At 27.6% G+C, this 103,117-nt stretch carries 90 protein-coding genes and 1 tRNA gene; 44 read left to right on the top strand and 47 right to left on the bottom strand.

Annotation, left to right across the window (positions count from 1 at the left end; translation table 11 throughout):
- Both RT575_RS05210 and RT575_RS05205 read left to right on the top strand, forming a co-directional pair.
- Positions 1-546, top strand: a 546-nt coding sequence (locus RT575_RS05210; RefSeq protein ID WP_313579343.1) for a hypothetical protein, incomplete at its 5' end; no start/stop codon positions are given.
- An 84-nt stretch (positions 547-630) separates the two neighbouring features.
- Positions 631-1,605 carry a hypothetical protein gene (locus tag RT575_RS05205; protein ID WP_313384804.1) on the top strand — a complete coding sequence of 325 codons (975 nt, stop codon included), beginning with the start codon at positions 631-633 and terminating at the stop codon, positions 1,603-1,605.
- Positions 1,606-1,641: 36 nt separating this feature from the next.
- Here the strand turns inward: RT575_RS05205 and RT575_RS05200 are convergent, their stop codons facing one another.
- The 4 genes from RT575_RS05200 to RT575_RS05185 form a co-directional block, all read right to left on the bottom strand.
- A complete protein-coding gene (locus RT575_RS05200; RefSeq protein ID WP_313579341.1) occupies positions 1,642-2,616 on the bottom strand; it encodes an SPFH domain-containing protein in 975 nt (324 codons plus the stop codon).
- Between the two features lie 244 nt (positions 2,617-2,860).
- Positions 2,861-2,931, bottom strand: a tRNA-Cys gene (locus RT575_RS05195).
- Between the two features lie 52 nt (positions 2,932-2,983).
- Positions 2,984-3,340 carry a dihydroneopterin aldolase gene (gene folB / locus RT575_RS05190; RefSeq protein ID WP_313384800.1) on the bottom strand — a complete coding sequence of 119 codons (357 nt, stop codon included), beginning with the start codon at positions 3,338-3,340 and terminating at the stop codon, positions 2,984-2,986.
- A 33-nt stretch (positions 3,341-3,373) separates the two neighbouring features.
- Positions 3,374-4,150, bottom strand: coding sequence for an RNA methyltransferase (locus tag RT575_RS05185; protein ID WP_313579339.1), 777 nt, complete (start codon positions 4,148-4,150; stop codon positions 3,374-3,376).
- A 153-nt stretch (positions 4,151-4,303) separates the two neighbouring features.
- Here RT575_RS05185 and RT575_RS05180 point away from each other — a divergent pair, with 153 nt between their 5' ends.
- Together RT575_RS05180 and RT575_RS05175 are read left to right on the top strand one after the other, a co-directional pair.
- Positions 4,304-5,596, top strand: a complete 1,293-nt coding sequence (locus RT575_RS05180; protein WP_313384796.1) for a peptidase U32 family protein — start codon at positions 4,304-4,306, stop codon at positions 5,594-5,596.
- 15 nt (positions 5,597-5,611) lie between these two features.
- The gene (locus tag RT575_RS05175) at positions 5,612-5,842 is read left to right on the top strand and encodes a ferredoxin (protein ID WP_313384794.1); all 231 of its coding nucleotides are present in this window, start codon (positions 5,612-5,614) and stop codon (positions 5,840-5,842) included.
- Positions 5,843-5,874: 32 nt separating this feature from the next.
- Here RT575_RS05175 and RT575_RS05170 read toward each other — a convergent pair whose 3' ends face one another.
- The 4 genes from RT575_RS05170 to RT575_RS05155 are packed head-to-tail and all read right to left on the bottom strand — an operon-like array spanning position 5,875 to position 11,523.
- Positions 5,875-6,582 (bottom strand): rhomboid family intramembrane serine protease, encoded by a 708-nt coding sequence (locus tag RT575_RS05170; RefSeq protein ID WP_313579337.1) that lies wholly within the window; start codon positions 6,580-6,582, stop codon positions 5,875-5,877.
- A complete protein-coding gene (locus RT575_RS05165) occupies positions 6,582-9,143 on the bottom strand; it encodes a DNA gyrase/topoisomerase IV subunit A (RefSeq protein ID WP_313579335.1) in 2,562 nt (853 codons plus the stop codon). Before RT575_RS05165 ends, RT575_RS05170 begins: the two co-directional genes overlap by 1 nt.
- 8 nt (positions 9,144-9,151) lie before the next feature.
- Positions 9,152-9,646 carry a hypothetical protein gene (locus tag RT575_RS05160; protein ID WP_313384788.1) on the bottom strand — a complete coding sequence of 165 codons (495 nt, stop codon included), beginning with the start codon at positions 9,644-9,646 and terminating at the stop codon, positions 9,152-9,154.
- Positions 9,647-9,672: 26 nt separating this feature from the next.
- Positions 9,673-11,523 carry a DNA topoisomerase IV subunit B gene (locus RT575_RS05155; RefSeq protein WP_313384786.1) on the bottom strand — a complete coding sequence of 617 codons (1,851 nt, stop codon included), beginning with the start codon at positions 11,521-11,523 and terminating at the stop codon, positions 9,673-9,675.
- Between the two features lie 107 nt (positions 11,524-11,630).
- Between RT575_RS05155 and RT575_RS05150 the strand changes: the two genes are divergently transcribed.
- The gene (locus tag RT575_RS05150; RefSeq protein WP_313579333.1) at positions 11,631-12,770 is read left to right on the top strand and encodes a methionine aminotransferase; all 1,140 of its coding nucleotides are present in this window, start codon (positions 11,631-11,633) and stop codon (positions 12,768-12,770) included.
- A gap of 39 nt (positions 12,771-12,809) precedes the next feature.
- Here the strand turns inward: RT575_RS05150 and RT575_RS05145 are convergent, their stop codons facing one another.
- The 3 genes from RT575_RS05145 to RT575_RS05135 are packed head-to-tail and all read right to left on the bottom strand — an operon-like array spanning position 12,810 to position 15,311.
- A complete protein-coding gene (locus RT575_RS05145; protein ID WP_313384782.1) occupies positions 12,810-12,959 on the bottom strand; it encodes a FeoB-associated Cys-rich membrane protein in 150 nt (49 codons plus the stop codon).
- Positions 12,960-12,963: 4 nt separating this feature from the next.
- On the bottom strand, positions 12,964-15,063 hold the full coding sequence (gene feoB / locus RT575_RS05140; protein WP_313384780.1) for a ferrous iron transport protein B: 2,100 nt from the start codon (positions 15,061-15,063) through the stop codon (positions 12,964-12,966).
- Positions 15,063-15,311, bottom strand: a complete 249-nt coding sequence (locus RT575_RS05135) for a FeoA family protein (protein ID WP_313384778.1) — start codon at positions 15,309-15,311, stop codon at positions 15,063-15,065. Before RT575_RS05135 ends, feoB begins: the two co-directional genes overlap by 1 nt.
- Positions 15,312-15,482: 171 nt before the next feature.
- Here RT575_RS05135 and rplU point away from each other — a divergent pair, with 171 nt between their 5' ends.
- Positions 15,483-15,788 (top strand): 50S ribosomal protein L21, encoded by a 306-nt coding sequence (rplU, locus tag RT575_RS05130; protein ID WP_125349931.1) that lies wholly within the window; start codon positions 15,483-15,485, stop codon positions 15,786-15,788.
- 43 nt (positions 15,789-15,831) lie between these two features.
- Positions 15,832-16,089: a 50S ribosomal protein L27 gene (rpmA, locus tag RT575_RS05125; protein WP_150431414.1), complete on the top strand. Its 258-nt coding sequence runs from the start codon at positions 15,832-15,834 to the stop codon at positions 16,087-16,089.
- A 153-nt stretch (positions 16,090-16,242) separates the two neighbouring features.
- Here rpmA and thiL read toward each other — a convergent pair whose 3' ends face one another.
- Together thiL and RT575_RS05115 are read right to left on the bottom strand one after the other, a co-directional pair.
- Positions 16,243-17,304, bottom strand: a complete 1,062-nt coding sequence (gene thiL / locus RT575_RS05120) for a thiamine-phosphate kinase (protein ID WP_313579330.1) — start codon at positions 17,302-17,304, stop codon at positions 16,243-16,245.
- Positions 17,305-17,313: 9 nt separating this feature from the next.
- A complete protein-coding gene (locus RT575_RS05115) occupies positions 17,314-17,817 on the bottom strand; it encodes an acyl-CoA thioesterase (RefSeq protein ID WP_313579328.1) in 504 nt (167 codons plus the stop codon).
- 149 nt (positions 17,818-17,966) lie between these two features.
- Here RT575_RS05115 and RT575_RS05110 point away from each other — a divergent pair, with 149 nt between their 5' ends.
- From RT575_RS05110 to RT575_RS05095, 4 genes are all read left to right on the top strand, one after another.
- On the top strand, positions 17,967-18,794 hold the full coding sequence (locus RT575_RS05110) for a universal stress protein (protein WP_313384772.1): 828 nt from the start codon (positions 17,967-17,969) through the stop codon (positions 18,792-18,794).
- Between the two features lie 109 nt (positions 18,795-18,903).
- The gene (locus RT575_RS05105) at positions 18,904-19,740 is read left to right on the top strand and encodes a universal stress protein (protein WP_313384770.1); all 837 of its coding nucleotides are present in this window, start codon (positions 18,904-18,906) and stop codon (positions 19,738-19,740) included.
- Between the two features lie 524 nt (positions 19,741-20,264).
- Positions 20,265-23,297 carry a SusC/RagA family TonB-linked outer membrane protein gene (locus tag RT575_RS05100; protein WP_313579325.1) on the top strand — a complete coding sequence of 1,011 codons (3,033 nt, stop codon included), beginning with the start codon at positions 20,265-20,267 and terminating at the stop codon, positions 23,295-23,297.
- An 11-nt stretch (positions 23,298-23,308) separates the two neighbouring features.
- The gene (locus RT575_RS05095; RefSeq protein WP_313384765.1) at positions 23,309-24,805 is read left to right on the top strand and encodes a RagB/SusD family nutrient uptake outer membrane protein; all 1,497 of its coding nucleotides are present in this window, start codon (positions 23,309-23,311) and stop codon (positions 24,803-24,805) included.
- Positions 24,806-25,064: 259 nt separating this feature from the next.
- Here the strand turns inward: RT575_RS05095 and RT575_RS05090 are convergent, their stop codons facing one another.
- From RT575_RS05090 to RT575_RS05080, 3 genes are all read right to left on the bottom strand, one after another.
- Positions 25,065-26,069, bottom strand: a complete 1,005-nt coding sequence (locus tag RT575_RS05090) for a glycosyltransferase family 9 protein (protein ID WP_313579323.1) — start codon at positions 26,067-26,069, stop codon at positions 25,065-25,067.
- Positions 26,053-27,900, bottom strand: a complete 1,848-nt coding sequence (locus RT575_RS05085) for a monovalent cation:proton antiporter-2 (CPA2) family protein (RefSeq protein ID WP_313384761.1) — start codon at positions 27,898-27,900, stop codon at positions 26,053-26,055. The genes RT575_RS05090 and RT575_RS05085 overlap by 17 nt, the downstream gene beginning before the upstream one ends.
- A gap of 103 nt (positions 27,901-28,003) precedes the next feature.
- Positions 28,004-28,432 (bottom strand): SufE family protein, encoded by a 429-nt coding sequence (locus tag RT575_RS05080; RefSeq protein WP_313374653.1) that lies wholly within the window; start codon positions 28,430-28,432, stop codon positions 28,004-28,006.
- 109 nt (positions 28,433-28,541) lie between these two features.
- On the opposite strand from RT575_RS05080, the gene RT575_RS05075 reads away from it, so the two are divergent.
- The 3 genes from RT575_RS05075 to RT575_RS05065 all read left to right on the top strand — a co-directional run bounded on the left by RT575_RS05075 (position 28,542) and on the right by RT575_RS05065 (position 31,563).
- Entirely contained in the window at positions 28,542-29,414 is an 873-nt protein-coding gene (locus tag RT575_RS05075; protein ID WP_313579320.1) for a YegS/Rv2252/BmrU family lipid kinase, read from the top strand.
- Positions 29,415-29,967: 553 nt separating this feature from the next.
- Positions 29,968-30,345, top strand: a complete 378-nt coding sequence (locus tag RT575_RS05070) for a hypothetical protein (protein ID WP_313579318.1) — start codon at positions 29,968-29,970, stop codon at positions 30,343-30,345.
- Between the two features lie 3 nt (positions 30,346-30,348).
- Complete coding sequence (locus RT575_RS05065) at positions 30,349-31,563, top strand: hypothetical protein (RefSeq protein WP_313579316.1); 1,215 nt, start codon at positions 30,349-30,351, stop codon at positions 31,561-31,563.
- Positions 31,564-32,458: 895 nt separating this feature from the next.
- On the opposite strand, the gene RT575_RS05060 is transcribed toward RT575_RS05065, so the two are convergent.
- The 5 genes from RT575_RS05060 to RT575_RS05045 all read right to left on the bottom strand — a co-directional run bounded on the left by RT575_RS05060 (position 32,459) and on the right by RT575_RS05045 (position 35,928).
- A complete protein-coding gene (locus RT575_RS05060; protein WP_313579314.1) occupies positions 32,459-32,803 on the bottom strand; it encodes a S8 family serine peptidase in 345 nt (114 codons plus the stop codon).
- A 238-nt stretch (positions 32,804-33,041) separates the two neighbouring features.
- A complete protein-coding gene (locus tag RT575_RS05055; RefSeq protein ID WP_313579312.1) occupies positions 33,042-34,028 on the bottom strand; it encodes a zinc-binding dehydrogenase in 987 nt (328 codons plus the stop codon).
- A gap of 17 nt (positions 34,029-34,045) precedes the next feature.
- Complete coding sequence (locus RT575_RS15585) at positions 34,046-34,255, bottom strand: N-acetyltransferase family protein (protein ID WP_409515947.1); 210 nt, start codon at positions 34,253-34,255, stop codon at positions 34,046-34,048.
- 10 nt (positions 34,256-34,265) lie between these two features.
- Positions 34,266-34,442 (bottom strand): hypothetical protein, encoded by a 177-nt coding sequence (locus tag RT575_RS05050; protein WP_313579310.1) that lies wholly within the window; start codon positions 34,440-34,442, stop codon positions 34,266-34,268.
- Positions 34,443-34,926: 484 nt separating this feature from the next.
- Complete coding sequence (locus RT575_RS05045) at positions 34,927-35,928, bottom strand: hypothetical protein (protein WP_313579308.1); 1,002 nt, start codon at positions 35,926-35,928, stop codon at positions 34,927-34,929.
- A 739-nt stretch (positions 35,929-36,667) separates the two neighbouring features.
- Here RT575_RS05045 and RT575_RS05040 point away from each other — a divergent pair.
- Entirely contained in the window at positions 36,668-37,615 is a 948-nt protein-coding gene (locus tag RT575_RS05040) for a 2-hydroxyacid dehydrogenase (RefSeq protein ID WP_313579306.1), read from the top strand.
- A gap of 249 nt (positions 37,616-37,864) precedes the next feature.
- Here the strand turns inward: RT575_RS05040 and RT575_RS05035 are convergent, their stop codons facing one another.
- Both RT575_RS05035 and RT575_RS05030 read right to left on the bottom strand, forming a co-directional pair.
- Positions 37,865-38,182 carry a DUF1493 family protein gene (locus RT575_RS05035; RefSeq protein WP_313579304.1) on the bottom strand — a complete coding sequence of 106 codons (318 nt, stop codon included), beginning with the start codon at positions 38,180-38,182 and terminating at the stop codon, positions 37,865-37,867.
- A gap of 174 nt (positions 38,183-38,356) precedes the next feature.
- On the bottom strand, positions 38,357-39,193 hold the full coding sequence (locus tag RT575_RS05030; RefSeq protein WP_313579302.1) for a carboxypeptidase-like regulatory domain-containing protein: 837 nt from the start codon (positions 39,191-39,193) through the stop codon (positions 38,357-38,359).
- A gap of 189 nt (positions 39,194-39,382) precedes the next feature.
- Here RT575_RS05030 and RT575_RS05025 point away from each other — a divergent pair, with 189 nt between their 5' ends.
- Both RT575_RS05025 and RT575_RS05020 read left to right on the top strand, forming a co-directional pair.
- A complete protein-coding gene (locus tag RT575_RS05025; RefSeq protein ID WP_313579300.1) occupies positions 39,383-40,096 on the top strand; it encodes a pirin family protein in 714 nt (237 codons plus the stop codon).
- 292 nt (positions 40,097-40,388) lie between these two features.
- Positions 40,389-41,486 carry a hypothetical protein gene (locus RT575_RS05020; RefSeq protein WP_313579298.1) on the top strand — a complete coding sequence of 366 codons (1,098 nt, stop codon included), beginning with the start codon at positions 40,389-40,391 and terminating at the stop codon, positions 41,484-41,486.
- Positions 41,487-41,581: 95 nt separating this feature from the next.
- Here the strand turns inward: RT575_RS05020 and RT575_RS05015 are convergent, their stop codons facing one another.
- From RT575_RS05015 to RT575_RS04975, 9 genes are all read right to left on the bottom strand, one after another.
- Positions 41,582-42,679 carry a pectate lyase gene (locus RT575_RS05015; protein ID WP_313579296.1) on the bottom strand — a complete coding sequence of 366 codons (1,098 nt, stop codon included), beginning with the start codon at positions 42,677-42,679 and terminating at the stop codon, positions 41,582-41,584.
- A 173-nt stretch (positions 42,680-42,852) separates the two neighbouring features.
- Positions 42,853-43,551: an OmpA family protein gene (locus RT575_RS05010; protein ID WP_313579294.1), complete on the bottom strand. Its 699-nt coding sequence runs from the start codon at positions 43,549-43,551 to the stop codon at positions 42,853-42,855.
- 26 nt (positions 43,552-43,577) lie between these two features.
- The gene (locus RT575_RS05005) at positions 43,578-44,093 is read right to left on the bottom strand and encodes a lipocalin family protein (protein WP_291073191.1); all 516 of its coding nucleotides are present in this window, start codon (positions 44,091-44,093) and stop codon (positions 43,578-43,580) included.
- A gap of 126 nt (positions 44,094-44,219) precedes the next feature.
- Entirely contained in the window at positions 44,220-45,113 is an 894-nt protein-coding gene (locus RT575_RS05000; RefSeq protein WP_313579292.1) for a class I SAM-dependent methyltransferase, read from the bottom strand.
- A gap of 1 nt (position 45,114) precedes the next feature.
- Complete coding sequence (gene mnmG, locus RT575_RS04995; protein ID WP_313579290.1) at positions 45,115-46,986, bottom strand: tRNA uridine-5-carboxymethylaminomethyl(34) synthesis enzyme MnmG; 1,872 nt, start codon at positions 46,984-46,986, stop codon at positions 45,115-45,117.
- Between the two features lie 51 nt (positions 46,987-47,037).
- Complete coding sequence (gene ybeY / locus RT575_RS04990) at positions 47,038-47,463, bottom strand: rRNA maturation RNase YbeY (protein ID WP_313579289.1); 426 nt, start codon at positions 47,461-47,463, stop codon at positions 47,038-47,040.
- Positions 47,464-47,467: 4 nt separating this feature from the next.
- Positions 47,468-49,669 (bottom strand): patatin-like phospholipase family protein, encoded by a 2,202-nt coding sequence (locus RT575_RS04985; protein ID WP_313579287.1) that lies wholly within the window; start codon positions 49,667-49,669, stop codon positions 47,468-47,470.
- A 144-nt stretch (positions 49,670-49,813) separates the two neighbouring features.
- Positions 49,814-52,279 carry a bifunctional UDP-N-acetylmuramoyl-tripeptide:D-alanyl-D-alanine ligase/alanine racemase gene (locus RT575_RS04980; protein ID WP_313579285.1) on the bottom strand — a complete coding sequence of 822 codons (2,466 nt, stop codon included), beginning with the start codon at positions 52,277-52,279 and terminating at the stop codon, positions 49,814-49,816.
- Complete coding sequence (locus RT575_RS04975) at positions 52,266-52,862, bottom strand: thymidine kinase (protein ID WP_313374675.1); 597 nt, start codon at positions 52,860-52,862, stop codon at positions 52,266-52,268. The genes RT575_RS04980 and RT575_RS04975 overlap by 14 nt, the downstream gene beginning before the upstream one ends.
- A gap of 162 nt (positions 52,863-53,024) precedes the next feature.
- On the opposite strand from RT575_RS04975, the gene RT575_RS04970 reads away from it, so the two are divergent.
- From RT575_RS04970 to RT575_RS04940, 7 genes are read left to right on the top strand one after another with little or no spacing between them, the layout of a single operon-like run.
- Entirely contained in the window at positions 53,025-54,479 is a 1,455-nt protein-coding gene (locus tag RT575_RS04970; protein ID WP_313579283.1) for a flippase, read from the top strand.
- A 1-nt stretch (position 54,480) separates the two neighbouring features.
- Complete coding sequence (locus tag RT575_RS04965; protein ID WP_313579281.1) at positions 54,481-55,329, top strand: glycosyltransferase family 2 protein; 849 nt, start codon at positions 54,481-54,483, stop codon at positions 55,327-55,329.
- Position 55,330: 1 nt separating this feature from the next.
- Positions 55,331-56,287, top strand: a complete 957-nt coding sequence (locus RT575_RS04960) for a hypothetical protein (RefSeq protein WP_313579279.1) — start codon at positions 55,331-55,333, stop codon at positions 56,285-56,287.
- Positions 56,288-56,289: 2 nt separating this feature from the next.
- On the top strand, positions 56,290-57,153 hold the full coding sequence (locus RT575_RS04955) for a glycosyltransferase family A protein (protein WP_313579277.1): 864 nt from the start codon (positions 56,290-56,292) through the stop codon (positions 57,151-57,153).
- A gap of 19 nt (positions 57,154-57,172) precedes the next feature.
- Positions 57,173-57,895 (top strand): glycosyltransferase, encoded by a 723-nt coding sequence (locus RT575_RS04950; protein ID WP_313579275.1) that lies wholly within the window; start codon positions 57,173-57,175, stop codon positions 57,893-57,895.
- On the top strand, positions 57,882-58,943 hold the full coding sequence (locus RT575_RS04945) for a hypothetical protein (RefSeq protein ID WP_313579273.1): 1,062 nt from the start codon (positions 57,882-57,884) through the stop codon (positions 58,941-58,943). The genes RT575_RS04950 and RT575_RS04945 overlap by 14 nt, the downstream gene beginning before the upstream one ends.
- Positions 58,918-60,180 carry an O-antigen ligase family protein gene (locus tag RT575_RS04940; RefSeq protein WP_313579271.1) on the top strand — a complete coding sequence of 421 codons (1,263 nt, stop codon included), beginning with the start codon at positions 58,918-58,920 and terminating at the stop codon, positions 60,178-60,180. Before RT575_RS04945 ends, RT575_RS04940 begins: the two co-directional genes overlap by 26 nt.
- A gap of 4 nt (positions 60,181-60,184) precedes the next feature.
- Here RT575_RS04940 and RT575_RS04935 read toward each other — a convergent pair whose 3' ends face one another.
- The gene (locus tag RT575_RS04935; protein WP_313579269.1) at positions 60,185-61,171 is read right to left on the bottom strand and encodes an NAD(P)-dependent oxidoreductase; all 987 of its coding nucleotides are present in this window, start codon (positions 61,169-61,171) and stop codon (positions 60,185-60,187) included.
- 38 nt (positions 61,172-61,209) lie between these two features.
- On the opposite strand from RT575_RS04935, the gene RT575_RS04930 reads away from it, so the two are divergent.
- Together RT575_RS04930 and RT575_RS04925 are read left to right on the top strand one after the other, a co-directional pair.
- Positions 61,210-62,295 carry a glycosyltransferase gene (locus RT575_RS04930; protein WP_313579267.1) on the top strand — a complete coding sequence of 362 codons (1,086 nt, stop codon included), beginning with the start codon at positions 61,210-61,212 and terminating at the stop codon, positions 62,293-62,295.
- Positions 62,296-62,335: 40 nt separating this feature from the next.
- Complete coding sequence (locus RT575_RS04925) at positions 62,336-63,718, top strand: exopolysaccharide biosynthesis polyprenyl glycosylphosphotransferase (protein WP_313579266.1); 1,383 nt, start codon at positions 62,336-62,338, stop codon at positions 63,716-63,718.
- 75 nt (positions 63,719-63,793) lie between these two features.
- Here RT575_RS04925 and RT575_RS04920 read toward each other — a convergent pair whose 3' ends face one another.
- Positions 63,794-63,985, bottom strand: a complete 192-nt coding sequence (locus RT575_RS04920; protein WP_313384713.1) for a hypothetical protein — start codon at positions 63,983-63,985, stop codon at positions 63,794-63,796.
- Positions 63,986-64,024: 39 nt separating this feature from the next.
- On the opposite strand from RT575_RS04920, the gene RT575_RS04915 reads away from it, so the two are divergent.
- Positions 64,025-64,969, top strand: coding sequence for a DUF6427 family protein (locus tag RT575_RS04915; RefSeq protein ID WP_313579264.1), 945 nt, complete (start codon positions 64,025-64,027; stop codon positions 64,967-64,969).
- On the opposite strand, the gene RT575_RS04910 is transcribed toward RT575_RS04915, so the two are convergent.
- Positions 64,901-65,731, bottom strand: a complete 831-nt coding sequence (locus tag RT575_RS04910; RefSeq protein WP_313579262.1) for a UDP-2,3-diacylglucosamine diphosphatase — start codon at positions 65,729-65,731, stop codon at positions 64,901-64,903. The two genes, RT575_RS04915 and RT575_RS04910, sit on opposite strands and share 69 nt — an antisense overlap.
- Positions 65,707-66,153 (bottom strand): 6-carboxytetrahydropterin synthase, encoded by a 447-nt coding sequence (locus tag RT575_RS04905; RefSeq protein ID WP_313385110.1) that lies wholly within the window; start codon positions 66,151-66,153, stop codon positions 65,707-65,709. The genes RT575_RS04910 and RT575_RS04905 overlap by 25 nt, the downstream gene beginning before the upstream one ends.
- Positions 66,154-66,193: 40 nt before the next feature.
- On the opposite strand from RT575_RS04905, the gene RT575_RS04900 reads away from it, so the two are divergent.
- Both RT575_RS04900 and RT575_RS04895 read left to right on the top strand, forming a co-directional pair.
- A complete protein-coding gene (locus tag RT575_RS04900) occupies positions 66,194-66,859 on the top strand; it encodes a double zinc ribbon domain-containing protein (RefSeq protein WP_313579260.1) in 666 nt (221 codons plus the stop codon).
- Positions 66,860-66,886: 27 nt separating this feature from the next.
- Complete coding sequence (locus RT575_RS04895) at positions 66,887-68,647, top strand: Ig-like domain-containing protein (RefSeq protein ID WP_313579258.1); 1,761 nt, start codon at positions 66,887-66,889, stop codon at positions 68,645-68,647.
- A gap of 66 nt (positions 68,648-68,713) precedes the next feature.
- Here RT575_RS04895 and RT575_RS04890 read toward each other — a convergent pair whose 3' ends face one another.
- From RT575_RS04890 to RT575_RS04880, 3 genes are read right to left on the bottom strand one after another with little or no spacing between them, the layout of a single operon-like run.
- Positions 68,714-71,053 carry a transglycosylase domain-containing protein gene (locus RT575_RS04890; RefSeq protein ID WP_313384704.1) on the bottom strand — a complete coding sequence of 780 codons (2,340 nt, stop codon included), beginning with the start codon at positions 71,051-71,053 and terminating at the stop codon, positions 68,714-68,716.
- A 6-nt stretch (positions 71,054-71,059) separates the two neighbouring features.
- Positions 71,060-71,503 (bottom strand): gliding motility lipoprotein GldH, encoded by a 444-nt coding sequence (locus RT575_RS04885; RefSeq protein ID WP_313579256.1) that lies wholly within the window; start codon positions 71,501-71,503, stop codon positions 71,060-71,062.
- Between the two features lies 1 nt (position 71,504).
- Positions 71,505-73,175 carry a regulatory iron-sulfur-containing complex subunit RicT gene (locus RT575_RS04880; RefSeq protein WP_313579254.1) on the bottom strand — a complete coding sequence of 557 codons (1,671 nt, stop codon included), beginning with the start codon at positions 73,173-73,175 and terminating at the stop codon, positions 71,505-71,507.
- Between the two features lie 304 nt (positions 73,176-73,479).
- On the opposite strand from RT575_RS04880, the gene gltX reads away from it, so the two are divergent.
- Complete coding sequence (gltX, locus tag RT575_RS04875; protein WP_313579252.1) at positions 73,480-74,988, top strand: glutamate--tRNA ligase; 1,509 nt, start codon at positions 73,480-73,482, stop codon at positions 74,986-74,988.
- 171 nt (positions 74,989-75,159) lie between these two features.
- On the opposite strand, the gene RT575_RS04870 is transcribed toward gltX, so the two are convergent.
- Complete coding sequence (locus tag RT575_RS04870) at positions 75,160-77,322, bottom strand: S9 family peptidase (RefSeq protein WP_313579250.1); 2,163 nt, start codon at positions 77,320-77,322, stop codon at positions 75,160-75,162.
- Between the two features lie 264 nt (positions 77,323-77,586).
- Positions 77,587-78,153 (bottom strand): hypothetical protein, encoded by a 567-nt coding sequence (locus RT575_RS04865; RefSeq protein WP_313579248.1) that lies wholly within the window; start codon positions 78,151-78,153, stop codon positions 77,587-77,589.
- A gap of 245 nt (positions 78,154-78,398) precedes the next feature.
- Here RT575_RS04865 and radA point away from each other — a divergent pair, with 245 nt between their 5' ends.
- Both radA and RT575_RS04855 read left to right on the top strand, forming a co-directional pair.
- Positions 78,399-79,763 (top strand): DNA repair protein RadA, encoded by a 1,365-nt coding sequence (gene radA / locus RT575_RS04860; protein WP_313579246.1) that lies wholly within the window; start codon positions 78,399-78,401, stop codon positions 79,761-79,763.
- Positions 79,764-79,774: 11 nt separating this feature from the next.
- Positions 79,775-80,182, top strand: a complete 408-nt coding sequence (locus tag RT575_RS04855; RefSeq protein WP_313579244.1) for a DUF2752 domain-containing protein — start codon at positions 79,775-79,777, stop codon at positions 80,180-80,182.
- 8 nt (positions 80,183-80,190) lie between these two features.
- On the opposite strand, the gene RT575_RS04850 is transcribed toward RT575_RS04855, so the two are convergent.
- The 4 genes from RT575_RS04850 to rpiB all read right to left on the bottom strand — a co-directional run bounded on the left by RT575_RS04850 (position 80,191) and on the right by rpiB (position 85,554).
- Positions 80,191-81,312: a hypothetical protein gene (locus tag RT575_RS04850; protein WP_313579242.1), complete on the bottom strand. Its 1,122-nt coding sequence runs from the start codon at positions 81,310-81,312 to the stop codon at positions 80,191-80,193.
- A gap of 204 nt (positions 81,313-81,516) precedes the next feature.
- Positions 81,517-82,200, bottom strand: coding sequence for a LysE family transporter (locus RT575_RS04845; RefSeq protein ID WP_313384696.1), 684 nt, complete (start codon positions 82,198-82,200; stop codon positions 81,517-81,519).
- A 41-nt stretch (positions 82,201-82,241) separates the two neighbouring features.
- Positions 82,242-84,401 (bottom strand): ribonuclease R, encoded by a 2,160-nt coding sequence (rnr, locus tag RT575_RS04840; protein WP_313384694.1) that lies wholly within the window; start codon positions 84,399-84,401, stop codon positions 82,242-82,244.
- A gap of 721 nt (positions 84,402-85,122) precedes the next feature.
- Positions 85,123-85,554 carry a ribose 5-phosphate isomerase B gene (rpiB, locus tag RT575_RS04835; protein ID WP_313375753.1) on the bottom strand — a complete coding sequence of 144 codons (432 nt, stop codon included), beginning with the start codon at positions 85,552-85,554 and terminating at the stop codon, positions 85,123-85,125.
- A 538-nt stretch (positions 85,555-86,092) separates the two neighbouring features.
- On the opposite strand from rpiB, the gene RT575_RS04830 reads away from it, so the two are divergent.
- From RT575_RS04830 to RT575_RS04815, 4 genes are all read left to right on the top strand, one after another.
- Complete coding sequence (locus RT575_RS04830; protein WP_313579239.1) at positions 86,093-87,283, top strand: phosphoglycerate kinase; 1,191 nt, start codon at positions 86,093-86,095, stop codon at positions 87,281-87,283.
- A 183-nt stretch (positions 87,284-87,466) separates the two neighbouring features.
- Complete coding sequence (locus RT575_RS04825) at positions 87,467-89,410, top strand: oleate hydratase (RefSeq protein WP_313579237.1); 1,944 nt, start codon at positions 87,467-87,469, stop codon at positions 89,408-89,410.
- A gap of 121 nt (positions 89,411-89,531) precedes the next feature.
- Positions 89,532-90,683, top strand: a complete 1,152-nt coding sequence (locus tag RT575_RS04820; protein WP_313579235.1) for an ABC transporter ATP-binding protein — start codon at positions 89,532-89,534, stop codon at positions 90,681-90,683.
- An 11-nt stretch (positions 90,684-90,694) separates the two neighbouring features.
- Positions 90,695-92,410 carry a hypothetical protein gene (locus RT575_RS04815; RefSeq protein ID WP_313579233.1) on the top strand — a complete coding sequence of 572 codons (1,716 nt, stop codon included), beginning with the start codon at positions 90,695-90,697 and terminating at the stop codon, positions 92,408-92,410.
- A 372-nt stretch (positions 92,411-92,782) separates the two neighbouring features.
- Here RT575_RS04815 and RT575_RS04810 read toward each other — a convergent pair whose 3' ends face one another.
- Positions 92,783-93,157, bottom strand: coding sequence for a hypothetical protein (locus RT575_RS04810; RefSeq protein WP_313579231.1), 375 nt, complete (start codon positions 93,155-93,157; stop codon positions 92,783-92,785).
- 357 nt (positions 93,158-93,514) lie between these two features.
- On the bottom strand, positions 93,515-94,270 hold the full coding sequence (locus RT575_RS04805) for an enoyl-CoA hydratase/isomerase family protein (RefSeq protein ID WP_313579229.1): 756 nt from the start codon (positions 94,268-94,270) through the stop codon (positions 93,515-93,517).
- Between the two features lie 294 nt (positions 94,271-94,564).
- Here RT575_RS04805 and RT575_RS04800 point away from each other — a divergent pair, with 294 nt between their 5' ends.
- From RT575_RS04800 to RT575_RS04765, 8 genes are all read left to right on the top strand, one after another.
- Positions 94,565-95,083 carry a VOC family protein gene (locus RT575_RS04800; protein WP_313579227.1) on the top strand — a complete coding sequence of 173 codons (519 nt, stop codon included), beginning with the start codon at positions 94,565-94,567 and terminating at the stop codon, positions 95,081-95,083.
- A gap of 261 nt (positions 95,084-95,344) precedes the next feature.
- The gene (locus tag RT575_RS04795; protein ID WP_409515946.1) at positions 95,345-96,346 is read left to right on the top strand and encodes an AAA family ATPase; all 1,002 of its coding nucleotides are present in this window, start codon (positions 95,345-95,347) and stop codon (positions 96,344-96,346) included.
- A 21-nt stretch (positions 96,347-96,367) separates the two neighbouring features.
- A complete protein-coding gene (locus RT575_RS04790) occupies positions 96,368-97,240 on the top strand; it encodes a DUF58 domain-containing protein (RefSeq protein WP_313579224.1) in 873 nt (290 codons plus the stop codon).
- Complete coding sequence (locus RT575_RS04785; RefSeq protein WP_313579222.1) at positions 97,240-98,205, top strand: BatD family protein; 966 nt, start codon at positions 97,240-97,242, stop codon at positions 98,203-98,205. The genes RT575_RS04790 and RT575_RS04785 overlap by 1 nt, the downstream gene beginning before the upstream one ends.
- 2 nt (positions 98,206-98,207) lie before the next feature.
- Positions 98,208-99,224, top strand: coding sequence for a VWA domain-containing protein (locus RT575_RS04780; protein ID WP_313384664.1), 1,017 nt, complete (start codon positions 98,208-98,210; stop codon positions 99,222-99,224).
- Positions 99,224-100,234 carry a vWA domain-containing protein gene (locus RT575_RS04775; protein ID WP_313376680.1) on the top strand — a complete coding sequence of 337 codons (1,011 nt, stop codon included), beginning with the start codon at positions 99,224-99,226 and terminating at the stop codon, positions 100,232-100,234. The genes RT575_RS04780 and RT575_RS04775 overlap by 1 nt, the downstream gene beginning before the upstream one ends.
- A 17-nt stretch (positions 100,235-100,251) precedes the next feature.
- A complete protein-coding gene (locus RT575_RS04770; protein WP_313384662.1) occupies positions 100,252-101,097 on the top strand; it encodes a tetratricopeptide repeat protein in 846 nt (281 codons plus the stop codon).
- The gene (locus RT575_RS04765) at positions 101,097-102,899 is read left to right on the top strand and encodes a BatD family protein (protein ID WP_313579219.1); all 1,803 of its coding nucleotides are present in this window, start codon (positions 101,097-101,099) and stop codon (positions 102,897-102,899) included. The genes RT575_RS04770 and RT575_RS04765 overlap by 1 nt, the downstream gene beginning before the upstream one ends.
- Positions 102,900-103,117: the final 218 nt, after the last annotated feature.

Below are 103,117 nucleotides of genomic sequence, written 5' to 3'. Positions count from 1 at the left end.
GGATCTTCAATCAAAGAAAAAACATCTGAGGCTTCTGATTATTTAAAAGAAAAAGGTTCTGATTTAGAGCATAAAGCGCAAGATTTAAAAGATGAAGCTCAAGACAAATTACATGATGCTGGATCTTCAATCAAAGAAAAAACATCTGAGGCTTCTGATTTTTTAAAAGAAAAAGGTTCTGATTTAGAACATAAAGCGCAAGATTTAAAAGATGAAGCTCAAGATAAATTACATGACGCTGGATCTTCAATCAAAGAAAAAACATCTGAGGCTTCTGATTTTTTAAAAGAAAAAGGTTCTGATTTAGAACATAAAGCGCAAGATTTAAAAGATGAAGCTCAAGATAAATTACATGACGCTGGATCTTCAATCAAAGAAAAAACATCTGAGGCTTCTGATTTTTTAAAAGAAAAAGGTTCTGATTTAGAACATAAAGCACAAGATTTAAAAGATGAAGCTCAAGATAAATTACATGATGCTGAATCATCAATCAAAGAAAAAGCTCAAGAAATTAAACAAGATTCGAAAGATGAGCTTAATAATTAAAAAAATATAAAAATTCAGTCATTTTTTATGAAAAAACGGTTTGATTTTTGATAATAATTCATACTCGTTGAATTTAATGAAAAAATGACTGAATATAAAAATTTAGAGCCTTCTACCAACTCTAAACACAATAAAGAATTTTCTAAAAATATTATAATTGCCGTATTATCAGTTTGTTTATTATTAGCAGTTTGCTATATAGTATATACTGAAGAAGCATATTCTAAAAATTCTACCGAAATGCAAGGTAATATTAATGATTTAGAACGTTCAAGAGAAATTTTAAAGCAAGAGCTTAGAATCGTTAGAGCAGATTTTGATGATGCCAAAAGTAAAGTGACTAAAAAAGATGTTACTTTAGATAATCAGGATAAACTGATTTTAAATAAACAAAAAGAGATTCAATCTATTTTAATTAAAGAAGGTATTACAAGTGATGAATTACAAAGAGCGAAACGCTTAATAGTTTCTTTACAATCTGACATTAATTACTATAAAGAAGAAATTACAAGATTGAAAAATGAGAATAAAATTCTTACAACTAAAAATACTGAATTAACAACAGAAAATTCATCATTATCTGATCAAAAGAAAGCTGTAGAATCTAATCTTAACCAAGAGAAAAAGAGTAAACAAGACTTATTAGAAGAAACAAACTCTACTTTATCAATATCTAATTATATGATAAAAGGTTTATTAGTTCGTTCTAACGGTAGAGAAGTAGAAACTGATAGAGCAAGAAGAATAGATAAAGTTCGTGTAACTTTTGATCTAGATAAAAATTTAAACGCTGTTTCAAATCGAAAAGAATTATTTGTAACTATTTATAAACCTAATGGAGATATAGGTAAATTTAAAGGAGCTAATTCAGGAGAAATAACTTTACGTTCTGGAGTAAAAGTTAATTATTCAGATCGTGTAAGTGTAAATTATAATAACATGTCTGGATCTCGTGTTTCTTTTGATTGGGTTGATTATGAATTCCCAAAAGGAGAATATAAAATTGATATTTATCAAAATGGGTATAAAGTAGGACAAAATGTAATTACATTAAAATAATAAAAAAGGCTTTCTTTAAAGAAAGCCTTTTTTATTTTATAATTCGGTATCATCATTATTAAATGAATCTCTTTTATTTAATCTTTTTTTATGTGAATCAGAATTATTATTTTCTATTTGATGTTCATGTAATTGTTGTGCGGCTGTAAATGAAGTTACCATTGTATTTAGCATTTCAGATGCTGCTGTAGGAGAATTTGGTAATAATACTAATTTACTACCAGATTTTTCTCCAATAGATTGTAATGTATCATAATGTTGAGTAACAACAATAAGAGCAGAAGCTTCTTGAGAAGTAATTCCAGCTCCATTTAACACATCTACAGACTCTAATAACCCTCGAGCTATTTCTCTTCTTTGATCTGCTATACCTTGCCCTTGTAAACGTTTAGATTCAGCTTCAGCTTTTGCCTTTTCTACAATTAATATTCTAGCTGCATCTCCTTCATATTGTGCTGCTAATTTTTCTCGTTCGGCAGCATTAATACGATTCATTGCATGTTTTACTTGTTCATCAGGATCAATGTCAGTTACTAAAGTTTTTATAATTTCATAACCATAAGAATTCATAGCTTCTTGCAACTCTCCTTTTACAGCGATTGCAATATCATCTTTTTTCTCAAAAACATCATCTAATCTTAATTTAGGAACTTCAGCACGAACAACATCAAAGACAAATGAAGTAATTTGTGTGTAAGGATTATCTAATTTATAAAAAGCATCATACACTTGAGTTTTTATAACTTGATATTGAACTGAAATTTTTAATCTTACAAATACATCATCTTTTGTTTTGGTTTCTACAACAACATCTAGTTGCTGAATTTTAAGAGACATTTTTCCTGCAATTTTATCGATAACAGGAATTTTGAATTGTAAACCAGGATTTCTAATACTATTAAATTTACCGAAACGTTCTATAATGACTGCAGTTTGTTGTTTTACAGTAAAAACGAAAAGGAATAAAATAATTATTCCGAAAAGAAGTAAAATTCCAAATGAAATACCCATAAATAATAATGTTTTATAATAGTTTTGATTAAGATAATAAATTTTATTTAAATTATTATTTAATTTTTTTAAATAGGGACTGAAATGGACATTTTATTTATTAAATAACTAAAAATTTATTTAAGATTTTTAATAAAAAAGATTCTAATATAAACTAGATTAAAAAGTTAATATATATATCATGATCTTTATTTTAAAAGTATAAAAAAACCTCAACTATCTAAGATAATTGAGGTTTGAAAAGAGGTTCCTAGCGGATTCGAACCGCTGTGGACGGTTTTGCAGACCGCTACCTAGCCTCTCGGTCAAGGAACCATTCTTGTTCTTTTGGACTGCAAATATATTAAAAATTTTAGAAAAAAAAACTTTAAAATGATTTTTCTAAAATAACACTTACTTTTTCTACATGTCCACCAATAGGAGGATTCAATTTAGAAAGTTTCACTTTAGCATAAGTAACAGTTATAAGTTCTTGACCAATACGATCTAAGATTCTTTTACAAACATGTTCTAATAATTTTGAACGAATACCAACTTCTTCTTTTACTATTTTATTTAGTGATACATAATCTAAAGCATCTACTAATTCATCTGATTCACAAGCTTTAGAAAAATCTGCATGAGCTTCTAAATCGACCAAATAATCAGATCCGATTCTTGCTTCTTCTTCTAAACAGCCGTGATTAGAGTATATTTTTATGTTTTCTAAGATAATTATTCCCATTGGTCAAATATATAAGATTTATTCTATAATTTCTTAATTCTGTCTTTGTCTTACAGCTTCGTAAACACAAATTGCAGCTGCATTACTTACATTTAATGAATCTACAAAACCTAACATCGGTATTTTGATTAAAGCATCTGAATTATCTGCCCAAAAATCCGAAAGTCCTGTAGCTTCTGTGCCTAAAACTATTGCAGATGATGAAGAAAAGTCTGTATCATAAAGATTTTTTGTTTCATCTCTTAAAAAAGTAGATACAACTTGTATATTTTTATCTTTCAAGAAATTTAATACTGTTTCTTTGGTTCCTGAGGCAATATTATTTGTAAATAAAGTTCCTACAGATGAACGAACGACGTTTGGATTAAAAAAATCCACTGTCTCATCACAAACAATAACAGCATTTACATTTGCAGCATCTCCTGTACGTAAAATAGCTCCAAGATTCCCTGGCTTTTCTACAGCTTCAAGTACAACAACTAATGCATTTTCTGGCAATTGTAAGTCTTGTAATTGTGCCGATTTGGTTTTATAAACACCAATTATTCCTCCTGTCGATTTGCGGTATGCTAATTTCTCAAAAATTGGTTTTGTAATTATAAAAACCTTTGCATTACCAAATTGAAGTGAATAAGAATAAATATCATCACAAATATAAATTTCGACTGCTTCGTAACCACCTTTTAGGGCTAATTCATTTTCTTGAGTTCCCTCAATAATAAATAAACCTTGGTTTTTACGTTCTCTTGATTTTTCTTGCAGTTTCAGCAAGTTTTTTATCCTTGGATTTTGAAGACTTTCTATTTGCATTCTGCAAAATTAATTCTTTTTCTATCAATATTTAATAGAATTTTTTGTTCCATTTTTTATCTGTTAAAGAGTTCATTTTCAATTTGCTTTAATTTATAATCAATATAAACTTATATTTTTTGTACCTTTGCCCCTTAAAATCAGAATTTTCGTATGACCAAAGATGGAAAAATGGAGTTGATGGCTCCTGCTGGGAATTTCGAATCGTTACAAGCGGCTTTAGATAATGGAGCTGATTCTGTATATTTCGGAGTTGAGCAGTTGAATATGCGTGCGAGAGCATCAATAAACTTTACAATGGACGATTTACCTGAAATCGTAAAACGTTGTGAAGAAAAAGGTGTGCGTTCTTACCTTACATTAAATACTATTATATATGATCATGATTTGTCTTTAATCAAAAACTTATTAGATCGTGCAAAAGAAGCAAATATAACTGCTGTTATTGCAATGGATCAATCTGTTATTGCTTATGCTAGACAAATTGGTGTAGAAATTCATATTTCTACACAGATCAATGTCACAAATATAGAAACAGTTAAGTTTTATGCAATGTTTGCAGATACAATGGTATTATCTCGTGAACTAAGTTTAAAACAAATAAATAAAATTTGTGAACTTATTGTAAAAGATGATGTTCGTGGACCTAGTGGAAATTTAGTCGAAGTAGAAATTTTTGGACATGGTGCATTATGTATGGCTGTTTCTGGAAAATGTTATTTAAGCTTACATTCTCATAATTCTTCTGCAAATAGAGGTGCATGTAAACAAAATTGTCGTAAAAAATATACTGTTATAGATCAAGAAACAGGTTTCGAAATCGAATTAGATAACGAATACATGATGTCTCCAAAAGATTTATGTACAATGGAATTTTTGGATGAAGTAGTGGATGCTGGAATTAAAGTATTAAAAATTGAAGGTCGTGGACGTTCTCCTGAATATGTAGCAACAGTTATTCGTTGTTACCGTGAAGCAATAGATTCTATTGCTGATGGAACTTATTCTAAAGATAAAGTTGATTACTGGATGGGATTATTGCAAACTGTTTATAATCGTGGTTTTTGGTCTGGATATTATTTAGGTCAAAAATTAGGTGAATGGTCAGCTGTTCCTGGATCTATGGCAACTCAAAAGAAAGTTTATATTGGTAAAGGAGTTCATTATTTCCCAAAAACTAATATTGGACAATTTGTAATTGATGCTTATGATCTTAAAGTAGGTGATTTAATCTTAGTTACTGGTCCAACAACAGGTGCGAAAGAAATGATTGTTCCATCTATGTTTGTTGAGGATGTAAAAGGAGATATCGCTAAAAAAGGAGATAGTATTACATTACCTATGGAATTCCGTATTCGTCCTTCAGACAAATTATATAAACTTGTAAAAGTTGAGGAGCCAGGAACACAACAAAACAGTGTTTCGGAAGGAGCTTATTCACACTAAAAAAAATAGTTAAATATGGTCATTATTACGTTACAACGCGATAAATGCATCGGATGCAACTATTGTTATGAATTGGCACCAGAACGCTTTCGTATGTCAAAAAAAGATGGTAAATCTGTATTATTAAAATCAATTGATAAAAAAGGTTTTCATACACTAAAAGACCCTGATCATACGATAGCCGAAAATTGTGACAGAGCTGCCAAAGCTTGTCCAGTAAATATAATTGTAGTAAAAGAAATATAAAAAAGAAAAGCCATCAAAATTGATGGCTTTTTTTATTTTCTATGTTCTTTCAAAATAATAAATAATAAAATAATTAAAGGAATCATCATTCCAAGAATATAGTATGTATTAATTTGTAAAATTGCTGGATAAAATAGAATTGCTGATAAAAGCCCTACAATAGCTCCACCAATATGAGCTGAATGCCCAATATTTCCTAAATTAGTTTTCATACCGTAAACAGAATATCCTAAGTAAAGAATACCAAAAATCCAAGCTGGAATATCTATTATAAAATATAATCCTATTTCTTGTTGGGGAAATGCTGCTATAGCGGCAAATAAAATACCAGTTACTCCACCTGATGCACCTACAGCAGAATACCAATTATCTTTTTTATGAATTAATAACGATAATAAATTTCCTCCTATAATTGCTAAAAGGTAGGTTAACAAAAACATTCCATAACCAATATTCATTTTTATCTGAGAAAAATCTCCAAACAAAAAACCTTGTGGACTAGCAAAAAAAGCAATTACAGGATTTGCAAAAAAGTATAATGTTAACATATTAAAAATTAAATGTGTAACATCTACATGTAAAAATCCTGAGCTTAGTATACGATAATATTCTTTGTTATGAACAATAGAACCTATTTGAAACTTATATTTATCAAAAAATGAATAATCATTAAAACCTTTCCAGCTAATAATTACATTTAATGCTATAATAACGATTGTTATTAGTGAGATATCTCCCATTATTCGTCTAAATTTTCATTGTTATCATCTTCAACCTCATCAAATAGAGTAGGTTGTACTTCTTCTTTTGATTCCTCTAGTTCTTCTGGTTCTTCAAAAGGCAAAGGTTCTAAGACTTTTATTGTTTTTAATTTATTTACAGTTAATTGATTTCCTTGTGCTTTAATACCTTTTACAGCAATAAATTCTTCCACATTAATAATTTCTGGTTCTCTTTCTACTCCTTTCAATTTAGAAAAAACTAATTCTATCATTGGTAAATAATCTGTAGAAACAACCATTATTGATGATTTATCATCCTCTAAAGAATAAAATACTTGAGTAGATAATGTTTCTTCTAGAAGAAAACGTTTAATGAAATATCTATCTTTTTCAGCATCAAAATAAACACAAGAAATTGGCTTATTTGGTTTCCATTTTTCAATAACTTCTAGTTCTTCATCAAAACGATTGCTCAAATCAAAAGAAACTAGTTTAGCTTCTCCTTTTTTATTAATAGTAAGTATTTTATCATCTCCCTTAAAAGAACCTAACAAAGTACCTACACCATCTGCATTAAGACGCTTTATTTCTTCATCAAACCAAATTTGTCTTGGAGCTAAAGTAGAAACTCCCTCTTCTTTTAATTCAATTTTTTTAATTGGATATTTTGTAACTAAATTTCCTTTAGATGATCTACCTTTTATTGTCAAATCGGCAAAATCTAAATCAAATTTTAATTTTTTAATACGTTGATGTGTTTTTAAAATTACTGATACAACTTGCGCTTCTCCATTAGGATTAGCTGTAAAATAAAGTACTTCTGAGCCTTTATTTCCTGCAGTTAAATCATATTCTTTATCCCGAGTAATTCCAGTAACTGCAAAACGCTTCTGATAAGCAGGACCATTTTTACCATCACGATAAATTAAATTATAGATGGTACGTTTATCATTCTTATGCCATACTGCAACATGTAGAATACCTTTCCCTATAAAGGTTTTGGCATCAACTTTAGTTACAATCATAGTTCCATCAGATTTAAAAACGATGATATCATCAATATCAGAACACTCAAATAAAAATTCATCTTTCTTAAGAGACGTTCCTATAAAACCTTCAGCTCTATCAATATAAAAACGAGTATTTGCTACTGCTACTTTAGTTGCATCAATTGTATCAAAAGTTCTTATTTCTGTTTTACGTTCTTTTCCTTTACCATATTTGGTTTTTAGAGCTTTGAAATATTCAATTGCAAAATCAATTAAATTAGCAAGATGATGTTTTACATTTTCTATTCTATCTTCTAAAGATTCAATATACTGTTGTGCTTTATCTAAATCAAACTTAGAAATACGTTTAATTCTAATTTCTGTTAATCGAGTAATATCTTCTTCTGTAACTGGACGTATAAGGTGAGATATATGTGGTTTAAGACCTTTATCTATTGCAGAAATAACTCCTTCCCAAGTTTCTTCTTCCTCAATATCGTGATATATTCTATTTTCAATGAATATCCTTTCTAAAGATGAAAAATGCCATTGTTCTTGAAGTTCATTCAGTTCAATTTCTAATTCTTTTTTTAATAAATCAACAGTATTATTTGTGTTGTGAATTAATATATCTGAAACAGATAAAAATTCTGGAGTTTGTTGATTAATTACACATGCATTAGGAGAAATAGAAACTTCGCAATCTGTGAAAGCATACAAAGCATCTATTGTTTTATCAGTACTACTACCAGGAACTAAATGAATTAATATTTCTACTTCTGCAGCAGTATTATCTTCTATTTTCTTAATTTTTATTTTACCCTTATCATTGGCTTTTAAAATAGAGTCAATTAATGATCCTGTTGTAGTTCCGTAAGGAATTTCCGTTATTTTTAGAATTGTTTTATCCTCTTGAACAATTTTAGCTCTGATTCGTACTTTGCCTCCTCTTAAACCATCATTATAATCTGATACATCAATTAATCCTGCAGTTAAAAAATCAGGAAAAATTTGAAATTTCTTACCTTTTAAATGCAAAATAGATGCATCAATTAATTCATTAAAGTTATGAGGTAATATTTTTGTAGATAAACCAACTGCAATACCTTCTACACCTTGAGCAAGTAATAATGGAAATTTGATAGGTAAATCTATTGGTTCTTTATTTCTACCATCATACGATTGTTGCCACTTAGTTGTTTTTGGGTTAAAAACAACCTCTAAAGCAAATTTTGTTAAACGAGCTTCTATATAACGGGAAGCTGCTGCACGGTCTCCTGTATATACATTCCCCCAGTTACCTTGCATATCAATCAAAAGTTCTTTTTGACCAATTTGCACCATTGCATCAGAAATTGCCATATCACCATGTGGATGATACTTCATTGTATTACCAACAATGTTAGCAACTTTGTTGTAACGTCCATCTTCTAATTCTCGCATTGAATGTAATATTCTTCGCTGAACAGGTTTTAGGCCATCATATATAGAAGGAATAGCTCTTTCTAAAATCACATAAGAAGCATAATCAAGAAACCACTCTTGATACATTCCTGATATTTTTTTTATACTTTCTTGATTTTCTTGCATAATTTTAATTATACCTCTCTATTTTCTTGTAATTTATTGTTTTCAACAATTTTATCTAATTCATTCAAAATATTTCTAATATTTTTACCTGAAATAAATGCTAATCTATATTTTACTTTTGTAAGATTTTGAGATTTTTTACTTTTTATAAAAACAATTATTTGCCTTGATAAAAAACCTCCTTTATAATCATATTTAACAAGTTTATATTTTGGTAAATCTATTTTTTTCCTATTTGCATTGAAAATTGATAATAAATCTAATCGCTCTGTCTCAAAAGTAATCGTTTCCCCTTTTGTATCTATAGCATAATATTGATTACCATTAAAACTTGTTATCCATATAAAAAAAACAATAAATATTGTAAGATAATACGGTGGAATTAAATGATATTTATCCAATAATATATTGCTAAATAATATTAGATTAATTATTATTAATCCAATAATAAGCAAATTCAGTATTTTAAAAAGACTAATAATCGCTTTATTATTTTTCTTCATAGGTGAGGGTTTTTGATGTTTAATTGTTAGTTTTTCAAAGTATCAATTGCTAAATTATTTATTATAAATTCTTGTCTTGTTGGTGTATTTTTTCCCATGTAAAATTCTAGTAAACTTTCGATTGTCTGATCTTTTCCAATCATTACGGGCTCTAATCGAATATCTTTTCCAATGAAATGTTTAAATTCATCGGGAGATATTTCTCCTAAACCTTTAAATCGAGTAATTTCTGGGTTTTTAATTTCCTCTAAAGCTAATAATCTTTCTGGTTCAGAATAACAGTATCTTGTTTCTTTTTTATTTCTTACACGAAATAATGGTGTTTGTAAAATGTATAAATGTCCTTCTTTTATTAATTCTGGGAAGAATTGTAAAAAGAATGTAATTATTAATAAACGGATATGCATTCCATCTACATCAGCATCAGTTGCAATAACAACATTATTGTAACGTAAATCTTCTAATCCATCTTCAATATTTAATGCAGCTTGTAAAAGATTAAACTCTTCGTTTTCGTAAACAATTTTTTTAGTTAACCCATAAGAATTTAACGGTTTTCCACGTAAACTAAATACAGCTTGTGTTTCTACATTTCTACTTTTAGTAATTGATCCACTTGCAGAATCTCCCTCTGTAATAAAAATTGTAGAATCTAATCTAAATTCAGCCTTAGGATTATTATAATGTTGACGACAATCTCTCAATTTTTTATTATGTAAACTCACCTTTTTAGCTCGATCCCTTGCTAATTTACGTATTCCTGAAAGCTCTTTACGTTCTGTTTCTGATTGTTTAATTTTTCGTTCAAGCGCTTGTGCTACTTCTGTATTTTTATGTAGAAAATTATCAAGATTAGTTTTGATAAAATCATTAACAAAAGTACGAACGGTTGTCATTCCAGGACCAATTTCATTTGATCCTAATTTCGTTTTTGTTTGAGATTCGAAAACAGGCTCTATAACTTTTATGGAAATAGCACCAATGATTGATTTACGAATATCTGCCGGATCATAACTTTTATTATAAAACTCACGAACAGTTTTTACAACAGCCTCTTTAAAAGCACTTAAATGAGTTCCTCCTTGTGTTGTATTTTGACCATTTACAAAAGAATAATATGTTTCTGAATACGATTTAGAACTATGTGTCATTGCTAGTTCTATATCTTCACCTTTTAAGTGAATAATGTCATATATTGTTTCTTCTTCTATATTATCTTTTAATAAATCTTTTAATCCATCTTTCGAAAAGAATTCTTCTCCATTAAAAATAATTTTTAAGCCTGGATTTAGGTAAACATAGTTTTTCAACATCTTGTCTACATATTCTTTTCTGAATTTAAAGTTTAAGAAAATTGTTTTATCAGGAACAAATGTAATTTTAGTTCCTTTTCTTAGAGAAGATTCTTTCTCATCTTCTTGATTCAATAAAATACCTTTTTCAAACTCAGCAACTCTTGTTTTTCCATCACGAACAGATTGTACTCTAAAATAAGTTGATAAAGCATTTACAGCCTTAGTACCAACTCCATTCAACCCAACCGATTTTTTAAAAGCTTGCGAATCATATTTTCCTCCTGTATTCATTTTTGAAACAGCATCTACCATTTTCCCAAGAGGAATACCACGACCATAATCACGAACAGTAACTTCTTCATCTCGTAAATTAATTTCAATCGTTTTACCAGATCCCATTACAAATTCATCAATACAGTTATCCACAATTTCCTTAAGGAGGATATAAATACCATCATCCTGAGAAGAACCGTCGCCAAGTTTACCTATGTACATCCCTGGTCGCATACGAATATGTTCGCGCCAATCAAGAGTTTTGATATTGTCTTCTGTATAATTAACTTGTTGATTTAGTTCTGACATTGTGAGATATGAATTTTAATCGAGTTTTACAAAAATAACACTTTTTTTTAGAATATTTTTATGGTATACTATTTTGATTTTGAGGAAAATCAATCTACTTTAACAACATGATAAAATCTAAATTACCAGACGTTTCAACAACTATTTTTACTGTAATGAGCAAGTTAGCTATAGAAAGTAATGCGATTAATTTAGCTCAAGGATTTCCTGATTTTGATGCCGATTCAAAATTAATTAATCAATTAAATTATTATGCTTCTAATCATTATAACCAATATGCTCCAATGTTTGGAATTGAAAAATTACGTGAATTATTAGCAGAAAAATACAATAATCTATATTCTTGTGACTATAATTATCTAGATGAAATTAATATAACAAGTGGAGCTAGTCAAGCTATTTTTAATGTGATTTCTACTTTAATTCATCCAAATGATGAAGTAATTATTTTTGAACCTGCATACGATTTATATCAACCAACTGTAGAATTATTTGGTGGAAAAATAGTTCCTATTGAACTAAAATATCCTGATTATAAAATAGATTTTGATGAATTGAAACAAAAAATTACATCAAAAACAAAACTTATTATTGTTAATAATCCTAATAATCCAACAGGAAGAGTTTTAACAGAAAATGATCTCAAATCTTTTGAAAAACTAATAAAGGCCAATAATTGTTATTTATTAGCTGATGAAGTATATGAACATATAACTTTCGATAATAAAAAACATCAAAGTTTTACTCAATTAACAACAATTAAAGATAAAGTTTTTGTTGTAGGATCTTTTGGGAAATTATTCCATATAACAGGATGGAAAATTGGTTATATTTTAGCTGAAAAAGAATTAATGAAAGAATTTAGAAAATGTCACCAATTCAATACATTTTCAACACATACGCCTTCTCAGTATGCAATTGCAGATTATTTAGAAAATCCTGAAAATTATTTACATTTAAGTAATTTTTTCCAACATAAAAGAGATTTATTTGTAGATAATCTTTCTTCAACTAAATTCAACCTTTTACCATGTGAAGGAACTTATTTTATAAATGCGAATTACTCTAATATAAGTAATTTACCAGATAATGAATTTGCAAAATTATTAACAGAACAATATAAAGTAGCTACAATTCCTGTTTCTGCCTTTTACAAAGATAAAACTGATTATAAAGTTGTTCGATTTTGCTTCGCTAAAAAAGACGAAACTTTAATAAAAGCAATTGAAAATCTAACTAAATTATAAATTAAAAAGGCTTAAGTAAAACTTAAGCCTTTTATACTATTATTTTTTATCAGTAGAACATCCACAACCTTTTGAACAACCTCCGTTACTACCTGAACTGAATGATTTTTTAACCATCTTAACAACATACCAAACTGCAAATCCGAATAGAAAAGCAATGAATGCATATTGTACCCAAACATTATCCATAATTTTATTTTAAAATGTGATATGCAATAAATGCAACTAAATATGCCAAACCAGTCATAAATCCTGTTTGTATTAAAGTCCATTTCCAAGAGTTTGTTTCTTTTTTTACAATTGCAATAGTACTCATACATTGCATTGCAAAAGCATAAAACAATAGTAATGAAACTCCAGTAGCTAAATTATATGCTGGTTGCCCTGTATTTTGATTAACCTCTGATTGCATACGCTGAAGTAAACGATCTTTCTCTTTATTATCTTCAACATCAACTTCTCCTAAACTATAAACAGTTGACATTGTACCTACAAAAACTTCTCGAGCTGCAAAAGAGGAAATTAATCCAATTCCCATCTTCCAATCGTATCCCATTGGTTCAACAATTGGTTCAATAATCATTCCTAAATTTCCTAAATAAGAGTTTTCTAATTTATATGAAGCAATTTCATTTTCTAAATCTTCTTCATTCATTTTTGGATGATGAGCAGTTACAATTTCTTCTGCATTTTTAAATTTTTCTCCTGGTCCAAAAGAACCTAAAACCCAAAGAATAATAGAAATTGCAAAAATTATTTTACCAGCATCAATTAGAAAACCTAACGTTTTTTCCCAAACATTTAGGAAAACATTCTTCCAATCTGGAAGTTTATATGTAGGCATTTCTAAGATTAAAAAACTTTTATGTTTAGATTTTATAATTAAATTTAAAACTATTGCACTTCCTAAAGCTCCTAAAACTCCCAACAAATACATTACAAATAATGCTAACGCTTGATAACTCAACCCTAAAATTGTTTTATCTGGTATAACCAATGAAATTAGAACAATATAAATTGGCAAGCGTGCTGAGCAAGTCATAAAAGGAGTTACTAAAATTGTAAGTAACCTTTCTTTATAATTTTCAATATTTCTAGCAGACATAATTGCAGGAACAGCACATGCAACACCTGAAATCAGAGGAACAACACTTTTCCCACTTAATCCAAATGGTTTCAACCATCTATCCATCAAGTAAACAACTCGACTCATATATCCAGTTTCTTCCATAATGGAAATAAATAAGAATAAAATAGCTATTTGTGGTACAAACACAGCAATCCCCTCTATACCAGGTACTATAGCACCTCCTACAATATCATTTATTGGTCCAGGTGGAATAATACTAATAGCTTCTTCGTCTATCCATCCAAATAAATCTTCTACCATTCCCATTAAAGGTGCAGACCAAGCATAAACAGCTTGAAAAATCAATAATAATATCCCTAAAAAAATAACATACCCAAAAATAGGATGAATTAAAGTTTTATCTATTTTATCTGTTAATGTTTCTTTCCCTTTAAATTCGTAACTAACAACCTTTTCCAATTCTTTATCAAGAATTTTATTTCTATCTAAAGTTTCTTTTACTTGAAGTCGCTTAGGTATTATCTTTAGTTCATTTTTTACTCTATCTAACTTTTCTTGATCTTCTTCACTTAAAAAGGGAATATATTTTTGAGAAAGATATTGCCACGCAATATAATCTGAACTAATATTAAAATCTTCTTTAATTTTATCAATAGTTGATATATACTCCTGAGGAATTTCAAATTTTGTATGATAGTCTTTAGTAGTCTTTACCAATGCATCTACTAATTCGTCTAATCCTTCGCTTGTTCTAGCGTTTGTTAGATATATTTTTGTATGTAAAAACCTCTCAAGTTCTTCTAGATTTATTATTAATCCTTTACTTTCAATCTCGTCTTTCATATTAATGACAAAAATTGAAGGAACTCCTAATTCTCTAACTTGAAGGTATAAAGAAATTGATCTCTTTAAATTTGAAGGTTCACCTACAACAACTGTTAAATCAGGATATAATTTATTTGATTTATCTCCTAAAATTTTAAAAACAACCTCCTCATCCAATGAACTAGGATATATACTGTAAGTTCCTGGTAAATCTATAATAGAAAATTTATTTCCATTACGTTCTACATTTCCTTCGCGTTTTTCTACTGTAACACCAGGATAATTACCAACTTTTTGTCTAAGATTTGTAAGCTTATTAAAAAGAGAAGTTTTACCTACGTTTGGATTACCAACTAAGGCAATTTTGTAATGATTCATTATTTTTTATTAATCAATATATTATCAGCTTCTGTTCTGCGAAGCGCCATGACTGTTTTATTTGATGTAATACTAATACAAATTGGACCACCAAAAGGAGCTTTATTTTTTATTTGTAATTTAGTTCCAGGTATAAATCCCATTTCGTACAATTTAGTAGGTATATCATCAGTTTTATAACCAATAATTTCTGCTAAATCTCCTATTTTCAAATCTTTTAGAGAAAACTCTTTAACTAACTTTTCCATTTTTCAATTGGATTAATTGTCTTTACTTGCAAATATATCCAATTTTTAATTAATCCAAATAGAAGAATTATCATAATTTTTTTTGTTTCTACTTAAATTTCAATTAATTCACTTATAATTGAAAAAATAATATTATATTTGCACTCAATTTTCATTTATAAACATTAATTTATGTACGCAATTGTAGAGATAGCAGGGCTTCAATACAAAGTTGAAAAAGACCAACAATTGTTTGTAAACCGTTTAGCTGGTGAAGCAGGTGACGAAGTAAAATTCGACCGTGTTTTATTAACAGATAACGGAGCAATCACTGTCGGCGCCCCAGTTATAGAAGGAGTTACCGTAGTAGCTAAAATCGTTGAACACGTGAAAGGAGACAAAGTAATCGTTTTCAAAAAGAAAAGAAGAAAAGGTTACCAAAAGTCTAACGGTCATCGTCAACAATTCACTAAAATTGAAGTAGCTTCAATCGGTTAAGATTGAGCTGAGATTAATTATTAACTCTTAAAAACAAAACGAAATGGCACATAAGAAAGGGGTCGGAAGTTCGAAAAATGGTCGTGAATCACATTCGAAACGTTTAGGTGTTAAAATTTTTGGTGGACAAGCAGCAATCGCTGGTAACATTATTGTTCGTCAAAGAGGTACTCAACATCATCCTGGTGATAATGTAGGGATTGGTAAAGATCACACATTATTCGCATTAGTTGACGGAAAAGTAGTTTTCACAAAAAAACGTAACGATAGATCTTACGTTTCTGTTGAACCATTATCTTAATTGATATCAACAGCGAAAACGCTAAAAATATAAAAGCTCATCTATTTAGATGAGCTTTTTTTATCTATAAATTTAATATTAAAAATCAAATTGCTTCAAATAAAAAAGCATCCAATTTCTTGAATGCTTTTGATATTTATAATATGGTAGGAATTAATTTTCCTCCTCTTCTTTTTCAACTCCCCATCCTTGTGCTGTAAGAGGAACCATTTGCTCACTTCCTGTTGTTATTAAGTAATTTTCTTCATTTTTACCTGTTACATGACCAATAACAGTAAGATTAGGATTTCCTTTTATTTTATCGAAATCGTTTTGATTAATTGTAAATAGCAATTCATAATCCTCACCACCACTTAATGCACATGTGATTGGATTTATTTTAAATTCTTCTGCACCTTTAATAACAGTAGAATCTAGAGGAATTTTTTCTTCATAAATATTAAATCCATGTCCACTTTCTTTAGATAAATGAATAATTTCTGATGATAATCCATCAGAAATATCAATCATAGATGTAGGTTGAACTTTTAATTCTTTTAATAAGTTTATTATATCTAAACGAGCCTCTGGTTTTAATTGACGCTCTATTAAATAAGAATATTGTTCGAAATCTGGTTGATTATTAGGATTTACTTTACTTACTTGAGCCTCTCTCTCTAAAACTTGTAATCCAAGAAAAGATGCTCCTAAATCACCAGATAAGACAATTAAATCATTTTCTTGTGCTCCATTTCTGTATGTAATATTTTTTTCTGGTGCAGATCCAACTGCTGTAACACTAATCACTAAACCACTTACAGAAGAAGTTGTATCACCTCCGACAATATCAATATTGTATTTATCGCAAGCATACTTCATACCATTGTATATTTCATCAACAGCTTCTATAGTAAAACGATTAGATAGCGCAATAGAAACAAGTAATTGTTTTGGAATAGCATTCATTGCTAAAATATCACTTATTGCAGTTACAACAGCTTTGTATCCTAAATGTCTTAATGGCATGTAAGACCAACTAAAATTTACACCTTCTACAAGCAAATCTGTAGAGATTACTGTTCTCTCTTTTTTATAATCAATAACAGCAGCATCATCTCCAATTCCTTTTATAGAACTTTCTAATTTTATAGGAAATCCTTCTTTGATTTGATTTATTAAACCAAATTCTCCTATTTCTGCTAAACTTGTTTTTGAAACATTTTTATCTTCTAACATCTATTTATTTTATTGATTAAAATTTAAAGGATTTACATTAACAGATCGAAAAGGTAAATTCTTTATATCTTGTTTTGACATTCTTTTTATTGTTTTATTTTGGAAAGATTTTTTAATATTATCTAACATCTCTTTTGGTGGAGCTAACATTTTTCTTTCTTTCATTGAAAACCATACCCCCACAAGCTCTGAATGACAAAGATGAATACCTTCTTTATTATATATATCATGAATAAATTGATAAATCATTCCATCATCAGACATTCCTGCAATTTCTACAGAAATATAAATTTCTTCACCTTCCATCGCTTCTTTAAAAAAAGAAAATTGCTCGTGCAAAATAGCTGGACCAATTCCATAACTACCTAAATCTTTCATCGAGACATTATAATCTCGTAAAAATGCAATTCTAGCAAAACTCGTAAAATTCATATAAGACGCGTTTGCAAGATGTCTATTAGCATCTAAATCCGACCAACGAACAATTGTTTTTTGAAAATAAATATTCTCCATATAATGATATATTTCACAAATTTACTAATAAGAATTAACAAGATAAATATAAACTATCAAAGTGCTAAAAATCAGTTCTAAAAAATAAAATATTTTTTATCTGAAATGATATATTTCTTATCTTTATAAGAGAACTATAAAAAAATTTTATGAAAAAAATATTATTTCCGACAGACTTTTCTGAAACTGCGAATAATGCTTTCTTATATGCTTTAAATTTAGCAGAAAATCAAAATGCAGAATTATATGTTCTGCATGCATTCCAATATCCGATGGTAAATGGTGGTATAGATGCTGTTGTTTTAGAAAATGTATATGACACTATAGAACTTGGTAATTTTGAAAATCTAAAAGATCACATTCCTTTTCTTAGAAAAATAGCTGAAGATAATGGTTTTGAAAATGTTAATATTAAATTTTTCATCAAAGAAGGAATGATATCATTTGTTTTACCAACTTTTATTGAAGAAGAAAAAGTAGATTTCGTTGTAATGGGAACTACAGGAAATTCTGGGATTGATAAATTTCTTTTTGGTTCTAATACCATGAATGCTATAAAAAATTTGAAAATTCCTGTTTTGAGTGTTCCTAACGGTTATAAATATAAAGGAATTAAAAATATTGGTTTTACTACTGTTTTTGAAGAAAAAGACCGTAGAGCGTTAGATTATTTAGTAGATGTTGCATTCAGATATAAGGCAAAATTACACTGTTTAAATATATCAAAAGACGAAACCTATGACGTCTCAACTTTAAATCATTGGAAAGATTATTATAAAGATGATCCTATTGATTTTTCTATTTATTCTGCTGAAGATTATATAGATGGTGTTTTAGAATTTATAAAAGAAGAAAAAATTGACTTATTAACCGTTGTAAGCAGAAATAAAACTTTTTTTGAGAAAATATTTTCTCCAAGTTTTACTAAAAAAGTTCTTTCTAAAAATATAGTTCCCTTATTTGTTATTCACGAATAACTAGAAAATCTATAGTGTAAAAAAAGGGGGATAGAATTAGATTCTATCCCCCTTTTTTTACACTATAGAAATATTTTTGTACCTTAATATTCTAAAAACTCTAAATAACATGAAAAAAATATTATTTCCGACAGATTTTTCGGCTAGTGCAAATAATGCATTTTTATATGCTCTTAATCTAGCTAAAACACTAAAAGCAGAAGTATTAGTGTTACATGTTTATGATCTTCCTATGATAACTGGAAGTATAAATGCAGGTGTTATACAGAATGTGTATGAAACAATTGAAACAGGTAGTTTTGAAAATTTCAAAGATAACATACCTCATCTAAAAGATATTGCTAAAGAAAATGATTTAAGTGAAATTCCTATTAAATTCATTTTGGAAGAGGGAAATTTCTTGTATAATCTAAAAAAATTAACTGAGGAAGAAGAAATAGACTTTGTTGTGATGGGAACTGAAGGAAATACTGGTTTACAAAAATTATTATTCGGTTCTAATACTATAAATGCAATTACATCTCTTAAAATCCCTGTATTAAGTGTTCCTCAAGATATTTCATTTAAAAGTTATGATAACATTGGTTTTACAACAATTTTTGAAGATAGAGATAAAGAAGCTTTAAAATATCTTATAAAAATGGCTAATAGACATAAAGCAAAAATTCATTGTATGCATGTATCTAAAGATGGAAGTTATGATGATAAAGCCTTAAAAGAATGGAAAATTCAATTTGAAAATGAACCTGTTATTTTTGAAATTATAACTGATTCTGACCCTGTCAACGCAGTAATTAATGCTATTGATGAAAAGAAATTAGATTTATTAACAGTTGTAAGAAGAAATAAAGGCTTTTTAGATAAAATATTTTCTCCAAGTTTTACTAAAACTATTGTTAATAAAAATATTATTCCACTTTTTGTTTTTCAAGAACAAGATAGTTAAAAGCTTCTTAAAAGAAGTTTTTCTTATCATAAAGTTATTTTTAGTACTTATCTTTTAATAGAGTCGTTTTATTATAATACAAATGAATTTATTAAATATAGTTAACTAAAAATAACTTTTCTTTTTTATATTAATTTTCAAAAGATAATTATCTTAAAATTTAGATTTCATTTTAGATTTCTTTATTACAAGAATATTATTAACATTAAAAACATCATAAAATCATTCATATTTTTAACAACTTTTAGTATAAAAATTGTATAATTTTTAATTAAAAATTATACTCAATAGTTATATTGATTTTTTTACTATGAAAAAAAATTAACATAAAAATGAATTTTATTTTATTAATATTTGTTAAAAACATAATAAATATCATTTTTTAGGTATTAAAAAATAAAAATTGAATAAAAAAAAGCAAAATAAACTTTATTTAAAAATTTAATTATTATTCCTTTTTTTACTTTTCTTAATAAAAAATAATGCTCAGATTTGCTATCCTATTTTATAAAATAAATAAGATTATGAGGAGAAGAATCACATCTTTGGGCTTATTAGCTTTCCTTGGTTTAGGATCTATAGCTTTTGCTCAAATAACAGGTGTCGTAAATGATGCAGATAATTTCCCAGAAGCAGATGTTCAAGTTACTATAAAAGGAACTGATAAATCTGTATTTACAGATGCTGATGGAAAATTTGATATTGATGCTAAAATTGGAGATATTTTAGTTGTTAATGGAAAAGAATTTAAGGTTACAAGTAATACTTTAGGAACACTAAGATATACTGATGCTAAAGCTACTAAAGAATCTACTGTTGATTTAGGTGAAGTTGTTGTAAAAAGTATATTCAACGCTCCATCTAAATCAGGAGTAACTACAGTTAAAGCAAAAGATTTAGAACAAATGAACCCTTCTGTTTCTATTGATCAAATGATTGGTGGAAAAGTAGCTGGTTTATCTTCACAAGCAATGAGTGGTGCTCCTGGTGCTACAGCAAATGTTACTATTCGTGGTGCAATTGGATTAAATGGAGGTGTAAAATCACCATTATATGTAGTTGATGGAACTTATATGTCTGCTTCTGATGTAAATGCAATTAACCCTTCTGATATTGAAGAAGTAAAAGTATTAAAAGATGCATCTCAATTAGCAATTTTTGGTTCTCGTGGGGCTAATGGTGTTATCATCATGAAAACAAAAACTGCTAAAAGAGGAGAAGCTACAATTACTTATTCTGCTCGCATTGGGGTTAACCAGATGATGGATTTACCAAATATCCATTTAATGAATGCTAATCAGTTACTTAATTACCAAAATGATTTAAGTAAATTAACTGATGCAAATGGAAATTCTTTAAAACTAGGAGTTGCTCGCACTGCAGATCAAATAGCTGATTTATCACAATATAACCACAAGTGGTCTGATAATTTATACAAAAATGGATTAACAGCTTCTCACTTTGTTTCTATTAGTAAAAATGACGGAGATACATCAACTAATTTCTCTGTTGGTTATGATAAAAATGAAGGAGCTGTACAATACTATGATGGAATGCAAAGAATAACATCTTCTTTAAACATTACATCAAAAGCTAAGGAATGGTTAAGATACGGGGTTAATTTAAATGGATCTTATGCTTCAATTAATACTCCTCGTGACCGTGTGAATGTACAATCTCCATTCTACAACGTATTATTAAATAGACCTTATGTACCTTTTTATCAATTAGATGCTAATGGAAATCCAGCATTAGATGCTGATGGAAATAAAATCTATAATTCTGGTGCAAACTCTGGTGGTTATGCTGTTGCAGATGAAATGGAAAAAACTGATGCAGAAACAAGATATTTACGTATTTATGGTACAGGTTTCTTAGAAGCTGATCTATGGAAAAATGTTACTGCTCGTTCAACAATTGGAGCAACGTATAACAGAGTTCAATCAGAAAACTTCTTAAGACCATCTTCATCTTTAGCTGTATTATTAGGTAATGGTGGATCTAAAACAGACACTAGTTCTGATCGTTTTGATTACAACTGGAGAAATGAGGTTTCTTATGAAAACAGTTTTGGAAAACATCATTTACGTGTTACAGCTGCATCTGAATATATTAATCAAAGTTTATATTCTCTATCTTTATATGGAAATCAATTTCCTAATGATTATTTATCTACACAAAATTTAGCTGTTAATATTGGTCAAGACTCTAATACACAACGTTGGAGAATAACTAAATTTGGATATTTAGGTGCTGCTTCATATGATTTTAACAATAAATATTTTGTCGATGCATATGTTCGTAGAGATGGTACTTCTTTAGCTGGTCAAGATGCTAAATTTGGAACTTTCTGGGGAGCATCGTTAGGTTGGAATATTGCTAAAGAAAATTTCTTAAAAGATTCTAAAATTGTTAATAATTTAACTGTAAAAGGATCTTATGGAGAAGTTGGTGATGATTCTGCAATTGCACGTTATGCAAACATGACTTTACTACAATTAGATACAACTTACAATGGACAGGCTTCTGCTTTTCCTGATGGAAATTTATCTAATCCAAAAACAACATGGGAAACAAATAGAAAATTAAATGTTGGTTTAGATTTTGGACTTTTAAATAACCGTTTAACTGGATCTTTTGCATACTTCCACGATCAACGTTCAAACTTTATTTTTAATCAATATTTATCAAGTGAAGCTGGAGGATTTACAACATATATCAATGCAGGTAAATTAACTACAAGCGGTTTAGAATTAGAATTAAATTATGATGTGGTTCGTTCTAAAAACTTTGATTTATCTGTATACGGGAATGTAACATCTCTTAAATACAAAGTAAACAAACTTGCTGACAACCAAGATATGTTATTAGTTAATAATTCATATGAAAGTTTAGCTCATGTACAAGGAGGAAAACCTTATCAATTCTACATGGTTAGATATGCAGGTGTTGATTCTAGTACAGGTAAAGACCTTTATTTAGATAAAAATGGTAATGTAACTGATACTTATGATGGAGGAGATGCTGTAGCTACAAACAAAACTCCTTTACCTGACTTGATGGGAGGATTTGGTTTAAATGCTAAATTCTATGGATTTGATATTAATGCAGATTTCACATATTCTGCTGGTGGTTATATGTATAATAATACTTACCAATATTTAACTGATCCTACTTCTTTAAACAATCACGTCGTAGAAGCGGCAAATTACTGGAAAGGTAATGGTGATAATGCTCAATTTGCTACACCAATTCCAAGTGGTACAGAATATTCTACAAAATTTTTAGAAAAATCTGATTACATTTCTTTCCGTAGTTTATCATTAGGTTATTCATTCAATAATTTAGTAAAAGGAACATTTGTTAAGAATTTAAGAATGTATGCACAAGTTCAAAACTTAGCTTTATGGACTAAATATCATGGTAATCCAATAGCTGGTACTGGTTCTAGCGAAAGTAGCACTACATCATCTGCAGGATATGTTTCGAATTCGTTTACAGCATTCTCTTATCCTTTAGTTCGTTCTTATTCTATTGGATTTAATGTGTCATTCTAAAAATTAAAAAAATGAAAAAAAATATATTTGTATTATCATTGTTAGCTTGTGCATTAAGTTTTTCTTCTTGTAGCGAAGATGATATTAATCAAAAACCATATGATAAAATAGAATTTTCTGATTATTATAAAACAGAATCAGACTTTAATACAGCTATCAATGGTGTTTATAGAGGATTCGCTCAAGATATTAATGGTGGTTATTACGCTGGATTAAGTAGTGCTAGCGATATTATTGCAGTTGGGGATATATTAGGTGATAACTTAATATTAAACCCTAATGGTCGTCAATCTGGTTTAAGAACTCATAATTGGAGTTATAATTCTAATGCAACTCCAACATCTCTTTACTCAACTTCTTATAATATTATTTCTAGAGCTAATTTAATTTTAGCTAATATTGATAATTTACAAGATGGTGATTTCAAAAATTATATTACTGCAAAAGCAAAAGCAATACGTGCATTAGCTCATTTTGAAGTTGCTCGTACATATGCTGAAATTCCAACTCAAGCTGCTGATGCATCTTCTACCATAGGTATAGCTTATGTAGATAAATATGATCCAAAAGCTGAACCTACAAGAGATGCAACAATAGGAGAAACTTATACTAAAATTATTGCTGATTTAGAAGCTGCTATTCCATATTTAAAAGAAGCTGATCCTTCTTCTGAAATAAATAAATATGCAGCTGAGGCTTTATTAGGGAAAGTTTATTTATATAAAGGTGATTATCAAAAAGTAATAGAATACACACAACCCGTTGTTGATAATGTTAGTCCTGCAAAAAAAGCAGATTTAGCAGATTTATGGACTTCAAATAATAGTGAAGGTGTTTTATTTGAAATACCATTACTTAATACTTCTGATCCTAAAATAGGTACTAATTTTAGTCAAGGAGCAACAGATGCTACAATTATTTTAGAATATGCTGTAGATAAAAATTTCTATGCTTTGTATGACTCTGCAACAGAACCAGAAAGAAAAAATGCTTATTTTAAAATTTTTAATCCTAAAAACCTTGATGGGGATGCTGTAATAGCTGTAAATAAATACATTAAAGGTAAAGTAATGTTAGGTATTAATAATGGGCGTTATTTACGTACTGAGGAAGCTATTCTAAATTTAGCTGAAGCTCAATATTTATCAGGTGATAGTGGAAGTGCCTTATCAACTTTAAATAAATTAAGAGACGTGCGTTACTCTTCTTATAAAGGTGGAGAAACTGGTGCTGCTATTTTTGATGCAATTCAATTAGAGCGCCGTAAAGAGTTAGCTTTTGAAAATGGAGATCGTTGGTTCACATTAAAACGTTTACAAGGTGTTTCGGGAATTTCTTCTGAATATAAACAAGGTATTCAACGTAGTGGAAACGGTTATTTAGCAGATGGATCTGGTTCACCATCATCTTCACAGACTTTAAATGCTGGAGATTACAGATGGCAGTTACCTATCTCTCAAACTACATTAAATAAAAACTTAAAAATGACACAAACACCAGGATATTAATTATTCTAATCATAGTGTTATTTTTATAAACATTAAAAGCCGTTATAATTCATTTTATAACGGCTTTTTTATTTACTATCTATTTTTTAGACGTGATATTTTGCAATAGTGTTTGAAGTGGAAATCCTTTTTAGATTGGATTCATTTCAAGAAGATGATTATATTTCCAATCTAAAAAGATTGGGAACGTGAAACCACAGTGCGAAGCAATTGCCCAAAAATAAAAGACTTTATTTATGGACTTTGTTTTTATATGATTTTAATTTTTTAGCTTATCCACAATTTGTTGATAAACATTTTCTGATGATAAATTCTGAAAATAATCAAAATTCTCAAAGCCTTTTGGATCTTTACCAAAAATAGAAGTAGGGCGACAATTTAATGTTTCATCTTGTATAACATCATTTGTAGATTGTCCATAACCTATAAAGCCTGCAAATGGGTGTGTTCCTCCCCAAATAGATATGGTTCTTGTTCCCATTAAAGAGGCTAAATGCATATTGGCACTATCCATAGAAATCATAGCTTGTAATGTTGCTATTTTTTGTAATTCTTCTTCAAAAGAAATCTTACCTGCTAAAGATTGAATATTAGGATTTAAATTCTCCCATGTTTTTAATTCATCAATTTCTAATTTTCCTCCTCCAAACAAAAAAATTTTATATCCATTTTCTGCCAATAATTTTGTTACAATCTTCATTTTATCCAATGGAAACATTTTACTTTTAAAAGCTGCAAAAGGAGCTATACCAATCGATTTTTCTTCTTTTAAGGTATTTGATTTTAATTGATGACTAAGTGTTAATTTAAACCCTAAATTTCTTAACACATCAGCGTAGCGTTCTGTGGTTAATTTAAGCTGTTTAAAGACTCTGTTTTCTTGATTAATTAATGCTTTTTTTTCTTCTCTACCTTTATCTAATGTAGCTGTTGCTATTCCACTTAATTTAAAGAGAGATGTAATAACTTTAGAACGAATTACATTGTGAAAATCAGCAACATAATCAAAATTATATTTTTTTAATTCTCCATATAATTTAAAAAGATTTAAAAAGCCTTTGTACTCTTTATTTAGATCAACAGGAATGAATTTTATTTCAGGAAATTGTTTAAAAATAGTTCCCATGAATGGGCGAGAAGCAACATAAACTTCTACATTAGGATTCTGTTCTATAAATTCTTTAAGAACAGGCGCTATCATTGTAACATCACCTAATGCAGAAAAACGAATAACTAAAAGTTTCTTTTTATTTAACTTCTCCATTTTTTCTATTATTTAATTCTTTGGAAACTAATTTCATTTGTTTTTCAAATTCTTCTTTTGATGCTTTAAAATATTCATCAGAATTCTCTGTATGTTTTGCAATTCTTCTTAATGATTTACGATCACTCTTTATAAAAATCTCACCAATTTTAGAAGCTTCTTCATACGAAAAACCAAATTTTATAAGTAATTGTCGACCAACATAAACTGATGAGAAGAAACTTTCTCTATACACTTCGTTCAATCCTTCTTTCAAATAGTTATAGGCATAACTACGGTTTTTTGCACGAACAATAATCTCAAGATTAGGAAAGTTTTTACGAACAATATGTACTAACTTTTGATTAATTTCTGGAGGATCCAACGCTGCAACAAAATATTTTGCATGATCAGCACCAGCGGATTTTAAAAGATTTACATTGGTTGCATCACCATAAAAAACATTAAAACCTTGTTTACGCATTTTTTCAACACGCTCGCTATCGTTATCTAAAACAATAGTTTTTATATCTGTACTGTTTAAAACTCTACTTATTGTATTTCCAAAATCACCAAATCCTGCAATAATAACATCTCCTTCAGAAGCATCAATATTTATTTGCTCATTTTTTACTATTGGAGTGACTTTAGATTTTACTCCAAAATATTTTAAAATCAAACGTTCATTCAGTACCAATAATAGTGGAGTTATTACCATTGTTATCGCTGTTGTAGCTAGCATTAAATCGTACCATTGCTTGTTGAGAATATCTAAATTTCTAGTTAAAGCTAAAATCACAAATGCGAATTCTCCTACTTGTGATAGCAATAGAACAAATAACATTTTCTGATCAAAATTAAACTTATGCTTAATTCCTATTATCCATAAAACAAACGATTTTATAGCCATAATTCCTATTGTTAGTCCAAGAATCATAAGAGGCTTCTCTACAATCAGCTTAAAATTGATAGTAGAACCAACAGCTATAAAGAAGATACCAAGCAATAAAGATTTAAAAGGTTCTATATCGCTTTCTAATTGATGTTTATATTCATTATTAGCCAATACAACACCAGCTATAAATGCTCCCAAAGCAGGAGAAATTCCAACTTTTTGCATTAATAGAGATACACCAATAACTAATAATAATGCTGAAGAAGTATATATTTCTCTAACTTGTAATTGACCAACGTATTTAAAATAAGGTGTTAGAATATATTTTGCAATAACATATATAAAAGTAATTGCACCTACAATTACCAATGTTTTCATAAAAGCAGGTCCACCAACCAATAGACTTTTAGAATCATCTCCAATGGATTGTATTAGTGAATCTCCAACCAATAAAGGTATAATTGCTAAAATTGGAATAACCATTATATCTTGAAAAAGAAGTACAGAAAAAGTCGATTTACCAATTCCTGTTTTAGTAAGTCCTTTTTCATTCAAAGTCTGCATAATAATAGCTGTCGAAGAAACGGTAATAGCAAAAGCTATAGAAATAGCTCTTGGAAAATTCATTTTCAAACCATAAACTCCAATAATTGTTGCGATAAAAACTGTCCCTAAAATTTGCATTCCACCAAGATTAATAATCTTGTTCTTCATCTTCCAGAATTCTTTTGGATCTAATTCCAATCCAACTAAAAATAGCATCATCACAACACCAAATTCTGTTGCATGCATTATATCAGCACCATCGTTTCCTACAAATTTCAAAACATATGGTCCTATTAAAACTCCTGCTATCAAATAGCCTAATACAGAACCCATTCCTAATTTCTTAGAAATAGGAACACAAATTACAGCAGAAAATAAAAATATAAATGCTTGTCCTAGAAAATCGTTCATAGTAGTTGGTTAATTATTTTTCATTTGGCGTTCCCTTAGGACGGCTTTTCATTATAATTAGAAAAGGATTTTCTCTTCAATCCCTAACGAAATATAATATTTATTAACTATTGTTTTGTTGAGATTGAAAAGCAATCGCGTAAAATTTGAATTGTTTTACCATTGCAAGTAATCCATTTGCTCTTGTAGGAGATAAAAATTCTGATAAACCAATTTCTTTAATAAAATCTGTATCCGAATCTAATATATCTTTTGGAGTTTGATTATTGTACATACGTACCAATAAAGCTGCAATTCCTTTTGGTAAAATCGCATTAGAATCTGCTCTAAATTCTATAACGTCACCTTTTAATTCAGCATCCAACCAAACAGAAGATTGACAACCTTTGATAATTTTATCATCTGTTTTTTCTTCTTCAGATAATGTTTTCAAGCTTTTTCCTAACTCTATTAAATATTCATAACGTTGTTCCCAATCATCAAAAAATGAGAATTCATCAACTATTTCGTTTTGTATATCTTTAATTTTCATACTACAAATTTAGAAAGTTTTTGACTCTTTTTCTTCATAAATCTGCTTTAAATCTCATTATTATTTTTCTTTTATTATTTTTGTGAAACTATAATTTAATTCTCTCAGAATGAAATATTTTTTCATCGTCAACCCTAATTCAGGAAATGCAAAACATGAAATTTCTATTGAATTTCTACAATCTAAATTCTCTCCAAAAGATGAAATTATTTTAAAAGAAACTGCTTATCAATTTCATGCAAAAGAATTAGTACAAGAAGCTATTGTTCAAAATGCTGATGTTGTAGTTGCTTGCGGCGGCGATGGAACAATAAACGAAGTTGCAAGTGCCTTGGTACATACTGCAATTCATTTCGGAATTATTCCTGCAGGTTCAGGAAATGGTTTAGCGGCTAATCTTGGCATTCCAAAAGATATTAACAAAGCGATAGAAATTATTAAAAACTCTGCTGTGCGTAAAATGGATGTTGGTAGAGTGGAGGATAAGTATTTTTTTAGTAATCTTGGTTTTGGAATTGATGCTGATATTATCCATAGTTATGAACAAAACCAGAAACGTACAATTACTGGTTATGTTGATGCTTCTGTAAAAACATTAATGAATTATAAATCGAAATTATTCCGACTTTATATAGATGATGTAATTATCGAAAAGAATTTTTATTATTTATTTTGTTCAAATTCTAATATAGCTGGTTACGGAATTTCATTTACTCCTAATGCTGACCTTTCTGATGGTTTATTAGATTTACTGATGATTGAAGATTTAGATGTTTTTGAACAATTCTATTTTTCAGTTTTAGTTCTAGCCAAAAAAATTGATCTTATGAACAAAGCTAGATATAAACAAGTGAAGAAATTTACCATTGAGAGTTTAGAAGATACAGAAATTTCTTACCAATTGGATGGTGAATTTCAAACAACAAATTCACTTAAAGTAAAGGTTGAAGTGTTACCGAATGCCTTAAATATTATTTATTAAATTGAATAGTTGACCTGAGTAACCAACAATTTAATTAACTGAAATTAAATAAATTAAAAAGTAATCAACATAGTTATAAACGGTTTGTTAAAAGGAGTTTTCAGGTGTTTATTTGTTTAAGATACAACTTGTTGTTCTAGTTTTTTATTTCGTACTTTCTTTTGATTATTTACAGTTTGTACAAGAGTAATTAAATTTTAATCAATGTTTCGGCAAACTCAACATGACACAATATTTACTTAATATAAACATTATTTAATGTCACTCTGAGCTTGTCGAAGAGTTATTAAGTTGTTTAAGTAATTTTTTTAGTTTTTAAGGCGTGATTTTTTATATTAGAAATAAATATATTTATAACGTAAGTTTGAAACCTATAAACTGAAAATCTCATTACTATTAGTGGATTTTTTAGTATTTATTACTATGTAAAAAATTAAAATCAATATTTTAACCTAAATACTTTTGATATATAAATAATCATTATGTTAAGTAATTATTTGTAATTCTTATTATTTTATTTATTTTAGATTTCTTTAACACTAAAATAAAATTAATGAAAAAACACTCTTTAAAGTATCTACTTTTATTTATTTCTTGTTTATTTCTTTTACATAGTTGTGTATCAGAAGAAGACGTTCTACAAATAGAAAAATCAGAACAAGCGAAAAGTACATTCGCAATTTTTTCTCAACCTTCAACTGTTCAAGGAAAAAGTAGTAAATTTATTATTGATTACGCAAGTGGTTTTTCTATTTTAATGCAACGATATGATAGTATACATAATACTAATATATCAGGTCTTGTGAATACTAATAACAAAGTCAAACATAAAAAAAGATCCAGTCAGAATGTAATTATAGAAAATAAAGATTTTTACATTGAGAACCGCTTACGTTCACAAACCATTTTTGAAGAAAACGGAGATATTTGAGTAATGTACCCTAGAATTAAAAATAACACTGTAGATGGTTTATTAATTGCAAATTATACTGACAATGGTACTAAAGTTTTTTATAGTTATGTTATCAGAGATAGTGAATTATATAAAGTAAATAAAGATATTTTTCAACAACAATATGATAGATATTTTAATAATTTTATCAACCAGAAATCTAACGGCAGATTATGTGGTCTTGGAGATGATGTATGTGATCTAGATGGTGTTATTATTAACACTAATCCAGGAGGAGGCTGTTCTCAATGCTCTACTACACCTCCTGAAAATCAAAACCCAGGATGTGAAGCTCATGCAGAATGTTTAGATAATAATCCAGGAGGAGGAGATGGTAATTATGGAGAAATAGCTCTTACTGAAGTAGTAATAAAAGCAGCTATTAAAGACAAACCCTTTATATTTATCGATATCCCTTGTGATATAATTAAGCAATGGTTAAATACAGTTAAACATTCTGTTTCTAATGATATTATTTCTAAATTAAATAATATTTCTAAAATTATTACAACATCAGGAACAGATGGTTCATTTTCAGCTAAAGATGTTACTAGGTTACAAGATATCAATAATGCTTATAGTACAGTTGTAAATATGGATTATTTCCCTGTAACAATAGATAAATTACCTCCAGGTACAACTGCAGAACAATTATTAAATCATATTAGAACCAATATTAATAGTTTTGTTGATACTGATTATAGTTATTTTGAACCTTATCGTTGGAATGGATTTAATGACACAGATTTATGGAATTCATCTAACCCATTAGGTTCGGTAATAGGGATTGATATTAAAGGTCCTGATAACGGATCAGTTGTTGTTACTCAATATTCATCTAATGGTTGGACTTTTTCAACGATTTATGACCCTACATATCTAAGTCATCCTGTAAGTGGTCATAGGGATTTTGGTTTTACAAAGAATTCTGATGGTTCTTATACTTTTTACACAAGAGGTGTTGATAGATTAACTAGTTGGGACGGAGAGTTTTTTCAAAAAATTGGTAACATTCCTTTTACCCAAGCAGATAACTTATGGAAATCTTTACAAAACAAAATTTCTAAATATGTTAATTCTAAAGAAGGGAAGGCAAGTGTAAATACTCCTCAAATAAAGCGTCCTGACTGGCAAACAGTTAAAGATGTGATAGATGGAAAAAAAACTTTAAATACTCTAAGTAATGACTGTAAGTAAATTTTTGACTAAAATAATTGGTAATTTATTCATAGGTTTATTTATACCTTTTTTACTTAAATTAAGATGGTTACCCAATTTATATGATGCAATATTTTTAAAAAAATATACTTATTACGATTTTAATATAGATACATTATCTGAATTTTTGTATTATTTATATGGAGAATCTTATTTAATTGAATATATCTTTTCTTTAATATTATTTCTAATTCCGTTTCAATTAATAAAAGATTTTTTTTATAAAAAAAATAACCGTCTTTCATTAATAAAAAAAACATTAATATTAAACTTAGTGCTTATTATCTGTGTAATAATTATTGGAATATTTAGCAACATTTGGTTTATTCCATGGTGGTACAATTTTATTTATGTTATTTATTCTTTTTTTTTATCAATTATAATAACTGTTTCTTCTCACTTTATTATAGATAAACACACAGAAACAAATAATCTTTAAATTTAGTTATTATAGGGGGTAGTCGACGAAAAGTATAAAAAACAGGGTTAAGGAAAAGTATGGCTATTTAAATAGTTTTAAATCAAATAATTAAATTATTTAACTTTAGTTTTTTACACAATAGTTTATTATTGGCTGATTTGGATATGTAGCTTCAATGAAAAAATGAGTTCTACAGCGTGTATTTTTTTAAAAATAATTTACTAAAAACGTAAATTACTGAAAATAATAGTATTGTTTTTTTATTTTTAAGTACATAACACGTTTTATGTTAAACAAAATATAGAAGTGTAAGGCTTTATAAAATATAAAATCCACAATCTTATTAAATTGTGGATTTATATATACAATATATATTGTATATACTTTAAATAACAGCTGTTATAAATATTTCTAAATAACACTATTTAGAATATTCTTAATCTTATTAATAACTTAATTTACTTTATTAAGTTGGTTTATATAATTTTTAGAAACAGAATTAACTCCTTTTACTTTTGAAAAATATTGTTGAGCATCATTTATATTACTATTATCAGGAATAGTAATCGCAATAGCGTTTATATTTGTATAATTATAATCTATTTTTGCTCCAAATTCATCAACTTTTTTAAGTAATTCTTTGTTACCTATATTTTGATCGAAATATATAATTAAACTATTTTTAACGAAATCTGATTCTTCTGATTTTGAAATTAAATTATTATTAGTCTTGTTCGTTGTGCATGAAGACATTCCTATACATATTAATAATGTGCTTAAAATAATTGTTTTTTTCATTTTCTAAAAATATAATAATTTTAAAAAATAGAAAAATTATATGTTATATAATCATGGAAAACGGATATATAAAAAATCAGTTACAAGGATGTTTAACAATATAAATTAAAGTTTATAGATATTTAAATAAAGGTTATTCTATAACATAAAATTCCTCTAAATATTAGAGAAATTTTTTAATTCGTGTAATCTAACCAAAGAATAGGTTATTATTATTGAAAAAGTATTATTTCATGTTTTATAATAACTTCATAACAACTTTACCTAATATTTCTCTATTTTTAATTTTGTTTAGATATAAAGGGACTTCTTCTAAATCTATTAGAGTAATATTCGCTGATAATATTTGTTTTTTTTCAAGAAGAGTTGCAAATTCATCTCCTATTCTTGCTATATTACATTGTCCTTCATAGTCATTATATTGAAATGGTAAAGAAAGAGCTATTTCATGAATAGAAATACCCTTTTCAAAAAAAGTTAATTTATTAAAGTCAGGAAAACCAGCTATTACGGCTATTTCTCCATCTAATGATAATACATCAAGGTCTTTAGTTGCTGTCTCTGAATTTATAGTGTTTAAAATATAATTTACTCCTTTATTATTTGTTAATTCTTTTACACGATCATATACATTTTCTAAATCATAGGCTATTATTTCATCTACTTCTATCTCTTTTATATAATTAATATTTTTAGAATTACATGATGCTATAACTTTTAAACCACACATTTTGGCTAATTGAATAGCATAATAACCTACTCCTCCACTACCTCCTTCTATAAAAATTGTTTTTCCATATTTTGGACGAAGTTTATCAATTATTGCTTGATAAGCAGTAAATCCTGCTGCAGGTATTGTTGCTGCTGTATAAAAAGAAACTTCTTTTGGAAGATGACTAGCTGCATGTGCAGGAGTAATAGAGTACTCAGCAAATCCTCCATCAAGATTCATAACACCACGTAAATAGTATACCCTATCTCCAACTTTAAATTTATTTACATTTTTCCCTATTTTTGTTACAATACCACTTATTTCTAGACCTAAGACTCTTTCTCTTTCATCTTTTATACCTGGATACATTGCCATTTGATAATCGGATGGGTTAAGACCTGATGCATGTACACGTATCTGAATATCATTATCTCCTGGTTGAGGGATTTCTCGATTATTAATTACTTTTAAACTTTCAATATTTCCATTTTCTTGTAATACTAGTGCTTTCATTTTATTTTATTTAAATATTATAAATTTATTCTTTTTCCTAGAATATAAAGACTTCTATCAATATTATTAAATAATTTTATAATTAGTTCATTATGAGAAAAAATGAATCCTAATATTTGTTTTGCAAATCCTTTTCCTTGTTGATTTTCTTTTAAATATATACTTATTTCAAAAGTTTGATCATAAGCTGTTCTACCATAAAATGATTTAAAGCTTACCCAAGCAATTATATTATTTTTATAATCTTCTAATAATCCAAAGTGTTCTTTTTTCTACTGAATTAACATTAAACCATTTTTGTTTACTTTCTAAAGAAACAGCATTAACAACAATTAAAATGTTAAATTTTCGCTGATGATTTACAATAAAATTAGAGAAGAGAATAAAAAATGAAAACTCACGATTTTTTAACATTAATCACTTCTTTACCTAATCTATAAATCTATTTTAAAATATAGAATAATATAAAAATTTTTGCTAGCATGAGTTGGCGTAATAGTATATTTCAAAATACTATAACAACTGTTATGTAACAGTATATACAATATATATAAAAATCCACGATCTAATTAGTAGACTGCCCCCAATTAGAGCATTTTTTTGTTTGGTTTTCTATCGTAAAAGTTGATTTTGTCAAACATTGTTAAAGATTAAATTGTTCTACCAACACATTTGATACACAAACTTATTAAATGAATTGATTTTAGCGGTTTTAAGTGCATAAAAATACCCAATAATAGAAATTAGTCCACTATTGGGTAAAGTTATCTAATGATTGTATGTGGATTGCGTGATAATAACACTTCTGGAACATTACCAATAATTAATAAAATAGAAAAAACTTATATCATAATAGTTATTTAGCATGTATTTAATTAACAAAAGAATAATTAATTATTTAGTCAATTGTATCTGCTCTTTCTATCCATATCCCATTCTTTTTTTCCCGAACTTTTCCATTTTTTCTAATAAATACTAGTTCATTATTATCAAATTCGTAATATCCTTTTTCCCATTCATAATCTTGTGCATTAGGGGACGTTTTGGGTAAATCTTCATTTATTGTAATTCTTTTATATTTTTTTGATTTAAACTCACCAGATAATATTTCTCTTACGTATTCTGAACTATTATCATCAGAATATAAATATTCACTTAAAGAAATTCCTAATTGACTAGTTTCTAATTTACTTAAAATTCTATCTTTTTTATCATATGTATAAACTATCTTTGTTCCATTAGATGGATCAGTTTTTATTCCATTATTCATATATTCTTTAGAATAAGTATTTTCATCAATTTTCGAATATTTGTAAATGAATTTTTGAACAATATTTTTATCTTCCATCTTTTTACCATACTTGTAAGCCGTGTAATCTCTTATAAATGAATCGTCTATATATTCTAGTTTATTAATTTCACTTACAAAAGGGTCTAAGTAATTACCGCGTTTAATAGCTTTAACAATAGTTTTAATTTTACCTTCATTAAAACCTAATGAATAAGCAATTTTTTCAGAACCTACTTGTGTTAATAAAATAAGGCTACCATCATTATAATTTAGCTTAAAATCAAATGAAGAAGTTTGTTTTATTCTTTCTAAATCTTCTTTATTAAAGAATAATTCAATGACTTCCCCATTTATGGAAGCATTTTTAATTATTCCATTTTCTTTGTTAAGAAGTATTCTACTAACTTTATTTGGATATCCAATAGATAAAAATTTTCTTCCAATTAAAATATTATTATCAAAAATATCTTCTGTTTTATAACCAAATATCATAGTCGGATCATATGCTGTCAAAGCATATTCAATTTCATCAAGATATTTTTTGTTATTGGTTTGAGATTTAACAGATAATGAAAGAATTAAAATCGTTAATAATGTTATTTTTTTCATAATTTTAGATTAAAATGTTAATACAAATTTACTAAGAATATATTGTGTTAAATTAATGGATACTATTTTTAATTAAGAATTATCAACTTAACATAATGCTTATTATACACCTTTTTGAAATGAGTTAAAATGTTGATTTAGTGAGTATGCCGTTTTTGAATAAATGATTTTATCTTTGGAAAACTCCTACAAGCTGCATTTTTCCGTTGGAACTGCATATTTAAAACGGTCATTTATAAAGTTTTATTTTTTCCCTGTATTTTTCAATAGAATTATTTAAAGATTGACTGTCTTTTTTATTCTTTTTACTCCAATATATAAATACAAAGTATATTTTATATCGCTTTTAAAGTTCTACTTATTTGAAAAGTAAAAGTTTAAACAAGTTTAAGTCTGTCGAAGAGTTATTAAGTATTTATACTATTAATTTAAACCTTAAAATTCATATTTCTAACTTTGCAATAGCGATTGAAGTGGAAATCCTTTTATAAAAGTAGACTGAGGTTCTCGAAGTCTACTTTTATAAAAGATTGGGAACGTGAAAGTACGGTCCGGAGGAATTGCCCAAACAAGGTTATTAACAAAATATACTACTTATTATCAGTTAATTATCATGTTTTCAACATAGTTATAACAAGGTAGAAATTAAAAAAAATAGAAACTTTTTTATAACTAATTTTTAGACTTCTTCTAAGAAATTTTCAGTTGTTTCGTTGTAACTTTGATAGAAATTTTGAACATGAATACTTCCTATAAAATATTAGCCATCGATTCTAATCACGAATGTTTGAATGGTGGTTTACGCGATGCAGGTTTTGTTGTTGACGAAGATTATACTTCTCCCAAAGAAATTATTGAACAAAAAATTGCAGATTATGATGGAATGATTGTTAGAAGTCGTTTTCCGATTGATAAATCTTTTTTGGAAAAAGCAACGAAACTAAAATTTATTGGTAGAGTAGGAGCTGGGTTAGAAAATATTGACGAGGAATATGCTGCCGAACGTGGAATAGTTTTATTTAATTCGCCAGAAGGTAACCGAGATTCGGTTGGTGAGCATGCTGTTGGAATGTTATTAATGTTGATGCACCATTTGCGAAGAGCTGATAATGAAGTGAGAAATGGTATTTGGAAGCGGGAAGAAAATAGAGGTGATGAGCTGAAAGGAAAAACGGTTGGGCTTATTGGGTACGGAAATATGGGAAATGCATTTGCTAAGCGTTTACAAGGCTTTGATGTAAATGTTATTTGTTATGATATTTTACCAAACAAAGGAAATGAATTTGCGAAACAGGTTACTTTACAAGAATTTTTTGAGCAAGTGGATGTTATTAGTTTGCATACGCCACAAACACCTGAGACAACAAAAATGATTGATGCTGATTTTATTGCCAATGTGAAAAAGCCTTTTTATTTTGTGAATACTGCAAGAGGAAAAGCTGTTGTTACAAAAGATTTGGTGGAAGCAATGAAATCTGGAAAGATTTTGGGCGTTGCTTTGGATGTTTTGGAATTCGAAAAATCAAGCTTTGAACGTTTGGTTGCATCAGAATTACCAGAGGAATTTCAGTATTTAATAGAAGCTGAAAATGTTGTATTAGCTCCTCACATAGCTGGTTGGACTCACCAAAGTAAAGTGAAATTAGCTGAATTTATTCGTGATAAAATTATTGCTTGGAGGGAATAAAATTTTGAATATTATTATAAAATAACCCAATACGAAAAAATCGTATTGGGTTTTATTTTTTAGTGCTCTTTTAGTTAATTGGAATTATTATTTCTAAATAAGAATTCTCTGAAGCTTTATTATTTTTCTAATAAAAAGAGTTAAATTAATTTACTCGTTGTTTTCAGTATAATACTTAATTATAAAATCTTTTGATGAGAATTCTGTAATTAAATCTTACAAAAAATATTAAGTCTACGTAATTATGTATTATTTATACCATTTTTTTTTATCCAATGAAATAACTAAATCTTTTATAAAAATTTCATTGTCTACTATTTCATTTCTTTTAAATAAAGATAAAATTCCAAAAAAAATAGGATAGCTCTCTAGAGGAATAAAATCCTTATAATTAGTCTGTTCATATTCTATACCAAATCTTTTAAAAAATCCGAGTAAAAAATCTAAAACATCATCTCCATCCAATCCTATCTCAGAAAGAGATGTATAAGTATTTAATTTCCCCTTATCAAGATCAAACTCTTTGGATATATAATCCACAACTATATTATAATTTCTATTCACCATTAATTATATCATTGTATACTGCTTGCTCTAAAACAAATTCCTAAATTATAGAGATAATTAGAGTTTTTTTATAGACTATTTATTAGTAACAATTATTCATGTTTTCTTTGTACTCTATCTTTTACAAGATCATCAATTTTACAAAAAAGATCAAAAAAATTACGGGCATCCTTCTTATTTTTCAATTTTTACATCAACGTTAATAGAAGGTTCTCCAGCTGAGAACTTCTTCCAATTACCAAAATAATTTCTATAAAAAGTTTCTTTTGAAAATGCAAAAACATTACCTCCAAAATAAATTTGACCTTTGAAGTCTTCATTAATTCTGAACAAAACGAAAAAATCCTCATTTGTCCAGATATTTTGTTTAGATACATCAAGTGAAACTTTATTATCAATTATTTCATTTTTGGTAAAATTTAATTGTAGTGTATTTTCACTTAATGATTTTAAATCATCTGGGAATCCATTGGTTGCGTTCTGTAAATCAAAATAAATGGTAATTGTATCTTTAGCATCAATAGATAAAATATGAAGATTTATCTTATTAACTTTTAATCTTTTTTTATTTTTAATTTTTATAGCATATTCTTGAAAAATTTTTTCAGGAAATTTTTCGGTATTATAACCACAATATGCCCAACTATTATTTTTAGTTCCAAAGTTTTTAAATTTATACTTTTTAGAATGAACATTAACAGTTTTAAGCTCTATAGTTTTTTCATCCAGAATTATATTATGATTGGAATTAATAAAATCATCAATTCTTACATGGTAAGGTTTATATTCATTTATATAAACTTTAAGAAGTTCATTTTTATTAATATTATCTAGATTTAATTTAAAAGTTCCGTCATTATTACTAATATCTCCTATTTCAGTATTTTCAATACCAATTCTAGCGTTTGAAACTAATTCACCAGCTTTATTTAAAATTTTACCCGAGATTATTTGAGAATTTACATTAATTAAAAACAAAAAAATTAATAATAAAGTTAATCGATATTTCATAGTTTATTTTTTTAGGGTAATAATATCTTATTTTTAAACAGTTTTATAAATAACGTAGAAAACTTCTTTAAATAAATATATAGATACAAGCAACTTTTCTACAAAAAACTAATGTACTAATATATTAATTAACACACATCAATGTATGACAATTCATTGCAAACTAAATTTGTAATAAAATTATAAGTCATGAAATTTCAAGTATATAAATCAGATGCTAGAGGAGGAGCAGACCACGGATGGTTAAATACTAAACATTCGTACAGTTTTGCAAATTACTATGATCCAAATCGTATCCATTTCGGAGCTTTAAGAGTTGTAAATGATGATATTATTTCTGGAGGAATGGGCTTTGGTAAACATCCGCATGATAATATGGAAATTATCACAATTCCAACCAAAGGAGGTATTTCTCATCAAGATTCTATGGGAACAGGCTCTATTATCGAGGCTGGAGATATACAAGTTATGAGTGCTGGTACTGGTGTTTACCATAGCGAAATGAATGCTTATGAAAAACAAGAAGGTCACTTTTTCCAAATATGGATTATTCCAAATAAAAGAAATGTAGAACCACGTTATCAACAATTGTCAATAAAAGATGTGGCAAAAACAAACAAATTGTATCAGGTTTTATCTCCAAATCCAGATGATCAAGGAGTTTGGATACATCAAGACGCTTGGATTTCTTTAGGTCGATATACAGAAAGTACAAAAGAAACTTATCATCTAAAAGGGAAAAATAATGGTATTTTCCTTATGGTTGTAGAAGGAGAAATAGAATTTGAAGGAAATAAACTTCAACGTAGAGATGTTGTAGAAATTGAAAATATAGAAGAAATTTCTTTTCTAGCTTCAAAAAATACAAATATTATGTTGATCGAAATTCCGATGAATACATAAGAATATAAACTAACATTTTGCTAGAGCAATCCCTTCGGGCGCGCTTTATCGTTCCCAATCTTTTTAGATTGATCATTCATAGAATATTAAAATGCACCAATCTAAAAAGGATTTCCACTGCAATCGCTATTGCGAAAGCAATGTGTAGGATTATTTAGAATTTTTTAATTGTTTTATAGTTAAAAGCAGGTATCTAATTTTTGGATATCTGTTTTTTTATAAAAAATATTTAAGATTTTAGTATATTTACTACTTATAACGTTTAACAAAAAAACGTGTTAATTAGTACAATATGAAACGTTTATTGATCATCGCTTCATTAGCATTAATGATAGTGAGTTGTAAAAATGATAAAATAGAAATCGATTCTACTTCTGCTCAAACTTTCAGCGAAACTGTAGATGAAATTTCTAAATCTTTACCTCTTTTACAACAAGACAAATTTAAAGAGGCATTACAAATAGTTTTTGAATATAAAACAAATCGCGATGTTAGCGATGAATCTCGTTGGGCAACTGTTCGCGAATTATTGAATGGAAAATCTGTTGATGAAGTTTTTGATTTAGCAGAAAAAATAGCATTAGAAAATAAATTTACATGGAACAGAAATCAAGTTCCTTTAGTAAATGGTATTCCTAAATTAGCTGATCAACAAGTAGAAGAAAATACAATTACAGATCCTAATTCTGATATTCAGCGTTTCGATTTTAGTATCAATCAAGATGAAAAAAACATTTCTTTAACTCCATTTTTCTATAATGCACAAGGGCAAGAAACACAACTTAATGAACCTGTTACAGCAACAATAGATGTATTTAATTCTGGAAATATAGTTTATAGTTTCAGATCAACAATAAATCCATCTTCATCATCAGATTTATACCGTAATAATTTAATTACTATTAATTATTCTTCTCTTGATGCTTCTAAACTAAAAAATGAAACGTTAGACATTGCTGTAAGAATTCAAAATCCTGAAAGATATTTAACAAGTAGAAAATCAATAACAATTCCTCTTGATTTATTAGGTTTAGATCAAGCTTCAGATTCTATTGCAATAGCAAACGCAAATACTAAAGCAGTTAATAAAGATGCGGAAATGGCAAAATCATTATCTAATCGATTTATCAGTAATATCTCTAAAAAGAATTATTCAGGAGCTTTTGCATTAACAAGAAATAATGATTGGACTACTTTCCAAAAATTTTCTTCTAATACAACTTTAAAAAGTTTAGAACAAGCAACCATAAAAAGTACAAGTATTTTGGATGCTGATGAAAAAATCACTTTGGTTGGAGTAGAGGTTAATTTAAAAGATAATAGCTCTGCAACATATCAATTGACTTTAGAAAATATCAATAATAAGTTATTTATTGTTGGTTTTAAATAAGATTTAATTTAACATAATATCTTAATTAAAACGTATTTAATATAAAAAAAACCGAAAGAAATCTTTCGGTTTTTTTATATATGAGTTGTGAATTATTAAAATTTACAAATATTCCCACCTACAGTTGCACCTGCATTTTTAGTTACATCAGACTTTACTGAAGATAATGCTAAAGTAGAAATAGAGTAGGGTGGAAGGAAAGAAGTATTTTTTCCTTTTGTATTTCCTTTTACGTTAATAAAACTATTATTATTAGTAACAGTTATAGCGGTATATCCATTCATTAAACTGATTGGTTCTTTTACATTTTCAAATACATTTCCATCAACATAAATATCTGCTTTGTATCCAGCAGCAATACATTTGTTACTAACGGTACTATTATAATAATTATTAACCATATGAACTTGACCAAATCTAACTCTAGGCATTCTTTCTTTACATCCTTCTCCCCACCAACATCTAGCAAAAGTTATTTTTAATTTACCTTGATCTCCAGTAGCACTATCACTTGAACCTATTAAATCAGAAAATCTATGATCATCTGTACCTCCAGGACCTCCAGCTTTAGGAGTTTTTTCGTAATGAAATTTAGTATAAGATACCGTTATATAATTTGATTTATTCTTAATATCAAAATTACCATCAACACCATCTTTAAATTCGCAATGATCAACCCAAACATTCGTACAATTATCTAAAATAGCATTATCCCAACCATCAGTATCATAAGCACCAGGTCCTTCGAAAATAAGATTTCTAATAATAAGATTACTACTATTTTTAATATTAATTATTCCTGATCCATCTTTTGTTTGATCTGTTGAAACTAATTTTGCTCCACTTTCTCCATAAATTGTTTTTCCACTTTGGTCTTTCAAAGACAACCTTGTTGTAATCTTAATTGTTCCTTTAACTCGAACAACTTTTACAGATTTATTTTCTATTGCAGCTTTTAGTTGAGCATAAGTAGTAACAATCGTTTCTGAAGCATTTCCTCCTCCTGTTGTTCCTCCATTAAGAGATGCCCAACCAGGAGCAATACAATCAGAAGAACTATCAGTTTTTGCTAAAAGTGAATTTGAAGAATAATCTCCCGAAATAGAATCTGATTTTAAATCATCTTGATTACAGCTTGTCAAAGTGTATCCAAAAGCAATTAGTAAAGTAATTAAAGTTGTTTTTAGTTTCATATTAAATGAATTTTTAAAGTTATAATTATTCGTTTAAACGTTTAAAATTGATTAATATTTTACTAAAAATTAGTATAAAAAAATATTTTACAATAAATCCTTTATAATAAAAGAATTAAATAAAAAATGGAGCTCAATAGAACTCCATTTAAATTATATTATAGAAATACATCTTATTTATTTGCTTCTTTTTGTGCGTCAGCTTTCATTTTTTCGTTAGCTGTAATAGTAACTTCTACACGTCTATTTTTAGCACGACCTTCAGCAGTACTATTATCAGCAATTGGATCTTCTATACCTTTTCCAGTAGATGTTAGACGAGAAGATGCAATTCCTTTCGAAATTAAATAATCTTTTACAGATTGTGCTCTTTGTTCAGAAAGTGGTTTATTATAAGATTGAGAACCTACGTTATCAGTGTGCCCAACGATTAATAAATCTGTATCAGGATATTCATTGAAAACTTCTACTAATTTATCTAAGTTAGATTTAGCAACAGCAGTTAAAGAAGCTTTGTTGTAATCAAAAGTAACTTTAGAGTTTTCATCTAAAATTAAGTTAATCCCTTCTTCCGTTCTTACAACTTCTGCACCTGGTAAAACTTGCTCAATTTTTTGCGCTTGTTTATCCATGTTGTTACCAATAACACCACCAGCAGCTCCACCTACAGCAGCACCAATTACAGCACCTAAAGCAGTGTTACCACCTTTACCGATATTATTACCTAAGATTCCTCCAATAACACCACCAGCTACAGCACCAATACCAGCACCTTTTTGTGTATTATTTGCATTTTGTACAGCTGTACAAGAAGACATCATAAATGATCCTCCTAATACAATTGCGGCTATTTTAGTATTTATTTTTTTCATAATTTCTAAGTTTTTTAAATTGTTGATTAACGTACGAAGTTATAAATCACTTGTGCAATTTTTCCGTTTGCATTGATATCTTGTACCAATTTCATCGAATTTGCATCAACATAATCTACACGCATTTTATATCCTGCTGTATTTTGTTTTGCTTTGATTCCGGTTACATCTTTGAAGATAAAGTAAGTTGTAGAACCATCTTGTTGTAAATCCCAAATAATATTTGCTGTTCCTGAAGGGCAATCTCCGCCAGCGTTATTAAATGTATATGTTCCTTTTTTGTTGTTTTGAACTAAGTTCCATGTAGAACCTTCATAACATTCTGGGTTTGCTGTGTCAAAAACTTTCGCAACTGCAACAGTAACTTTTACATTACCTTGTACCTCGTTGGTTGTTAAACCTTGGTAGTCTACATTTGTCAAAGTCCATGCACCTCTCACTTCTTTACCTGTTTGTATTTCTTGTTTTGCAACGGTTGTAGATGCACAAGAAGTTAAAAATGCTGAAGCGCATATCCCAAATAATAAAATACTTTTTTTCATAGCTATTTATTTTATCTATTATTAATCTTAAAAAACGGCTTCTATAAATTAGATTTAATAAAGTTTTAGAAAAAAAACGACTTCTAATACATCTGATTAGATAATCATTCTTTAAAAACGCTTATTTTAATTTTCAGCTTTAATAATATAGATTAAAGATGAATACTGTCCATTATTTTTAGCTAAATAATTTGACTTTAAAGCAACTTTTATTGCATTAAAGTAACCAAATTTATTTCCCTTGTATTTCTCTGAAAGTAAACTCACATAAAATGCGTCAAGTTTCATTGGACTAATCTTATCAATTTTCATACCAAAGTTACTAAGTAAATTACTCATACTTTTATCAGAGAAGTGCCAAAGATGTCTTGGTACATCATAAGCTGCCCAATATTTACCATAATATTTAGCATCATATGATTGATGATTGGGAACGGCAATTATTAATACTCCATTATCCGTTAAATGATTTTTTAATTCTCCAATAATCTCATTTAAATTAGGGATATGTTCCAAAACATGCCATAATGTAATTATATCGAATTTTTCATTAATATTTTTTAATTCTGTTGATATTACTTTTAATTGACCGATCTTCGTTTGTGCTATTTTTCGAGCTGCCTCATTCGGTTCCATTCCTAATACATCATATCCATTCTTCTGCATAAATTCAAGATAATCTCCAACTCCGCAACCATAATCTAACATCTTTTTCCCCTTGGATACTTCATTTATCAAATTAAGTTTATTATTTAAATTAATAGATTTTGCAATCTGATAAAATCTTTCGAAAATAGTTTTTTTACTATCCGTATGAGAGATATAATTTTCACTTTCGTAATATTTACCTAAAGAATCTAATGGCTGGGGAACTGTATATAGAAGCCCCGTATCTGAATCTTGAAATAATTCAAATTCTTCTTGTGTTAAAAAATAATCTTTTAAATCTAATTTCTTAATACCAGAAAATCCTTCATAAGAAGGATTTTCTGTATATGTTTCACGTGGAACATTTTTCATTTTATCTACCCATGTAAATTAATAATACACTAATATCTGCTGGAGAAACACCACTTATTCGTGATGCTTGTGCTACAGTAGCAGGTTTTATTTTAGTAAGCTTTTGACGAGCTTCTATAGACATAGAAACAAAATCATTATAATCAATATTCGCAGGAATTTTTAGATTCTCTAAGCGATGTAATTTATCTGCATTTTGTTGTTCTTTCTTAATATAACCTTTATACTTGATTTGAATTTCTGTTTGTTCTAACTCCTCTTGGTCATAATTATTACTTTCAATAAACTGCTTAACTCTTTCTAATTTAGTAAAATCAGAAAGCTTTAATTCTGGTCTAGTGATCACAGAAATCATTTTATTAGGCTGCTTAAGAGATGTTCCTTCACGCTCTTCTATTACCTCATTAATCTCATGAGGTTTAATCGAATTTTCTTCAAAATAATTAACAAGCTTTTCGGCTTTATCAAATTTTTCTTCCATTCTTCTCAATCGATCTTCAGATGCAAGACCAATATCAAATCCCTTACGAGTTAAACGTTCGTCTGCATTATCTTGTCTTAATAAAATTCTATACTCAGCTCTTGATGTAAACATTCTATATGGCTCTTCAGTACCTTTAGTAATTAAATCATCAATTAAAACACCTATATAAGCTTCATTTCTATTTAATATAAATGGATCTTTATCTTGTATTTTTAATGCTGCATTAATTCCAGCCATCAGACCTTGAGAAGCTGCCTCTTCATATCCAGTGGTACCATTAATTTGTCCTGCACAATATAAATTTTCTATAATCTTAGTTTCTAAAGTATGTTTTAATTGTGTAGGTGGAAAATAATCATATTCTATAGCATATCCTGGTCTAAAAATTTTTGCATATTCAAATCCAGGTATAGAGCGCAAAGCTTTTGCTTGTACATCATCTGGCAATGAAGTTGAGAATCCATTAATGTAATATTCAACAGTATCCCAACCTTCTGGTTCAGCAAAAATTTGATGACGATCTTTATCAGCAAAACGATTTATTTTATCCTCAATAGAAGGACAATATCTTGGCCCTGTAGATTTGATTGTTCCATTAAACATTGGTGAACGATCGAAACCTTCTCTTAATAAATCATGAACTTCTTGGTTTGTGTAAGTAATCCAACAAGAACGTTGCTTAGTTAACTTTGGAGTATTCGAATACGAAAATTTCGAAGGATTTTCATCACCAGGCTGCTCAATCATTTTAGAATAATCAATAGAACGTCCATCAATTCTTGGTGGTGTACCTGTTTTCATTCTTCCTGCTTCGAAACCTAAATCAACTAATTGTTCAGTAATACCAAATGCAGCACCTTCTCCCATACGTCCACCACCAAATTGCTTGTCACCAATATGGATTAAACCATTTAAGAAAGTCCCATTTGTTAAAACTACAGCTTTAGAACGAATACTCATTCCCATTGCAGTATTTACACCACAAACTTTTCCATTTTCTATGATTAGACTTTTAACCATATCTTGAAAAAAGTCAACGTTCTCGGTTCTTTCTAAAGAAAGTCTCCATTCTTCTGCAAAACGCATACGGTCTGATTGTGCTCTTGGAGACCACATTGCAGGACCTTTAGATTGATTCAACATTTTAAATTGAATCATTGTTTTATCAGTTATAATACCTGAATAACCTCCTAAAGCATCAATTTCTCGAACAATTTGCCCTTTTGCAATTCCACCCATTGCAGGATTACAAGACATTTGTCCAATGCTTTGAAGATTCATTGTAACTAACAATGTTTTTGCTCCTAAGTTAGCTGCTGCTGCTGTAGCTTCTGCTCCAGCATGTCCTCCACCAACTACAATAACATCATATTCTGATTGAAATATCATCTTTATTTTTAACTTAAAATTGTAATAAATAATAATGTTCCACGTGAAACATTATTGATTTTTTAGTAAACTAAATGTACTTAAATAATAATCTTCTTTAGAAGTCATTAAAGTTTTATCCTCAGGATCTTTATCCATGTATCCAGCAAAATGTAATATTCCATGAATAACAACACGTGCTAATTCATTTTCGAATGATACATTATTTTGTATTGAATTATCTTTTATTCTTTCGACACTAATAAAGATATCTCCCATTAAATCATCTTCTATAGAATTATCAAATCCTATAACATCTGTGTAGTAATCATGATCCAAATATTGACGATTAATTTGTAATAAGTATTCATCATCACAAAAAATATAGTTTAACTCTTCTATATTTTTACCTTCATTTTTCATACTTTCTACGATCCAATCTATCCAATTTTGAGATTCGTGTAACTCAAAATCTGTTTCATAAAATAATTCTATCATAGTTTTAAAACCAATATCCTAAACTTAAATTAAATAACCCTTTCTTAGTATATGGCGAATAACTCCAAATAAAATTAATAGGTCCCAAAGGACTATCATAACCATAAGTAACTCCATAACCGAGATACTTGTAATCAGTTAAACTTAATTGTTCAAATCGATCAGTTATATTAGCTACATTAATAAATAAACTTGTGTAATGATTTCTTAAAACTTTGGCTTGAATTTGAGAACCAAAAATTAATTTATTATCTCCAATTGCAGAACCAAATGGTAAACCATAGAACTTAGTATAATTTAAAAAATGTTGCTCTGTATAACCTCCTAAATAAAATTTTTGAGGAGTCGTTACATTACCATTAAAAAAGGTTCCAAAGTTAGCAGTAAATCTGTAACTTAGGAAATTATTTAAAGGAAAGTTTGCTTCTAAATTTCCTTCCAATAAATAATTAGTTTCGAAATTATCAATATTAGAATCAAATATATATTTAAAAGTTCCATCAAATTTAACACCACTTCTAGCATAGTTCGCGTTATTTCGATTATCAGCTTTAATATACCCATAACCTTTCCAAAAGAAACCTTCTGTTTTAGAAGAAATTTCTTTATTATCTTCTAAATAATTATTAGTAAAAACATTTGTATATTGATGTTCTAGACCAATTCCTATAGCAAATTTCTCTTTTATTGTAGACTGAACATATAATTGATTAATATATTCTCGAAAATTATAATTAACTCTGTTGTAGTTTGAATTGTCAAGAAGTTTATTTAAATTAATTTCTTTATCAAAATTATATGAATAAGAATTAAATCCTAAACTAGGTAAATAACCATTGTCTATATAATAGTTTAGATTATATCTCATAAAATCACCCACAACAAGATCAGCAGAAAGTGTTGAATTTTTTAATAATAAATTTTTAGAAGTAAAATTTAACAGTAAACCTGTCTTAAAAAGATCATCATAATGTAAACCAAAACGTATTGATTGTTTATTCTTATTTTCTTCTACTTTTAAGGTCAAAAGATTTTCATTATCATCTAATTCAGAAATTTTATATGTAATATTATTAAAGTTTCCTGAAGCATAAAGTCGATTGATTCCTAATTTCAAATCGTCATATTTTATTAATTCTGGAGGGCGAATACCCAATTTACCTTCAATATAATTATCATTATAATTCTTTAAACCTTCTATATTTATTTTTTTTACCAAAGCATAATCATCCAACTTAATCTCTTTTCTTTTTACAGAATGATCATTTTGAATTTTAGCAATTTCTTTTAATTGATCAAATACTTTTTCGGATGCTTCATAACCTTTTTTGTAAATAGGTTCAACATCATCAAAACTAGTAACAGAATATTTTTTTAAATCAGGTTTTATTAGAACATTAACCATTTTTTTCTGTTCATCGGTTTTTTTGACGATACTCATAGTCATAATTTGACTAAGAATATCAATTGCAGAATTCAATTCATCTCTTTTTAATAAACCATCTCCTAATTCAACACCAATAATAATATCTGCCCCCATGTCTTTGATTTCTTTAACAGGGAAGTTATTCACAACTCCTCCATCAACATATAATTGCCCATCTATACTTACAGGATCTAACATCGTTGGATAAGCAGCAGAAGCTAGAACAACTCGTGGTAAAAAACCAGAATGGAAAATTTTTTCTTGTCCAGTTTCTATATTAGTACCTATGCAAAAAAATGGCGTAGGAAGTTGATTAAAATCATCTATTCCATGTACTGGACGAAATAAATAAGTTAATAAATCCAAAGGACCTTGACCTTTAGAAAAAGCATTAGGAATTGTTAATTTAAAATTATCAAAAGGTAGTTCTAGAATATATTTTTCTTTATATGATTTATCAAAAAATGGAATTTCAGCTCTATCTTTATTTTGGGTAATAAGTGAAGAAATATCTAATTGATGCATTATTTTTTCTAATTCATCTGGACTATAACCTGCCGCATATAATCCTCCAATAATAGCTCCCATACTTGTACCTCCAATATAATCAATTTTGATTCCAGCCTCTTCTATAGCCTTGAGAGCTCCAACGTGCGCATAGCCTTTTGCACCACCACCACTAAGTACAACACCAACTTTTGGACGAGAAGAATTTTCCTTTGTTTCTTGAGAAAAAACAAAAAGTGAAAAAAGAAAATAAATTGGAAGAAACTTATACATATCTTATACAGATTGAAAAAATAAAGATAAGCATTTATAATACCAATCTTATTTATATTATAATCTAAAATTTAGATTGTAATAAAAACTCTTTGAGACAAGCAAAGATTGAAATGAAAAACCTCGTCCGAAGGAATTGTCTAATTATTCTTTATAATAAACACGTTTGATACGATGGGATACAGAAGTTAAAACTTCATAAGGAATTGTTCCTAACCATGTTGTAACATCTGCCAAAGTTGGAAAATCTCCAAAAATAGTTACTTCATCTCCTTCTTTACAATTGATATCTGTAACATTTACCATCATCATATCCATGCAAATAGTTCCTGTAATGATTGCTAATTTTCCATGAATACCAACTTTGCCTTTACCATAACCTAAAGACCTACGAATACCGTCTGCATAGCCCACTGGTAAAGTTGCAATTTTAGTTTCTCTTTCAGCAGTAAATTTCCTACCATAGCTAACAGTTTCACCTTTTTCAATTGTAGATATTTGAGAAATAACTGTTTTAAATCTCACAACTGGTTTTAGGTATTTATTCATAAAATCAGTATATTCTGAATAGCCATACATCCCAATACCTAAACGAACCATATCATACTGATGTTCACCATAAGCAACAATGCCAGGAGAATTTAGAGCATGTTTTATTGGTTGAATATTTAATGCTTTAGTGATAATATCATAACTATTATCAAACCTACTTAATTGATATTTTGCATATTCTTTTTCTTCAGGCATATCTGCTGTAGCCAAATGAGTGAAAATGGAACGAATATAAACTTGAGAATTATTTTTAAGAATATGGATAAGTTCATCAAAATCGTCTTCATGAAAACCTAAACGATTCATTCCTGTTTCCATTTTGAGATGGATTGGATAAGCTGTTGAGATTTGTTTTTCTTGTAATTTCTGAATAAATAACTTTAGAACACGCAAACTGTAGATTTCTGGTTCTAATTGATAATCAATAACTGTTGAATAACTATTTTGTTCAGGATTCATAACCACAATAGGAATCGTAATACCAGCTTCTCTTAATTCTTTACCTTCATCTGCTATTGCGACACCAAGAAAATCAACACCATTATTTTGTAAAGCATTTGCTACCTCAAAACTTCCAGTTCCGTAACTATTTGCTTTTACCATACACATTAGCTTTGTAGTTGGTTTTAATAAAGAACGGTAAACACTTATATTTTCTATAAGATGTTGTAAATTGATTTCTAAAACTGAATCATTTGAACGAGTCTCTAATTCATTCGAAATTTTCTCTAACTTGAAAGGTCGAGCTCCTTTTAATAAAATTGCTTCGTTATCTACATTTTGATGTTTAAATTGTTCTAGAAATTCATCCGTAGAATTATATGAACGTACATAGGATTGAAATAAATTTTTGAACATGGATATTTTCTCACCTATCAAAACAATTTCGTCAAAATGATATGGATTAACTAAATCTGCAGTTTGATTATATAATTCTGAATCTGATAAGTTACTTTGTAAAATATCAGTTAAAACAAGTGATTTTTTTTCTTTTGGTTGCTGATTAAGAACATTTAAACCTATTTTCAAGGAATTTAAGTCAGAATTGAATGTATCATTAATTAAAATAGAATTGTTGATTGCCTCTTTAATTTCCAATCTCATTTCTATTGGTAAAAGCTCACTAAATTCTTTTTTAAACAACTTATAATCAATATTTAAACTAATTAATGTTGCTAAACAAATTAAACTATTTTTAATAGAAGCATCATCTAAAAAAGGAATAGAGTAAGTGAAAATTTCTTGATTATGTAAAATAGAAATTTCAGTATTTGATTGTTTCCCTGATACTTCTAAAATTTTAACATCGGCTAGATCTGAATAACCATAAGTTATTTTATTAATATCAGACAGTTTTTTATTTTTTATTATTGATTGATGAATTTTATCATCATCAATCATATAAACAAGTTTATCAACACCATAAAATAACTTTAGCTTTTCTTGAATCAGTTCATCTCTACTTTTAAAATTTTCCAAATGAGCTATTCCAATATTTGTAAGAACACCAATCGTTGGCTGAATAATTTTTTGCAGATTATCCATTTCATTTAGTTGAGAAATTCCAGCTTCAAAAATCCCTAAATTATTATTCTGCTCTATTTGTAATATAGAAATAGCAGCACCAAATTGAGAATTGTAACTTTTAGGGCTACGAACAATATGAAATTTTTTCCATAATAATTGGTTCAACCATTCTTTAACGATTGTTTTACCATTGGAACCTGTAATTCCAATTATTGGAAAATTAAATTGCTCACGATGATACTTTGCCCATTGCTGCAAAGCAACTAATGGATTATCAACTTTTATAAAATTTGCTTTATCAAATTCTTTAAAAGAATTATCTACAATAAAATTACGAATACCTTTATCAAATGCATCTTGTATATATTTATGACCATCTTTTTGATTGTGATGAAAAGCAAAAAAGATTCCATTGATAGGATTAATAATCATTCTTGAATCAAAAAAAATTTGATGAATGATTTGCTCTCCATCGCCAATTAGATTTCCATTGACAATACTAGATATTTGATTTAGGCTATAATTTTTCAAGTTTATGTTTTTTTAATTCTTCCCAAAAAGCAGCACGACTTAATGGTTCATATTCTGATGTTTCTCCAAGTTCGACTAAACGATCACTATCTATTTTTCTATGAGAATAATTTGCTAATCCTCCTGTACGAACACAAATAGCATGCACTTTTGTAATATATTCTGCAGTTGCAAGAAGGTTAGGCATTGGACCAAAAGGTCGACCTTTAAAATCCATATCTAAACCAGCAACAATTACACGTTTACCTTGATTTGCCAATTCATTCGCAACTTCTACAATTCCTTCATCAAAAAATTGAGCTTCATCAATTCCTACTACATCACAATCATCAGCTAATAATAATATTGCAGATGAATATTCTACAGGTGTAGAATTAATAGAATTTTGATTATGTGAAACAACTTCTCTTTCTGCATAACGCGTATCAACAGTAGGTTTAAAAATCTCTACGCGTTGCTTTGCAAATTCAGCTCTTTTTAAACGACGGATAAGTTCTTCGGTTTTACCAGAAAACATTGAGCCACAGATAACTTCTATCCAACCACTTTTTTGTTGATGATTAAAGGTATTTTCGAGGAACATAAGTGTAAAGTTTAATTATAAAATGTATGAGCAAATTTAATGAAATAGTTTTTTTGTACACATTATATATATGATATAATTCTAAAAAAAATAATTAATAACGGTTATTCATAATAAAAGATTATTTTTGTGGTTAAATTAAAAACTAACTTAAACTAAATAATGCTTAAAGTAAAAACACTTAAAGTAAACTACATCTTAAATATTACGCGAACAGTTTTATCAACACTAATTGGTTTATTAGTTTTCCAATATGTTAATAAAACTTTGGGAGTAGATGCTGTAGGAAAGTATGAATATGCTAATTCTATAATAACGTATTTTGTACTTTTTTCTTCTTTGGGAATTCCTATGTATGGAATAAGAGAAATAGCAAGAGTTAGAGATAATGAATTAATTAGAACCAAAGTTTTTTTTGAATTAATATCAATACTTTTATTAACTACAATTATATCCTATTTACTATTATTTTTTTTAATTTTTAATATTAATTCGTTAAACAATTATAAAGAGATACTTATATTAATTAGTCCATTAATATTTTTAACTAATATAGGAGTTGAATGGTTTTTTCAAGGGATAGAAGATCAATTATATATTACTGTACGATTTATAATTATAAAAGCTATAACTCTTACTCTTTTATTTTTATTAGTAAAAACTGAAAATGATGTTTTGACATATGCTGCAATTATGACATTTTCAACTGCTGGGTCTAATATTTTCAATTTTTTCTATATAAAAAAGTTTATCAATTTAACATTGATTAAATTTAAGGATCTAAATATTAAAAAGCATTTAAAAGGTATTCTAACAATTTTTCTAGCAACAATATCTGTAAGTATTTATGTACAAATGGACAACACTTTATTAGGTTATTTAGTTGGAGATAAATACGTTGGTTTATATTCAACCTCAAATAAACTTATAAGATTTGCAATATTATTTATTACAACACTTGGTTCAGTAATGTTACCACGTTTATCAAATTTATATGAAAAGAAAGATTTTAAATCTTATAATACATATTTAGAAAAAACATTAAAGTACATTTTATTTATATCTATTCCAATTTCCGTCATATTTTTTAGTTTTTCAGATTATATTATAGAATTAATGGCTGGTAAAGAGTTTTTAGGTTCAATAATCCCTATGAAAATACTATCACCACTTGTTGTAATTATAGGTTTAGCATATTTTCTTGCATTTATGGTTTTATATCCTCAAGGTGAAGAAAGACTTTACACATTGGTCGTATTCATTACTGCTATTATAAGCATTGTTCTGAATATAATTTTTATCCCTAAGTATTTTCATTTGGCAACAGCTTGGGTAAACCTAATAGTAGAATTTTTAGCAGTTATTATAATGATTATTATGACAAAAAAACAATTATTAAAAATTAATTTCTTTAGCTTTAATAATACTTATTACTTTATTGGAGGAATATTAATGTATTTATTTATAGTATTCTTTAATAATAAAAATACTTTATTTACAATTGGGTTAATTTCTTCTTTTTCTTGTATTATTTATTTATCATTTTTATATCTTGTAAAGGAGTCAATTCTAATAGAGAATAAAAATAAAATTAAAAATTACTTAATAAAAAAATAAAATGGACGTTTCAATAATAATTGTTAATTATAATACAACACAACTTGTTATAGAGTGTATAAAAACTATCTATGAAAAAACTAAATTTATTGATTTTGAAGTTATTGTTGTTGATAATAATTCTCCAGATAGATCAATAGAAAATTTGAAAACTATATTTCCTAAGATTAAATTAATTCTTAGTGAAAAAAACGCAGGTTTTGGAGCTGGAAATAATTTAGGTAATAAATATGCAATAGGAAAATATCTTTTTTTACTAAATTCTGACACACTACTACTTGACAATGCTATATATGAATTTTTTACATTCATGGAAAAAACACCTAATGCTGGTGTTTGTGGTGGTAATTTATTAACAAAAGATTTAAAGCCTAATATGTCATTTCATCATTTACGTCCAAGTCTTATTTTATCTTTCAATGAATTTTGTTTTAATATTTTTACTAGAATTCTATACAAAAATCAATTGTATTACTCTTTTTCTAAACATCCAATAAGTATTAATGGTTTTATAACTGGTGCTGATTTTTTTATATCTAAAAAAATCTTTGATAAATTGAATGGTTTTGATGAAGATTTTTTTATGTATTATGAAGAAACGGAACTTTCACATAGACTAAGTGATTTAGGATATAAATTTTATGTATTACCTTATGTAAAAATAATCCATTTTGAGGGAGGATCACAAACTAAAAGCTCAATCAATAAAAAGAAATGGATGGAAGAAAGTAAAAAATTATATTACAAAAAAACAAATAATAAATTATATAGATTTGCTGACTTTTTTGATAAATTAAATGACAGAAGAGCTGAGTTAAAAAATAAACTTTTTAAAAATATTAATAAGTAAAATGGAAAAAAACAATTTATCAACTAATCAAGAAATTGATTTGATTTATTTATTAAAAAAAATTAAATCAATGTTTGACAGTTTAGGATTTTTTATTTTTAAATCAATTCGATTTTTTATAAAAAACATATTTATCTTTATTGGTCTTATAATTTTAGGATTATTAATAAGTGTAGTATTAGAAAAAACTTTACAAAAGTCATTTAGAAGTGATATAGTTGTTGTACCAAATTTTAACAGTACAGAGTATTTGTATTCTATCTCTAAAAATTACAAAAATTTAACAACTAAAAATGATAAAGAGAAAAAATTATTAAATAATATTATTAGAATAGAAGTTACACCAATTTTAGATATAAATTCTTATTTTAATAATTCTAAAAATCGTGATTTCTTTAAAACTTTATCAGAAAGTGGAGTAAAGTTTGAAGATTTTATAAAAAAAGAAGAATTTAAAAATTTCAATACATCATTTCTGATTACAATTTCAACAACAGATGAAAAATACTCCAAAGAATCTATAGATTTTTTATTAAATAAACTTAATAATTCTTCATATTATTTAAAGAAACAAAAAATAGAAATAGATAATCTAAAAGAAAATAGAATACAATTAACTAAATCAATTGAGCAAATTAATTTAATTTTAAATAATCTAGGATCAAATAACTTCGATAATACTAAAGGACAACTTAATGTAAATACTTATCAAAGTTTGAATGATGTAATAAATTTAAAAAGTCAATATGTAGATGACATATTAATGATTGATAATAAATTAATAACATCATCTAAAATTATTTTTCCTATAGATATTACATATAATAAAGAGTTTAAAGAAAAATTATATTACAATACAAAAATTATATATCCACTTATACTAGTTAGTATTTTTATAATTTTTAATCTTTTTAAGAGATTTTATAATAAATACAACCGATTAGAATTAAAAAAATAAATATGATTTCTGTCGTAATCCCTCTGTATAATAAAGAACTTAGTATTAGTAAAATGTTAACTTCTGTATTAAATCAAAAATTTAAAAATTTTGAAGTTTTAATTATTAATGATGGTTCTACAGATAAAAGTGTTGATGTTATTAATCAAAATTTTACTGATGAAAGAATTAAAATAATTAATAAAATTAATGGAGGAGTCTCATCAGCAAGAAATTTAGGTATAAAAGAAGCTAAATATGATTGGGTTGCTTTAATTGATGCTGATGATTGTTGGTCAGAAAATCATTTATTAAATTTTTATAATTATATAAATGCAAATAGTGAAATAAATGTATGTTCATCAGGGTATGCAAAAGTAGATAAACATGGAACATTTTTAAATAAATACCATGTGAAAAAAAGTGGACTTTATGATTTTTTTGAAGTTAGTTTAGAGATAAATTTTGCTACACACAGCTCTTCTATTATGTTCAATAAAAAAAAATTTCCAAATACTTTTTTTAATGAAAATATCTCAAAAGGTGAAGACACAAGAGTTTGGGAAACATTAGGAAAACAAGAGAAATTTTATTTTTTTTCAGAGATAACATCTCTCTATCATGTAGAAGCTGAAAATAGTGCTATTGGAAGAAATCATGATTTAGCACACACACATATATATAATTTAGATTTAAATTCAATTGAAAATAATATTCAAAAAAAATACTATCAAAGATTGATTTGTCATACAATTTTATTAGGTTTTTTGGGTCATGAAAAACTTAATGATATATGGAAATTATATAAAAAATATTTTTTATTTCTAGGAGTAAAAGGACCTATCAATTTTTTTATTCATGCAATAAAAACTAAAATTAAAAATTAATTCACAATTTTAAATAATTATGATCCCTAAAATAATTCATTTTTGCTGGTTTGGTACTAACCCTTTATCTGAAGAAGTTAAAAATTATATTGAAACTTGGAAAAAATATCTACCAGATTATGAAATAAAAATGTGGAATGAGGATAATTTCAATTACAATGAATTTGAATTTTCGAGAGAGGCATATCAGAAAAAAAAATATGCTTTCGTTTCGGATTTTTGTAGATTATTTGTTTTAGCCAAACATGGAGGGATATATTTAGACACAGATGTTGAAGTTTTAAAGAGTTTTGATGATTTGCTTAATCAGAAAGCTTTTATTGGTTATGAAGATTTTAGAATGATTGGTACATCTGTAATAGGATCAGAACCTAATTCTGAGTTTATTTCTGAAATATTACAAATCTATAAAACTAAAAAATTTATTTTAGATAGTGATAAAATTGATGTTACTCCAAATGTTGTTGTAATTACAAATTATTTAAAAGAAAAAAATATAATTACTGATAGAGGTATTGACAATTATGATGAAAAATTAACAATTTATCCAAGAGATTATTTTTCTCCAAAAATTTTTGATACAAAAAAAATTAATATAACTGAAAATACATATTCTATTCACCATTTTTCTCAATCATGGACATCTTTAAATCATCAAGTTATTCAGATTTTTAAAACTATTTTAATTAAAATTATCGGTTTTGATTTAACAAGAAAGATTATAGATTATGTTAAAAAATAGTAGATTTATTTTTTTTACACTAATTATTATTTGTTTCTTACTGGGAATTGTATGCCCTTACATTCTCCCTGATAAATTTTATCCTGATAGTATACATATAATTACTGATCCATATAATGAAATAGGGGTTTTTAATGGTAGTTATGGACTTACAATTTTAATTTACTACTCAACAGGTATTTATAAATTACCATATAGTATAATTGCTATAATTCAATTAACGATTTTATTTCTTATAATTTATAAAACAGGAATTCCTGAAAAATTTTCACAATTATCTATTAAAAATTTTTTAATATACTTAGCTTTTTTAATGATGGCCATCTTTATAGGTCAACCTACAAAAGAATTTATTACATTTATTTTTATAGCGTTTATAGTCTATATTTTTCAATCAAATTACATTTCTGTCGGTATAGCAATCTTAATTTCTAGTTTGTACTTTTTTCTGTTTGGCTTTTTATTTAGACCCTATTTTTCATTTATACCATTTATATCTTTAGCAATTTATTTAATAACTAAAATTAGATTTAAAAATCGTTGGATTCTATCTATTTTATTAGGGATAAGTGTTATTCTGCTATTTTCATTAACTTATAAAATAGCAAAAGGAGATTTTTTATCTCAAGTAACAAGAGAAAATATTAATAAGCTAAGATTAAATGAAGGAGATGCAAATGCTGATACAATGATTGTATCTCCAATTCCTATCACAAATATATTTACAGAAGCGTTTGCAACAGTATATGGGTTTATAACAGTTAATTTTCCTATAAATGCTTTAAGCTTCTTCTATAAACCCCAAGTTATAGCCTTTGTAATTTGGCAGCTATTTATGACTTGGATAATTATTGTTAGATTTGGATATTTATTGGAAGAATTTCCTAATAGAAAAAAAGAATTATGGTTGATGTGCATACTATTATCTTACTTTATTATACAAGGAATTTTTGAACCAGATTTGGGTTCAGCAATAAGACACAAAATTGGGATTTTACCACTTATCTATTATTTATTTTATTATGATGATTTCAAAAGAAAAATTTAACCAAATTAATAATTGGTTAATCATACTTATCTTATCCACAATATTCTTTAGATCAGTTTCTACTGCTCTAATTTTTATTTTTGCTGGTTTTAATATTATTAATTACAGCTATTTATCTTTTGATAAAAAAAATATTAAATATTATGTGATAGTTGCTATACCTTTTTTATTAGAAATTTTATTTATATGGAATGATATAGGCTCTGCTAAACTATTTAAACCGATCGAAAAAAATTTATCTTTCCTGATATTTCCTCTTTTCATTTTATCAAACTATAAAGCCTATAACTTCTATTATATAGCAGATAAATACAGAAAAATTACAACTATACTAATTATTATATTACTTATACGTTTTGCTTTTATTTTCCCTGATTTTGTACAAAAATACATGCTTGGACATGAACTTTGGGAAATGGGATATGTTATTACCAATAGTTTTGGTAACCATGCTCCAACTGTTAATATGCAACTTGCCTTTATTGTATTGTTAAATTTATATTTTTTATTAAATAATTTTTTAAAAAATATATTTTTAAATAGTATTTTATTACTATTAAGTACATTTGAATTAGTGATAGTAAATACTCGATTATCATTAGGTAGCATTATTGTATGCTCTTTTATCATGGTAATAACATTTGCGTATAAAAAATATAGAGAAAAAAGTATTTATATTATTATCGGATTTTTAATTATTACTTCAAGTATTTTAATCATTGCATTTATATCAAATCCTTACATGAAAGAAAAATATTCTAGCGTAACTTTCTCTAATATGGATAAAATAGGAAAATTAGATGAAGTCGAAAATCCTGATGGCGTATTACATAATGCACTTGTTACAAGAGTAACAATATGGCAATCTACAATTGAAGTTGCCAAAAAGAATACTATTACAGGATATGGATCGGCGAATGCAAAAAATGCATTATTTAACTATTACAAAGAATCAAATCAAAAGTTTTTATCCAAATATGAATTCCCAGTACATAATCAATTTCTTGATTATTTATTGCGTTTTGGAGTTGTAGGATTTGTTGCTTTAGTATTTTATTTTATATATATATATAGAATATCAATTATATCTAAAAATATAATTGGTTTTGTATTTACATTAAATTTTTTATTTTCTAATCTATTCGATGATTATCTAATTTTATTTAGTGGAATAGTTTTTAGCTCAATTTGGTTTTGTCTAATTATGACTTATTATTTAAAAAATAATAAGTCATAATTAATTACTTAAAGTCTTCTGGTGCTATTGTTTTCCAATGTTTTAAAGATTCTCTTAAACCATATTTGAAATCAAAACCATTTTCTATCAAATAATTTGGTTTTATATTAGTAGGAAAAGCTGCTTTTCTAACTCTAACAGGGTGTATATCAGATTTTTTACCAATTAATTTAAAACCAATTTGTAATACTCCAGAAATAAATACTAAAAAACTTACTGGTACACTAAAAGTCGGTTTCTTATATTCAAATTCTTCTTTTATAGCAGTCGTTAAATCCTTTAAATTTAATATAGGATTTTCAGCATAATTATATAAAATTAAGCTTTGATTTTTTTCCATTGTAAATAAAATACTATCAACTAAACCATACACATATCCATAAGCTTTTATAATATTTCCTCCATCAGGTAACATAAAAGACCCTTTTTTAAGAGCTTTGATTGTTCTATATATATTTCCTGGATCATGTGGACCATAAATAACACTTGGTCTTACAATAATCAATCTTCTACTATTGTTTTTAGCTAACCATATTTGATGAATTTTTTCAGCTAAACCTTTAGAAATTCCATAAGGAGTTTCTGCATAAATCAATGAATTTTCATTACACTCTTCTTTAGATTTTCCATAAGGAGCAATACTACTTGTAAAGAAAATATTGTTAATTTTATTGTTTTCAGCAAATTCATTTATATTTTCAGCACCATTTAAATTAGTATCAAAATATTCTTTTCTTTCATGTCCAGGTTCTCTATGAATAGCAGCAAAGTTAAATATCCAAGATTCTTCTGAATCATTTATAATATCTAGATTTATTTGATTTCTAACATCACAAAAAACAAATTCAACACTTTTTGGTAATTTTTTAAAATATTTAGGTTCTTTAATATCCAATAAAATAACTTTAGCAAACCTATTAGTTTCTATAAATCTATTCACTAAAAAATATGCTATATAACCTGAACCTCCGAATATAAATGCAGTTTTCATTATTTGTTTTTATACTCAAAAATAATATATATTTGTTTATGGAAAAAATTAAATTATTACATATATCTGAAACATTTGTTAGTGGGGTATACACATATATAAAACAAATATGTAATTATTTACAAAATAATGATGATTTTGAAATTCATATTATTTATAGCACTGATAGAGTAGAAACAAAAATTGATCATATCCCAAAAGACTTTTCATCTAAAATTATTTTACATGAAATTTCGATGAAAAGAGAAATTTCTCCAAAAGAAGATTTTCAATCGGTAGTTAAAATAAGAAAAAAGATTAAAGAAATAAATCCCGATTTAATTCATTTACATTCTTCAAAAGCAGGAATTTTAGGAAGATTAGCTGCTTTTGGGTTAAAGAAAAAAATTATTTATACTCCACATGGTTACTCTTTTGTAAGAGAAGATATTTCTGCGAATAAAAAGAAAATATTTTTTGCTATAGAAAAAATAATTCAATTAATTCTTCCAGTTCAAATTATTGCTTGTGGTGAACAAGAATTTGAGATGGCAAAAAAAATTGATAAAAAAAATGCGAAAGTAGTTTTTAATGGAGTAGATATTAACTATCTATCAAACTTAAAATTTGTTAGTACAGAAAATAGAAAAAAAATAAGAATTGGAAATTCGGGTCGTGTATCAATTGATAAAAATCCAAAATTATTTAACCTAATTGCTAAAGCTTTGCCTGAATATGATTTTTATTGGATAGGTGAAGGTGAACTAGCAAGTGAATTAACAGAAGCTAATATCTATATAACTGGATGGAAAAATCATAAAGAGTGTATAGAAATATTAAATACATTTGATATATTTTTATCTACATCCCTTTGGGAAGGTTTACCATTTAATATTTTAGAAGCTATGGCATTAAAAAAACCAATAATATCTAATAATATTGAAGGAAATTTAATAACCGTAGAACAAGGTGTAAATGGATACATTTGTAATACAATAGATGATTTTAAAAAATCAATTGAAATTACTTCAAAAAATTTAAATGAAATGGGAGAATCTTCATTTAATAGAGTGTCAGAGTTATTTAATCAAGAAAAAAATATGCACAAATTAATTAATTTATATTTATTACTACTTAAAAAATAATATTTGTAATAAATTTGTAAATATTCAACAATCAACTAAAATGTTACCTAAAAAAATACATGAGCAAAAAATATTTTTAATCATTTTTGATTATATATTTATATCTATTTTATTTTATTTTTTTTTAAAACTACAATACAGTTTTTTTAGTAATGAAAAATTTACCCCTACATTTTCTCAACTTATAGATGCTCATTATAAGGCTTATTTTTTAATTATTATTTCTTGGTATGTAATAGCTGATTATGTAAAAATTTATAAAGAAAAGCGTATTGTTTATTTTAGAGAATTAGTAAAAAAAATAATTTATCAAAGCATAGGATTTTATATCATAATAACAACAATATCCGGCCTTAAAGAAACTGATTTATTATCTACAAAACTGTCTTTAATATTTATAATTTTAATTTTTTTATACTTATTTATTACCAGATTATTTATTTTTTATCTTAAAAGATATAAGTATAATAAAGGTATAGATTTAAAAAATATTTTGATCATTGGTGAAAATAACAATTCGAATAAATTAAAATCTATTTTAAATCATAGAAAGCATTTTGGATATAAAGTTTTTGAAGATCAAAAAAACTCTACAATAGAAACAGTAATTAATTCTATTATAAATAATAAAATTAAAGAAGTATTTATCTCTCAATCAGGAGTAGAAAATAAATTTTATGAAGTTGAAATACTAAACTATTGCGAACGTAATCATATCAAAGTTAATTATATTCCCTACTCTTTAGATAACTATTTAATGAGTTTAGAAGTTGAATATATAGATACATTACCTGTTTTCAAAATGAAAAAATATCGTTTAGAAAAAGTTAATAATCAAATAATCAAATCAATTTTTGATATTTCTTTTTCAGTCTTGGTTTTTATATTTCTTTTAAGTTGGATATTTCCTATAATTGCACTTTTAATAAAAATAGACTCAAAGGGTAATATTTTTTTTAAACAAGAAAGAAAAGGACTTAATGGTAAAGTTTTCTCATGTTATAAATTTAGAACTATGAAAAATGATGGTACAAATTCCATTAAATCTACTACATTAAACGATATGAGAATTACAAAAATTGGAAAGTTTCTAAGAAAAACAAGTTTAGACGAGCTTCCTCAATTCATCAATGTTTTAAAAGGTGAAATGTCTATCGTTGGTCCTAGACCTCATATGGTTTATCAAGATAATCATTATAGTGAAATAATAGAAACTTATAATTTAAGATATTATGTAAAACCTGGTATAACTGGTTTATCTCAAATAAAAGGTTTCAGAGGCGCTATAGATTGTGATAAAGATATGGAAGACCGTGTTAGAATAGATATTTTTTATGTTAGAAATTGGTCTCTACTTTTAGATATACAAATTATTTATCAAACAATAGAGCTTGTTATTAAAGGTGATGAAAATGCAATATAAAAAATTAAAAAACCCTTTATAAACTTTTACAAAGGGTTTTCGAAATGATTCGAAAATATATTTTTTTATACAAAATTAAATTTCATCATATTTTTTCTCCGGATCATTACCAAAACTTGCTAATTTTTTAAGCCACCAAGCTAGCATACCTATTAAAACGAATGTGAATGCCCATCCGAAAATAACTCCAATAGGAGATAATAAATGCTCAAATGTCCATTTGCAAATATTACCAATAGCAAAAAATAAGTCAGTTATAATTCCCATATTCTACTTTATTTCTTAATTTGCATCAAAGTTAATAAAATGTTGGTTAATCTACTTTACAAAAGAAATTTTTTTATACATATTTTTATCATTGTTCTATTTATGGGACTTGGAATGATAAATTTTAACACTATTGTTTTAAGTGATTTAGAAAAACTAGGAGTTTTTCTAACTTTTTTAACAGTCATATTCGTTATCTATATTGATTTTAAGAATGATTTGTTAAGTTCTACATCATTTCCAGTATTTACATATTCACTTTGGTTAATGCCTTTTGTTGTAGGATTATTAGATTATCGGATTGCTGGTAGTTTATTATTAATTACTTATGTAAGTGCTAAATTATTGTACTTTGAATCTGAAAAAAACGACATTTATGAAGCATTTGACATCGGATTATTCATGTCTTTTGCAATATTGCTTTGTCCTCCATTAATTTTTCTCGGGATTATAATTTTTGCTTATTTCTTAACATTGAGGGTTGTAGAACCAAAAATCCCTATTTTGGGTTTTTTAGGTTTTATTGTTCCTATATTAGTGATCGTTCAAATAAGTTATTTATTAGACTATTATTTTTTATTAGATTTTTATAAAGAACAATTAATACCTAGATTATTTCAATTTGAATTAAAACAAATTTTTCTAATTCCTATTGGAATAATATTAATTTTTTCAATTATTCACCAAATAAAAACAGGAAATAAATTATCTGCTCAAAAAAAGAGAATATACTTATTTATACACTTAATGTTCTTTACTATTCTAATTACTTATATCTTTTTTTGGAACAATAACGACACTTATTTATCCTTTTTATCATTTTGTGTGATGATAATGTTGACAAGATATTTTAGTGAATTTAGACCTAAAATAGCTTGGCTTAGTGAAGCTTATATTTGGATATATTTAATTTGTTTATTGATCTTTAATTTTTATGATCGAATTCCTAAATTCTTCACTCTCATTACTGATGTAAGTTTTTAAATCAAATGTATCACCATCAAATACACCATATGTAAAATAGTTGATCCAATCACCTAAATTAATATGGTGTGTTTGTCCAATTGCAATATCCATTGGTAAATGGCGATGACCATAAACTAGAAAATCATATTGCTTTCTATCAAGTTGTTTTTTACTATAAGAAATTAACCATTCATTTTCTATTCCTAAGAAATTAACATCTTCATCTCCAGAAATCATTTTATTTTTTCTAGAAACTGTAATTCCTAACCACATAGCTAGATCTGGATGGAGTAAATAAAATAAAAACTGACATATTTTATTAGTAAAAATCTTTTTCATCCTTTTATATCCTTTATCTCCAGGACCTTTTCCATCTCCATGAACAATAAAAAATTCTTTTCCATTAATAAAAAAATCTTGCTTATCTCTAAAAACAATGGCATTAATTTGTTCTTCTAAATAGTCTTTCATCCAAAGGTCATGATTACCTACAAAAAAATAAATAGGAATTCCTTTATCTGATAGCTCAGCGAGCTTTCCTAATACACGAACAAAACCTTTTGGTACAACATATTTATATTCGAACCAAAAATCGAATAAATCGCCAATTAAAAATAAAACACCACAATCATCTTTAATCTCGTCAAGCCACTTTATAAAAAGCTTTTCACGCTCTAAACTATCTTTTTCATTCGGAGCACCAAAATGATGATCCGAAGAAAAATAAGCTTTTTTTCCAGCTTCAAGCTGTATATTTATTGGTTGTCCTCCGCTAACCATTCTCCGTAAGAATTTTCAGTTTCATGTAATTTTAGAGCAACCAATTCTATGTTTTGTGGCAATTGAGCTTTAATTTTATCAACCATCCATAAAATCATATTTTCACAAGAAGGTTGATAATCAGTAAATACAACGTGATGACCTTCAGCTAATAGTTTTTCACCTAAACCCTTATGAGGAGAATTTTGATTTAATAGGATTGCATGATCAAACAAGTCTACAACCTCTTTATTAATTATTTTTTTTAAATCACCAAAATCCATAACCATTCCAAGTTTTACATCATTAGGATCTTCTGATGGAATCCCTTTTACAGTTACAAAAAGTTTGTAGGAATGTCCATGAATATTTTTACATTTTCCATCATATCCATGTAAAGCATGCGCAGTTTCAAAAGTAAATGCTTTTGTAAGTCTTATAATTTTCATTAAATTTATAGATAAACTTTAATATGCAAAGGTAATGGAAATCAAAATAATCGTTAATTCTTTCGTTGATTTATTTTTCCCTATGCGTTGCATAGATTGTCAAGAAGTAATCCAACCAAGTCAATTTCTTTGTACAAACTGTTCTACAAAACTTCCTTTTACTCATTGGAAATTAAATCAGAATAATGATTTGTACCATAAATTAATAAATTTATCAAAAGTAGAAACAGCTTATTCACTACTTCATTTCAAACATAAAAATAATACACAAAAGATTCTTCATGAAATGAAATACAGAAATAGACCTGATATTGGTATTGATTTAGCTAATTTGATAAATATTGATTTATCAGATTATGATGGAATAATTCCTATACCTCTTCATGAGAAAAGATTAAAAAAAAGAGGTTATAATCAAGTCGGTTATTTTGCTGAAACATTAGCTAAAAACAATAATATTCCATATTTTTTTGATGGATTAGTCCGAACAAAATATAATTCTTCACAAGTAAGGGAAAATAAAAAAAACAGAATTAAAAATTTAAAAAATGCATTCGAAATAAATCCAAAACTTTTACCTGGACATTATATCATTATTGATGATGTTATTACTACTGGAGCTACATTAGTTTCTGCTATAAAAAAATTTAATTCTTTAAATAATTTTAAGATAAGTGTAATTTCCATTGCTTGTGCATAATAACAAGCTTTTTATTAACTTGCAGCCATGAATAAGACAACACGTTTTTCACTATTATTATTAATTATTTTGATGGTAATTTCTTGTGCAAGGCAAGCTACACCATCTGGAGGCCCAAAAGATGAGAAACCTCCTGTTTTTATTAATGCAACTCCTGATACGGTATCTACAAATGTAGATATTAACTTAAAAGAAGCTGTTATAAATTTTGATGAGTATATCGTCTTGAAAGATTACAGTAAAAACGTTGTCGTTTCTCCATCGTTTCAAACTCCTCCAACTGTAAGTCCACAAGCATTAGGTAAAAAGTTTATCTCAATAAAATTTAATGAACCTTTATTACCAAATACAACTTATAGTTTCAATTTTGGAGATGCGGTTCAAGATTTCAATGAAAATAATATTCTTTCAAATTTTCAATATGTTTTTTCAACAGGTAAATTTATTGATTCTCTTCAAATTAAAGGAAAAGTAAATTCATCTTATGATTTTAAAATTCCTGAAAAGATATTAATCGGGCTATATAAAGTAGATGATGAATATAAAGATAGTATTATCTTAAAAAAGAAACCCTACTATATAACAAGAGCAAATAAAAATGGAGAATATACACTTAATTATTTAGCAACTGGTAAATATAAATTAATTGCATTTCAAGATAAAGTAGAAAATGTAATGTATGATTTTGGTAAAGAATTATTTGGTTTTCGTAATGAAGAAGTAGACTTAAATTCTAATCAAAGTTTTGATTTAGTTTTATTTAATCAAAAACCAGCATATAGAAAACCCGAAGCTACTTCAAAACAAGAGGGATTAGTATCCATAAAAACAACAGGAGCTACGGAAGATGTAAAAATAACTCCTTTGTCAAAAGAATTTAAAACAGGATTAATTCAGAAATTTCCAAAACAAGATTCAATAAATTTTTGGTTTAACCCTTCTGTTGATAGTATTTCAGGAAGATCTACTAAAATTGATTTCCTTGTTCAGCATAAAGATCAAATTGATACAATAAGTACCTTATATTCAAAATCTAATATTGAACATAATTTAGAATTTGTTCCTCAAAATGATAAGAAATTAGCCCCAAATAAATTATTTAAAATAAAGGCAAATACACCAATAACTAAATTAGATATTTCTAAAATTCATTTTTTTAAAGATACAATAGCTATTCCATTCAAAGTTGAAATTGATTCTGTTAATCCTCAAATTATAAATTTTGCTTTTGATAAAAATTTAGATGAAAAATTTGAAGTTAATATTTATCCTAAAGGAATGATAGATGTATTTGGTGAAAAAAATGATACAATTGCATATCCTATAAGTACTGGAACACGCGCAGATTTTGGTAACTTAAAGTTAACACTACAAAATGCTCCTACAAAACCATTTGTTCTACAATTATTAAAAAATGATAAAGATTTTACAGTTCTAGAAGAAACTTATTACAAAGCAAATACTGCATATTTTGAGTTTAATTATATAGAACCAGCTGAATATTTATTTCGTTTATTAGTTGATGAGAATGAAAACGGAAGATGGGATACAGGTGACTTCTTAACAGGTAGACAGCCAGAACCTATTTATTTATATCCAGAACCTATTAAAACTCGAGCAATGTGGGATTCATCTGAAACATGGATTTTAGGACAAGCTAATCAACCTGTTACTTTACCAAGTGATGATAAAGAATCTGATCGAAAAAGATTAGAGAAAGGAGAATTGAAAGAAGGTGAAGAGAGAAAAACAACTTCTACAAATAAAGAAAATAAAACTACTAAATAATTTAGTAGTTATCTATAAAAAAATCCCAATGAAATTCATTGGGATTTTTTTTATATAATTTTATTATTATTCTTCTATTGTTTCTTTCGGAACTTCGTAATTTTCGCCAACGCTTTCGCTTCCACTTCCTTCAATTAATGGCCCTGGATCATTTTGTTCATCGTATTGATGGAAACCAAGGCTACTCGAACAATCCCAACGTTTTTCAACATCCTTAGGTTTATCAAATTTATCACTTGCCGTTACACCGAATTTACCACCTTCTTTATAAACACCTTGCATATAATATGCCCAAATTGGTAAAGCTGTGTTAGCTCCTTGTCCTGTAGCTGTACTTTCGAAGTGAGCAAAACGATCTTCAGCTCCAACCCAAACTCCTGTAACTAGGTTAGGGGTTAATCCCATAAACCAACCATCAGAATTTTCATTAGTTGTACCAGTTTTACCAGCAATTTCAGCAGTAAGATTATATCTATTTCTCAAACGAGAACCAGATCCTCTTTCAACAACACCTTTCATTAAATCAATCATTGTATAAGCTACGTATTCATTTACAACTTCACGTGTTTTTGGAGTATAATCTTTAATTACTTTTCCTTGTTTATCTTCTATTCTAAGAATTAACTGAGGTTTAATGTAAATACCTCCATTAGCAAAAGCGCTCATCGCTCCAACCATTTCATATAAAGATAAATCTGCAGATCCTAATGCAATTGTATTATCGTTAATAATAGGAGATTCGACACCTAAATCTCTAGCCATCTGAATTACAGGTTGTGTTCCTGTTTGCATAATTAAACGTGCAGCAACAATATTTGTTGAATAGGCTAGGGCAGTTCTTAAATCTTGAGAACCTCCATATCTACCATTAGCATTTCTAGGTGACCAATTTCCAGGTATTCTTTCATTAGAAACTTGATAACATGGTGATAATCCTAATTGATTAATTGCTGTTGCATAAACAAATGGTTTGAAAGTTGAACCTACTTGACGACGAGCTTGTTTTACGTGATCAAATTTAAAATAATTCCAATCAATTCCTCCAACCCAAGCTTTTATAGTTCCATCTTTTGGATCCATAGACATTAAACCTGCTTGTAATATATGTTTATGATATTCTATAGAATCCATTAAAGTTTTCCCTTTTTTGTACTTAATTCCATCCCATGTAAAGAATTGAACTGAATCTCTAGGAGTAGTGAAAACTTTTGTTATTTCATCTTCAGACTTACCTTCATCTTTCATTTTTTTATACAAGTCAGTGCGTCGCATAGCTTGTTTAAAAATACTTTCTCTTTTAGCTGCAGAAACGTTATAAAATGGAGCTAATTTTCTTCCTCTTTGCTCACCAAAAAACTGATCTTGTAAAACTTTTAACTGTTTTTGAACAGCTGATTCTGCTAATGCTTGTAATCTAGAATCTAATGTTACGTAAATTTTAAGTCCATCTTTTTCAAGATTATATGATTTTCCAGTTTCTTTTTCGTAATCAACCATCCAATCTTTAATTTCTTTTCTTAAAGCAGATTTAAAATAAGCTGAGTGAGAATCGTCATGCCTCATTATATCTTGTCGATCAGTCACTAAAGGTTCTTCTTTAGCAGCTTCTCCTTCAGCTTGAGAAATTTTATTGTATTTCATCATTTGATTTAACACAAGATTTCTTTGCTTTTTAGATACTTCAGGATACTTAATAGGATTATAAGCAACAGGGTTTTGAAACATAGAAACTAATGTAGCAGCTTCGTCTAAATTTAAATCTTTCGTCGTTTTATTAAAATATACTTTTGCAGCAGATTCTATACCTTTTGCGCCATATATAAAATCAAACTTATTAAAATACATCGCAATGATTTCTTCTTTTGTATACAATTTTTCTAACTGTACAGAAGTCACCCATTCTTTTAATTTTTGTATTCCACGTTTAATTTTATTAGAAGATGGATCTTTTGTATACAACTGTTTTGCTAATTGTTGTGTAATTGTAGATCCTCCACCTGATTCTCCGACAGAAGATATTGCACGAAATGCAGCTTTAATATCTACACCAGAATGATCAAAAAATCTAACATCTTCTTTAGCCAATAATGCATCTACTAAATAAGGAGGCAATTCTTTATATTCAACTGGGGTTCTTCTTTCTGCTTCGAAACGATCTAATAAAACACCATCAGAAGAAATTATTTCTGATGCAACATAAATATCAGGATTTTCTAAATCTCTAACATTTGGAATTTCACCTAATAAACCATTAGATGCAGCCCAAAATATTCCAAAGATTCCTAATATTCCTGCAAAAAATGCTACCCAAATTAATATTATTATTCTTTTTACTAAGGAATAACTATTAAATTTTTTCTTTGCCTTAGAGGCTGTATTATTTTTAGGACTTTTACTGTTTTTCATTCTGTATTATTCAGCTTTATCAACAATCAAACTTATATCTTCAATACCTTTCAAATTTTTTGTTCGCATACCTTGCCAAACTTTTAGCTGATAACGACCAGAATCTTTAATTGGTAATTTTTCTCGGTAGACCAACATCATTTCTTTCGTAGTCATACCTTTACCAATCCAACTTCCATCAGGGTTTGCAATATAATACTGTAAAGTATCAATCATTTCATTACCTTTTGGATCAATGAATTTAGTGAACAAATATAAGTTACTATATTCATACGATGTATTATTCCTTAGTACAAATTTTATGTTAAAAGATGATGGTGTTTTATCCTTCACATCAAAAATAAATGTTTCTGGCTTTGTATTTTTCCATTCATTTTTTACATTTTTTGTCTCTTGATAATAATGTTTTGCTTCACAACTAAACAATAAAAAGATAACAAGTATAAACAAGCTACTCTTGCGTATTATCTGGTTTTTGCCCACGATTAAATCTTTTTTTATTTCGATTCTTCGATTTATTTGGATTCGATTGAGGATTTTTACTTTCCTCATCTGAATTATTTACTTTTTTCTCAACATTTTTGTTTTTATGTTGAGGCTGCTTTTTAACAGATTCATCAGCACTATTCAACTGATTATTTGGTTTATTCTGATTAGGATTATTCGGTTTTCGTTTTTGTTGATTACGATTACGAGGTTTCCCTTCCTGTTTTACTTGATCAGAATCTTCTACTATTTTTTCCTTATTTTGGTTATTATTAGGGACTCTCTTTATAGATTGATCTCCTAAATTAGCTTGATTATTAGATTTATTCTGATTAGGGTTTGTATTTCTATTTGGTCGATTTTGATTGTTCTTTTTTGGTTGACCTTGATTAGAATTTTTTCCTGGTTTTTGATCAGAATTTACTTGTAAATCTTTATCTTTTCCTTCAACTTGTTGTTTTTGTTTAGCTTGTTGAGGCTTATTATTTTGTTTATCGTTTGAATTAGAAGGTTGTTTTTTAATTCTTTTTCTTTTACGATTTTGTTTTTCTTTACGTTCAAATCGTTCTAAAGAATCCTCTCCAATTACATCTGTAAAATCAGGTTTAACTTCTTCTAAGTTTTTAGCTAAATCTTCTAAAGGTTCTGTTTTAATTCCTTTTGCTGTTAAAGCTAAAAATTCTTGAATATCACCTACAGAGAATTTATACCAAACAATACCTCCTCTTTCATAAGCAAACCACATTTCTCGTTTAAAAACATCAATCTTAACACATTGTGCCCATCCTTTTTCAGTCTCAAAACGACTTTCCATAGAAGGAAAAGTATTTAATGCATCAAGATAAGAATCTAACTCAAAATTTAAACAACATTTCAATTTACCACATTGTCCAGCTAATTTCTGAGAATTGATAGATAATTGTTGATAACGAGCTGCTGCTGTGCTAACAGATCTAAAATCAGTTAACCATGTAGAACAACATAATTCTCGTCCACATGATCCAATTCCACCAACTTTAGCAGCCTCTTGACGGAAACCAATTTGTTTCATTTCAATTCTTACACCAAATTTCCCTGCATAATCTTTAATTAATTGACGGAAATCAACTCGACCTTCAGCTGTGTAATAAAATGTAACTTTCGCTCCATCACCTTGATATTCAACATCACAAATCTTCATTTCTAGATTATGGTTTTTTGCCATAATTCTAGAATCAATCATTGTTTGTTTTTCTCTATCACGAAACTCTTGCCAAGTTTCTATATCTTTCTGATTCGCTTTACGATAAACTTTCTTTACATCCTCCGCTGTCCACGAAAGATTCTTTTTTTTCATTTGGATTCTAACTAACTCACCCGTAAGTGTAACAACCCCAATATCATGACCAGGTGTTCCTTCAACAGCGATAACATCGCCAATATTTAGAGATATGTTGTTTTCGTTTTTATAATAAAACTTTCGATCGTTTTTGAAACGAACTTCCACAAAATTGAACTTTTCTTGTCCATTTGGAAGTTGCATATTCGATAACCAATCAAAAACTGATAATTTTCCACAACCATCAGTGCCACAAGCACCATTATTGTTACATCCTTTCGGAAGTCCATTAGAAGTTCCACAAGATCCACATCCCATGCTTCTAATTCTTTTATAATTAACTACACAAAGGTAATAAAATATTTTTCTGTTTACATGAAATCATTTATATGAACAATTGAATTTACAAAAACAAAACAAACATATATATATCAATTATTTATATTTTATTTTTTTAGAATTTTAATTGTTTTGAAAGATATATTTATTATAAAAATTAATCCAAAATATAATTTCTTGGAAGCTTTAATTTTAAAATGACTATTTAAAAAAGTAAATTATTATTCGTAATAAATGCCTAATATAGAATTGAACAGCTTAAATTTGCAAAAAATTACATACAATGGCAAAAGAAGTTCGTGTAAGATTTGCGCCTAGTCCAACTGGTGCATTACACATAGGAGGAGTTCGTACAGCGTTATACAATTATCTTTTCGCAAAACACCACAACGGAAAATTCTTATTAAGAATAGAAGATACAGACCAAACACGTTACGTGGAAGGAGCTGAACAATATATTATAGATTCTTTACAATGGTTAGGTTTAATACCTGATGAAGGTGTTGGTTTTGGAGGAGAATTAGGTCCTTACCGCCAATCTGAACGTAAAGAAATGTATAAGCAATATGTTGACCAATTAATAGAAAATGGAAAAGCATATTATGCTTTTGATACTGCTGAAGAATTGGATGAAGCTAGAGCAAATGCAGAAGCTAACAAAGAAACTTTTATCTACAATTGGTCTACAAGAAATAAACTTAAAAATTCTCTTTCTTTAACAAATGAGGAAACAAAAGAATTATTAGATAATAATACTCCTTTTGTCGTTCGTTTCAAAATTGATGACGAGCGTACGGTTTTATTAGATGATATGATTCGTGGTAAAATTTCTATCGATGCTTCTACTTTAGATGATAAAGTTTTATTTAAATCAGATGGAATGCCAACTTATCATTTAGCTAATATTGTGGATGATCATTTAATGGGAATTTCTCACGTTATTCGTGGTGAAGAATGGTTACCTTCTATGGCATTACATGAATTGCTTTATGATGCTTTTGGATGGGAAGCTCCTCGCTTTGCTCATTTACCTTTGATTTTGAAACCAGAAGGTAAAGGAAAATTAAGTAAACGTGATGGTGATAAACATGGATTCCCTGTTTTCCCAATGGAATGGGAAACCGAAGAAGGTATAGCAAAAGGATATAAACAAGAAGGATATTTCCCTGATGCTGTACTTAATATGTTAGCTTTATTAGGTTGGAATCCTGGAACAGACCAAGAGATTTTTTCTTTAGAAGAATTAACTGCAGCATTTAGTTTAGAAAAAGTTTCTAAGTCGGGAGCTCGTTTTTCTCCAGAAAAAGCTGTTTGGTTTAATCACCAATATTTACAACAAAAAACTGTTGAAGAATTATTGCCTGCTTTTGAGGAAGTTTTAAAAGAAAATGGAATTGAAGCAAATGTAAACTTGGATAAAAAAGTAATCGAATTATTGAAAGAGCGAGCTAATTTTGTGAAAGATATTTATACACAAGGACAGTTCTTTTATATAGCTCCTTCTTCTTATGATGAAAAAGCTGCTAAAAAAGCTTGGAAAGATGATTCAAAAGTTATTTTGACAAGTTTTATTGATGTATTAAATTCATCTGAATTTGATGCAGATACTTTGCATGATGCTATGGCTAATTTTGTAACGGTACAAGAAATAGGTTTCGGAAAAATTGGAATGCCTTTACGATTAAGTTTAGTTGGTGCATTACAAGGTCCTGATGTTCCTGTAATTATGGCTACTTTGGGTAAAGAAGAAACAATAGCAAGAATAAATAAAATTATTGAGGTTTTAGGCTAAAATAATTCATAGATACTAAAAAAACCGTAATCAGAGATTACGGTTTTTTTATTTTAATAATTACTAGATTTTGCGTTAGGGATTGCAGTGAAAATCCTTTTTCCTCAGAAAAAGATTGCAACGGAAAGCCCGCCCGAAGGGAACGCCCAACTAAAATTTAATAACTTGGTATTATAAATTCTTTTTGATGTAATTTGTCATTTTACGGAATAACTGAATTCTAGTTTTTCCACCATAAATACCATGATCTTTATCGGTGTAAATTGCCATATCAAAATCTTTATTGGCTTGAACTAATGCTTCTGACAATTCGAATGTATTTTGTGGATGAACATTATCATCAGCAGAACCATGAATTAACAAAAAGTTTCCTTTTAAGTTATCAACATAATTGATTGGTGAATTATCGTCATAACCAGATGCGTTTTCTTCCGGCGTTCTCATGAAACGTTCTGTATAAACAGAATCATAATATCTCCAATTGGTTACAGGAGCAACAGCGATTGCAGTTTTGAAAACATCGTTTCCTTTGAACAATACGTTAGAAGCCATGAAGCCACCAAAAGACCAACCCCAAATTCCGATACGAGCACTATCTACGTAAGGTAATTTACCAAGTTCTTTTGCTGCAGCTATTTGGTCTTCTACTTCGTATTTACCTAATTGTAAATATGTTTGTTTTTTGAATGCTTCTCCTTTAAATCCTGTTCCTCGTCCGTCTACACAGAAAACTAAATATCCTTCTTGTGCTAACATTAAGTGCCAATAATCATTGGTATTAAAATAAGAGTTACTTACAGTTTGAGATCCTGGACCAGAGTATTGATACATTAAAACCGGATATTTTTTGTTTGGATCAAAATTCTTTGGTTTTATAACGTAAGCATTCAACTCATTACCTTCAGCCGTTTTTAGAACAAATAATTCTTTTGTTCCTACATTGTCTATTGTTAATTTATCTTTTACTTGACTATTTTCTACAATAACCCCTAAATCTTTTCCTGATTTTGAGTTAACCAAACTAGTTGTTCTTGGTGTATTGATTGATGAAAAAGTATTGATAAAATAAGTATAATTTTTACTGAATGCCGCTGAATTTGTACCGTTATTCTTTGTTAACATTGTATTTTTCTTTCCATCTAAATGGATTCCAAAAATTTGTCTTTCAGTAGAAATACGTTTTCCATTATTGGCATTTGATTGGTAATAAACAGTTTTGTTTGCAGGATTGTAACCATAATAACTTGTGACTTCCCAATCTCCTTTTGTTACTTGATTAATTAATTTACCATTGTCTGCATAATGATAGATATGGTTGTTTCCATCACGCTCTGAAGTCCATAAAAATGTATTATCTGGTAAAAATTCTAATGTCAAAGCATCAGTTTCTATCCAAGCTTTATTTGTTTCTGTAAAAAGCTTATTCACTTTTTTTGAACTTAAATCATAAAAAGATACATCAACATTATTTTGATGACGATTAGAAGTTACAACTGTTAATAAGTTCGATTTTTTAGAGAATTTAATTTTTGGGATATAATAATTCTGAACAGAAGATAAATCTACATTTGTTGTAGCATTATTTTTTGTATCAAAAACATGTAATGTTACAAGAGAATTATCTTGACCTGCTTTTGGATATTTGTAACGTAATTCTTTTGGATATAAGTTATGATAATAAATAGGAAGGTTAATTTCTTTTACTTTCGATTCATCGAAGCGAACAAAAGCTAATGAAGTTCCATCTGCATTCCAATCAAAATTTCTTACGAAACCAAATTCTTCTTCATACACCCAATCATTAATACCATTGATGATGTTATTTTTTTCACCATCTTTGGTTACTTGAGTTATCTTATTCGTTTTAAGATCTTGGATGTATAAGTTGTTTTCGAAAGCAAATGCTACTTTTGAAGCATCTGGAGAAAATAATGGCTCTTGAATAGGTTTTCCATCAAAAAGAGTTGTACTAGATTTAGTTTGCGTATCATACACTTCATATTTTGCTGTAAATGAATGACGATATATAGAGTTAGATTCTGTTTGTAGTAATACATAACGTTCATCTGCACTAAATTCATATCCTTCGAAAGTACCAGCAACTAAAATATTATCTGCTACTTGATGATTCTTTATTAATGTAGATTCGTACGAGCGTTTTACAAGTCCATCACGAGTAAGAACAGTATAGTTTTCTCCATCATTCAAAGAGTTTACTCCATACAAAGAATTCTCTCTATACTTACCTCCATAAATACCTTCTATTGTAATTTGTTGTGCCAAAGAGCATATACTAACTGCAAATACAGCTAAACTAAAAATTATTTTTCTCATAATTGTGTCCTATAACATGTGTATATTCTATCAATCAAATATAATGAAAAGAATAGTTGGGGCTATATTTTTATAGGGTGATTTATAAATTATTAAGATTTTTACATAATTAATATGTCTTATTTATCAATATTTATATCTTGATAGAATTTTGTTGTTAATTAGCTATTCTTGTTTGATATGATTGGAGATGTTTGAGGTGAAAATAAGAAAATTTAGTTATTCATTATATCAATTATAATGTTATAGCTATTATACTAACTTTTAAAGATTATATTGTTTGTTGTGTATACCTATTAGTTTAGTATACAATTGTGTTAAATTAGGTTGAAGTTTCTTGTTCAAGAAAATATCAAAATTTTTATCACTTCCATATTTATCAATTATTTTTTCAAATTCATTTTTAATTTTTTGTAAATCTTTACCCTTTATTTCTTTTTTTATTTTTAAATTATCTTGTATATATTCATAACCATTTTGAAAAATATGACAGATATTATGTCTCCTATATTCTATATAATTATATTCATCCTCTTGTAATTCTGATTTCATTATTGTTAATCCTTTTATTAGTTCTTCATAAAATTCTAATTTATTTTGATTCTCACCTTTTTTTAAATCTTCAAAAACTTTATTTGCATATGAAAATCCTTCTGTCATAACCTCATAAAATTTAATATAAAACATATCCTGATAGACAAAATCCCATTTTTTAGTAAGTTCATTGTTTAGATAAAACAGAATTCGTAACCACTGATTAAATTGTTCTTCTTGAACAATCTTTTTTCTTAAAAAATCAGTTAAAAATTCTTCTTTTGGAAATTCATTCATTATTCTAAATTATTATAATTGTAATATTTATTAAAAACCAAATGTAGAATATTTATACTTAATTTACTATAAACCATAGTTTAATAAAAATATTCATACATGGTTTAGATATTTTTTTAGGAATAAATGAAGATAATAAGAAATCTAAAAAAATCACACTTTATTAATACTAATGTATAATTCTTTTTATAACAACATATCTTGTCGTTGTAAAAACTTATTTTTGTGTAATAAAATAACATACAATGGCTAAAACAAAAACAACCTATTTCTGTCAGAACTGTGGAACACAAACTTCTCAATGGATGGGACAATGTAAAAGTTGTGGAGAATGGAATACCATTGTAGAAGAAATAGTAGATAAAGGCGAAGAAAAAAAATCTTGGAAAGATAAATCTGATAAAAAAGAGAAAAATTTCGCATTAAATATCCGTGAAGTAAATCCACTTGGAGAAACAAGAATCTCAACAAAAAATCAAGAATTAGATCGTGTTTTAGGAGGCGGTATTGTTCCTGGTTCTGTTATTTTGGTAGGAGGAGAGCCTGGTGTAGGAAAATCTACATTAATGCTTCAGGTTGCTTTAAAATTAGATACCATCAAAATATTATATGTTTCTGGTGAAGAATCTGTTTCGCAAGTAAAACTAAGAGCAGAGCGTATTGGAATAGAATCTGATCAATGTTTTGTATTACCAGAAACAAATACACAAAAAATATTTGCTCATGCTAAGGAAATCCAACCTCAATTAATTGTTGTTGATTCTGTACAAACATTACAAACATCGTATGTTGAATCTTCTCCAGGAAGTATTTCTCAGATTAGAGAAACTACTTTTGAGCTGATACAATATGCTAAAGAAACCAATACACCTATTATATTAATTGGACATATTACTAAAGAAGGTGTAATTGCTGGTCCTAAAATTTTGGAACATATGGTTGATGTTGTTTTACAATTTGAAGGAGATAGAAACCATATTTATAGAATTTTACGTGCTAATAAAAATCGTTTCGGATCTACAGCAGAAATTGGTATTTACGAAATGCAAGGAGCTGGATTACGAGAAGTTACTAATCCATCGGAAGTATTGATTACTAAAAAAGATGAATTACTTAGTGGAAATGCTATTGCTGCAACTTTAGAAGGTGTTCGTCCTATGTTGATAGAAATACAAGCCTTGGTTTCTACAGCTGTTTATGGAACTCCACAACGTACAGCTACAGGGTTTGATGCTAAACGACTAAATATGCTTTTGGCTGTTTTAGAAAAACGTGCAGGTTTCCGTTTGAATATGAAAGATGTTTTCCTAAACATTACTGGTGGAATTCGTGTTGATGATCCTGCCATAGATTTAGCTGTCATCGCAGCCATTCTTTCTTCTAGCGAAGATTCTGCGGTACCAGATAATTGTTGCTTTGCTGGTGAAGTTGGTCTTAGTGGAGAAATTCGTGCTGTAAATCGTGTAGAACAACGAATTACTGAAGCAGAAAAGCTCGGTTTTGATGTTATTTTTGTCTCTAAATACAATAAAATAAAAGATACAGATTACGGAATCAGAATTGTTCGTATATCAAAAGTAGAAGATATTTATCGTATGCTTTTTCAATAAAAATATAAATTATGAAACGAATTTTGATTTATAGTCTTGCAACTTTATTACCTATTTTGGGTGGTATAGTATTTTTGAATTTCTATGGTAATCAAAATTCATTTCCTATACAATGTATTTTTCATTCTGTAACAGGTTTATGGTGTCCTGGTTGTGGTGGACAAAGAGCTTTTTCATTATTGTTACACGGACATATTCTAGAATCTTTGCGATATAATATTATATTGCCTATTGTATTATATTTTGCTATTATTGGATATTATAGCATGATTGGAAATCTATTTCTTAAAGAACCATTTTCTCAGAAATTAAGTTTTTCTTCAAGAACAACTAGAAATTTTTTAATTTTTCTAGTCATTTACTCAATTCTAAGAAATATTCCTTTTGTTCCTTTTACTTATTTAGCTCCAGTTTATTAAATAGATATTCATAAATCTATTTTAAATTTAAAATTGTCTTTTTCAAATTTTAAACTAGTTTTCCTAATAAATTCATTCTGATCTTTTATATTTAATACATTTTCAACAAAATCATTTAACTGATCATCAGAATTAATAGTATTCATAGCTTCTTTTAATAACTCTAATCCTCCTCTTTCTAAAACTTCATCAACTAATATAGCTGATATAATATATTCTGTTCCTATATTATTTATTTTAGGGAAATCTTGCGTAAAAGATAATTTTAAATCAGGTTTTTCATAGATAAACTTATTAAATTCTTTAAATACTTCCTTAGTTGATTTACCTAAACTAGCCTTAGGTGAATTATTATAAACACTTAATCCTGTTAAGAATAAATAATGAGAATTTATATATTTCTTATTTATTAAATGGATTAATTCATGTTTATAAAACTCCCCAGCATAATATGTTGACAAGAGGATATTTTTATTTTTATCAAAATATCCACATTCTTTCATTAATCCTTTAGTAGCAATATAATCAAGCCCTATTATTTCTGTTTGTTTATCACAATTTTCTGCAATATAATAATCTATTTTTTCATTATTTAAATCAAATAATTGATTAAGGCGATATATAAATTTATTTGCTTTTTTTGCTTCTTTAATACTAAACTTATAATCTTTTGGATAAAAATAATTGATTAAACCTACATTCTTTTTATTCCAATTTTGAGTTGAATTTTCTAAAAAATTTTCTAATTTATATTCTCCATTTTTATATACTACAATATATTTAACAATAGAAATAAGGTTTACATTTACTTCGTCCTGAATCCAATAAAACATTGATGCTATTTCATATTTATTATCAATTATTGGCTTTATATATAATAATTTATTATTAGTATACATTTCAAAAAAATTAGGAGAATATCCTGAAAGACTAATCAATAAATCTTCATTTCCATTCTCCCACATATTTTTATAGCTCAAATTATTATTAGCTCTTAATTCTACATATTTTTTCCAAAAACTATAAATAGGTTTTGTATTTCCATCCAAATAATCATATGTATATTGAATACTAGTAGTTTGTGAAAAAGTAAAATTACTGAATAATAAAAAAATATATAAAAATTTCATTCAACTTATGTTCTATCTTTCTTAAAATTAGAACCAATATAGTTATAATTTATTTTTTATAAAAAATCACAACATGATCATGTTGTTTTATCACGAGGTCATTTTCCAAAGTATACAGAAAAAGCAACCTAAATAGATTGCTTTTTCTGTATAATCATGTTTGTGATTAACATTATTTTCTCGGATTCTATTCAGAATCTATTTTTATTTTATTTGTTCTTGATTCATCAACTGATGTTCAATTTTTTGATCAATTTCTTTAAAGAAGCCAAAACCTTTTAGAATAATAATTACTCCAAAAATTAAAAGACAAATTCCAACTCCTTTCCTTACTAAAAATACTTTTTGATCTGTAAAACGTTTCTGTAATTTTCCGGCTAAAAATATTTTACCTAAATCAATTGTAAAATAGGTTAATAAAACAATTCCCATATATAACATAAAATCACATGCATTAGGATACTGTATTGATACTGAAGAAACAATTACAAACCAAAAAACGATAACACCAACATTCAATAAATTCATTATAAATCCATTGAAAAATGTTCTTACGTAATTATTATTCCCGCAATCAACTTCTCCTTCTATATGTAATTTTGGTTTAGAGAAATACATAAAAATCCCATAAATGAGAACAAAAAATCCTCCTATTATATATATCCTATAAAACTTGGGATGATTGGTTATATAACCAGTAAAATCTTTACTTCCAAAATATGCTGCCGAAATACATAAAATATCCGCAGCTATTACTCCTAAATCTAATACTACAGCGGTCTTCCAACTCCTACGTAAACTTGTTTCTATCAATAAGAAAAAAACAGGTCCAATAAGAATTGTACTTAATAAAAAACCTATCAGTATGGCTGAAAAAATTATTTCCATAACTAAATTAAGGCTTGCAAGATAAGCTTAAATAATGAAAACTAAGCATTAACTAGCTCAAAATCTAATTGCTTCTTAATTAAGTCAGCACTCAAAACTTTGATTTTTACCGGGCTTCCAAGCTGATATTTTATTTTTGTTTGCTTACCTATTAGGGCATGATTTTTTTCATCATAAACAAAATAATCCCCTTTCATAGCTCTAGATCTTATTAACCCTTCGCATCTTGTTTCTGGTATTTCAACAAAAATTCCATAATCTTGTACACCTGTTATAAATGCATCAAATGTTTGCCCAACAAATTGTTGCATGTATTTTACTTGCATATATTTTATTGATTCTCTTTCTGCTTCTGCCGCAATTTTTTCTCTAGAAGAACAGTGTTTAGCTTTATCTTCATAAACAGCTGCAGCTGGTGATTTTTTACCATCTAAATAATCTTGTAGTAAACGGTGCGCAATCATATCTGGATATCTACGAATTGGCGATGTAAAATGCGTATAATAATCAAATGCTAAACCGTAATGTCCTATATTTTCTGTCGTATATTTTGCTTTTGCCATTGTTCGCATAGCCAAGGTTTCAACCATATTTTCTTCTGGTTTTCCTTTTACATCTGCCAACAATTTATTCATAGAATTAATTGTTGTTTTTCTATCACCAATTTCTAATTCGTAACCAAACTGACGAATAAAATTCTTAAGATCTAATAATTTATCTGGATTAGGATCATCATGCACTCGATATATATAAGTATTTGCATTTTCTTTTCCATGCTTATCAAGACTTATAAATTCTGAAACTTTACGGTTACATAAAAGCATAAATTCTTCAATCAATTTATTAGAATCTTTGGACATTTTAAAGAAAATTCCTTGAGGATTATGTTCCTGATCTAAATCAAATTTAACTTCTACTTTATCAAAACTAACTGCCCCATATTTCAAACGTTTTTGACGCATTGTTTTTGCCAATCGATCTAAAGTTAAAATTTCATCTTTAAAATCTCCATCTTTCCCTTCTATAATTTCTTGTGCTTCTTCGTAAGTAAAACGTCTGTCTGAATGTGTTGCCGTTCTACCAAACCACGTTTTTACAACTTTTGCATTATCATCTAATTCAAAAACTCCAGAAAAAGTATATTTATCTTCGTTTGGTCTTAGAGAACATGCAACATTAGATAGTATTTCTGGTAACATAGGAACAACTCTATCGACTAAATAAACAGATGTTGCACGTTTGTATGCTTCTTGTTCTATTAATGTTCCAGGTCTTACATAATGAGTTACATCAGCAATATGAACACCTATTTCCCAATTTCCGTTTTCTAATTTTCTGATAGATAATGCATCATCAAAATCCTTTGCATCTTTTGGATCAATTGTGAATGTTGGTATATTTCGCATATCTCTACGATGTGCAACTTCAGCTTCATCAATAGATGTATCTAGATTATCTGCTTCTTGTTCTACTTCGTCAGGAAATTTATCTGGTAAATCATATTCCAATAAAATAGCATGTATTTCTACATCTGTATCTTCTGGTTTCCCTAAAATTCGCGTAATTTCTCCAAAAGGAGAATTAGAACCTTCTGGCCAATTCGTTAATTTAACAACTACTTTTTCTCCTGGTTTAGCATCATTAATTTTTTCCTTTGGGATAAAGAAATCATGATTTCCATTTTGCATGGTTACAAAACCATATTTTCCTTCTTTTCCTAATTCGAAAATTCCTGTAAACTCCGTTTTATTTCTTTCTACGATTTCTACAATTTCACCTTCTACTTTAGAAGAGTGTTTATTTTTCTTTGGATAAACATAAACACGAACTGTATCTCCAGCTAGAACATTTTTTGTTTTTCCTTTTTGTACAAAAACATCTTGCTCTAAACCATCTATTACAATATATGCATTTCCAGAAGCTGTTAAATCTGCAATACCAACCATATAATCTTTGGTTGCATTTATTTTATATTTTCCTCTATCTACTTCTGATATTTTTTTATCGGCTAATAAAACATTCAAATTTTTAATTAATAATTCTGTATCAATTCTATTTGTAAGTTTTAAGGCTGAAGCAATTTGTTTATAGTTTAAGGGCTTATTTGGGTTCTGAAATAAAACTTCTATGATAGACTTTGTAAACTTTGTAATGTTTTTGTCTTTTTTAGCCCTATTATTTTTAAAATTTTTTCTTGGCATAATTTGATTTTTTCAAAAATCTCTTCATTATATTTTGAGAGATTTGTATAAAATAGTTAATAACTAAACACTTTAAAACAATGATAATCAATATTATTTTAATAACTATTGATAAGGTGTTAATAACTACATAACCACTGCAAAGGTAGTTTTAGTTTTTCTAATTTAACAATTAACTATGAATTATATATTATTATAAGGATAAGAATAATTCTTATTAAAGAAGATATTTACTAAAATTACGCCAAAAAAAATGATATCATCTTTATCTGATTGTAGTTTTTAATAAAATAGATTGAATAAGCGAATGTTATTATCTCCTATTAACAATTTAAAATAGATTTATTTTACTAAATAACAATTAATTAACAGTTATTAAATTAGGTTATAAACATTGTTAATGACTTATATTTTATAGTTATTTGTATTATATTTTCTAATAAAAGAATATTTGCAATAATGATTGAAATGGAAATCCTTTGCGATGAGCAAAGATTGCAATGAAAAGCCTGATCCATAGGAATTGCCCAATAAATACTATGAATTAGTATAAACGAAGATTTATTGATTTGTAAACAATTATATTGTCTATTGTTTTAATATTATGTTGAGCAGATTGAGGAATGACATTATACTATAAGTTTAAACAACAGATATATAAAGTAGAAAATATAAAAAAGCACGAAGTTTATTTCGTGCTTTTTTATATTCTTATAATATATTAAGAACAAGCAATTTTATCTACTCGTCCTTGATGTCTTCCTCCTTCAAATTCAGTTTCTAAAAATGTTTTTACAATTTCTTCTGCATATTCATAAGCAATGAAACGAGCAGGTAAAGTAAGAACATTTGCATTGTTATGTTGTCTTGCTAAACGAGCAATATCTGTCATCCAACATAATGCAGCACGAATACCTTGGTGTTTATTTGCAGTCATTGTAACACCTTGTGCACTTCCACAAAGTAAGATTCCAAAATCTGCTTTTCCATCTTCTACAGCTTGTGCAGTTGGGTGAGCAAAATCTGGGTAATCAACACTTGATGTTGAGAACGCTCCAAAATCCTCTACTTCAAAACCTTGGCTTGTTAAGAAGTGTACTAATTTTTCTTTATATTCGAATCCTGCGTGATCCGATCCTATTGCAATTTTCATATAATTAACAGCTATTTTTGTTGTTTTTGTTTAAATAATTGTAAATCAATTGTTAAATTAATTTTATAATTTGTTAAAAGATGACTGAATAAAACTAATAACTTTTTGATCAAAAAATTTGGATTTCTAATTACAATTTCCAATTAGAAATAAAACAATTCAAGTCAAGTAAAACTTTTCATTTTGGCATAAAAGATTTACACATCGTTATGAATAGTTTTCACAAAACATCTTGCTAACAAAAGTTGTTTATTAACCATTTTAATAAAATGTTGATAGAATATCTAACTCTTTCATTACAAAACAAAATTACAAATAATAGCTTGTTAATTGTAATTAAATAAAATTTATCTCATTTTAGTTATCCACATATTAACAGTGCTAATAGTAATAGCATTTTTCTTTTTTTTTAATTTTTTAAAAATTTATAATCTAATATAATTATTATGTATTGTTAATAGTTGAAAATTGGAGAGAGAGATTTTATACTCTTCAATGAAAGTTTGATTACATTTGTCTAAACCAAAATTTCAAAATAATGAAAACGATCAATGATTACAATTTCAACAATAAAAAAGCATTAGTGCGTGTTGATTTCAATGTTCCACAAGATGAAAATTTAAATGTAACCGATGATACTAGAATAAAAGCAGCAAAACCAACAATTGATAAAATATTGAAAGATGGAGGTGCTGTAATATTAATGAGCCATTTGGGACGTCCAAAAGGAGAATTTAATGATAAGTATTCATTAAAACATATTGCATCAAAAGTTACTGAAATTTTAGGTGTAAATGTAATTGTTGCTAATGATGTAATTGGTGATGATGCAAAAGAAAAAGTAGCAAATCTAAAACCAGGTGAAGTTTTATTGTTAGAAAATGTTCGTTTTCATGCAGAAGAAGAAAAAGGAGATAAAGATTTTGCAAAGGCTTTAGCTAGTTTTGGAGATATTTATGTAAATGATGCATTTGGAACAGCTCATAGAGCACATGCTTCTACTGCTATTGTTGCTGAATTTTTCCCAGAAAATAAATGTTTTGGATTGTTAATGGAACAAGAATTAACAGCTATCAATAAAGTGTTAACTAGTGGTGAAAAACCTGTAACAGCAGTACTTGGAGGATCAAAAGTATCATCTAAAATTACAATTATTAACAATATCTTACCAGCAATTGATAACTTAATTATTGGTGGAGGAATGACATATACTTTTGTGAAAGCTGATGGTGGTAAAATAGGAATTTCTTTAGTTGAAAATGATAAATTAGATTTAGCAAAAGAAATTTTGGCAGAATGTGAAAAGCATAATGTAAAAGTATTTTTACCTGTAGATAATGTGATTGCTGATGACTTTAATAATGATGCTAACAAAAAAACTGTAAAATCAGATGAAATTCCTGACGGATGGATGGGAATGGATGTTGGAGCAGAGTCTTCTAAATTATTTGCAGATGTAATTGCACAATCTAAAACTATCTTATGGAATGGACCATTAGGAGTTTTTGAAATGCCAAACTTTGCTGTAGGTACAGTAGCTCTTGGAGATGCAATCGCTGAAGCAACAAAAAATGGTGCTTTTTCTTTAGTAGGAGGAGGTGATTCTGTTGCTTTTGTTAAACAATTTGGTTATGATGATAAAGTAAGTTATGTTTCAACAGGAGGAGGAGCTATGTTAGAATCTCTTGAAGGAAAAGAATTACCAGGAGTTGCAGCTATTTTAAATTAAAATAGAAAATTTCTTAAAAGCATAAAATCGGGTATTTAGCCCGATTTTTTTATGCGTTTAAATTAATTTATATTATTAATAACTGATTATTAACATGTTTATTTATAGATAAATTAACGTTTATTCATTATAGTAATTATCATAAAATAATTAACTTTAGTAAAATCTTTTAAAACAAACTAAATGGATAAATTAACTTCAAAATTTGACAAAATTTTAAAAGCATCAACCATAAACGGAAAAGTAGTTCATGATCCTGATGCAAGTAAAGAAGTAGTTCGTAATACAAAGGAAAAATCTTTTCCTTTCGCGGATCAAATAGGAACTTATCAACGTAATAAAGCAGTTCCATTAAAATCATTTGATAAAAGTAAAATATATATTGTAGGAAGTGGAATAGCAGGTTTAGCAACGGCTTATTATTTTATTCGCGATGGTCGAATTCCTGGAGAAAATATTACGTTTATAGAGCAATTACATCTTGAAGGTGGTTCTATGGATGGAGCAGGTAATGTTAATGATGGTTATATTATTCGAGGAGGACGAGAAATGGATTTTTCTTATGAAAATCTTTGGGATTTATTCCAAGATATTCCAGCTGTTGAATTACCAGAACCATATAGTATTTTAGACGAATATCGTTTGTTAAATGATAATGATCCTAATTATTCAAAATCACGATTAATTAATAATAGAGGACAAGTTAAAGATTTTAGTAAGTTTGGACTAAATAAGAAAGACCAATTGTCTTTAGTAAAATTGCTATTAAAAAAGAAAGAAGATTTAGATGATATTACAATTGAACAATACTTTAGTCAAACATTTTTAGAAAGTAATTTCTGGACGTTTTGGCGCACAATGTTTGCTTTCGAAAACTGGCATAGTTTACTAGAATGTAAATTGTATATGCACAAATTCTTACATGCTATTGATGGAATGAGAGATTTCTCTTGTTTAGTTTTCCCAAAATATAATCAATACGATACATTTATAAAACCACTTCGAGAATTTTTACAGAAAAAGGGTGTACAATTACAATTTGATACACTTGTAAAAGATTTAGATTTACATATAGATACAGAAGGAAAAGTTGTAAAAGGATTAATTACAGAGCAACATGGTGAGGAAAAAATAATTCCAGTATCTCAAGATGATTTTGTAATTATAACAACAGGTTCTATGACAGAGGATACTGCTTATGGAGATAATACAAAAGCACCACTTCTAGAAATAGATAATTCAACAAGTGGAATGAGTCCTGGATGGAAATTATGGAAAAATTTAGCTGCTAAATCTCCAATTTTTGGTCATCCAGAAAAATTTTGTTCTAACATAGAAAAATCTTCTTGGGAATCTGCAACTCTAACATGTAAACCATCAGCATTTACAGAAAAATTAAAAGAATATACAGTTAACGATCCATATTCTGGTAAAACAGCTACAGGAGGAATTATTACTATTACTGATTCTAATTGGTTAATGAGTTTTACTTGTAATCGTCAGCCACATTTTCCTACACAGCCAGATGATATATTAGTTATTTGGGTATATGCACTTTATATGGATAAAGAAGGTAATTATATTAAAAAGAAAATGCCAGAATGTACAGGAAATGAGATTTTAAGTGAATTATGTTATCATTTAGGAATAGAAGATAAAATAGATAATGTAATTGATAATACAATTGTACGTACATCTTTTATGCCTTATATAACATCTATGTTTATGCCAAGAGCAAAAGGAGATCGACCTAGAGTTGTACCAGAAGGATGTAAAAATTTAGGATTAGTTGGACAATTTGTAGAAACAAATAATGATGTTGTTTTTACGATGGAAAGTTCTATAAGAACTGCAAGAATAGCTGTATATCAGTTATTAAATTTAACGAAACAAGTTCCGGATATCAATCCATTACAGTATGATATTCGCCAATTAATAAAAGCTGCATCAACTTTAAATGATGATCAACCATTTGTGGGAGAAGGTTTATTGAAAAAAGTATTAAAAAATACATACTATGAACATGTTCTTCAGAAAACAGCAGATGGAGATGAAAAAGAATCATTCTTACAAGAACATTTCGGAAAATTTAAAGATTGGATAGGAGATATAAAAGAAAAATTCTAGTTATTAATTTTTGATTAATAGTTGTAAGCCTCACATTTATAATTTTTTAAATGTGAGGTTTATTTGTTTATAATTCTAAATAGATTATATTAGAATTCAATTTTGAATGATTCTAAGAACTATGAATGAGTTTAACCAACGATTAAATGATATAGAAAATCATTTTAAACAGAATGATTTAGATTTAGGCTATCGAAGATTAATTGATAGTATATTAGATTTGGGAGATTTACAATTCTATGAAAAAATTATAAATTATTCCAATTTTTATTACCAAGAATCTACTGATAAAGAGCAAAAAAAAGAAAAAGCTTTAGATATACTGAATGAATTAAAAAAAGCGTCTTTTCCTACAAACAAAGAAGATGAAACATTAATATCTATTCATCAATTAGAAAAAGTTTATACAAAAAGAAAATTCAAATTACATCCCATTACTTTTGATTTAAAATCGAGAGAAGTTGTAGGATTAGTTGGTGAAAATGGAAATGGAAAAACGACTCTGTTACGACTAATTTGTGGAGAATTAAAACAAACTTCAGGTATTATTAATTATCATTTTACAAAAGCAAAACCTTTTAGTTACGAACTAAAAACAGAGTTAGTTTATGTTCCTCAACGAATAGAATTATTGTATGGTTCTTTGATGGATAATTTACAGTTTACATTAGCTTGTTACGGAATCAATAATCAAGAAAATAAATTATTGTCAAAGGTAATGTTAGCTCGTTTAGGATTGTGGCCTTACAAGGATTTACAATGGAAAGAACTATCGTCTGGTTATAAAATGAGATTCGAATTAGCGAGAACATTATTACGTAGACCAAAAGTTTTATTATTAGATGAACCTTTGGCTAATTTAGATATACTTGCACAGAAAGTCATATTAGAAGATCTTAAATATTTATCTCAATCTATCCGAAATCCTTTTGGTGTTATTCTTAGTTCTCAACAATTGTATGAAGTAGAAAAAGTATCTACAGAAGTATTGTTTCTAGAAAATGGAAAGCTTAATATCCAGGGAGATAAACAAAATTTAGAAGATAAATCAACGATTCTAGAAATAGATGTTAATAACAATAAAGAGGAGTTATTAACAGTGTTATCTTCATTAGAATTAATAGAACTTAAGTTTAATGGCGGTGCTTATATTGCTTATTTCAATGAATCAATTTCAATGAATCAAATTTTATTAAAAATAGGAAAATCAAATCTACACGTAAAATATGTAAGAGATATTTCAAACTCTAGTCGTCGTTTTTTTGTTAACTAATCTATTTTACCATGTTCAAAAAATTAAATCAAAATTTAATTACAAAATATCCACTTATTTGGAATCTCAAATACATTTGGATTTTACTTGTAGCTCTTGTTATAAATAGTATTGCATTTATTAATGGATTTCTTTCTTTCAATAAAAAATCTCAATTACAAGAATTTCAACTTTTCAATAATTTTATAAATGAAGGAACGTTTGTTTATTATATTTTTATAAGTGTTATTCTCCTTATAATCTGGATTTATTTTTATATCAAAAACAACCGTTTCAAATCATTTTATCCAACATCAAGAAATTATTTATTCAAAGAATTTTTAGCTGTTTTTTCTCTATTTATTGTATTTCTATATATACCAAATTCCTATCAATTAGGAATAAAAACAAGAGTTGCTAATTATATGTCCGAAGATCAATATCTGAAAGATATAGACATTATAAACAGAGGACAAGCATTTACGTTACAACAAGGTTTTGGGTACAATAATTATTCAAGAAATTTATCTATTCCTGTTTTTGATACATTAGTTTCAGAACAGCAAACAAGACAATTATTCAACCAGAATTTAATAGAATTAAAAAAGCGAAATCCAAAATTAGTAAAGCAATTTTTAGAACCTTATTTTCGTAATGATGAATTTGAAACTTTATTAGCAGAACATTTTCCTCAACGAAAAAGCTATCAGCCCATAAATTTTAATAGAAATTATATTCGATTAACAAAAGAAATATCTGATAATTCAGATTATCCTTCATCTTATAATGAAGCAAGCGTAGTAGAAGCAGCAATTCCTTATGAAAATGATTTTGAAAAAGGAAATGACACTGTAGCATATACTTATATAAATTTAGCAAGCTTATATAATTATAGTAGTTTAGCTTTTGAAAATCCTAAAGACTCAACTAAAAATCATGAATATTATGATAAAGAGCTAATCACTTTATTACAGAAAAATAATCGAAACGATATTCAGAAATTATTAAATAGTTATAAAGAATTATTAGATAAAAATGAAATAGGCTATCGTCTAGAAAAAGCAAAATGGATAGATTATATTCCAAAATATCCTTATTATTTTATTGATTATCAATTAAACGATTTTAATAATGACTTAAAGAAAGCAGATTACATTAACCAAAGTGCTCTAAATATTATTTATAGTAATGTAGGGCAAGCTAAATACCAATCTTTTTGGTTAAACAACATACAATACTACATATTATCAGCATTAGTATTTACAATGTTACTAATTACATTCAGATTTAGCTCATTCAAAGTATGGTTAACAACTATTATAGGAGCAGGAATATTAGTTATTTTAGGAAGTGTAATAGGTTTAGCATTCAATTATATTTTAAGTAGTAATTATTTAGCATATATTATTCTATTTTTCTTTTATATCGTTTTCTTAATACTCACATTTTTTGGATTAAAAAATGGAAAAAATAAACTCATAACAGGAGTTAATCTTAATTGGTTTGTGTTAACCAATATATTTATAGCAATTTTTCTTTTAAGTTTTTACACACAAATAAGGGAAGATATATTGTATGATTATAAACAAGTAGAAAGTTTATATCAGTTCAGAGAAAAAAATAAGGAATTACAATTATTAGATCAATTAGCAGATATATTTCTTTATATCAATCCAATAATTTATGTTATAACTTTTTATTTTATCATAAACTTATATAAAAAATGGCAAGCAATGCCAGAAGAATAAAAAAATAAAAGCGAGTGACCAGCTCGCTTTTATAGATAATAAATTTAAGAAAAACTATCTAAGATAGATTTACAAAAACTCGGATTTTATTTTAATTTAAAAAAGCAATATTGCTTTACAACATTTATCATTCAAAACTATATTCTTACACCAACCATTATACTAAAAAATACTAAAAACTAATTTTTCTACTTAATCAATCATCATTTGGGCAATCCCTTCGGACCGCGCTTTCCATTTCAATCTTTGCTAGAACAAAAAATTATAAAATAACTAGCAAAGGATTTCCATTACAATCGCTATTGCGATTTTTAAGTAGAAAAGGGATTATAATAACTTTCGAAGAATTTCTAACAATATTGCTTTTTATAATTATTTCTGTTCTTTATGATTATGTTTCGGTCTTTTCTCACGATCTTGTTTGTACTGAGAAAATTGTTTTTTATCTAAAATTTGTTCTAATTTAGAATCGAAATCATCATTTTTAGGACCTTTATCCTTTTTCAATTTTTGATCTTTTTTACCTTCATTTTTAGAAAAGTTTTTTTCACGATCTTCTAATAAAGATTTTACTTTTTGTTTTTGAGAAGAAGATAAATTATAACCTTCAAAACGTTTTAACTCATCGTCAACAGTTGGGCGATTTTTTTTACTATGTTCCTTTTGAGGTTTTTCTCCTTGTGTACGTTCTTGTGCAGAAACTGATAAGACTACCAATAAACTTGCTAATAACATTAATTTTTTCATACTTGTCTTTTTATATTGTTTAACTTGATTTCTATAAACTATTTGTTTATTTCTTGTACCAAAGTTGTAATAAATAAAAACACTTAGAAAAAAATAGAGGTCAATAATATTTAATCGTCGGTAAATGAGATTATATCTTAAAAAAATTAAGATTAGATAAGGAAATTTTATTTTTATAAATACGGTTTTCGGTAATGTATTGAAAATTATATATTTTCTTATTCATACAGAATAAGATACTATTATAGAAAAAATTTTTCGAAGTTTTAAGTCAAAAATAGATTGTAATACTATCAATTAGTAGGATATTAAACGTAATAATAGAGAGTAATTTTCTATCTATTACGCTTTATAATTTTATTTTGCTTTAAACTGATTAATGGCTTTTTTAGTAAACTCTGATAAAACCAATTCACCAGATATTTTTGCACGATCTAGTAATAATTGATCCCAATTTTCTGTTCCTTCCCAAGATACATGTTTCATATGTTTCATTGCATCAGGATTATAATTTGATAATTTATTAGCCAAAGAATTAATTGAAAAATCCATTTCATCTGTTGTTGTAGAAACTTCAGCAAACAAACCTTTTTCTTTTGCCCATTGTGCTGTATAAAATTCTGTTGCATTAATTGTCATTTGCATAAATGCAGAAATACCTACTTTACGTTCTACAGCAGGACCAACCACAAAAGGACCAATTCCAATTGTTAGTTCAGATAATTTAACAGCTGCGAATTCTGTTGCAAACGTATAATCAGCTGCAGCAGCAATTCCAACTCCACCTCCAACAACTTTCCCATGTATTCGTGCAATAACAAATTTTGGAGCTAAACGAATTGCATTGATAACATGTGCAAAACCAGAGAAAAATTCTAATCCAGTTTCTTGATCTTTTATAGAAATTAATTCATCAAAAGATGCGCCAGCACAAAACGCTCTTTCACCACCACTTTTCAAGATGATAACTTTTACGTTATCATCATTTCCTAGTTTTTTTATTTCTTTTGCCAAATTTCTTAATTGACTTCCTGGCATTGAATTACTTTGTGGATGAAAAAATTCTATAGTTCCTATCCCGTTTTCTATTTCTGATTTTACGTAAGCGTCCATATTATAATTTGTTTTTATAAAATTCAAAAAGAAGAATTTATAAATAAATGTATATTAAGTATAATTTATATAAGCTAATTATTTATTTATTCTATTTACATCATGTTGACACTCTCTAAATATAATTCTTCAATAACCTAAAAATAACATTATACTATCAATTTAAATTTATAATAATAAGTTTAAATATCCTTAAAATTAAACATTATCCATAAATATTCAGTTTTTCATTTCAAAACCATAAATTCATTTTTTGCATCATAATTGCTGTTATCTTTTTTCAAAATAAAAAAAATGAAAAATAACTTACATGGAATAGATCACATAGGAATTACAGTACCAGATATAGATAAAGCAACAGAATTTTTTGTAAAAGGTTTGGATGCTGTTGTTTTGTATGATACATATACAAAAGATCAACCTCCAAGAGATTCAAATTTTACAAGAAAACGACTTGGAATAGAAGATGAAACTGCAGAATTAGCAATACGAATGTTAGCTTTACCAAATGGACCTGGTTTAGAATTATTTCAATTTTACAATCCACATCAAAATGGACCAATAACTCCAGCAGATATTGGTTTTCAACATTTGGCAATTTATGTTGATGATATGAATGAGGCTTTACAAAAAGTTGAAGAAGCTGGTGCAAAACGCAATTCGGATCCAGTTGCTTTAAGTGGATTAGAGGAGGGAGAAGGAAATGTTTTTTGTTATTGTAAAACACCTTGGGGATCGTCTTTAGAATTAATCTCTTATCCAACAAAACAACCTTATACAAAATTCTCTCCTCGAGAAAAATGGAAAGTTTGATTTTTTAATTGACGGTATAAATAGCTGTCAAAAATCATAAAAATAAGTGATAAGAGAAATTATCTTTGCTTTTAGAGCAATAAATTATAAATGATAAAAAAAATATTGATTTTACGATTTAAAATTCATTAATTTTTTATCAAAATCGCTCATAGTATAGCATTTACCTTAACAAAGTTTAACAATATTGTATGAAAGTTTTAGTCACTAAATAGATTGTAATTCTTAATTTTAGGAAAAATTTGAATCAATATTATAAACATTAATTTCAACGAAATTTTGGATATACAACTTTTAAATCAGCAAATAGAAGCTAAAAGCGAAAGCATAGCAAGATTAACGACAGAGATAAATAAAACCATTATCGGACAAGAGAAAATGGTTGAAAGCCTTTTAATTGGCTTACTTGGAAATGGACATGTTTTGTTAGAAGGTGTTCCAGGTTTAGCAAAAACATTGGCTATAAAAACATTATCAGAAGCTGTTGATGCTAGTTTTTCTCGTATTCAGTTTACACCAGATTTATTACCTGCAGATGTTGTTGGTACATTAATTTATAATGTAAAAGAGAATGATTTTCGTATAAAAAAAGGACCAATTTTCGCAAATTTTGTTCTTGCAGATGAGATTAACCGTTCTCCTGCAAAAGTTCAATCTGCGTTGTTAGAGGCAATGCAAGAGCGTCAAGTAACAATTGGTGATGAAACATATCCTTTACAAAAACCTTTTTTGGTACTTGCTACTCAAAATCCAGTTGAACAAGAAGGGACATATCCTTTGCCAGAAGCACAAGTTGACCGTTTTATGATAAAAACGGTAATCACATATCCTGAATTAGAAGCAGAACGATTAATTTTAAGAAATTCTATTAATCAAACTTTTCCAAAAATTGAAAAAGTAATTTCTATTCAAGATTTGTTAGAAGCTCGTGAAATGGTAAAACAAGTTTATATGGATGAAAAAATAGAAAAATATATCTTAGATATTATTTTTGCTACACGTTTTCCTGATAAAGTTGGTTTAGAGAAATTAGTTCCAATGATTTCTTTTGGATCTTCCCCTCGTGGGTCTATTAATCTAGCTCAAGCATCAAAAGTATATGCATTTTTACGTAAAAGAGCTTATGTAATTCCTGATGATGTTCGTGCTATGGCAAAAGATGTTTTACGTCATCGTATTGGAATTAGTTATGAAGCTGAGGCTGAAAATATAACTCCAGAAGAAATTATAGATAACATTTTAAATGTTGTTCCAGTACCTTAAAAAAATAAAATATTCTAAAATTTGGATGCTAAAGAAATCATCAAACGTGTAAAACGTATAGAATTAAAAAGTAAGCGAAAAGCAAGTAACCTTTTCATGGGTGAATATCATAGTTCATTCAAAGGAAGAGGTATGATTTTTAGTGAAATACGCCCTTATCAATATGGTGATGATGTACGAAATATTGATTGGAATAAAACAGCGAGATACAGCGAACCTTACGTTAAGGTTTTTGAAGAAGAGCGAGAGTTAACAATGTTTTTGTTGATTGATGTTTCTAATTCAGAAAATTTTGGAACACGTAAACAAATAAAAATGGAAACAATTGCTGAACTAAGTGCTACATTGGCTTTTTCGGCAACGACATACAACGATAAAATAGGATTAATTTTATATACAGATCGTGTAGAAAAATTTATTCCACCCAAAAAAGGAAAACAGCATGTTTTACGTTTGGTAAGAGAAATAGTTTCTTTTGAACCTAAAAACAAAGGGACAAACCTAGCTGTTGCTTTAGAGAGTTTTATGAATTTGGCAAGAAGAAAAGCAAACGTATTTATTTTGTCTGATTTTATTGATTCATCAGATTATGAAAAAGCATTGCGAATTGTGTCTAAAAAGCATGATGTAACTGGGATTAGAGTGTATGATGAAAAAGAACAAAGTTTTCCTGATATAGGTTTGGTTCACGTACAAGACAACGAAACAGGAGAGATACGATTAATTGATACATCGTCTAAAAAATTGCGTATGCAATACGCTCAATATTATAAAGATTTGAATCAACGTTATCAGTCAATATTCAAAAAAAATCAATCAGGTGCTCTAAGTATTCGTACCGATGAAGATTACATACGACCATTGTTGAATTATTTTAAAAGTCATAAAGCCTAATGAAGAATTTATTACTTTTAGTAAGTTTCATTCTTTTTCAATTTTCATTGGCTCAAGAAATTACACCAACTTTAGATCGAACAACGATAAAAATTGGTGAGCCAATAAAATATGAAGCAAAAATAGATTACAAGGAAGGAGATAAAATTACTTTTCCTACAATTTCTGATTCATTAAATTATCATATTTCTGTTTTAGATAGTAAGTTGGATACCGTAGAAAAAACAGGAAAATCACAAATTGTACAACATATAGATTTGACAAGTTTTGATGCTGGAAAATTCTCAATTCCATCAATTGTTATTCAAAAAAATGGAAAAGATTTTAAAACAAAAGCATTAGAAATTGAAGTAAAAGATGTTGAAGTTGATACAGCAAAGAATGCAATTTTTCCTATTAAAAATGTAATGGGAGAGAAGCTCTCTATTGGCGATTATTGGAATAGATATTGGTTATACGGAATCATTGCTTTAATTTTATTTATCATTGCAATTATATTGGTTGTATTGTATATCCGATCAAAATCATCTTTATCAAATTCAAATTCTTACAAAACACCATACGAAGAAGCTAAAGCTAGTCTTAAATCTTTAGATGCTAAAAAATATTTGAAAAGAGGAGAACAAAAAGAATACTACACACAACTATCTTTTATTTTGAGAAGATATTTAGGTCGCGTTTATAATTTTTCTGCTTTAGAATTTTTATCTGATGATTTAGTAAGATTTATTTCTGAAAAAGAAGATATTTTACCTGAAGATATTCAACAATTTAAACGATTTTTATTTGATTCTGATTTAGTGAAATTCGCTAAACAAACCATTGATGATTCAAAAAGTGAAACATATAGAAAATGGGTGGAAGAATTTGTGGATCGTGTAAAACCATTAGAAATTCCTCAGAACGAAGACTTGAAAAAAGATCAAGTTACAGGAGAAAATTATAAACAATTTGATAATAATTAAAAATGCTAAATTTTGAATTTCAAAATCCTTGGATTTTAGTATTATTACTTGTTTTACCATTCTTTATTTTTAGAGAAATAAAAAAGACAAGCGAGAAGAAAGCATCCTTAAAATTACCATCAATCAAAGCATTTGGAGGAGCAAGAAGTTCACTTTCTGCATACAAACCTCTTTTGTTTTTGATAAGAATGTTTGCATTAGCATTGTGTATTATTGCACTTGCTCGCCCAAGATATGTGGATGTTACAACAAAAGTAAAATCCGACGAAGGAGTAGATATTCTTTTATCTGTTGATACATCGTTAAGTATGTTAGCAAAGGATTTAAAACCAGATCGTTTAACAGCATTAAAAGATGTTGCCAAAGATTTTGCTTTAGGTAGAAAAACTGACCGTATTGGTTTAGTCGAATATTCAGGTGAAGCTTTAACAAGAGTTCCTTTAACAACCGACAGAGATGTTCTTACTCAAGAAATTGAATTATTACATTCTGGAGGATTAGAAGACGGAACTGCAATTGGAATAGGATTGGCAACTGCTGTAAATCATCTTAAAAATAGTAAAGCAAAATCAAAAGTAATTATTCTTATTACTGATGGAGTAGAAAGTATTAATCCTTCGGGAGATCTACTCTACATTTCGCCAAGACAAGCAGCTGACATTGCAGCACAAAAAGGTATAAAAGTATATACGATAGGAATAGGGTCTAATGGAATGGCTCCTATGCCAGTTGGTTATGATATGTTAGGCGATTATGTTTTTGACATGCGTCCTGTTGAACTAGATGAAAAGTTATTAACTGATATTGCAGATAAGACAGGAGGTTTATATTTCCGAGCAACAAGTAACCAAAGTTTAAAAGATATTTATAAAGAAATTGATAAGTTAGAGAAATCTGAAATTAACGAAATAAAATATTATAATTATACAGAATTATTTGCTCGTTTTCTTTTACCAGCATTTCTTTTATTAGTTTTAGAAGCAATTTTACGTAGAACAATTTTTAAAGAATTAATCTAATGCAGTGGGGAGAATTACATAATATTTGGTTAATATTTTTATTGTTTATCGTTATTTATCTTTCTATTACGGTTTATCAATGGCGAGAAAAAATCAAGAAAACATTTGCTGACAAAGAATTATTTCCGTTTGTTTTTCCTATTACTTCTTCAAGAAAATATGGATTCAAATTAATAGCATTTTGTGTTGCCTTATTTTTGATTATTATAGCATTAATGGATCCTTTATTCGGAAATAGAGATGTAAAAGTAAAGAGAGAAGGAATAGATATGGTCTTCTTGTTGGATTTATCCTCTAGTATGAATACACAAGATGTTGCACCATCTCGTTTAGAAAAAGCAACAAAATTAATTACTGAAACACTTGGTCAATTAGGAGGAGATAGAGCTTCTTTAGTTGCTTTTGCAGCGAATGCATATACTATTTCTCCATTAACGAATGATTATGCAGCAATAGAAAGCTATTTACAAAATGTAAATACAGATTTAATATCTAGTCAAGGAACAAACTATTTAAATGCAATACAAGAAGCAGTTAAAGCATTTAAAGGATCAGCGAATTCTAGCCGATTAATTGTTTTAATTTCTGATGGAGAAGATAATGAAAATACAACTAATCAAGCCGTAAAATTAGCTAAGGATAACAATATAAATATTGTAACAATTGGTGTAGGAACAGAAAAAGGAGGTCCAATTCCTGTTTATACAAATGGTTATGCTGAAGATTATAAAAAAGATGAAACTGGATCAACAGTTATTAGTCATTTAGAAGATAAGAATCTAAGAGAATTAGCACAAAATACCAGCGGAACTTATATTCATTTAGAAAATACACAAGAAGCTTTATCTGCATTAACAATGTATAAAGCGAAATTGGCTAAAAATGAAATAGCTAGTTCTACAACGAGAGATATGAACCATATTTATCAAATCTTTTTGGGGATAGCGGTATGTTTACTTTTTGTGGAATTATTAACATCTGAGTATAAAGTTTTTAACAAAAAGAAATAGTAAGTTTGTCAAGTAAAATGATGTATATTTTTAAACAAATAGGATTTTTAGGAATAATGTTTTTTTCCGTTTTTGCTTATAGTCAATCAAAGGCAAAAACATACATTGTTGAAGGTAATAATTATTACGAAAAAGGCAAATATGATAATGCTGAAAACGCTTATAAAAAAGCAGCAATGGAAGACCCTACTTCTGTAAAAGCAAATTACAATTTAGGAAATGCATTATTTCAACAAAGAAGATATAAAGAAAGTATAGTACACTATAAAAAATCGGCAGAAATGTCAAAAACTAAGAATGATAAACATTTAGCTTATCATAACTTAGGAAATGCTTTTATGCAAGAAAAAGATTATCAAAATGCAATTGATAATTACAAAAATGCGCTGAAAAATGATCCTAATGATAATGCAACTCGTTATAATTATGCCTTAGCTAAGAAAATGCTGGAAAAAGAAAAAGAGAAGCAAAAAGACAAAAAGGATAATAAAAAAGATCAAGATCAACAAAATAAGCAAGATCAAAATCAACAGCAGCAAAATCAAAACAAAAATCAGCAACAACAGCAAAATCAAAATCAGAATCAATCTCAAGATCAACAATCGAATCAGCAGAAAGAACAAAATAAAGGGGCGAATCCTAAATCTGGTGGAGAGAATGGAAATAATAAAGGTCAAGGGAATAATCCTTCTCCAGAAATCAAACAAGGAAGTAAGGGAGATGGAAAAGAACAAGATAACGCAAAGAATAATGAAAGTGAAGGCATGTTAAAAGCTCTACAAAATCAAGAAGCTAAAACACAGCGAAAAATTATTCAACAAAAAGCAGAGAAACAACGAACAACAACATCTAAGGATTGGTAATGACAACAACAAGAGTTATAAATAGCTTTTTATTGTTTGCACTAACATCAATAACGACGTTAGCACAACAAATTTCTTTTAAATCTGAGGCGGATAGAAATCAAGTCAGTTTAGGAGAAGCATTTAGTGTGGGCTTTTTTATCGAATCTAATACAGATAGTTATTCTATAGATCGCCCAATGAAATATCCAGATCACAAAGGTTTGCAAGTAGTTGGAGAACAACGTTCGCAAAATATTTCTTATGTGAATGGAAAAGGAGTTATAGAAGATGGAATTATTTTGTCTTTTGTAGCTGAAAAAGAAGGAAAATATCAAATTGGAGCAGCAAAAGTTGTTATCAATGGAAAAACATATTCTTCTAAACCGATAAGTATTACTGTAAAAGAAGCAGGAATTGCTCATTCTAATTTTAGAAGGAGTGGAGTAAATCAGCAGCCTGTATTTTTAGAAAGTAAAGTTTCTAAAACAAATCCTTATGTAAACGAACAAGTTGGTTTATCTGTAAAATTATATGCTAAGGATTTATCTTACCTTAATCGTAAACAAAATTTTAGACAAGGTAATTTAGATGGTCTTAGTCCAAAAATTGTAAAAAGTTCTCCAGAGAATATAAAACAAGAGATTGTCGCTGGGAAACAATACTTTTCGGAAGAAATTGCTCGTTATTATGTATTTCCTCAGAAACCAGGTAAAATAGAAATTGATCCTTTTTCTGTCGATGTTATTCTACCTTCAACCTATGGAATAGAACCTGTAGAAGTACGTAGTAATTCAGTAACTATTACAGCCAAGGCTTTACCTGAGGAAGGAAAACCAAAAAACTTTAATGGGGCAGTTGGTCAATTTAAATTAAATACGACTGTTGATAAAAAGGAGTTATCAACCAATGAAAGTGTAAATTATGATGTTGAAGTTGTAGGTTCAGGAAATTTTAATTCAATTAATTTACCTGAAGTAAAAACACCTAAAGAAATCGAAAAATTTTCCCCTAAAAAACGTGATGCATATAAAACATATGATACAGGTATGAAGGGTAAAGTTGCTGAGCAAACTGTTTTAGTTCCTAATAGTGAAGGTTCTTATACCATTTCTCCAGTTGAGTTTAGTTATTTTGATCCTGTAAAAGAACAATATGTAACTTTAAAATCAGATTCGGTTAATTTAAAAGTAAATCAGTCAGAAGATTCAGAAAATAGTAAATCAACAGAAATAGCCAATAGTTCATCAGGTAATCCTTTTTCTGATATTATAGAAAATGTAAATGATAATAAACAATGGTTATTATTTACAGGAAGTCTTGTTTCTATTGCAGCATTAGGTTTCTTCTTCTTTAAAAAGAAAAAGAAATCGGGTGAAATAAATAATGATGTTGAAGAAGAAATTATAAAACCAATTAATGAAACTTTAGATCATTCTACAAATGATAAATTTAAACCTCAAAAACAAAAATTTGTAATTGTAGAAAAATCTGAGATTAGTGATGATTTAATTATTCAAGATTTAGAAGAATTGGAACAAAAAATCAATACAGAGGACCCGAAAGAGTTTTATAAGTTGCAGGAAAAGATTTTATCTAATGTAGCAATGAAAAAAACAAATACAGATTTGGCTCATTTTTCAGAAGATTTAATCACAAATAAATTAACCAATACAGCTATTGATGCAGAAATTATATCACAATGGAAATTGTTGCTTAGTAATGCACAAAAAGCAAAATATGCGTTTGGTGGATTAAATCAAGATTTGGAAGATGTTTACCAAGAAACTGTTCTTATTGTAGAAGAATTAATGAGTAAGTAATATTAAATTTTTTAAATATAGAAAAGGGATGAATTCTTATATAGGATTTGTCCCTTTTTATTTTTTACAATTCATCCATCAATTTTTACAGTTCGGTAATGTTTACTTTTTACTGCTAAATAATTATATGAAATTTGATTCAACAATTATAAATTACTCTTTAACAAGCTCAGAGTGACATTCGTAAGAGTAAGTAAACGTAAGATTGTTTTTTATGT

The sequence above is a fragment of the Chishuiella sp. genome (assembly GCF_032109125.1).
Lineage (GTDB): Bacteria > Bacteroidota > Bacteroidia > Flavobacteriales > Weeksellaceae > Empedobacter.
This window is presented reverse-complemented; position numbering and strand designations above follow the sequence as displayed.

Bases quoted from the DNA above. Each gene is read 5' to 3' on its own strand.
- RT575_RS05015 (WP_313579296.1), bottom strand. From the start codon at position 42,679: ATGAAACTAAAAACAACTTTAATTACTTTACTAATTGCTTTTGGATAC.
- RT575_RS05150 (WP_313579333.1), top strand. From the start codon at position 11,631: ATGATAAAATCTAAATTACCAGACGTTTCAACAACTATTTTTACTGTA.
- RT575_RS05185 (WP_313579339.1), bottom strand. From the start codon at position 4,150: ATGCAAATAGAAAGTCTTCAAAATCCAAGGATAAAAAACTTGCTGAAA.
- RT575_RS05155 (WP_313384786.1), bottom strand. From the start codon at position 11,523: ATGTCAGAACTAAATCAACAAGTTAATTATACAGAAGACAATATCAAA.
- RT575_RS04915 (WP_313579264.1), top strand. From the start codon at position 64,025: ATGTTGGTTAATCTACTTTACAAAAGAAATTTTTTTATACATATTTTT.
- RT575_RS05045 (WP_313579308.1), bottom strand. From the start codon at position 35,928: ATGAAAAAAATAACATTATTAACGATTTTAATTCTTTCATTATCTGTT.
- RT575_RS05040 (WP_313579306.1), top strand. From the start codon at position 36,668: ATGAATACTTCCTATAAAATATTAGCCATCGATTCTAATCACGAATGT.
- RT575_RS05000 (WP_313579292.1), bottom strand. From the start codon at position 45,113: ATGAAAAATGTTCCACGTGAAACATATACAGAAAATCCTTCTTATGAA.
- RT575_RS04910 (WP_313579262.1), bottom strand. From the start codon at position 65,731: ATGGTTAGCGGAGGACAACCAATAAATATACAGCTTGAAGCTGGAAAA.
- RT575_RS05200 (WP_313579341.1), bottom strand. From the start codon at position 2,616: ATGGGTATTTCATTTGGAATTTTACTTCTTTTCGGAATAATTATTTTA.
- RT575_RS04890 (WP_313384704.1), bottom strand. From the start codon at position 71,053: ATGAAAAACAGTAAAAGTCCTAAAAATAATACAGCCTCTAAGGCAAAG.
- RT575_RS04865 (WP_313579248.1), bottom strand. From the start codon at position 78,153: ATGAATGAATTTCCAAAAGAAGAATTTTTAACTGATTTTTTAAGAAAA.
- RT575_RS05025 (WP_313579300.1), top strand. From the start codon at position 39,383: ATGAAATTTCAAGTATATAAATCAGATGCTAGAGGAGGAGCAGACCAC.
- mnmG (WP_313579290.1), bottom strand. From the start codon at position 46,986: ATGATATTTCAATCAGAATATGATGTTATTGTAGTTGGTGGAGGACAT.
- RT575_RS04940 (WP_313579271.1), top strand. From the start codon at position 58,918: ATGATGATTTCAAAAGAAAAATTTAACCAAATTAATAATTGGTTAATC.
- RT575_RS05145 (WP_313384782.1), bottom strand. From the start codon at position 12,959: ATGGATAATGTTTGGGTACAATATGCATTCATTGCTTTTCTATTCGGA.
- RT575_RS05165 (WP_313579335.1), bottom strand. From the start codon at position 9,143: ATGCAAGAAAATCAAGAAAGTATAAAAAAAATATCAGGAATGTATCAA.
- RT575_RS04850 (WP_313579242.1), bottom strand. From the start codon at position 81,312: ATGAAATTTTTATATATTTTTTTATTATTCAGTAATTTTACTTTTTCA.
- RT575_RS04920 (WP_313384713.1), bottom strand. From the start codon at position 63,985: ATGGGAATTATAACTGACTTATTTTTTGCTATTGGTAATATTTGCAAA.
- RT575_RS05095 (WP_313384765.1), top strand. From the start codon at position 23,309: ATGAAAAAAAATATATTTGTATTATCATTGTTAGCTTGTGCATTAAGT.
- RT575_RS05005 (WP_291073191.1), bottom strand. From the start codon at position 44,093: ATGAAAAAAAGTATTTTATTATTTGGGATATGCGCTTCAGCATTTTTA.
- RT575_RS04805 (WP_313579229.1), bottom strand. From the start codon at position 94,270: ATGGACGCTTACGTAAAATCAGAAATAGAAAACGGGATAGGAACTATA.
- RT575_RS05115 (WP_313579328.1), bottom strand. From the start codon at position 17,817: ATGGAGAATATTTATTTTCAAAAAACAATTGTTCGTTGGTCGGATTTA.
- RT575_RS04770 (WP_313384662.1), top strand. From the start codon at position 100,252: ATGATGTATATTTTTAAACAAATAGGATTTTTAGGAATAATGTTTTTT.
- RT575_RS04935 (WP_313579269.1), bottom strand. From the start codon at position 61,171: ATGAAAACTGCATTTATATTCGGAGGTTCAGGTTATATAGCATATTTT.
- RT575_RS04930 (WP_313579267.1), top strand. From the start codon at position 61,210: ATGGAAAAAATTAAATTATTACATATATCTGAAACATTTGTTAGTGGG.
- RT575_RS05100 (WP_313579325.1), top strand. From the start codon at position 20,265: ATGAGGAGAAGAATCACATCTTTGGGCTTATTAGCTTTCCTTGGTTTA.
- RT575_RS04845 (WP_313384696.1), bottom strand. From the start codon at position 82,200: ATGGAAATAATTTTTTCAGCCATACTGATAGGTTTTTTATTAAGTACA.
- RT575_RS05205 (WP_313384804.1), top strand. From the start codon at position 631: ATGACTGAATATAAAAATTTAGAGCCTTCTACCAACTCTAAACACAAT.
- RT575_RS04855 (WP_313579244.1), top strand. From the start codon at position 79,775: ATGAAACGAATTTTGATTTATAGTCTTGCAACTTTATTACCTATTTTG.
- RT575_RS04780 (WP_313384664.1), top strand. From the start codon at position 98,208: ATGCTAAATTTTGAATTTCAAAATCCTTGGATTTTAGTATTATTACTT.
- RT575_RS04985 (WP_313579287.1), bottom strand. From the start codon at position 49,669: ATGTATAAGTTTCTTCCAATTTATTTTCTTTTTTCACTTTTTGTTTTT.
- RT575_RS04895 (WP_313579258.1), top strand. From the start codon at position 66,887: ATGAATAAGACAACACGTTTTTCACTATTATTATTAATTATTTTGATG.
- RT575_RS04870 (WP_313579250.1), bottom strand. From the start codon at position 77,322: ATGAGAAAAATAATTTTTAGTTTAGCTGTATTTGCAGTTAGTATATGC.
- RT575_RS04975 (WP_313374675.1), bottom strand. From the start codon at position 52,862: ATGTTCCTCGAAAATACCTTTAATCATCAACAAAAAAGTGGTTGGATA.
- RT575_RS05170 (WP_313579337.1), bottom strand. From the start codon at position 6,582: ATGGGAGATATCTCACTAATAACAATCGTTATTATAGCATTAAATGTA.
- RT575_RS05135 (WP_313384778.1), bottom strand. From the start codon at position 15,311: ATGGAAAAGTTAGTTAAAGAGTTTTCTCTAAAAGATTTGAAAATAGGA.
- RT575_RS05055 (WP_313579312.1), bottom strand. From the start codon at position 34,028: ATGAAAGCACTAGTATTACAAGAAAATGGAAATATTGAAAGTTTAAAA.
- RT575_RS04960 (WP_313579279.1), top strand. From the start codon at position 55,331: ATGGAAAAAAACAATTTATCAACTAATCAAGAAATTGATTTGATTTAT.
- gltX (WP_313579252.1), top strand. From the start codon at position 73,480: ATGGCAAAAGAAGTTCGTGTAAGATTTGCGCCTAGTCCAACTGGTGCA.
- folB (WP_313384800.1), bottom strand. From the start codon at position 3,340: ATGGGAATAATTATCTTAGAAAACATAAAAATATACTCTAATCACGGC.
- RT575_RS04765 (WP_313579219.1), top strand. From the start codon at position 101,097: ATGACAACAACAAGAGTTATAAATAGCTTTTTATTGTTTGCACTAACA.
- rpiB (WP_313375753.1), bottom strand. From the start codon at position 85,554: ATGAAAATTGCAATAGGATCGGATCACGCAGGATTCGAATATAAAGAA.
- RT575_RS04950 (WP_313579275.1), top strand. From the start codon at position 57,173: ATGATCCCTAAAATAATTCATTTTTGCTGGTTTGGTACTAACCCTTTA.
- RT575_RS05180 (WP_313384796.1), top strand. From the start codon at position 4,304: ATGACCAAAGATGGAAAAATGGAGTTGATGGCTCCTGCTGGGAATTTC.
- radA (WP_313579246.1), top strand. From the start codon at position 78,399: ATGGCTAAAACAAAAACAACCTATTTCTGTCAGAACTGTGGAACACAA.
- RT575_RS05105 (WP_313384770.1), top strand. From the start codon at position 18,904: ATGAAAAAAATATTATTTCCGACAGATTTTTCGGCTAGTGCAAATAAT.
- RT575_RS05070 (WP_313579318.1), top strand. From the start codon at position 29,968: ATGAAAAAACACTCTTTAAAGTATCTACTTTTATTTATTTCTTGTTTA.
- RT575_RS05020 (WP_313579298.1), top strand. From the start codon at position 40,389: ATGAAACGTTTATTGATCATCGCTTCATTAGCATTAATGATAGTGAGT.
- RT575_RS05080 (WP_313374653.1), bottom strand. From the start codon at position 28,432: ATGAAAATTAAAGATATACAAAACGAAATAGTTGATGAATTCTCATTT.
- RT575_RS04945 (WP_313579273.1), top strand. From the start codon at position 57,882: ATGTTAAAAAATAGTAGATTTATTTTTTTTACACTAATTATTATTTGT.
- RT575_RS04925 (WP_313579266.1), top strand. From the start codon at position 62,336: ATGTTACCTAAAAAAATACATGAGCAAAAAATATTTTTAATCATTTTT.
- RT575_RS05085 (WP_313384761.1), bottom strand. From the start codon at position 27,900: ATGAACGATTTTCTAGGACAAGCATTTATATTTTTATTTTCTGCTGTA.
- RT575_RS05060 (WP_313579314.1), bottom strand. From the start codon at position 32,803: ATGAAAAAAACAATTATTTTAAGCACATTATTAATATGTATAGGAATG.
- RT575_RS04800 (WP_313579227.1), top strand. From the start codon at position 94,565: ATGAAAAATAACTTACATGGAATAGATCACATAGGAATTACAGTACCA.
- RT575_RS05035 (WP_313579304.1), bottom strand. From the start codon at position 38,182: ATGGTGAATAGAAATTATAATATAGTTGTGGATTATATATCCAAAGAG.
- RT575_RS04965 (WP_313579281.1), top strand. From the start codon at position 54,481: ATGGACGTTTCAATAATAATTGTTAATTATAATACAACACAACTTGTT.
- rnr (WP_313384694.1), bottom strand. From the start codon at position 84,401: ATGCCAAGAAAAAATTTTAAAAATAATAGGGCTAAAAAAGACAAAAAC.
- RT575_RS05050 (WP_313579310.1), bottom strand. From the start codon at position 34,442: ATGTTAAAAAATCGTGAGTTTTCATTTTTTATTCTCTTCTCTAATTTT.
- RT575_RS04815 (WP_313579233.1), top strand. From the start codon at position 90,695: ATGTTCAAAAAATTAAATCAAAATTTAATTACAAAATATCCACTTATT.
- RT575_RS04880 (WP_313579254.1), bottom strand. From the start codon at position 73,175: ATGGGATGTGGATCTTGTGGAACTTCTAATGGACTTCCGAAAGGATGT.
- RT575_RS04970 (WP_313579283.1), top strand. From the start codon at position 53,025: ATGCTTAAAGTAAAAACACTTAAAGTAAACTACATCTTAAATATTACG.
- RT575_RS05175 (WP_313384794.1), top strand. From the start codon at position 5,612: ATGGTCATTATTACGTTACAACGCGATAAATGCATCGGATGCAACTAT.
- RT575_RS05010 (WP_313579294.1), bottom strand. From the start codon at position 43,551: ATGAAAAAAATAAATACTAAAATAGCCGCAATTGTATTAGGAGGATCA.
- RT575_RS05160 (WP_313384788.1), bottom strand. From the start codon at position 9,646: ATGAAGAAAAATAATAAAGCGATTATTAGTCTTTTTAAAATACTGAAT.
- RT575_RS04785 (WP_313579222.1), top strand. From the start codon at position 97,240: ATGAAGAATTTATTACTTTTAGTAAGTTTCATTCTTTTTCAATTTTCA.
- RT575_RS04820 (WP_313579235.1), top strand. From the start codon at position 89,532: ATGAATGAGTTTAACCAACGATTAAATGATATAGAAAATCATTTTAAA.
- RT575_RS04830 (WP_313579239.1), top strand. From the start codon at position 86,093: ATGAAAACGATCAATGATTACAATTTCAACAATAAAAAAGCATTAGTG.
- RT575_RS05075 (WP_313579320.1), top strand. From the start codon at position 28,542: ATGAAATATTTTTTCATCGTCAACCCTAATTCAGGAAATGCAAAACAT.
- RT575_RS04775 (WP_313376680.1), top strand. From the start codon at position 99,224: ATGCAGTGGGGAGAATTACATAATATTTGGTTAATATTTTTATTGTTT.
- RT575_RS05030 (WP_313579302.1), bottom strand. From the start codon at position 39,193: ATGAAATATCGATTAACTTTATTATTAATTTTTTTGTTTTTAATTAAT.
- RT575_RS05110 (WP_313384772.1), top strand. From the start codon at position 17,967: ATGAAAAAAATATTATTTCCGACAGACTTTTCTGAAACTGCGAATAAT.
- ybeY (WP_313579289.1), bottom strand. From the start codon at position 47,463: ATGATAGAATTATTTTATGAAACAGATTTTGAGTTACACGAATCTCAA.
- RT575_RS04955 (WP_313579277.1), top strand. From the start codon at position 56,290: ATGATTTCTGTCGTAATCCCTCTGTATAATAAAGAACTTAGTATTAGT.
- RT575_RS04810 (WP_313579231.1), bottom strand. From the start codon at position 93,157: ATGAAAAAATTAATGTTATTAGCAAGTTTATTGGTAGTCTTATCAGTT.
- RT575_RS04900 (WP_313579260.1), top strand. From the start codon at position 66,194: ATGGAAATCAAAATAATCGTTAATTCTTTCGTTGATTTATTTTTCCCT.
- feoB (WP_313384780.1), bottom strand. From the start codon at position 15,063: ATGAATCATTACAAAATTGCCTTAGTTGGTAATCCAAACGTAGGTAAA.
- rpmA (WP_150431414.1), top strand. From the start codon at position 15,832: ATGGCACATAAGAAAGGGGTCGGAAGTTCGAAAAATGGTCGTGAATCA.
- RT575_RS04825 (WP_313579237.1), top strand. From the start codon at position 87,467: ATGGATAAATTAACTTCAAAATTTGACAAAATTTTAAAAGCATCAACC.
- thiL (WP_313579330.1), bottom strand. From the start codon at position 17,304: ATGTTAGAAGATAAAAATGTTTCAAAAACAAGTTTAGCAGAAATAGGA.
- rplU (WP_125349931.1), top strand. From the start codon at position 15,483: ATGTACGCAATTGTAGAGATAGCAGGGCTTCAATACAAAGTTGAAAAA.
- RT575_RS05090 (WP_313579323.1), bottom strand. From the start codon at position 26,069: ATGGAGAAGTTAAATAAAAAGAAACTTTTAGTTATTCGTTTTTCTGCA.
- RT575_RS05065 (WP_313579316.1), top strand. From the start codon at position 30,349: ATGTACCCTAGAATTAAAAATAACACTGTAGATGGTTTATTAATTGCA.